The following is a 111,577-nucleotide window of genomic DNA, read 5'->3' on the forward strand; positions in this document are numbered from 1 at the left end:
CGTATGACAGGGCGGCACGTGCCGCGCACGGGTCAGGAATCAAGGTTGGGTCGATCAGCCCGGATGCTGTATCCGGAACACGGGTGCTGGCGGGCGGATCACGGTCCGGATTCCGCATGGTCAGTGAACCGATCCAGTCGGGGACGCTCATTCCGATGTCGATCTTTCAGCAGCTCGGTGGCTTCAATGAGGCACTCTTCATCGACGGCGTTGACACCGATACATACTGGCGACTGCGCAGTCTTGGTTATCAGGCCATTTCGGCGGAGGGGGCAGCGCTGCGCCATCAGCTGGGGGAGAGGGTTCAGGCAAATCTTCTAGGACACCCTGTCACGGTGCGGGGAGCACCCCTGCGGATCATGCAGAGTGCGCCGTTCAGGTACTACTATCTGGGCCGCAACCGCTTGCTGCTCCTCCGATGGCACGGCAGATCCTTCCCGCTCCACATCACGCGCGGTCTACTCCTGGACCTGCGACACATCCTTGTCGTTGTGCTCCTTGGCTCTGCTAGGCGCCAACGCGTGGGATTCTTACTACGAGGAATCGCAGACGGGCTGAGGGGCCGCACCGGCAGAATGCCAGCCACCAACCTCTGACCACCCGACGGCACAGCGACCACCCCTTGAGGAAGCAGTCAATGAATTTCGAAGAAGGCAGAAAAGCTCCCCGGCTGTTGGTGATCATGCCCGCGTGGAACGAATCTGAGTCTGTGGGGCAGACCGTCCGCGAAGTCCTCGCCACCGTGGAGGGCTGTGATGTACTCGTCGTCGATGACGGCAGCACGGATGCCACCGCCGAACTTGCGGAGCGCGCGGGTGCCTCGGTGCTCCGCCTTCCTTACAATCTCGGAGTAGGCGGAGCCATGCGGGCGGGTTTCAAATACGCGCGCCGGTGGGATTACGACCAGGTCATCCAGGTCGACGCCGACGGACAGCACGATCCTCGGGATCTTCTAGCAGTAGTGGGCGGCCTTACCCGGGCGGACATTTCCATCGGGGCCCGTTTTGCGGACAAGGGCACCTACACCGTGAAGGGCCCTCGGAAATGGGCGATGGCATTCCTTGGCCGCGCAATATCCTTGCTGGCCGGAACGAGGCTGACCGACGTCACTTCCGGTTTCCGTGCAGCGAACCGGACGGCCATTGCCCAGTACTGCGAGCACTATCCTGCTGAGTATCTTGGAGACACCATTGATTCCCTCGTTGTCGCGATCCGGTCTGGGCTTACCGTGACGCAGGTACCGGTTGAGATGCGGCCACGGCAGGGGGGCCAGCCCAGCCATAATCCGCTGAAGGCGGCTCTCTACCTTGGTCGCAGCGGATTCGCCCTCGTCATCGCCATGAGCCGGAAACGAACGACAGTACTCGAGAGCCGGGGCATGACACGATGACCACCTTGCTTCCTTTCCTCCTCGCCCTGTTTGTCGTTGCCTTCATCATCTGGCTGTTGCGTCAGCGGAAGCTGCGGGAAAAGTACGCGATTCTATGGATCACAGTAGGCGCCGGGACACTGCTGCTTGCGGGTTTCCCCGGAACCCTCGCGGTGGTAGCCACTGCAGTGGGATTCGCCGTGCCGTCCAACTTCCTCTTCGTGGTCGCAATCCTCCTTCTCCTGGGAGTTTGTTTGCATCTGTCCCTGGAAATATCGGTTGTTGAAGACGAGACGAGGGTACTCGCCGAGGAGTCTGCGATTCTCCGCAATCAGCTGGACCGGCTTGAAGCGAGTGTCAAGGCCATCACGCGTGGGGGATCGTCAGCTCTCGAGGACAAGGGTACTCACGAATGACCGAATCGCCTGTAAGGGCAAGCGTCTGCATGGCCGCCTACAACGGGGCCGACTACATCGAGGAACAGATCACCTCCATCCTTCAGGATCTTGGCCCTGAGGATGAGCTGATTGTTGTTGACGACAAGTCGACCGACAAAACCGCCGCGCTCGTCGAAGCCATCACCGACCCACGGGTTTCACTGCACCGGTCTCCGGTCAACCAGCGCTACGTCCGCACGTTCGACGACGCTGCGCGGCTCAGCCGAGGAGAGTACATTTTCTTCTCGGATCAGGACGATGTGTGGATTCCAGGCCGGACTGACCTCATGATCGAGGCGTTGGGCACGAAAGCAGTCGTCGCCGGAAACGTTGCGCTGTTTGGTGGACCCGCTGAATCAGCGCCTTGGTCGCTTCGGGCGAAGGACTCGACCCACCGTTGGCGGAATCTCGCCGGCGTGCTGGTCGGATACCGGCCATATTATGGCTGCGCGATGGGATTCCGCCGCGATTTCGCTTCAGTGGTCCTGCCGATGCCCCGGTTCCTTTTCGAATCCCATGACCTATGGCTCGCTATTGCCGGCAATATTGCCGGCGAGATGGTGCATGTCGACGCGCAGCCGGTGCTGTATCGGCGGCTGCACGACAATAACGAGACTCCGCGTGGCTGGCGGAGCCCGAAGAAGATTATCAGAGCCCGCGTCATGCTCCTGAGGTGCGTCGGTGCGGCTGTTTCCCGGGTGCGTGGATACAAGCGGGAAACAGCCGCAGCGAAGTAGGTCCTAGCGGGCTATGCCGACTGCGGTTGCCGTTCCTGTCCAGCGGCCGGTGAGCGGCCTGTCCGTGGAATTGCCGTACGCGAACGAGGAATCGGCGCCCACCCGGAGGTTACTGTTGGCCTGGAACCACAGGTTCCCGCGCTTGAGCCCCACAGTGGCGTATCGATCTCCGTTCCAGTCGCCGGCAATTGGCGTGTCGTTCGAATCGCCAAAGAGGAAGGCCGCGGCGACACTCGAGCGGAGATTGCTGTTGGTCAGATAGAACTGTTTGGCTGCGCCGTTCGGCCTAGCGACGCCCAACGTATCGAAGCCGTCCCCGTCCCAGTCTCCAACGATGGCCATGTCTCCTGCCGCTCCGAAGACGATGCTTCCATCTCCGACACCGGACGAGTTGGAGTTCCGGAAGTACGCACTGCCGTTTCGGTACACCCCGAGGGTCTCGGTGCCGTTGCCGTCCCAGTCGCCGCAGATGGGCTGGTCGCCGGACTGGCCGAAGCCGACGCGCGCCGCGGTCTGGCTTGCATCGAGGCTGTTGCGGATCGACCAGATGCCCGCACTGAAAGTGGCAGGAGTCGACACCCCGTCGCCATTCCAATCACAGGTGATCAAAGTGTCAGAGGACACGCCCATGGATGAGCTGGCTGGAGTGCCTCCGCGGTAGTGCAGTTCGACGCCGCCCGGAGGTGTCTGCGGTCCACTGGCAGCCGTGGCCCTTCGGACAAACGCGTCGAGTTGGGCGGCACTGCCATTCCAGACGTTTGAGTCCCCGACGAACGGGCCGCTGTCGCTGTACTGCCACACAGAGTAGACGGGCCACCCTGCGGGCAGAGTGCCTGGCCCTGCCTGGCTGTAGGAGGCGATGTGAAGGGGGTGGTCGCTGAAGGCGCGCGAACTCCCGGTGCAGCGGTTCCACCAGTCCGTCGTGCTGTAGATCATCGGAAGACGGCCGGTCCTGTCCCGGACCGTATTGGAGAAGTCGCGGATCCATGCCACCATCTGCGCGGGGGACAGGTTATAGCAGTCATTTCCCAGGGACTCGTACGGGTTGTACTCGACGTCCAACAGAGGCGGGAGTGTCTTCCCGTCACTTGACCACCCGCCGCCGTTGTTGACGAAGAAGTGGGCCTGCGCCGCACCGGACGACACACTCGGCAGCGCAAAGTGGTAGCCACCGCGGACCATTCCAACAGCCTGGGATCCGCCGTACTGCTGGCTGAAATAGGGGTTCTTGTACGAGGTGCCTTCAGTAGCCTTCGTGTATGCGAAGCGAGCGCCCAGGTTCCAGGCATTAGGCCAGTTCACATTCCCCTGGTGGCTTGAAACATCAATTCCCTGAATGCCGGGCGGGCGCCATGTCGCTGCGGCCGCTTCGGATAAGGGGGTTGAGTCGGTCTTCCGAGAAACGGCACCGTCGAGACCACGACGCGCCACTTCTTGGGTCAGGCGCTGTTCTTCCGCAGTGGGCTGCTGCGCATTCCCGGTCTCTTCGATCCGTTCAAGGCCTTGACCCATATATGAACCGAGTGCGCCGATCTCCTCCTCCAAGGTGCGGGGACGCTGCTCGGTGGGTGTGGGCTTGGGCGACGCTTCGGCTGGAGAAACCGAAGTGGTTGGGCTCGGCAGGGGAGTCGTGGACGGAGAGGTCTGCGGGATGGCTGACGGGCTGGGTGTCGGTGTGGGTGTTGTTTCAGGCGACTGACCGGCGGGCGGGGTTGGCCCGGTTATCGGTTCCTGCCCCGTGGAAAGATCATGCTGGGCCCCGGCCGGGTCGCTCTTGAGACTTGCCGCCTGTGCGGGTGCGCCGGATGCGAGGAGGGCGAGCACCAGGATGGAGCTTGTAAAGTACCGCCGGCGACACTTGGTCGCCGCGGTTGAGGTCGAGGCCGATGGGTCATTCAAGGTACTGCCAATCATTAATAAACTCTTTCCAGCAGGTATGCGCTCTTAGTAGCGGACGTTGGTGCAGCCAAGGAGTGAATTCCCCGGGGAGTAGGGCGAGATTCCGATCCCGTAGGTGCACACCTCATACGTGCCTCTCTGGGTGATCGGGGTACGCGTTGTGTAGCCGTGCCTGCCGGTCACACCTAGTGCCTCATTCACATCGGAGCGCAGGATGCCCGTCGAGAAAGCGAACCCTTGCCGGGTGCCGTCCGGGTAGGTGATGTACGTATGCACAGGGATCGACGCGGGAACGGCGTCGCGGTCGAGAGTCCAACCCGTAGCCGAAATGGAGGCGCCGCTCGCTGTCAGTTCGACCTTCGCCGAATCCAGGAAACCCTTCGGCGCCTCGCGGATCCCGGTATTGACAACAGTGCACCCGAGACGGGGGTTGACACTCGCGAAGGGGCTGACGCCGATCCCGAAGGCGCAGACCGTGTAGTTGCCTGCGAGGGGCGCCGGCACGCGCGCGCTGTAGCCGTGGTCTCCGGGCACTCCCAGCGCACTGTTGACATCGTCGCGGGGCATATCCGCTTGCCATGCTGTTCCGGTCTTCTTGCCGTCGGGTCCGGTTACATAAATATGTACGGGGATAGACGCCATGGGGTTCTCACGTTCCATCGCCCAGCCGTGTACCGTCAGGGACGGTGTTCCGCTGGTCTTGTCCACCGTGACGGAGTCAAGCGACCCGATTGGAGGGGCGACGCCGCCTGCCTTGACAGACTTGCACCCGAGGGCCGTGTTGAAATGCTGCCCGATCGCGAAGGCGCACGCCTGGTAGGTTCCCGGTTGCGTGATCCTCAGATCCTGGGCGAACCCGTGAGTTCCGAGAATCTTCAGTGCCGCATTGACGTCCGTGCGGGATTTATCGGCTTGAAGGGGGTAACCGGTTCGGGTTCCGTCCGGCGCGGTGACGTAGACATGTGCTTCCGTGCTCACTGAAGTTCTTGTCGAATCGACCGCCCAACCGGCCACTCGTAAGGACACCGTGTCGCCCGCCTGGACCACCTCGACACTGTCGAACGAGCCCACGGGTGGCTCTGCTTCCGTGACCTGGATCGACTTACAGCCGAGCGAAGTGTTTTCGCTGCCTCCGATTGCGTAAACGCACACCGAGTATGTGCCGGATCGGGTGACGGGAATGATCCCGTCGTATCCGTGGTTCCCGGACACCGACATCGCTGCGTTGACGTCCGGGCGCGAGTTGCCGGCCGGGATGACGTGACCGGTTCGAACCCCGTTCGGCGCAGTGACGTATGCGTGAGCCTCAGTTGATGCTGAGGGCCTGTTTGGGTCGATCGCCCAACCCTGGACCTGAAGGTAGGCCGTGTCGGAATTCCTGCTGGATCCCAGGCTGTCAAAGTACCCCATGGAGGGCCGACTCGGGGCCATGACCGTGATCGTTGCGCTGTCGCCCAGGGAATCGACCCTGACCCTGGTGCCTGTCGAGGTTGTGAACGTTTGCCCTTGTTGCCACGTCAGGCTGTCGTTCCCGTATCCGGCCTTGAGGCTGTTGGGAGTGAGAACCGCCGAGGCATTTCCGGACCAGCCGCGGATGTCCTGCTTGGTGATCTTTATCCCGCGGTTGCCGCCGAGTGCTGTCGCCGCGTCGAAACCGATGGGAGCGCGGTACTCAACGTAGTAGGTTTCGCCATTGCCGGGGTCTGTGAACCTGAGGGCACGGTTCGCGGCCGTCCCTGCCCAGGGGGTAAGGCGGTACTGCTGCGTACCGGAGACGGTGCCGATGTTCCGGATTTCGTCTCCCCGTCCAAAACCCCCATATGCCCAAAGGAAGGAATTGATAACGGGCGAGCTGGGTTGCGCAAAACCCATGAGATCGCTCGTGTCGCCGTACTCGTAGGAGCTGCATGAAGGATCGGCCCAGCTGCTCCCCGTGCGGGAAACGTCTTGCCGAGCGTTGTTGCAGAAGAGGGAATTGGCATGGTGGAGGCCGAGGACGTGCCCAAACTCGTGCGTCACAACGTTATTTGTCCAGCCCGAAGGGTAGGGCATAATCACCCTGCCGCTGGTCGCACTATCGGTGAATCCCCCTCCGAGGATGCCCCAACTACCGTTGTAGTTCAGGTCCTTGTGCGGAACGAAAATGACGAGTGCCTCATATGACCGGTATTGCCAATTCAGTTCGCGGGTAACGGTGGCCATGATGGTCTGGTAGGAATCGGTGATGCGGGCGCTGGAGATGTGCCGGTACTCCCGGACCGTGGACATGCGCAGCCTGCCGTTGGATGCGGACTTCCAGTACGAATCGGCGGAAGTAATCGAGTTTCGTGCGGCCACCATGTTTATCGCGTCCGTGTCGGCCTTGGTTTTGCCAGCAAGCTGGACCGTCACAAGGCTCACCTGAAAGGTGCCGGTGCGTGGCCCGAGGGCCGCGGAATGCAGACCGTCGCTCTCAGGGCCGACCCTCGCAGTCGACCCGTGTTCCTCAAGGAATTCCTCCCCCAACCTCGGCGGCGCGCTCGTGTTCTTCCTCGGGTCCCAGTCGAGGGGCGGAACGAAGGATGTCACTTTGTCCTCGGGCGTCCCTGAAGGGGCGGGCGCTGGGGAGGCGGGCGGCGGTGAAACCGGTGCCGGCGCTGGAGAGGCGGGAGCTGCTGGGGTCGCGGGCTCCTCGGTCGGCGGAGCAGTTTGATCCTCATCCACCGCGGTGGAGGCTGGCGCCGGGGAAACGGAAGGCATCGGCTGCTCGGCCGCAAAGGACGGCAAAGTACTCCCTATGAGGGAGGTGGAAAGTACGGCGGCGCAAAGCAACCTCAGCGGTGTGGCAAATGTCACGGGTTTCTCCAGCAGAATCCGGGCGTCAGCCAGGTGATCGAATTTCTCGAAGACTACACGGAAGTGACGGATGTGACGAGTGTTTCTGGAGTGAAGGGCAGAGAATACGCCTTTCGTTCGCGTGTCACCTTCATTCCGGAGGCGTGTCGCCCAGTGACAAGGGGCACTGGCAAAAAAATGTGTGGTACGCGACACATGTCGTCGAAATGCCGTAATTCCGGGCCGGCGGGTGCGTGCCGCACGGGGGTGGAGCGCGGCGATATCCACACCCTTCCGACTTTCCTGTGCAGCGCCGAAACGGTCGCCTACGCTTAGCGGTGAAGCAGCGTATCCCGGGCGGAAACGCAGTCCGCCTGCACCGAAAACCGCCAATTTCCCGGGGGCTCAGATGGATGCCGTGCGCAGGGTCGAGGAGGAAGTGCGCGAGCTGATCCGTCGTCGTGGCCTGGATCCCGCGGAGCAGGCCCCGGAGATCCAGCGCCTGGTCGAGGCCGCGGTGAACGATTACGACGAGCGGGCCGTGTCGGGCGCCCTCCCGCCTCTGGGCCACCTCGGGAGTGCGCGCAAGCAGGTGTACGACGCCGTCGCCGGATTCGGGGTGCTCCAGCCCTTCCTTGACGATCCGACGGTCGAGGAGCTATGGATCAATACCCCCTCGGAGATCTACGTGGCCCGCGGGGGAGAGTCCGAGCTGACGCCGCTGACCCTGAGCGCGCAGCAGGTGCGGGACCTGGTGGAGAGGATGCTCAAGTCCTCGGGGCGGCGCCTGGACCTCTCCTCGCCCTTCGTCGATGCCTCACTGCCCGACGGATCCCGGCTCCATGTGGTGATCCCCGACGTCACGCGGCGGCACTGGGCGGTCAATATCCGCCGGTTCATCGCCCGGGCGACCCGCCTTGAGCATCTCATCGACCTAGGGACCCTGACGCCGCAGGCCGCCCGGTTCCTTGGTGCCGCCGTCGGGGCCGGGCTGAACATCCTCGTCTCCGGTGCTACGCAGGCCGGAAAGACCACGCTGCTCAACTGCCTGGGTGCCTCCATTCCACCGCGTGAGCGGGTGATCACCGTCGAGGAGATTTTCGAGCTGAAGCTGCCGCTGCGCGACGTCGTCGGGCTCCAGTGCCGGCAGCCGAACCTCGAAGGGGCCGGGGAGATCCCGCTGCGGCGCCTGGTGAAGGAGGCCCTGCGGATGCGCCCGGACCGCCTTATCGTCGGGGAAGTCAGGGAGGCTGAGAGCCTCGACATGCTCATCGCGCTCAACAGCGGGCTTCCGGGGATGTGCAGCGTCCATGCGAACAGCGCCCGTGACGCGCTGACCAAGATCTGCACACTGCCGTTGCTGGCGGGAAAAAACATTTCGAGTGAGTTCGTGGTGCCCACCGTCGCATCCTGTCTGGACCTCGTGGTGCACTGCGCCCGGGCCGGAAGCGGCCAGCGGCAGGTCACCGAGATCATGGCCGTCGGCTCCCGGGTGGAGAACGGGATCATCGAATCCTCCTCAGTTTTCCGGCGGCGGGAGGGTGCCCTGCAGGTCTGCGCCACCGCCATGCCGGCGGAGGAGAAGTTCGCCGCGGCCGGTGTGGACATTGCCGCGCTCCTTGGGGAGCAGAGGTGAGCGCGGTCCTGGGAGTGGTGCTCGGGACCGGGTTCTTCCTGGTGTGGTGGGCATGCTGGGGGCCCTCCTCCACGGCGCCCGCCCGCCCGCGGCACACGCCGCGGCTGCGTGAAATGCTCCTGCGGGCCGGGATCGCCTCGGTCTCGGTGCCCGGCCTGGTGGGGGCCTGCGCGGTGGCGGGCGCTCTGGTCTTCCTGACCGCGCTCGTTCTCATCCGTTCGGTGCCCATCGCTGCCTGCTTCGCCCTGTTCGGGGCCTGGACTCCGTACGGCCTGGTGAGGTGGAGGGCCGCGAAGCGGACGGCGTCGCTGCGGGAGCTCTGGCCGGACGTCGTCGACCACCTCCGTTCCGCGATCCGCGCGGGCCTGTCGCTTCCCGAGGCGCTGATGCAGCTTGCCGACAAGGGGCCGGCGGAACTGCGCGGGGCCTTCCGGGAGTTCGCGGCGACTACCGGGCCGGTGGGCAGTTCGACGATTCGCTGAGCAGACTCAAGGACCGGCTTGCCGACCCTGTGGCCGACCGCATTGTGGAGGCGCTGCGGATGACGCGCGAGGTGGGAGGTTCGGATCTCGGCCGGCTGCTGGGCACCCTGTCCGAATTCCTCCGGGACAGTGCCCGCACCCGCAACGAACTCGAGGCGCGCCAATCCTGGACGGTCAATGCGGCCCGGCTCGCCGTCGCTGCACCCTGGTTCGTGCTGCTTCTGTTGGCCACCCGGCCCGAAGCGGTCCGCGCCTACAACACCGGAACGGGCGCCCTGGTTCTGGCCGGGGGGCTGGCGGTGTCGGTGCTCTGTTACCGGTTGATGCTGCGCATCGGTGCCCTTCCGCAGGACGAGAGGGTCCTGCGGTGACCGGGCTGGTGGCGTTGTCCCTCCTTGCCGGCGGCACCCTCGGGTTGGGGCTCTGGATGGTGCTCGTGGGCCTACCCGCGGCGCGGACGGTCCGCTTCGTGGACCGGATCGGCCCGCAGTTGAAAGTCGTGGATGTGCGGTCGCGGCTGCTGGACCCGGACGTGCGCCGGCCGGCACCGTTCGGGCCGCTGGGCCGGATCCTGCAGCCGGTCCTCCGCGATGCGGTTCAGAGGCTGAACCGGATCAACCCCGCCTCCTCCCTCCTCACCCGTCGCCTGGTGCAGGCCGGCGGCGGACTGAGCGTCACCGACTTCCGCGCCCAGCAGATCCTCTGCTCAGCGCTCGGGCTCGGTGCGGCTGCCACGGTGGTGGTGCTGGCGGCCGGCTCCGGGCGGTCGAACGCTCTTTTCGCCGCGGTTTTGGTTCCCGCCTGCGCCGCCGGAGGGTTCCTCTTCCGGGACTACCTCCTCAGCCGGCAGGTCGCCCGCCGGGAGGCACGGATGCTCGCCGAGTTTCCCAGCCTGGCCGAACTCATGGCCTTGGCCGTCAGCGCGGGAGAGAGCGCGACCGGCGCCCTGGAACGGGTCTGCAGGACGGCCCGCGGAGAACTGGCCGGGGAATTCGGGCGCGTGCTCGCCGAAACCCGGGCCGGGACCCCCGTCGTCGAGGCCTTCCAGGAGTTCTCCCGCCGCACCCAGCTCGCACCCCTTGCCCGGTTCGTCGACGGGTTGACCGTCGCGGTCCAGCGCGGCACCCCGCTGGCCGATGTGCTGCGGGCCCAGGCCCAGGACGTGCGTGACATGGCCAAGCGCGAGCTCATGGAGTCTGCCGGCAAGAAAGAGATCGCCATGATGGTGCCCCTGGTCTTCGGTGTGCTTCCCCTGACTGTCCTGTTCGCCGTGTACCCCGGCATCGCGCTGATCAACCTCGGATTTTGAACCGCGCGGCCGGCACGCCGACCGCCCACAGAATGGAGATCACGATGGCAAGAGGCAGATACGGCGCAGGCCTTTGGCTGGCCCTCACCGCCCTGTACCGGCGGGTGGTGTCCGACGACGACGCCGAGCGCGGCGATGTACCCGGCTGGGTAATGATCACGCTGATGTCGGCCGTGCTTGTCGCCGGGCTGCTGGCCCTGGCCGGTCCTGCGCTGCAGGGCCTGTTCCAGGCAGCGATTGGCCAGGTGTCCCCGTAGGTGGGCGCGGCACGGGGGCACCGCAGCCTGCGCGGGGAGGCGGGATCGGCTGTTGTTGATTTCGCCCTCATCGGCGGGCTGCTCACCGTGATTTTCCTGGCGGTGGTCCAGCTGATGCTGGTGCTGCATGTGCGCAACACCCTGATCGACGCGGCGGCCTCCGGCGCCCGGTACGGCACGCTGGCCGACCGGAGTCCGGAGGATGCCGGGCGGCGCACCACGGAGCTGATTACGGCGGCGGTCGGGGAGGATTTCGCCTCGGATGTGACGGTCCTGCGCTCGGGTGCGGCCGGGGCCCGGTTCGTGGAGGTGGTGGTAAGGGCCCCGCTTCCGGTGGTGGGTCTGCTGGGGCCGGCCGGAGTGTTGGAGGTTTCGGGCCATGCCGTCCTGCCCTCCTAATCACCTCCGAGCTCTGGCGGTAGGCCGGGCCCGGATGGCTCGCCGGGCCCTGTTTCGGGTAGCCGGTGAGGCTGGCAGTGCCGTACTGGAATTCACCTTTTTGGGCCTGATCCTGCTGATCCCGGTGGTGTACCTGATCCTCTCTGCCGGGCGCCTCCAGGGCGGTTCCTTCGCCGTGGTGGGGGCGGCCGACCACGCGGCCAAGGTGTTCGTGGAGTCGGAGACTCCGGAGCAGGGCGAGGCCCGGGCCCGGCAGGCGGCCCTGGTGGCGGTGGAGAACTTCGGGTTCTCCCCGGAGCAGGCGCAGGTCGAGATGTCCTGCGACGGGGTGTGTCTTTCCCCAGGGTCCACCGTCACCGTCGAGGTGCGCCTCGCGGTGCCGCTGCCGCTGATTCCCACCCTGCCCGGAGTGAACAACTCGGCCGTCACCGTGGATTCGAGCACCACGCAGTCGGTGGAGCGGTTCGGATGAGCCCGGCATGAACGCCGGTCGACGGTCCAGCCCGGGCCGGGGGATCGGATGGGCGGGGGAGGACGGTCAGGTGGGGGTGCTGATCATCGGCTACCTGCTGCTGCTGTTGCTGGTCCTGGCCGTGGTGCTCGCGGCATCGGCCGTATACCTCGGCCACTCCCGCCTGCTCTCGGTGGCCGACGGCGCCGCCCTGGCCGCGGCGGACACCTTCACCATCGACGCCTCCGCGGACACCGGCCCGCAGCCGGTGCTGGACCCCGCAACGGTGCGGTTTTCGGCCGAGGGATACGTGCAGCGCACCGGCGCCGGGCAGCGCTTTCCATCCCTGGCCGTAGGTCCCGCCACCGGCACACCTGATGGCCGGACCGCGCAGGTGGTCCTCACCGCCGTCGTCCACCCGCCGTTGGTCACCGTCCTGGTGCCCGACGGGATTCCCATCACGGCCACCGCTGATGCCCGCTCCGAACTCACCCGCTGATCAGTTTGAAAAATACTTGTTCCGTTCCTTAGGGGGTACCCCAGTGTGCTGGCTGCAAAGATGCTGGTGCCGGGTTCAATAAGCCCACTTCATATGCCCGTTGGACTGCCATCATGCGGTCGCGCACGTCCAGTTTGCGGTAGATATGTTCCAGATGCTTTTCGGCCGTGCGCGGCGAGATATTGAGCCGCCTCGCCAGGCTTTCCGCGGTCAGCCCCTTGCTGAGTAAGGTCAGGATTGCCGTCTCGCGGAGGGTCAGGCTGGGCGTGGAGCTCTGCATCGAAGTATCGGCACTCATCGCAAGCCGGTGGTGGAGAGCAATGCCGCTCAATATTGGTTGCAGCAGTGCGGCCAACCTGAATTCCTGCTCGGTGAAGTCACGGTCAGGTCGTAGGACAATATAGCTGTGGAAGTCTTTGCCGCCTATCTGCAGCGGGATGGACAACTGCTGGTTTATGTTCCAGGGCCGGGCCATCTCCTCCCAGGCCCGTTTCAGGTTTTTGCTGGCAAGAGCGTCGGGCACCCGCCCCACGGACTGTGGTCCCGTCTGCCCGGTCAACACGTACCAACGCAACAGCGGTTGTTTCCGAAGGTCGTAATCCCCCGGTGGTGCGTCGGGAATGTAATCCCGGGGCCAGCAAGCGAGGATGCGATTGTCCCACCGCCGAGCCACCGAGTTTCGCGTCGAGCAAGCGGCGTTGAACGACTGATTGAGGAGATCCAACAGACGCTCCTCATGGCTGAGGGACAAGTCAATCGGTCCCCGAAGGATCTCTCCGACCAGCTCGAGCCACATGCGGTACTGGGCGTCATTACGAGCCACGCCCAAAATTCTAGGTGCAACTGCGCCGGGGTGACACCAGCAAATGGTGTCCGGCCTGGGCATTGACGATCCGCCGAGGGCACGCGCAAGTGCGTAGGGGCCCAACTGATCTTCCTCAGCAGTCAGGGTTGTGGCAGCTCGGTCAGGAATTTCGGCGCGGGTCCTTAGTAGGTGTGCCGACTACCTGCCCAGTACGGCCGCCAATTTCTGGGTGTACAGGGCGGCGACCGCGTTGTGCCCGGCCTGCGACAGGTGGACATTGTCCAGGTACTGGGCGTTGGCTTCGCTGGCGAGGCCGGCAACAGAGATGAACGTGACACCCTGCCTCGCGGCATTGGCTGCCAGCACAGCGTCGATGCGGCGGCGTTGATCGTGGGTGGCATCGTTGCGGGACATGACACCGTTGATGACGATCTTGCTTTGCGGATACATGAGTTTAAGCTTCGCCCACAGGGCCGAGCTGTCAGCAATTACCTGAGCGTCGGACTTCAACGTCGTTGCGTCGTTGCCGCCCATGGAGACGAGGACGAGGCCCGGGGTCCCGCCCGGGAAGGGGATCAGCCCCTGCTGAACTGCGGTCCACCCGGTTCCCCCCGCGTAGGCGTTGACGGTTGAGTACCCCATGCCGCCGTAGGCCAGGTGCGAACCCTGATCGGTGAAGCCCATGGCACGCGCGCCCTGCTCGCTCCAGGAGTCTCCATCGAGCTGTGAGTCACCGTAAAGCACCACCGACGCCGCTGTGGCCTTGACAGCGGTGAACGGGTACACGGGGGCCACCGGCGGGGTAGTACCTGGCGGGGTGGTGACCGGCGGCGTGGTAACGGGAGGCGTAGTGACCGGCGGCGTAGTAATGGGAGGCGTGGTGACCGGAGGGGCACCCGTTGTGATGATGCCCTTCTGGAACTGGGTGTGGGTACCGGTGGCGTCCTTCCAGGTATCCTTCGTCGGCCATCCGTATGCGCCGAAGTTGCCGGCCAGCGTGTTGAAGTGCCCGGCCTCGATGCTCCTGGCGCCCGTATTCCAACCCCAGACAATGACGCCGCCCTGGAACCGCTGGTAGTAACCGCCCTGCCAGGCGGTCTTGTTGCTGGTCGGCAGACCGAGGTAGGACTGCGCACCACCCTTGCCCTCGTAGTAGGCCTGGATGTGGCCGCCCGTGGTGGCAAACGCCCGGCCGCTGGAGCGGGACCAGTAGACCTTCCCGCCCTCGAAGTCCTGCCGGACACCGTTCGGCACGACAACCTCTTCGGACCTCGGGTAGCCCAGAAAGCCGCGCTCGTACTGGTTGGCGGCATAGTAGCTCCGGATGGCACCTGTGACCACGCGGGCTCCGGTCGCCGGCGACCAGTACACGAAGCCGTTCTGGAAGGTCTGGACGGCCCCACCACGGATGCTGAGGCCGTATTCGTCACCGGTGGGAAAGCCGAGGAAACCCCTGGTCCAGCCGGCGGCTGAATACCGTGAACCGATGGCAGAATTGAGCACGATCAGGGCACCGGTCTTCTGGCTCCATAGGATGTGCCCCCTTTGGAAGCGCTGCGCGCAGCCGGCGGCGTCACAGCTCTTGCGGCTGGTGGGATTGCCGAGCTTGGCGCGGTTCGCGTTCCATTTGTTGTAGGTCAGGCCGTCGACGGTGTAGCCGGCGACAACGACCATGGGCACTGCAACGGCGCGTGCAACAACCGCCTGCGCAGGAGGTGTGAAAGTGCCTCCTCCAAGCAGGAGTCCGCCGGCCACGGCCATCGTGGCCGCTACGGACGAGGTGCGGCGGAGCGGGCGCAGCAGATTACGGACAGCCTCGACGGCCATGATTTCCCCCATTTTAGTGTTCGTTGAAAGAAGAGTACTGGATGCCGGAGCAGGCGCTGACCATCTGGTCCCGGAAGCGGCTCGCGCCGCTGCATCAGGGCGATGAGCTGGTTTTCCACCTGCCGGTGCCGGTGTTGAACTGACGGCTGCTTCCGCGGAACTCGTCGTGGACGTGCCCTTGGGTTTGCCGGCGGCCCTCAGCGCACAGTCGATACCGAGTGTCGCAGTTGGAGCCGCGGCCCCGGGAGTCCCTGCCTCCGTCGATTGCCGCACTGGGATATTAGCACGAGGCCCGCAGTGCATGAGACGCGCGGATTATGAGCGTGGCGGGCGGATAGGAAAAGCACTCACATACTGCCTGGCCGGCAGGGTTCCTCCGGAGCGGACCCGGACCTGGCCGGCCCTGACCCCGAAGGGAAGAAGCGGGCAGGCCCGGTGCGCGTGAGTTAGGAGGAGGGGCCGGCGTCGCGTTCTTCCGGATGATGACCGGCGACCGCGGCGCGGACGTCGCCCTCGTCGTGCCCGCCCTTTTTCTTGCCGAACGGCAGCACCTTCATCAGCGGGAGCACGATCGCCATGACGATCAGCCCCCAGGCGAGCCCAAGGATCGCCGAGCACAGGGTGTTCACGAGCCAGGCCAGGAAGCCGCCGACCACCGCGATCCCGGCGAAGGGGTGCTCGAGGACATGGACCAGGTCGTACGGCGCGTGCCAGCCGAGGTCGTAGGCACCCTGCAGCATGATGTGGCCACCGACCCACAGCATGGCGATCGTCCCGATGAAGGTGATCGCGGCCAGCACCGCGGGCATGCCCCGGACGAGCAGTTCGCCGAGGCGCTTGGAGCTCGCGGAGTCCTTGGTGGTCAGGTGCAGGCCAATGTCGTCCATCTTGACGATCAGCCCGACCGCGCCGTACACGAGGATCGTGATCGCGAGCGCGACGACGACCAGGATGAGTGCCCGGGCCCATACGGTTTCAGCGGCCACCTCGTTCAGCGAGATGACCATGATTTCGCAGGAGAGGATGAAGTCGGTGGTGATGGCGCCCTTGACGACCTTGGCCTCGGCTCCCGGACCGCGTTCGACCGCCGGCGCATCGTCGGCCTCATGGTGGCCGCGGAGCTTGTGCCAGACTTTCTCGGCACCCTCGTAGCAGAGGTAGGTGCCGCCGAGCATGAGGATGAACGGGATGACCGCCGGGACGAAGGAGCTGACGAGCAGCAGCGCCGGCAGGATGATCAACAGCTTGTTCCGCAGCGAGCCCCAGAAGATCCGCTTGATCATCGGCAGTTCGCGGGACGGATCCGCGCCGGAGACGTACTGCGGGGTGACGGCGGCGTCGTCGATCACCACGCCGGCGGCCTTGGCGCCGGCCTTGGCGGCACCGGCGGCGACGTCGTCCACCGAGGCGGCCGCGATGCGGGCCAGGGCTGCGACGTCGTCCAGCAGGGCGACGAGACCGCCGCTCACAGACCGCCCCTTGACTGCATGAGGACGGACTGCTGGGCAAAGAGGCCACGGTTGAGGCACGCAATCGGCATGCACCGAGTATACGGTGGCGGGCGGTCCGCCGAGAGGGAATGACGTGCGGCGAAGGGGTAGGGCATACCGCTGGACGCCGGGCCGGGTGCCTGCCGCACGGAGCGTCCGCCCCGACGGCCGCCGGCGGCAGGGGCGCGGGCATGCCCAGGTGCGATGCCCGCGGCGGTGCAGCAGGCCGCGCAAAGGTTGGGTACGGGCCTTAGGATCAAAGCTGACGGCTTACTTGGAGGGATCTTGAAACACTCTGTTCTCGTGGCGCTCGGCGTCGCGGCCCTTCTGATCGCCGGATGCGGTTCGGACGTCCGCTATGACGTGGAAACCGACTACCTCGTCCCAGGCGCAACGATGGCTGCTCCGGCGCTGACCGATGAGCAACTGAACGATAAGGCGTTCCTCGAGTATGTCCGGCGCCGACACCCCGATCTGCAGGTCACGGACGGCGACAAGATCATCACCATCGCGGAGGCGTTCTGCAGGATGTACGACCAGGGCGGCACCAGGGAGGACGCGACCCGGCTGATCCGTGAAGCGGCCGGGGCCCGCTCCATGTACACCTCCAAGGAGTTGAGGACCATTTCCGGATCCGGCGTCGCGGCGTTCTGCCCGGAGCACGTCAACAAGCTCCGGCAGCCCCCCGCGCAACCGGCCGCCCATCAGCCAACCCCGGCGGGCGCGGTCTTTTCCGGATAGGCCACCGAACCGGACGCACGCCGAAGAACAGGAGGCCGCATGCCCGGGGGGCGGCAGGATCTTCCGGCCTGCGCTAACGCTCCTCGAGCCCCCAAGGCGACCCGTAGCCGGCCGGGGCGTCGGCGGCGAGCAGTTCGAGGAACGGCCGGGCGTCGAAGGCCTCGGGGCCGAGCACGCCCGACCCCCGCCAGGTCCCGCCCGCGAGCAGTTCCAGCGCGATCACCGGGTTCACGGCGGTCTGCCACACCACCGCCTGGGAACCGTATTCGGCCATCGACCACTGGTTATCGACCACGTGGTAGAGGTAGACGGCCCGCGGTGCGCCGTCCCGGCCGGTGCCCGTCACGTACACGCCGGCGCAGGTCTTCCCCGTCATCCGGTCACCGAGGGTCGCGGGGTCGGGCAGCGCCGCGGCGACGACGTCGCGCGGCGCCACCGCGACGCCCTTGACCATCAGCGGCTCGGTTGAGTCAAGGCCCAGCTTGTGCAGGGTCTTGAGCACCCCGATGAACTCATCGCCGAGGCCGTACTTGAAGGTCACCCTGCGGGCCTTGGTCCAGCGCGGCATCAGGAGGACCTCCTCGTGTTCCACGTTGACGCACTCCACCTCCCCGATCCCCTCGGGAAAGCGGAAGACCTCCGGTTCGCTGAACGGCTCGGTGGTGTACCAGCCCACCTCCCGTTCGAAGATCACCGGCGGGTTCAGGCACTCCTCGATGGTGGTCCAGATCGAGAAGGACGGAGCGAACGCCGGTTCGCCGTCGGCCCCCGCCACCACCAGGTTGGCGCCGTCGCGCACCGCAAGTTCATCGATCGCGGTGAACAGTTCGTCCTCCGCGTAGCGCGCGAAGACGTCCGACAGTCCCGGTTCCACCCCCATGCCCACCAGGGCCAGCCGGCCGGCGTCCTCCCACTGCTGGGCCAGCGCAAACTGCTCGTCGCCGAGCTTCACCCCGGTCTTCGCATAGGGCTCCTCCGGGTGCTTCACCGACAGGCTCATGGCCATGTCCAGGTAGGTGGCGCCCGCCGCGAAGCAGCCGGTGAAGATCGGCATCACGAAGCGGGGATCCACGGCATTGAGCACATGCGTGATGCCGTGTCCGCGCACGACGGCGGCGACCGCCTCCGCCGACGACGCGTCCACCTGCGCGGCCACCAGGCGCCCGTCGCCGAGGGATTCCACCAGGGCCTCCGGCCGGGCGGGGTCGTAGTCCGCCACCACCAGCAAATCGAAGAACCGGCGCCGGACGGCGATCCGCACCGCGGCGGAGCCCACCCCGCCGGCACCGAGGATGAGGATGCGCATCAGGCCAGGCCACCGTCCACCGAGCGCCGGTAGGCATCGGGGGAGTCGGGCACCAGCACGGGTGTCTCGGCGTTCAGGCTCTCCCCGCGGAAGAACGGAAGCGATCCCCTGCGGGTCCGCCAGATCAGCATCAGCACCAATCCGAACGCGAGGGAGCCGATGCCCACGACGAAGGTGCCGCCCACGCCGAGGAGCACGCTGTACCCGTAGTCGACGTCGGCCATGTCGATCGCGGACTTGATGAACGCGGCGGTCAGCATGAGTGCCCCCAGGAGGGGGAGCAGGAACCGGAAGACGAAGTTGTGCCGGGAGGCGAAGAGATCCCGGCGGAAGTACCAGACGCAGGCATACCCGGTGATGGCGTAGTAGAAGGCGATGGCCAGGCCAAGGGACAGGATCGAGTCGGCCAGGACGTTCTCGCTGACGAGGGTCATCACCACATAGAACCCGATGGCGGCGATGCCCATGACGAGGGTGGAGAACGAGGGGGTCCGGAAGCGCTCATGCACGGTGCTGAACCGGCGGGGGAGCGCCCGGTAGACCGCCATGGACAGGGTGCCGCGCGCCGTGGGCAGGATGGTGGTCTGGGTGGAGGAGACCGCCGAGACCAGCACCGCCACCACCAGCAGCCAGGCGGCAGGGCCCAGCACGGCGTCCTTGAGGGCGAAGAACACGTCCTCGGCGTTCACCTCGTTCCCCAGCCCGGTGCCTTCCTCGCCCACCCCGGCGTACGCCATCGCCGCCACGGTGACGCCGACGTAGGTGACCAGCAGCAGCACCGTGGTGATCAGTGCGGCGAGGCCGGGGATGCGGCGGGCATCACGGGTCTCCTCGTTCAGGGCGAGGCAGGTGTCCCAGCCCCAGTAGATGAACAGGGCCAGCAGCACCGCCTCGGTGAACCCCTCGACGCTTTCGAAGGCGAAGGGGTTGAACCAGTCAAGGGACGGCGCCGTGGCGTTTTCGGCGGTGCCGTTGGCGATGCCGACGAGGGCGAACACCACGAACAACGCCAACGCCAGGTACTGGATCGCCAGGAGGACGTTCTGCAGCCGGGCGCCGATTTCCAGCCCGCGGTAGCTGACCAGGGTCATCAGCGCGATGAAGAAGACGCCGGTGGCGGTCACCAGGAGGGAATTCTCGGCGAGGGACCCGTCGCCCACCAGCAGCCACAGGTAGAGCCCGGCGATCTGGGCCAGGTTGGCCAGCACGATGATCCCGGCGACCGCCACACCCCAGCCGGCCATCCAGCCCACCCACGGGCCGAACGCCTTGGTGGCCCAGGTGAAGGAGGTGCCGCAGTCAGGTACGTCCCGGTTGAGCTCCCGGTAGGCGAAGGCAATGAAGAGCATTGGGACAAACGCCACGATGAAGGCGATGGGTGCCTGCGCTCCCACGGCGAGCACCACGAAGCCGAGCGACGCCGCCAGCGAGTACGCCGGTGCCGTCGACGCCAGCCCGATGACCACCGACCCCCACACCCCCAGGGTGCCGGCTGCGAGCCCCTTGCCCTGGCCCGACGGTGTGCCTTGGGCGTCTTTCCCCGTGGCGGTGGAACTCATCATGCGCCTCCGATAGCCGGCTGGCCGGCGTCATTGTCGGCCGCAAACGGTGTAACGCACCTCACTATAGTGACTAGACGGTTTCTCCAACGTCCCTTTTTTGCCAGCGGCCGGGCCGGAGGCGCGGGGAAACAGACGCGCCGGGAAAGAGACGCGCCGGAACCCACGGCAGCGCGGTCCGTTGGAGGGAAGGCGTGCAGGCCGGCGTCAGTCCACGAATTCCGACTGGGTCTCGATGAAGTCCCAGTCGCCGGGCGACAGGGTGGTCCCGCTCAGGTCGGGCCCGCCGACCTCGCTCACTGCGCGGGCGGCGTCCGGATCGATGGCCGACGCCCGAAGATTCTCGCGGAACCATTCCTTGGGCATGACGTCCAGAAGGGCCCACCACTGTTCAATGCGTAGCTCTGCCATGAAAGCGCCTTTGACGGATCGGACTGTGCTTCAACGGTAGGCGCGTTGGTTTCGCCCTACAAGGGCGCATGCAGTCCCACCGCCTGTATGACCTGCCGATGTCTCAATCGGCACGCGCCGGACCCAGAACGCGGTCCAGGCGTGGGCTACGGCCCGCCTGCGGCGCCGCTCTTTTGGCGCGGATATCTCCGTCAATTACTTGGGTCGGGAGGCGAAATCCAAGTACTGCCGCGATGGATTCAGGTATCGGCAACACCGGATTTGAGCCGGGTGTCGCAAATTACGTGAAGTACCGTCGCCGGAACGGCGCGGTTTATCGGGGAATTTTCGAAGAAAGGAACAGCGCCGCCTCCGCCGGATCAGTCGACCCGAAATGGCAGGATGCTATGACAGCAGTTCGACCAGCGCCAGTGCCCACCACCCCTCCCAAGTCAGCCCGCGTGCCGCGCCGCAGCCGCCTCGCGCCGTTCTTCTCCCGGCTGATCCGGATCTTCAACCCGCAGGGCCGAGGGTCCCGCGAGGGCGCGGGGAGCCTGCTGCTGGGCACGACCCTTTCCCTGATGGCGATCGGACTGATCATGGTTCTGTCGGCCTCCTCCTTCGCCCTGGCCTCCCAGGGGCAGTCGCCCTATGGCACGTTCCTGCGGCAGGGCCTCTGGTGCGCCCTCGGCCTCATTGCCCTCGTGGCCTGCGCGCGGACCCCCCTGCACCTGTACCGCAGGCTTTCCCGGGTGGCCCTGGTGGGGTCTTTCGTGTTGGCCCTGCTCGTCTTCACCCCGTTGGGCGTGGAGGTCAACGGCAACCGGAACTGGCTGGCCGTTGGGTCGATGACAATCCAGCCCTCGGAGTTCCTCAAGCTCAGCCTGATCCTGTGGGGCGCGGGGATGCTGACCGACCGCGGGAACCTCCCGCGTGAACCCCGGCACCGGGTGATCCCGGTTCTCCTCGCGTCGGTGGCCGCACTGGGCCTGGTCCTGGCGGGCCGGGACCTCGGTACTGCGCTGATCCTCGCCCCGGTCGTCGGCGCCCTCTTCTACTTCACCGGCGCCCGGCTGCGCTCGTTGGCGCTCGGTGCCGGCGTCGTGCTCTTTGCCGTGCTGATCGCCGTCCTCTCCAGCCCCAACCGGCTGAAGCGGATCCTGGTCTGGCTGGATCCATCCGGTGCCGGGGCCGCCGAGGGGCTGGGCTACCAAGGCACCCACGCCGTCTACGCGCTCGCCGGCGGCGGGGTCTTCGGGGTGGGTCTTGGGCAGAGCCGCCAGAAAGTCCACTGGATCCCCGAGGCGCACAATGACTTCATCTTCGCCGTCCTCGGCGAGGAACTCGGCCTGGCCGGCGCCACGCTGGTCCTCATCCTGTTCGCCACGCTGGCCGTCGCGATCGTCCGGATCGCACGCCTGGCGGACAATCCGTACGCCACCTGCGTCTGCGGTTCGGCACTGACCTGGGTGCTGGGCCAGGCGGTGGCGAACATCGCCGTGGTGACGGGCCTGATCCCCGTCGTGGGTGTTCCGCTTCCCTTCATCTCCTACGGCGGCTCGTCAGTCATCGCCCTGCTGGCCCTGATGGGCGTCCTGCTGGGCTGCCTGCGGACCTCCAGGCCGACGCTGGGCGGCGTCCCATCCGCCTAGCCGGGCGGGGGAGCGCGGCAGCGCCTACCGCCACTCCGGCGGGTCGGCACCCCACGGCCGTGCGGGAAAGGGCCAGTCCTCCGGTCCGTCGTCGTAGGCCACGGCCGGCAGGGCAGCGGTGATCCCCTCCGGGCTCACCGCGACCGTCAGGGGCCCGGGCTCCACCGGGGGCAGCAGGGGCCGGTGATCCTGCAGCAGCCCGGCCGCGACTGCGGCCAGGGAGGAATCAAGGAGCCAGGTGCCCCCGTCGTCCTGCTGGCGCCGCAGGGCCGACAGGACGGCCCCCGCGAGGAGGTATCCGGCGGCATGGTCGAGGGCCTGCGCGGGCAGGACGCCGGGACGGACGCCGTCGGCGGACTCACGCATCGCGATGCCGCTGACCGCCTGGACGATGCTGTCGAAGCCGCGCCGCCGCGCCCACGGACCGGTGCCGCCCCAGGCGCTGAGCCGGGCCACGATGATGCCGGGGTGCGCGCCGGCCAGGGCCTCGGGTGCGAGCCCGAACCGGTCGAGGGCACCGGGCCGGTAGCCGGTGACGACGGCGTGCGCATCCTCGAGCAGCCGTCGGAAGGTCCGGCGGTCCGCAGGGAGGGAGAGATCGAGCAGGGCGCTGCGCTTCCCCGCCCCGGTGTCGAGGTGCTGCACCGGCATTTCGGGGATGTTCGGGTTGTCGATCCGGAGTACGTCGGCGCCCAGCAGGGCAAGGGTGCGGGTGGCGACGGGTCCGGCGATCACCCGGGTGAGGTCCAGGACCCGCAGGCCGGTCAGGGGGGCCGCGGCGGTGGCGCCGGCGGAGCCGCGGAACCGGGCGGGGGCTGCTCCCAGCAGGGTCCGGCTCACCGGCGGCGCATCCGCTGGGCCGCCCCATTCGGCGAGGCCCTGCCCAGCAGGCCGGACGGCGGCGGCGATCCCACCCGCGGCGTACACCCGGTCCTCGATGTCCCGTGCGCCGGCGGTTGCGATCCGGGCGGCGAATTCCTCCGGCCCGGTGCCGGGGCCAGCTCAAGTGCCGCGAGGAGGCGCCCTAGGTGGTGCGGGTAGTTCGCGTGGGTCCGCACCCAGCCGTCGGCGGCCTGAAAGAACCCCGACAACGGCGCCCAGAGGTCCGGGGCTTCGCCGCGGATCCGCAGGTGCCGCTCGCTGGTGAATGCCGTCGCGATCCGCCCGGCGTCCAGGCGGACCGACCGGGGGCTGTGGCGGGGCAGGAGGTGATCCGTCCACTGCGCGGCGGCGAGGGAGGCGGCGGCCACGGAATCCCTGGCCAGCCGCGGCACGTTCAGGGCCGAGGCCAGGGCCGGCTCGCCGCCGGGCGGCACCCGCCCAAGGGCCGCGGGATCCTCCCCGAGGGCGGACCAGGCGCGGGTCAGGAGGGAAGTGTCCGCGCCGCCGCTGCTCATGCCGGCTGCTCGGCCGCGTCGGAGGCCGCCAGGGCGCAGCAGGCTTCGGGCGGGCCGTGGAAGGTACGGCGGTAGACGGCCGGGCTGACTCCGAGCACCCGGTGGAAGTGCTGGCGCAGCAGCACCGCCTGGCCAAAGCCGCTCCTGCGGGCGATCGAATCGATGCCCAGGTGCGTTTCCTCGAGCAGCAGCTGGGCCCGCTGGACACGCTGGGCGGTGATCCACGCCGCCGGGGTGGCGCCGGTGACCGCGCGGAACCGCCGTGCGAAGGTCCGCTCCGACATGTGCACCCGCCGCGCCAGGACCGGCACGGAGAGTTCCTCTTCGAGGTTGGCGCTGAGCCACACCAGGAGCTCCTCGATCGGATCCCCGCCCGAGGCGGGGATGGGGCGTTCGATGTACTGGGCCTGGCCGCCGTCCCGGTGCGGCGGCACCACCATGCCTCGGGCGACGGCTGCGGCGGCCCTGACCCCGAATTCCTGGCGGATCAGGTGAAGGCTCGCATCGATCCCGGCGGCGGTCCCGGCGCTGGTGAGGATGTTCCCGTCCCCGACGTACAGCACGTTCTCGTCGACCGCGACCCTCGGGTACTGCTCTGCGAACCGCCGCGCGTGCGCCCAATGCGTCGTCGCCCGTTTCCCGTCGAGCAGTCCGGCCTCGGCGAGGGCGAAGGCCCCCGAGCACACCGAGAAGAGGCGGGCACCGCGGCGGTCGGCCGCCCGCAGGGCCTCGGCCACGGCGACGGGCAGCGGGTCCTCCGCGTGGGAGGGGATCACGACGACGAGGTCGGCGTCCTCCGTGGCGGACAGGTCCCGGTCAACGACGATCGAGAAGCCGGTCTCGGTCTCCACGGTTCCCGGCACCGGGGTGCAGATGCGGAAATCGAAGGCCGGCAGGCCCACGCCAAGCGTCGAGCGGTCGACGCCGAAGACCTCGCAGATCACCCCGAACTCGAAGGGTGTGAGGCCGGGAAGGACGATCAGGGCCACCGATGTGAGCATGCCCACAGTATGGCAGAAATCCTCCCGTTTGTGGCGTTTCTGCCACTATTTTTGGCGGCCTCCAAATCGCAGACTCGAGGCATGGACTTTTTCCTCATTTTCCCAGCTATCGCCGCCGCCGTCGTCGGCCTTTCAGGGCTTGGCCTGGCGCGCCTGATCCATTCCGACGGACGTAATTCCGTGCCGCCGCCTCCGGCGCACCCCGCGTGGCGGGCGGGCGCCCTTCCGAGCGCTCCCTATGCCGGCGCCCGCGACGTCGGCGCCTGATGCCCCTACCCATCGGAACGACCCGAAGGATCGACAATGCTGAATCAACCAGCCGAATACTTCCTCCGGCTCCACGCGGAGGACCAGTCCCGGTTCCTCGCCGGGGCTGAACACCGCCGGAACGCCGCCCGCAGGAGGGCGGGGACCGCAGACCCGCTGCGCGCGCGCCCGGCGCCTGCCCGGATCCTCCGGCGGGTGCGCCTGATGTCCGGGCTGCGGCTGCCCGCCCGGACTCAGGTGGCACAGCAGGCAACCTGCCCCTGAGTCTCGTGGGGCGCTGGGTCCCTGAAGGCGGCGGGGCCGGCGGACCGACCGGCCCTGCCGGGGAACACCGCTACTTTCCGGCCGCCTCGTCGAGCATCTTGCACACGTCCTGCACCTGCCTGGTGGTGTTCGTCGTGACCCTCACCGAGAGGGGTTCGACGGCGGCCGGGTCCTCGGACAACTGGGCTTCGATGGTCAGCGTTCCGCCCTCATAGTAGAAAAATTCGGGAAAGCCCGCCGCTGCCAGCGCCTGGGAGTCCCGGTCACCCATGGCGAAGATGATCGAGGCGCCCTTCAGGGAGTCCTCAATGGACAGCCCATCGGCGGAAAAGCGCTGGGTGCCCGGTCCGGAGATGTCGAGTTCGTCAATGACCGCACCGTCCGAGGCCCGGGTCAGATCCACTGTGGCATCTCCGCGGTATTTCACTTTGGTTCTTCCGTCACTCTTCACCCGGGACTTGTACTGGACCTCCCGGACGTCGCCGGATGCCATGGTGACGGTGCTGCCGCACGCCTTGAGGCTGAAAGGCTCGTAGTAGTCCTCGGGAACTGGGAGATATTCACCGTCGGTGTCCGCGGGCGGCCAGGGGGCGGGTTCTTCCTCCTGGGCGGCGGCGGACGCCGATCCGGCGAGGAGGCAGAGCGTGGTGAGAAGCGGAAGGCACACCTTTGTCTGGGTTTTCATTTTCGGGCTCCTGAGCGTTGCAGGAGTGCAGCGAGAGCGCGTCCTGCCTGGATATGCAGTGGATGCCGAAGCGGCGACAGGTCCGCTGAGGGAGGGGGTCCAAATCCGTCAGTCCGGGCGCACAATGCGCTCAACCTATGCCCGCGGATTTCGGGCTGTCAATGGTCACTGACGCGCCGGCCCTACCCAATTAAACGAAGGGGATTCCGCACTCCCGGTTCCCCGGCCGGGCACCGCCGGCCGCGGCTGGGGCCTGCCGGGTCCGGACCCGGGCCCAGCCACCGGCCCCGGATCCGCGGGTGGGAATGACGTAGGCTGGTGTCACCATGGCAGCCACTGATTTTTCCGCAGAGATCCGCGCACTGCGCGCCAAGTACACCTCGATCGAACAGGTTTCCGACGTCGAAGGAATCCGCAAGGACATTGCGGAGCTCAGCGAGGAGGCCGGCGCACCTGATCTGTGGGACGACCCGGCCGCGGCGCAGAAGATCACCTCCAAGCTCTCCCACCGGCAGTCCGCCCTCGAGCGCCTCGAAACGCTCGAGACCCGCATCGACGACCTCGAGATCATGGTCGAGCTGGGCCAGGCCGAGGACGACGAGGCCACCCTGGCGGAGGCCGAGAAGGAACTGGTGTCGCTGGGGAAGGCCCTCGACCAGCTGGAGATCGTTACGCTGCTCGCCGGTGAGTACGACGAGCGTGAAGCCGTCGTCACCATCCGCTCCGGCGCCGGGGGAGTGGACGCCGCCGATTTCGCCGAGATGCTGCTGCGCATGTACCTGCGCTGGGCCGAACGCCACGGCTACCCCACCCAGGTCCTCGACACCTCCTACGCCGAGGAGGCGGGGCTGAAGTCCGCGACCTTCGAGGTGAAGGCCCCCTACGCCTTCGGCACGCTCTCGGTGGAGGCCGGCACCCACCGTCTCGTGAGGATCAGCCCCTTCGATAACCAGGGCCGCCGCCAGACCTCCTTCGCCGCGGTCGAGGTCATTCCGCTCATCGAGCAGACCGACGTCATTGAGGTGCCCGACAACGAGATCCGCGTCGACGTCTTCCGTTCCTCCGGACCCGGCGGGCAGTCGGTCAACACCACGGACTCCGCGGTGCGCCTCACCCACCTGCCCACCGGGCTGGTTGTCTCCATGCAGAACGAGAAGTCCCAGATCCAGAACCGCGCCGCCGCCATGCGCGTGCTCCAGTCGCGCCTGCTGCTGCTCAAGAAGGAGCAGGAGGACGCCGAGAAGAAGGCGTTCGCGGGCGACGTCAAGGCCTCCTGGGGCGACCAGATGCGCTCCTACGTCCTGAACCCGTACCAGATGGTCAAGGACCTCCGGACCGAGCACGAGGTGGGCAACACCTCGGCCGTGTTCGACGGGGAAATCGATGATTTCATCGATGCCGGGATCCGCTGGCGGACGAACAACCGCAACGCCGACACCCAGTAGGCGGCCCGTGCCCGGCGGGTCCGGCTCGGTACTGCCGCGGGAACCGGGGCCGCCGCGGCGGGGACGGGTGCCCCGGGGTGCGAATTTCCCGAGCGTGCGGGCAGTCGGTGCCCTATATTAGGCAGCATGAACGCTGCGGTGCGGGGTGCGGCGGCCCCGCTCCGGTCGGCGCGCAAAGAATCATCTTTCACTTCCGACACACGGTGCGGCACTCCCGGAAGGCAAAGCGGCGTGGCTATAGTCGAGGAGCCGGTGCTTCCTTCCTCCAGCAAATGCCCGTGAACCGGCTGGACACTATGGGCGCAGAGTAGTCATGATCCGATTCGAAAACGTCACAAAGGTGTACGACTCCAAGTCGCGCCCCGCGCTCGACTCGGTCTCCCTCGAGGTGGACCGATCCGAGTTTGTCTTCCTCGTCGGAGCCTCGGGCTCGGGCAAGTCAACCTTCATCCGCCTCGTGCTCAAGGAGGACAACGCCTCCCGCGGTGCCGTCTACGTCGCCGGCCAGAACGTCGCGAACATCCCGAGCTGGCGCGTGCCCCGGCTCCGGCGCGGCATCGGCGTCGTGTTCCAGGACTTCCGCCTGCTCCCCAACAAGACGGTCTTCGCCAACGTCGCCTTCGCCATGCAGGTCATCGGCAAGAGCCGCGCCGTCATCCGCGAGACAGTTCCCGAGGTGCTCAAGACCGTCGGGCTTGAAGGGAAGAACAACCGCATGCCCCATGAGCTCTCCGGCGGCGAGCAGCAGCGCGTGGCGATCGCCCGCGCGATCGTGAACCGCCCCGGCATCCTGCTCGCGGACGAGCCCACCGGAAACCTCGACCCGACCACCTCGATGGGCATCATGAAGGTCCTCGACCGCATCAACGCCAACGGCACCACGGTGGTGATGGCCACCCACGACGACGACATCGTCAACACAATGCGCAAGCGGGTCGTCGAGCTGCGCAACGGGGCCGTCGTACGCGACGACGCCCAGGGCATCTACGTCGGCGAAACGGAGGCGGTCGTCGAATGAGGCTCGCTTTCATCCTCTCCGAGATCGGCTCTGGCCTCCGCCGGAACCTCTCGATGGTCATCTCCGTCATTCTGGTGACCTTCATTTCCCTGACCTTCGTCGGGGCCGCAGGACTCCTGCAGCTGCAGATCAACCAGATGAAGGGCTACTGGTACGACCGGGTGCAGGTCGCCGTCTTCCTGTGCGTCGAGAACTCGACCTCGCCCAGCTGCGCGGCCGGCCCCGTGACCGAACAACAGCGGGACACGATCCGCGGCATGCTCGAGTCGGAGGCCTTCACCCCCTACGTCGCCTCGGTCGAATACGAGTCCCAGGACGAGGCGCTCGGACATTTCAAGGACCAGTTCGCCAATTCCCCAATCGTCGATTCGGTCACCGCCGACCAGCTGCCGGAGTCGTTCCGGGTGAACCTCGTGGACCCGGAAAAGTATGAGGTCATCAACGAGGCCTTTTCCTCGCTGCCCGGCGTCGACGTCGTCAGCGACCAGCGGGAGCTGCTCGAAAAGGTCTTCTCCGTCATGAACCGGGCCTCACTAGGAGCTTTGCTGGTTGCGGGGGTCATGACAGTGTGTGCAATACTCCTCATAGCGACTACCATCCGGCTGTCGGCATTCAGCCGACGGCGGGAAACCGGGATTATGAGGCTGGTCGGAGCCTCAAAGGCAGTAATTCAGCTGCCTTTTATCCTGGAAGGGGTAATCGCCGCTGTTATCGGAGCACTTCTGGCCTCCGGTGCGTTGTGGGCAATGTCCCGCTTCGTTATCGGTGGCTGGCTGGCACGTGAGTATCCGGAAACGGCGTTCATTTCGGACCAGCAGGTTCTCCTGCTGGTTCCGGCGCTCATCGTTTTGGGTGCGCTGCTGGCGGGGGTTTCATCGCTCCTGACCCTGCGGCGCTACGTGAAGGTCTAGTGTTCGTTCGGCAGTACTAGGGGACAGGTACAGTTCATGGATTTACGCTCGGTGCACCGGGGCTCGCGCCCCTACTTCATCCGCAGGACGGCTGGGGTCTCGATTGCGCTCGCCGCTGCCCTCGCCCTGGGCTTCGGCACCCCCGTCTTCGCCGACGATCTCGAGGACCGCAAGTCCGCCCTCGAATCCGAGATCAGTGAAGTACAGCAGTCCATCGAGTACCTCGATGAGGACATCACCGAGACCATCGCCCAGCTGAAGGTGTATCAGGGGCAGCTCCCCGCAGCGCAGCAGGCCCTCGCCGACGCGCAGGGGCGCGTTGAATCCGCGGCGAACGAGGTGAACGCCCTCGGCATGCGCGTCCAGCTGGCCGAGGAGACCAAGACCAAGATCACCGAGCAGCTCGCCAAGGACAAGGCGGCCATCGAGGACACCCGGAAGGTCATCGGCCAGATCGCCACCCAGTCCTACAAGAACGGCGGAGTCCCCTCGGACGTCGCGCTCATGCTGGGGGCCGACGGCGCCGAAAGCCTGACCAACTCCATGGACATGGTCGACCAGGCGCTGCGCGGACAGAACGCGGCGATGGACCGGCTGTCCCAGCAGAGCGCGACCAACGCCAACAGCCAGGCGCGGCTCACCGCCGTCGAGGGCGAAATCAAGGACCTCAAGACCAAGGCCGAGGCCGCCCTGCAGGCCGAGCAGGCGGCGCGCGACGCCGCCGCCACCGAAAAGTCAAAGGTCGACAAGCTGATTGCCGACACCTCGGCCCTGTCCGCGAAGCTCCAGAAGCAGAAGCCCATCATTGAAGCGCAGCTCGCCAGCGTCGAAAAGGCCCACCAGCAGGTGACCGCCGACATCGCCGAACGCCAGCGCCGGCTCATAGAGGAAGCCCGCAAGGCGGAGGAGGCCCGGCTCAAGGCCGAGGCCGAGGAGCGGGCGCGGGTCGAGAACGAGCGCCGCGCCGCGGCCGCCGCCGAGGCCGCCCGCATCGAGAACGAGCGCCGCGCCGCCGAGGCTGCCGCCCAGAACCGCCCGGCCCCCGCACCGGTGGCCCCGGTGGCACCGGCCCCGGTCGCGCCGGTCATCCAGCCTCCGGCCCTGGGAAACCCCTCGGCCTTCAACCTCCGCCCGCCGGTCAACGGCGTGGTCAGTTCCGGCTTCGGCTGGCGCCCCACCCCGATCGGCAGCATCGACTTCAACGGCACCGGCGGCTACACGCACACCGGGCTCGACTACGGCGTCGGCTGCGGCACGCCGCTGTACGCCCCGGCTTCGGGTGAGGTTTGGTACGCCGATTCGGACGCCCTCCAGGGCGCCGGGAACCGGATCGTGCTCAACCACGGCGTGCAGCGCGGAAACGCCCTGGCGACGAACTACTACCACCTGGCGAGCTTCAACGTGTACCCGGGCCAGCGGGTGAGTGCCGGCCAGCTCATCGGCTACACCGGGAACACGGGCAACTCCACCGGCTGCCACCTTCACTTCGAGACGGTGCTCAACGGCAGCCTGGTGGATCCGGCCGGTCTCCTGTAGCCGTAGAATAGGACGCACTGTTCTCACGCGGGCCCCGGCCCGCCCCTGCTGTTGAAGGAGTCCGCCGTGCCGAAGGAAAGTGGCCGGAAGGTAGTGGCCACCAATCGGAAGGCCCGGCATGACTACGAAATCCTCGACACCTACGAGGCGGGCATTGCCCTGATGGGAACCGAGGTGAAGTCGCTGCGTGCAGGGCGGGCCTCCCTCGTGGACGGCTACGCCGTGTTCTACAACGACGAACTGTGGCTCGAGGCGATCCACATCCCCGAGTACACGCAGGGGAGCTGGACCAACCACGCCGCCCGCCGCCGCCGGAAGCTCCTGCTCCACCGCGAGGAACTGACGAAAATCTCCCAGAGGATCCGCGAGTCCGGCTTCACCCTCGTGCCGCTGCAGCTCTACTTCCTCAACGGCCGGGCGAAGGTCGAACTCGCCGTCGCCCGCGGCAAGCGGGACTACGACAAGCGCCAGACGCTGCGTGAAAAGCAGGACAACCGCGAGGCGCTGCGCGCCATGCGCGAGAAGAACCTGGGCGCCTGATGAGCGACGTCTTCTGGGCGGCACAGGATGAATCGGACCACCCCGACGAATCGGAGCTCCGCTACAAGCGGCCGTGGTGGGTCACCTTCGGCGCCCTCATCGACCTGATCCTGCTGTTCGCGATCGTTCCGGTGGGCATCCTCTCGTTGATCCCCTTCTTCTTCCTGATCTACGTCTACCTGGCGCAGGGGCTCGTGTGGATCTCCCCGCTGCTCCTGCTGCTCAATGCCGCGGTGTTCTGGTGGAGCTTCCGCCGCAAGCAGGCCGCCACGACCGCCCTGGCGGCCCTTGGCATCGCGTTCGTGACGGTGTCCTTCGTCGTCGTCGCCCTGTGGCAGGCGCAGGTGGTCATCCTGGGCGTCCGCTTCTGACCCGACCCGCCAGGAGGTTCCAAGAGCCGGGAATCATGTCGCCGGCGCATGCGTTACACTAAACGTCTGGGACACGCCTGCGGGCGGGTTCCGGGCATTGGTAACTCAATACGGGGATGACAGGTTTCGACGATGTTAGTCGCGACAGGGGAAGCGGGCCGAGGATACAGGGTTATCTCGTTAACGCTCTCTGTAAAACAATAAGTGCCGAATCTAAGCGCACTGACTTCGCTCTCGCTGCCTAAGCAGCCTAGCTAGTCCGTCAGACCGGGTTTGCTCTCGCCCCGGATCCTGGCGTCATTTAGAGGGCCACTGCTCCTGGTTTTTGTTGTAGGAACCAGGGGGACTCTTATACAACTGAGCTCGGCAGCCACTTGTTTGCACGATGGCTGGAGCTGAGAAAAACCGACGCAAACTGCGCCCGGAGAAGCCCTGACAACACTGCATCGGACGCGGGTTCAATTCCCGCCATCTCCACCATCGCTCCGCCCCGCAGGGTGGCGGAGCACGACGGCCCCCGGCTTCCCATCTGCGGAAGCCGGGGGCCGTTTTCTGTGCGGGGCACAAGCCGGCAGACCACGCCGGGCGGCCCGGCCGTTGCCCTTGTCCGCCGTCAAGGGCACACCTATTCTTGTGGAAGGCCTGCACAGAAGGGACGGATCGCGATGGTGCGATGGCTGTTTGCGCTTCTGTGTGCCCTCGGGCTGGTGGCGGGCGCCTTCGCCCCCGCGGCCGCCGCGCTGACCCCGATCCAGGAGAAATACCAGTCCCTCGGCGGATCCGCCGGTTCCCTGGGCGCACCGGTGAGCGCGGAGACCTGCGGGCTCCCGGACCGCGGGTGCCACCGGACCTACCAGTACGGTTCGATCCACTGGTCCTCGGCGACCGGCGCCCACCCAACCTGGGGCACCATCCGCGATGCGTGGGCCCGGACCGGTTGGGAGGGCGGCAAGCTGGGCTACCCGACGGGGTCGGAGGTGTGCGGCCTGCGCGGCGGGGGCTGCTACCAGAACTTCCAGGGCGGTTCGATCGACTGGTCTCCGGCGACCGGCGCCCGGCCGACCTGGGGCGGTATCCGGACCGCGTGGGCCCGGACCGGTTGGGAGGGCGGCAAGCTGGGCTACCCGACGGGTTCGGAGGTGTGCGGCCTGCGCGGTGGAGGCTGCTACCAGAATTTCCAGGGCGGTTCGATCCATTGGACCGCGGCGACCGGTGGCCAGCCAACATGGGGGGCCATTCGGGCCGCCTGGGCGCGCCTGGGTTATGAGAACGGCGCGCTGGGCTACCCCACGACGGCCGAAAGCTGTGCGAACAGTACCTGCACCCAGAGCTACCAGCGGGGCTGGATCAGCCGGACCCCCGGAGGGGGCATCCGGATGCGGCTGGACATCGACCTCGCCTCCAGCGCCTCAGTCCTCGTCAATAAGCGCCGCCCGCTGAACCCTGCCGGTTATGTTCCCGGGCCGCTGATCTCGGTCGAAGGACAGTTGCTGCGCAACGACGCCGCGGCGCAGGCGCAGCGGCTCATCCAGGGCGCGCGTGCCGCCGGGGTACCAATGACGGCGGTCAGCGCCTACCGCTCGCACCAAATCCAGGCCACCCTGTACAACAACTACGTGGCCCAGTACGGGCAGGCAACGGCGGACGCCATCTCCGCCCGGCCCGGCCACAGCGAACACCAGACCGGACTGGCCATCGACCTCGGCAACCCCAATGGCGCCTGCGCACTCCAGGAATGCTTCGCAGGCACCCCGGCCGGCGCATGGGCAGCGAACAACGCCTGGCGTTACGGGTTCATCGTCCGCTACCCGCAGGGAATGACGCACATCACCGGATACGCCTACGAACCGTGGCACCTGCGCTATGTCGGCACGCTCATCGCATCCGAGATGCGCACCCACGGCATCCGGACGCTGGAGCAGTATATGGGATCGCCGGCCGCGCCGAACTACTGATCTGAGGCGCCTCCGGACCGGAACGGCGCCCCCGCCGACACTAGACTTGCGCCATGAGTTCGACCGACAGGCCGTCCTGGCTTCCGCCGCTGCCCCCGCCGAACCGCGGGCGCGCGCTGATCATCCTGGGCTGGCTGCTGGTCGGGGGAACCTTCATCTACATCTTCGTGATGAGCTATGTGGGCGGAACCCACACCCTCTACACCCTCCTACCGCTGGCCCTGGGCCTGTTCTGCCTCATCGTCGGGCTGCTGCGGCGCAATGAAGGCCGGTGACGGACTCGTGCCGGCCGGTTCTACCAGCGGCTGATCGCCCTGCGGCACGGCAGCGAGCTGGTGCAGCGGGGGCGCTTCGACCTCGAGCAGGCCGACTCCCCGGTGCTCTATGCGTTCACCCGGATGTTGGACGGCGCCGCGCTCAGGGTGCTCGGGAACGTCTCGGGGGATCCCCTCGGCCTTCCGCCGGGGCTCGGCGGCGGCACGCTGCTGCTCGGCAACTACGACGGCGGCACCGGCCCGGACGGCGGGAGGAGCAGGACCTGCTCCGCCCGTGGGAGGTGCGTGTCCTCGGGGTCTCCCGAGGCAGTGCCGGGTTACCGCTCGTGGGTGAGGGTGGAGGAGTAGAGCTCAAGCAGGGCCGGCAGCCCGCCTTCCTTCATGGCCCGGCGCTGGCGCTCGGCGCCGGTGCCCTGTTCCCAGACCGTCGCCAGGCCCGCCTGCACCCAGGCGGTGTCCCCCGCGGCGTCGAGGGCGGGCCCCACGTAGTCGAGCAGCCGTTCCATCTGGGCCCGTGCCGGCGTGAGCGTTCCGGTGCGCAGGTCCACCGAATCGCCGGTGAGCCCGTCCCGGGCGGCCTGCCACAGGGCGGCGTCGAGCAGTTCGGGATGGGGGTCGAGGAACCGGGTGTCGGCGTCGACGTCGGCGACCGCGGTGGTGACGAGGGCGCGGATGAGCGCGCCGATCAGCACCGAGTCCTGCGCCTCAAGCTGGACGTCCCCGGCACGGACCTCCAGGGTCGGGTAGCGGTCCGAAAGGCGCGCCACCCAGGTGAGCACCCCGCGGTCGATGATCGCCCCCGTGCCGACAAGGCGCTTGATGCGCCGCTCGTAGTCGGCGGCGTCCTCGAAGACTGGAGGGACGCCCTGGACCGGCCAGCGGCGGTAGTGCACGAGCCGCCAGCTGCCGAAGCCGCTGTCGCGGTCCAGCCAGAACGGGGAGTTGGTGCTCAGCGCGGTGACGATGGGGATCCACGGGCGGATCCGGTTCAGGGCCTGCACCCCCGTCTCCTTGTCGGGGATGCCCACATGGACGTGAAGCCCATTGACGAACTGGTCCCCGACGATCCCCGGCGCGCTGGCCTTGAGCTCGTGGTAGCGCTGCTTATCGGTCAGCTCCGGGTACTCCTGTTGAATGCGCGGAGCGGTGGCCGTCGCGGCGGCGAGCATCCCGAATCCACGGACCGCGGCGTCGAGCTGCCGCCGGAAGTTCAGCAGCGATTCCTCCGCCTCGGTGAGGGTGCTGCACACCGGCGTAGCGGTCTCGATCTGGCAGCTGAGCAGTTCGCGCTGGATATCGTCGGGGTCGATCTCCGGGGTCAGTTCGAGCCGCTCCTGGACCTCCGTGGCGCGGTGGACCGGCAGGCCCGAGGTCGGGTCGACCAGCAGGTATTCCTCTTCGAGGCCAAGGGTGGTCATGGGGCGGCTCCGGGGTCGTGGGAACTGGGATGGCGCAGCATTCTTTCCCAGTCTAAGGACACCGGGCCCACCGGCCGGAAACCCGGGCCGGAACGCGCACCGGACCCGGCAGCGGCCCGGGCGTGCTAGGTCAGGTCCGCGCGGCCGGCATGGTGCAGCCGGTGTGCGTTTCGAGGGTCTCCACCCACAGGGCCTGCGCCAGGGCGTCGCTGACCTCCACCGCAGCCGGGCCCGCCTCGGTGTCGAACACCACGGCAAGGGCCCCGCCGAACGGCCGGTGGCCGGTGACGGTGAGTGGCACGTCCAGCCCCACCGCCCGTCCGCTGAGGTAGCGCAGCACCTCCGGGTCGTCATCGCTCACCCGCGCCAGGCGGGCCCGGTGCCCGTCGTCGAGCGAGGCGATCGGCAGGGCCTCCGGCAGGCGGATGTGTCCGTCCGCGGTGGGGATCGGATCCCCGTGCGGGTCGCGCCGCGGGTGCCCGAGCTTCGCGTCGAGCCGTTCGATGAAGGCGTCGGAGACGGTGTGTTCGAGCACCTCGGCCTCGTCGTGGACCTCGTCCCAGCGGTAACCGAGCTCCTGGACGAGGAAGGTCTCGAGGAGCCGGTGGCGGCGCACCATGGCGAGGGCGAGCCGTCGTCCTTCGGGGGTGAGGCGGATGGGGCCGTACTTTTCCCGCTCCGCCAGGCCGAGGTCGACGAGCTTGCCCACCATCTCGGTCACCGACGAGGCGGCGATGGACAGCCGACCGGCCAGCTGCGACGCGGTGATGGGCTTGTCCTGCCATTCGGTGAAGGCGTAGATGGCCTTGACGTAGTCCTGGACGCTCGCCGAGCCGATATTCAGGGACTGGGCCTTCCTCGCCCCCATTCAGGACACCGCCCCGGCCCGTGCGTCCCCGGGATGAGCCGCCGCGGGCGGACGCTGCCGGCGGCTCTGGCGCAGTCGCAGCCGCTGCCACAGCACGCCGTTGGGCCGGCCCACCAGGTAGACCACGGTGAAGACGACGGACTGGGCGAGGACGACGGCGGCGCCGGTGGAAATGTCGAGGTAGTAGCTGGCGTAGATTCCGGCGAGGGAGGCGGCCACCGTGATGCCGACCGCCAGGACCAGCATGCGGTCGAAGCTGCGGGTGAGGAGGAACGCCGTGGCGCCGGGGGTGATGAGCATGGCGACGACGAGGATGATGCCCACCGCCTGCAGGCCGACCACCACGCTGAGCGCGAGCAGCCCCAGCAGCAGCGCCGACAGGAACTTCGTGTTCAGCCCGATCACATGGGCATGGGTGCGGTCGAAGGCGAGCAGGGTCAGGTCGCGGCGCTTGAACAGCACCACGGCAAGGGTCACCGCGCCGAGGATAAGCACCTGCCACAGTTCCCCGTCGGTCACCCCGAGCACGTTGCCGAACAGGATGTGGAGCAGGTCGATCTGGGAGGGGGTGCTGGAGACGATCGCGAGCCCGGCGGCGAACAGCGCGGTGAACACCACGCCAATGACCGTGTCGGGCTTGAGCTTCGTCGTGGAGCGGACCACCCCGATCAACGCGACGGCACCGGCGCCGAAGACGAAGGCGCCGATGGAGAACGGAAGGCCCACGATGTAGGCCAGGGCCACCCCGGGCAGGACGGCGTGCGAGACGGCGTCGCCCATCAGCGACCAGCCCATAAGGATCAGCCAGCAGGACAGCACGGCGGACACGACGGCCGCCGCGACGGTCACGACCAGGGCGCGGGTCAGGAACCCGTACTGCAGGGGCTCGGTGAGCCAGGTCAGAAGGTCCATCTCAGGGCTCCCGGTTCTCGAGGACGCCGCCGAAGGCAAGCGCGAGGTTGCTGGGGGTGAGGACGTCCGCGGGCCTGCCCCGGGCGAGGACCCGGTTGTGGAGCAGGACGGCGGAGTCGCACAACTGGGAAACCCCGGCGAGGTCGTGGGTGGAGAGCAGCACCGACCGGCCCTCGCCGCGCAGTTCCTGCAGGAGCGCGGTCAGGGTCGCCTCACTGGTGCGGTCGACCCCGGCGAAGGGTTCGTCGAGCAGCAGCAGCTTCGCGTCCTGGGCGATGCTCCGTGCGACGAAGGCCCGCTTCCGCTGGCCACCGGACAGTTCGCCGATCTGGCGGCGGCGCAGCCCCGAGAGGCCCACCCGCTCCAGCGCCTCCTCGACGGCGGCCCGGTCGGCGGCCGAGGACCGCCGGGACGGGCCCATAAGCCCGTAGCGGCCCATGGCGACGACGTCGGCGACGGACACCGGGAAGTCCCAGTCGACGTCCTCGGCCTGGGGCACGTAGGCGACCAGGCCGCGCTGGCGGGCCTCCTTGCTCGTGCGGCCGAACAGCTCAACCGTGCCCGCGGCCGGAACGAGAAGACCCATGAGGGCCTTGAAGAGGGTCGACTTGCCCGACCCGTTGACGCCGACCAGCCCGCAGATGCTGCCGGTTCCCACGTCCACGCTCACCCCGTCCAAGGCCCGCACGTCGTTGTAGCTCACGGTGAGGTTGCTGGCCCGCAGGGCCGGGGCGGGGCTGGAGGTGCTCATCCGGAGAGTCCTTCGGTGATCTGGGTGATGTCATAGCGGAGCAGGTCGAGGAAGGTCGGCACGGGCCCGTCCGGACCGGAGAGCGAGTCGACATACAGGGGCCCTTCGAGCCGGGCCCCGGTGGCGGCCGCCACCTGTTCCTGGGCGGAGGGGTTCACCGTTGATTCACAGAAGACCGCCGGAACGTCGGAGCGGGAGACGAAGTCGATGACTTCGCGGATCTGCCGGGGCGTGCCCTCGGCGTCGGCGTTCACGGGCCAGATGAAGGCCTCCTCGAGCCCGGCGTCCCGGGCGAGGTAGGAAAACGCGCCTTCGCAGGTGACCAGGGCCGCGCCGCCGGTGCCGCCGGTGCTCTCCCGCAGGGTCCCGAGGAGGTCCTGCAGTTCGGCCTTGAGGGCCGCCCCGTTGGCCTCGAAGGAGGCGGCATGCTCCGGGCTGAGGTCCGAGAGCGCCCGGACGGTGTTGTCGACGTAGGTTTGGGCGGCCAGGGGCGACATCCAGGCGTGCGGATTTGCGAGCCCGCGGTAGTCACCGGAGCGGATGTCCACCGGTTCGATGCCCTCGGAGAGCACGACATGCGGAGCGTCGACCGAGAGCAGGAAGCGTTCGAACCAGCGCTCGAGGCCGAGCCCGTTGTCGAGGATGAGGTCGGCGTCCTGGGCGCGGATGAGGTCCGACGGGGTCGGCTCATAGCCGTGGATTTCGGCGCCGACCTTGGTGACGGACTCAACCCGGACGTGACCGCCGCCGACCGTGTCGACCAGGTCTGCGAGCACCGTGAAGGTCGTGAGGACCACGGGCCGGTCGTCGGACGCGGCGGCGGGTTCCGGCACCGGCGCCACGGCGCAGCCACTGAGGGCAACGCTTGCGCACAGCAGCAGGCCCGCAATCAATTTCGGCATACCTAAATATAGGGCTTAGGACGCCCAAACCGCTATGGTCGCGCGCGCTGGACCGTGCGGGCGGTGGCCCGCCACGCGAAGGTCGAGTAGGGCAGTGCTACTACGGCATCGGAAGGAAAGGCCAGGTAGTCGCACAGGTACCAGCGGAGGTTCGACTCGACCCGGGCGCGGGTGGCATCGGAGGCGCGCTGGTAGTAGCTGCGGGACTTCGCCAGCTCGACCACCTCGGCAACGCCCAGCTCCTGGGTCCACCGCAGGCGCTGCGCCTCGGGCCGGGTGAAGAGCGGACCGAAGTCGGGTTGGTACCCGGGGGAGTAGACATCCCCTGCGTGCATGATCCGTGAGAGCCGGTGGACCCAGGGCACGCCGACGTCGAGCTGGTTCCACAGGACGCCGAGGGTGCCGCCGGGCACGAGGATGCGGGCCGCCTCGGCCGCGGCGGCCGCCGGGTCGACCCAGTGCCAGGCCTGGGCGATGGTGACAAGGTCCACCGAGGCTTCGGGCAGGCCCGTCGCCTCGGCTGTGCCGTTGAGCGCGTGCGCGCCGGGCAGGCGCGAGGCGAGCACCGAGAGCATGTCGGCGGAGGGGTCGACGGCGGTGACGGTGAGGCCGCGGGCGAGCAGCAGGCGGGTGAAGATTCCGGTGCCCGCACCGAGGTCGGCCGCGGCGGACGCCGCCGGCGGCACGAGCCACTCCAGGACCTCCTCCGGGTAGGACGGCCGGACCCGGTCGTAGCGTCCCGCCCCGGTGAGGTAGCCGGCGGCGAGCGAGCGCCGGCGCTCGGGGTCCATCCGGGGCCCGCTGCGCGCCGGCGCGGGCCGGCGGCGGCCGCCGGGTGGCCCCTGGTGCTGGCCCGTCAGAGCAGATCGTCCATCTGCGGGTTGAGCATGCGGAGCACCTCGCTGTGGAGCGTGCCGTTGGTGGCCAGCGCGTTGCCGCCGTAGGGCCCGTCGGTGCCGTCGAGCGAGGTGAACCGTCCCCCGGCCTCGGTGACGATCGGCACCAGGGCCGCCATGTCGTGGAGGTTGAGTTCGGGTTCGCAGGCGATGTCCACGGCGCCTTCCGCAACCAGGCAGTACGACCAGAAGTCCCCGTACGCGCGCGTGCGCCAGACCCTCTCGGTGAGGTTGACGAACTCCGGCAGCGCCGACCGCGCCTTCCACCCCGACAGGCTCGAATAGGAGAGGGAGGCGTCCTCGAGGCGCGACACGTTCGACACCCGCAGCCGCGTGGCGGCGGCGAGGGACTTGCCCATGAACGCACCGGTGCCCTCGGCCGCCCACCACCGCTTGCCGAGCGCCGGGGCGCTCACCAGGCCCACAACGGGCCTGCCCTCGTCCACAAGGGCGATCAGGGTGCCCCAGACGGGCACTCCCCGCACGAAATTCTTGGTGCCATCGATCGGGTCGATGATCCAGCGCCGGGACCCCGAACCGGTGCTGCCGAACTCCTCGCCCAGGACCGCGTCGCGCGGACGCACGCGGGAGAGCTGGCTGCGGATCGATTCCTCCGCCGCCCGGTCGGCGTCGGTGACCGGGGTGAGGTCGGGCTTGGTCTCTACGCGGAGGTCCTGCGCCCTGAACCGGGACATGGTCTGGTCATCGACCGAGTCCGCCATCACGTGGGCAAGGCGCAGGTCATCGTTGTAGCTTTGGACGAGGTTCATGCCTTCAACTTATCGCTTCCGGGGCCGTTCACTGGAAAGGCGCCGGTTCCGACCGTGCGGTCCGTCGCCGGCAGGGGATGCATTCTCCCGAACCGCCGATCCCGCAGGTCGGTGCGAACACCGGCACTTGCTGGAACCGTGCGGGTCGGCAGGAGATTATAGTCCTCACCGGCACGACCCTCAACGCCGGTCCGGGGCGTCCGGCGGGCATCGACAACATCCCCAGGCAGGACTAGGCTCGCGCCCACAACGTAATTCTTCTGATGTCGTCCGCTGTTTCCGGATCCCCGCCGAGGCGGCCGGGAATAGTCTCCTTGTATCTCTCTCCAATCCTGGTATTGCGACGGAGCGCCATGAGCAGCGTTGGTTTGCTATACGTGGGCGCGGTTCTCTTCATCAACGGGCTAATGCTTATCGGGGTAGTCCCCGGTAAATCCGCGGCCATTCTCAATTTCTTTGTCGGGACGATGCAGGTTGTCTTCCCAACCATCATCCTCATTCAGGCCAATAACGACCTGCCCACCATCTTCGGGGCTGCCGGCCTGTATCTCTTCGGCTTCACCTACCTCTACGTTGGGATACTCCAGGTCACGGGAGTCAGTGGTGAGGGCCTTGGCTGGTTCTCGCTTTTCGTCGCCGCCTGTGCCGTCGTGATCGGCGCCCTCCAGTTCACCCTCGTGGGGGACCCTGTCTTCGGTGTCATCTGGCTGACCTGGGCCGTTCTCTGGTTCCTGTTCTTCCTCCTGTTGGGACTGGGGCGGGAATCCCTGACCTATGCCACCGGCTGGTTCACGATCTTCGTCGCCCACATCACCGGGACGGTTCCGGCGTTCTTCCTGCTGGTGGGCAGGTATGAGACGAACGCCGGGCTCGCCCTGCTGGTGACGGTTGCGGCGGTTGCCGCCCTGGCGGCAGGACTCTTCCTCGGGCGGAAAGGCATCCCGCACGGAAAGACGTCGGAGGAGGGGGCGGCTGTGTCGCCGGCCTGAGTATCGATCGCCCAAAGAAAGGTCTGCCCTATGCCCATCTATGAGTATTCCTGTCCTCAGTGCGCAGCATTCGAAGTGATCCGTCCCATGGACGCAGCAGCGGACATCCAGGCCTGCCCCACCTGCGGCTCGGAGGCGCGGCGAAAGATCAGCGCGCCCCACCTTTCCAGGACGGGCACGGCGGCCTTCTCGCTGATCGATTCGACACACCGCAGTGCATCGGAACCGCAGGTGGTGACCGGGACGCTGCCATCGACGAATCCACGCAGGACCTCGCCTTATTCGTCCAATCCGCTTCACCAGAAACTGCCGCGGCCCTAGTGTCCGGGGTGCGGCCTGATCCAGATATTGGAGGAGTTCAAATGCCTGACGTCATATTTCCGCTCGATTCGTCCAGAAAATTCGAAGACCAGGAGAAAGTAGGACATAACCGGTGGCATCCGGAAATTCCACCGGTCGCCACGGTGAGGCGCGGTGATTCCTTCAGGGTCCACTGCCGTGAATGGTTCGACGGCGCCATCGTCAACGACGATTCCGCTGACGACATCCTCAACGCGCCGCTGCTCACCGTCCACAAGCTCAGCGGGCCCTTCGCGGTCGAGGGAGCGGCACCGGGGGACCTCCTCGTCGTCGATATCCTCGACGTCGGACCGATTCCACAGGAGGACTCGGGGCCGCTGGCCGGGCAGGGGTGGGGCTACACGGGTATTTTCGCCCGGAACAACGGGGGCGGGTTCCTGACCGACCAGTTCCCCGACGCCTACAAGGCGATCTGGGACTTCACCGGCCAGGTGGCGACCTCGCGGCATGTCCCGGAGGTGTCATATGTGGGGCTCATCCACCCCGGCCTGATGGGCACGGCGCCCTCGGCGCAGCTGCTGGCGAAGTGGAACCAGCGCGAAGGCGACCTGATCGCCACGGACCCCAACCGCGTCCCGCCGCTGGCGCTTCCGCCCGAACCGCGGGAGGCGGTGCTTGGCAGCCTGCCGGCGTCGGAGTTCGACAGGGTGGCGGGGGAGGCCGCGCGCACGGCACCGCCCCGGGAGAACGGCGGCAACCAGGACATCAAGAACCTCTCGAAGGGCACCCGGATCTTCTATCCGGTGTTCGTCGACGGCGCGAACCTCTCACTGGGCGATCTCCACTTCTCCCAGGGCGACGGCGAAATCACCTTCTGCGGCGCGATCGAGATGGGCGGCTTCATCGACCTTCGAGTCGATGTCATCAAGGGAGGCATGGAAACCTACGGCGTGAGCGAGAACGCCATCTTCATGCCCGGCATCGTGGACCCCCGCTACAGCGAGTGGATCGCCTTCTCGGGCACGTCGGTGACCCTGGACGGCAAGCAGCACTATCTCGACTCGCACCTGTCCTACCAGCGCGCGTGCCTTCACGCCATCGACTACCTGACGAAGTTCGGCTACAGCCCCGAGCAGGCCTACCTGCTGCTGGGGTCGGCGCCGATCGAGGGCAGGCTGTCCGGCGTGGTGGACATCCCCAACTCGTGCTCGACGGTCTACATCCCGACGGCGATCTTCGACTTCGACGTGCGTCCCTCGGCCGCCGGCCCGCACCGGGTGAATGCCGGCATGGGCGCGCCGCGGTCGAACAACACGTAGGAAGAGCCATCCGCTGCCGGCGCCGCCGGAGGTCCAGCGCCGCCCAATGACCCCCATCGGGGGCCGTTAACGGCCAAGGGCCACCGGCGGCGGATGCCGCAGCGGTGACCCTTGGTTCGGCCGCTCAGAGCGGCCGGAGGTTGCAATCCCGGAGGAAGGAAACCTTAGAGAACGGTGATGTTCTCAGCCTGGGGGCCCTTGGGTCCCTGGGTGGTCTCGAAGTTGACCTTCTGGTTCTCTTCGAGTGAACGGAAACCGTTCGAATTGATTGCGGAGAAGTGTGCGAACACGTCGGCGCCGCCGTCTTCGGGAGCGATGAAACCAAAGCCCTTTTCAGCGTTGAACCATTTCACTGTACCTGTAGCCATTTTTATATCCTTACCTTGTGAGAGACGCGCCGAACTCCGGTGCGCTCGTCGTGGTGTTCGTTTTCGCTTATCAAAACAGCTTTCGAACTCCGAAAGGAGGATTCAAGGCCAGAAATTCAATGCGCAACACAACAACTGACTTCAGTCTAACAGGGTTTACTGGCTCCCCAGTTCCTTCGCCTCCTGCGCCGCCTGGCGGGAGTCCGGGGAACCGGCGCCCAGCAGGCGCCGCAGGGAGGCCAGGCGCACCGGTCCGGATTCGCCGGCGGAACCGCTGGCGACCCACGCGTCGAGGCCGCAGTTCACGGCGTTGCCGTCGTGCAGGCAGCCTCGTTCGCAGTCGGCGGTGCCCGGCTCGAGGTCGGGGAAGGCCTGCAGGATCCGGTCCGGGTCCACGTGGGCCAGGCCGAAGGAGCGGATGCCGGGGGTGTCGATGATCCAGGTGCCGGGGGCGGATCCCGCCGCCTTGAGGGCGACAGCCGACGACGAGGTGTGCCGGCCCCGGCCGGTGACGGCGTTGACGCCTCCGGTGGCGCGGGTGGAGCCGGTGAGGGCGTTGACGAGGGTGGACTTGCCGACCCCGGAGTGCCCCAGCAGCACGCTCACCTGGCCGTCGAGTTCCTCCCGCAGCGTGCTGATGGCGCCCCCGGAGAGCCGGGCGGAGGCGCCGTCGTCGGAGGTGGCGTCGATGCCGCCGGTGTCGGCGGTCCTGCTGATGACGACCCTCAGATCGAGGTGCTCGTAGTTCGCGAGCAGCGGCGCCGGGTCCACGAGGTCCGCCTTCGTGACGCACAGCAGGGGCCGGATGCCGGCGTCGTAGGCGGCCACCAGCGCACGGTCGATGAAACCTGTGCGCGGCTCCGGATTGGCGGCGGCGACCACGATGACCAGCTGGTCGGCGTTGGCGACGACGACGCGCTCCACCGGGTCGGTGTCGTCGGCGCTGCGGCGCAGCACGGTGCGCCGTTCCTCCACCCGCACCAGGCGCGCCAGGGAGTCCGGCCCGCCCGAAAGGTCCCCCACGAGGGCCACCAGGTCGCCGGCGACGACGGCGCTGCGGCGCAGTTCACGGGCCCGCGCCGCGACGATGAGCCGCTCGTCGGAGGTGTCCTCGTCGACGACGGCGGTGTAGCGGCCGCGGTCCACCGTGACGATCCGGCCGGTGACGGCGTCCTCGTAGGCGGGGCGGTTCTTCGTGCGCGGGCGGGAGCCCTTCTTATTGGGACGGATCCGCACGTCGGACTCGTCCCACGCCCGCGCACCCCTGCGGTTGCCGGCCTCAGTCACCCGGGGAGCCCCCGGTGCGAGCCGTCGCCGCAAGCTGCGCCCACAGTTCGGGGAACTGCGGCAGGGTCTTGGCCGTGGTCTCGATGTTCTCGACGAGCACCCCGTCCACGGCGAGGCCGATGACCGCCCCGGCGGTGGCCATGCGGTGGTCATCGTAGGTGGCGAACACCCCGCCGTGCAGGGGCGCCGGGCGGATGACCAGTCCATCGGTGGTCTCCTCCGCGTCCCCGCCCAGGGCGTTGATCTCGCGTACCAGCGCGGCCAGGCGGTCCGTTTCGTGGCCCCGCAGGTGGGCGATGCCGGTCAGGGTCGAGGGGGTCTCGGCCAGCGCGCACAGCGCGGCCACCGTCGGCGCCAGTTCGCTGGTGTCGGCAAAATCCCCGCCCGTGATGCGCGGTCCGCCGGTGACCTTCAGGGCGCCCTGGCTCAACTCGACCGACGCACCGAACCGGGGGAGGATCCGACGCCACTCATCGCCCACCTGGGTGGTCTCCGCCGGCCAGTTCGGGATGGTCACGGTGCCGCCGGTGACGGCGGCGGCGGCAAGGAAGGGCCCGGCATTGGAGAGATCGGGCTCGATCAGGATGTCGAACGCACGGATCGGCCCGGGGTGGACCCGCCACGACGCGGGCACGCTGTCATCGACGTGGACCCCGACGGACCGAAGCACCTTCACCGTCATGGCGATGTGCTCGAGGCTGGGCAGGCGGCCGCCGGCATGCTCGAGGTGGAGTCCCCGGGTGAACGCCGCGCCCGCCAGGAGCAGGGCCGAGACGAACTGCGAGGACGCACCCGCGTCGATGGCCAGGTGGCCGCCCTCGACGGCGCCGCGGCCGTCCACGGTGAAGGGTAGGGCGCCGTCGCCGCCGTCGTCGACGGCGACGCCCAGGCCGCGCAGGGCCTCGATGGTCGTGTCCATGGGGCGCCGGCGGGCATGCGGGTCGCCGTCGAACGCCGTGGGGCCCTCCTGCAGCGCCGCCAGCGGCGGCACGAAACGCATGACGGTTCCCGCGAGCCCGCAGTCGATGCGCCGCATCCGCCGCTCCCGGTCGAACGGAACAACGTGCAGGTCCGGCCCGAACCGCCCCGTCCCCTCGATCTCGGTGACCTGCGCGCCAAGGGCCCGGAGGGCGGCGATCATCAGGGCGGAATCGCGGGAATGCAGGGGGTGGCGCAGGGTGCAGGGTCCGTCGGCCAGGGCCGCCAGCACCAGGTACCGGTTGGTCAGGGACTTGGAGCCCGGAACCTCAACGACAGCGTCCACGGGCGTACGGAGCCGGGGGGCCGGCCAGGTGCCAGGGGAATGCGCGGGCGCGGCGGTTCCGGCAGAAGGATGGGTCATGAAGGCTAGGAACCCACAACGTCCGAGGCGGTCCGCCGCACGGCGAGGTCGGCCTTCTTCAACTGCTTGCGGGCGTCCTTGCTCAGCCCGACCGCGTTCTTCTTCGCGCCGGAGGCGAAGTGCTCGGCACGCCAGGCCAGCCCGGGGCGGCCGTTGGTGTCGACGGAGGCCAGCAGTGCCGCGCCGACCAGGGAGAGGTTCCGCAGCAGCTGGCCGCGGCGTTCCTTGCGGGCGGCGGGGGTGGAGGAGTCGGCGGACTTAAAGTCAACCAGGGTGTTGGCCGCGGCCGAGACGGCCAGCAGCGTGCCGGCGAGCCGGGAGAACCGCCCGAGGCCGAGCAGGATGCCCGCGCCGAGCTGTACGCCGCCCAGGACCTGCGCCACCCGCTTGGCGTCTGAGGTCACGGGGGCCAGCGAGGGGACCGCCTTGCCCAGCCGGGTCAGGACGGGTTCCAGCTGTGCGGCGCTGGTTCCTGCGCTCCGCAGCCGGTCCACCCCGGAGAAGGCAAAGCTGCTGGCGGTCAGTGGTCGGGCGATAACGCGGACAAGGGTCACAAGAGCCTCCTGGTTGCCGGCGCACCAGCGCCGGTGTGATCGTTTGGAACTTACGAAGCACGCTGGGTCTAGTTTTGCACTTTTGGACGTGCGGTGCGATCCGCCCGCCGCGGTGCCGGCAGGGGATGATCCTGCGGGAAAAATGTGTAAGAGGGCGATCTGCGGGGGAAGCTGCGGAATAAGGCGGCCTCCGTCGAAGTTCCCCCTGAGTAAGCACAATCGACGGACGGGACAAATTGGGTACACGAGTGAGTGTTTCGGAACCGCTCGCGCCGGACTTCCAGCTGAACGTTGAGCTGGAGGAGCGGCGCCGCTCGGCAGCGCCGGGCGGTGGGCGCGTAGACTTTTACCCAATGAATACAACAGCTCCGGCTGGCAGCAGCCAGGCCGAAAATGATCAGTTGGACGTCGCCACCGAATCTGAAGCCGACCGCAAGGCGCGATTCGAACGGGACGCCCTGCAGTATGTCGACCAGTTGTACTCGGCGGCGATGCGCATGGCACGCAATCCCAGCGATGCCGAGGACCTGGTGCAGGAGGCCTACACCAAGGCGTTCTCGGCCTTCCACCAGTACAAACCCGGCACGAACCTCAAGGCCTGGCTGTACCGGATCCTGACGAACACCTACATCAACCTCTACCGGAAGCGCCAGCGGGAGCCGCTGCAGTCGCATTCGGACACGATCGAAGACTGGCAGCTCGCCAAGGCGGCTGAACACACGTCGTCGGGCCTGCGCTCGGCCGAAGCCGAGGCGCTCGACCACCTGCCGGACTCGGACATCAAGAACGCCCTGCAGTCCATCCCCGAGGAATTCCGCCTCGCCGTGTACTTCTCGGACGTCGAAGGCTTTGCGTACAAGGAAATCTCAGAAATTATGAATACGCCCATCGGGACCGTGATGTCCCGGTTGCACCGCGGGCGGAAGCTGCTGCGCGACCTCCTGTCGGAGTACGCGCTGGAGCGCGGGCTGGGCACCCCCGCCGCGGTGGAGGGTGTCCCGGGCAAGAAACAGGAGAGTGCGAAATGAGCGATTGCGAAACCTTGGGGGACTGCCCCGATTCAAGGATCGAGAAGCTGTATGACTATCTTGACGGCGAGCTCTCCCACAAGGACCTCGTCGAGATCAAGACGCATCTTGAGAGCTGCGCGGAGTGCGCCAAGGAACACGATCTTGAGTGTGTCATCCGTGAGGTCGTGAAGCGCTCCTGCACGGAGAAGGCACCGACCTCGCTCAAGGACAACATCCTTGAGCGGATCGGGCAGCTGAAGACCGCCGGGCACTAACAGCCGGCACCCAACGAAAAGACCCCCGTGCCGTGAGGCCCGGGGGTCTTTTGTGTTCCAACGATCAGGTGTTGGGACGCTTACCGTGGTTTGCGCCTCCGCGCTTACGGTCGCGGCGCTTGCGTGCTCGCTTGCTCATGGTTGGCCTCCTTCGATATGCCTGCAGAACTGCATCCAAGTCTCCCACATCCCACGGGTGCCTCCTAAACGCGCCGCGCCCGCCCCGGCGTGCGCGGCGCGGCCCGCCCTAGGATGGGGAACACCACCTACCGAGGGAGTTTTCTCATGCGCGCCGCCTACGTCGAAGCGACATCGAAGGACAATCCGCTGGGAGCCCTGCAGGTGGGGGAGTTCGAGCCCCCGGCACCGCCGGCCGGGTTCCGGCGGGTGAAGGTGGTGGCGTCCGCACTGAACCGCCACGACCTGTTCTCCCTCCAGGGCGTCGGGCTGCCGGACGAACGCCTCCCGATGGTCCTCGGCTGCGATGCGGCGGGGACCGACGACGAGGGCCGCAGCGTGATTGTGCACGGGGTCCTGGCCTCGCCCGGGTGGGAGGGGGACGAAACGCTCGACCCGCGGCGCTCCCTGCTTTCCGAACGCCACCCGGGCACGATGGCCGACTACGTTTGGGTGCCCGAACGCAACCTGGTGCCCAAGCCCGCCGAACTCTCCTTCGAGGAGGCCGCCTGCCTGCCCACGGCCTGGCTGACCGCCTACCGGATGCTGTTCACCGTCTCGCCCGCGGCCCCCGGGTCGACGATCCTCGTCCAGGGCGCGGGGGGAGGCGTCTCCACGGCCCTGATCAGCCTCGCCGCGGCCGCCGGGTTCCGTGTCTGGGTCACGGGCCGGAGCGCGGAGAAGCTTGAGCGCGCCCGCGCCCTGGGCGCCGCCGACACCTTTGAGGCCGGTGCCCGCCTGCCCGAGCGGGTCGACGTCGTTTTCGACTCGGTCGGCGAGGCCACCTGGTCGCATTCGCTCAAGGCCCTGCGGCCCGGGGGAGCGGTGGTGACCTGCGGCGCCACCAGCGGGCCGGCCCCGTCCGCGGACCTGAACCGGGTGTTCTTCCTCCAGCTGCGGGTCCTCGGCTCCACCATGGGCACCCGGGACGAGCTGCTCCGGCTGACCCGGTTCCTCACCGCAACGGGGGTCCGCCCGCCGATCGATTCCGTGCTCGACCTTGCCGAGGCGGCGGCGGGCTTCGCCCGGATGGCCGACGGTGACGTGTTCGGCAAGATCGTCTTCCGCCACTAGCGCCGCCGCCGGGTCCACCGGCCGGCGCCGGAACGGCAAGGGGCCCCCGGCGGACGCCGGGGGCCCCTTGCCGTCCTCCTAGGGCGCTGTGGCCCCGGCGGCGAGGATCGCGTTGCGCTGTTCGCGCCGCACGGCCTGTTCGGCGGGGTCGGGCACCGGTGCCGCCGCGAGGAGCCGGCGGGTGTACGGGTCCCGCGGATACTTCAGCACCTGCTCGGTGGTGCCCTGCTCCACCAGGCGGCCCTTGCTGAGCACCGCGATGTGGCTGGCGAGCAGCTCCACGACGGCGAGGTCGTGGCTGACGAACAGGCAGGCAAAGCCCCGCTCGCGCTGCAGGTCCTGCAGCAGCTTCAGCACCGCGGCCTGCACCGACACGTCAAGGGCCGACGTCGGCTCATCGGCGACGAGCAGGGACGGCCGGAGCGACAGGGCCCGGGCGATGCCCACCCGCTGGCGCTGGCCGCCGGAGAGCTCGTGCGGGTACCGGTTGCGGAAGGAGACCGGCAGCTGCACGTCCTCCAGCAGGCCCTGCACCCGCTTGTCCAGGTCGGCCCGGGAGAGCTTCTCGTGGAGGAACAGCGGCTCGCCGATGCTGTCCCCGATTGAGAGACGCGGGTTGAGCGAGGCGGCCGGGTCCTGGAAGACGATGGCGAACTTCTTGCGAAGTGGCAGGATCTGCCGGGCCGACAGCGAGGTGATGTCCGTCCCGGCGATCTTCACGCTGCCGGCGCTGGTCCGGATCAGCCCGGTGACCGCCCGGGCGATGGTGGACTTGCCCGAACCGGATTCGCCGACCAGCCCCATGACCTCGCCCGGGAGGATGGTGAAGGAGACGTCGTGCACCGCCTTGAAGGGCGGCTGCCGGAACCGGCCCGGATACTCGATGTCCACGCCCGCCAGCTCCAGCGCGGGCACGGTGCCGGCGGCGGTGTGCTCCTGCCGGTGCGCCAGGGCGCGATCGGCGTAGTCCTCGTGGATCCGGATGCCGCCGTCGACGACCTCGACGTCGGCGAGGACCCCTCCGACCTTCGAGCCGAGGTACGGCACGGCATCGAGCAGTTGGCGGGTGTAGGGCTCCCTCGGGGCGAGGAAGAGCTGCTGGGCGGGGGCGGACTCCACGATCCGGCCGCGCTCCATCACCACGATATGGTCGGCCAGGTCCGCCACCACCCCCATGTCGTGGGTGATCAGGAGGATGGCGCTGCGCAGGCGCTTGTTGAGCCGGCGCAGGAGTTCGAGCACCTCGGCCTGCACCGTGACGTCGAGCGCCGTCGTCGGCTCGTCGGCGATGAGCAGCATCGGGTCGTTGGCCAGGGCGATGGCGATCATGGCCCGCTGGCGCTGTCCGCCGGAGAACTGGTGCGGATAGTTGTCGTAGCGCCGTTCGGGTTCGGGAATCTCCACCATGCGCAGCAGTTCGATCGCCCGTTCCTTCGCCGCGGCCGGGGAGGCTTCGGTATGCTGCTCGACCGCCTCGCGGATCTGTTCCCCGACGGTGAGCACGGGGTTGAGCGCGGTCATGGGTTCCTGGAAGATCATCGCGACGTCGTTGCCGCGGATCCGCCGGAGGGCCTTCTGCGGGGCGCCGATCAGCTCCTTGCCCATTAGCTTGGCGCTGCCCTTCGACCTGCCGTTGCGCGGCAGCAGGCCCAGCAGCGCCATCGAGGACATGCTCTTGCCGGAGCCGGACTCGCCGACGATGGCAAGGATCTCGCCGGGGTGGATGTCGTAGGAGACGTCCTCGGCGGCCATCACCCATTCGTCATCGACGCTGAAGTCGACACCGAGCCCGCGCACGGAGAGGATAGGACCCCCGGCCGGTGCGGCGGCGTCGTCGGATAGGACCCCGGTGTGCTGAGCTGTCATTGCTTGATCCTTGTCTGCTTGGGATCGAAGGCGTCGCGCAGGCCGTCTCCGATGAAGTTCACGGCGAGGGCGATGCCGACGATGAAGGCGCCCGGCCAGAGGAACAGCCAGGGCCGCACCGTCAGGGCCGACCGGTTGTCGTTGATGGCCTTGCCGAGGGAGGTATCGGGTGCGACGACCCCGAGGCCGAGGTAGCTCAGGGCCGTCTCGAGCAGGATCGCCCCCGAGATCGCGAGGGTGGCGAACACGATGATCACCCCGACCGTGTTCGGGAGAATGTGCCGGAAGATGATCCGCGCCGAACCTGCCCCGACGGACTTCGCCGACTCGACAAACTCCTTTTCCCGCAGGGAGAGGAACTCACCGCGCACGATCCGGGCCAGGCCGGTCCAGGTGACCAGGCCGAGGAAAACGCCGAAGGGAAGGATCCCGAAGCGCGCGACGACGCCGGCCATGACCGCGGCGATGACCACCGTGGGGATGGTGATGACGACGTCGGTGATGCGCATCAGGAACGCCTCGGTCCAGCCCCGGAAGTAGCCGGCGATGGCTCCGACGGTGGTGCCGACAAGCGTGGCGACCAGCCCGACGGTCAGCGCGATGATCAGGGACGTCTGGATGCCGCGCATAGTCAGCGCGAAGTAGTCGCGGCCCAGCACGTCCTGCCCGAAGGGGTGCTCACCGAGGCGGAACGGCCAAAGCGTCAGCGTCGGCCTGCCTTCGTTGAAGCGGGCCGCCAGGACGTCGTAGTCCTTGTTCCACCAGCCGGGGATGCCGGCCACCCCGATGGAGCTGAAGGACAGCAGGACGATCAGGGCCAGCAGGGTCATGCCGGCCAGGGCGCCCTTGTGGCGGAAGAATCGCTCGCGCACGAGGCGGCCCTGGCTCTTCGCCTCGGTGGTGCGGATGCGGTCGGTCTGCTGCCGGGTTGGTGCGCCGCGGGCGATGTCGGTGTCCTGGCTCGCGAGCGTCATTTCGGAAAGTTCAACCTGTGGGCGGGAATCTGCCGGCTCGATGTCGGATCTGCTCATGATTCGGTTCCTAGCTGAGGGTGATGCGCGGGTCGAGGAAGGCGTAGGCGATGTCGGCGAGCATGTTGAAGAGCACCGCCGCGGTCCCCACGACGAGGAAGAAGGCCATCACGGGTCCGGGGTCCACCGTGTGGACGCCGTCGACGAACATCTTGCCCATGCCGTTCCAGCCGAAGACCGTCTCTGTGATCACGGCCCCGCCGAGCACGCCGGCGAAGTCGAACGCCATCAGCGTGGTGATCGGAATCATCGCGTTGCGGAAGGCGTGCTTCACGAGCACCGTCCGTTCGCTGAGCCCCTTGGCCCGCGCCGTCCGGATGTAGTCCTGGTTCATCACGTCGAGCTGGCTCGCCCGCGTGTAGCGCGTGTAGGTGGCGAACGAGATCAGGGTGATGGCGATGGTGGGCAGGATCAGGTGCAGCGCGTAATCGAGGTTGGTCTCCCAGAAGGTTCCGGAAAGGTTGGGGGACTCCGACCCGGTGGTGGGGATCGGGCGCCCGCCTGCCCGTGCGGAAAGCTCGGGGTAGGCCTGCAGGAGCCGGTCGAGGAAGATCAACAGTCCGATGCTGAAGGCGATAACCGCGGAGATCCGCGCCGCGCGTGCCCGGTACGGGCCGCCGACGAACCCGCCGGCGGAATAGGCTGCGGCGACCGTGAGGCCGAGCAGCGCGAGCACGGTGAGCCAGTTCGGGTCCGCCAACAGGGGGATGGAGAGGAGGTACGCGGCGTAACCCACCGCGGCGGCCGTCAGCGCCGCGTAGAGGATGCGCCGGCGTCGGAACCCGGCAAGCAGGGCGGTCCAGAGCAGGGCCACGGCCCCGGCGGAGATCAGCATGCCGACCGGGCCCAGGCCCGGAGTGACGAACCAGCCGGTCACCAGCAGCAGCCACAGGGCGACGGCGGTTGCCGCGGCGGCGATGCCGAACACGGCGAGCCTGCGCTTCCGGTCGCCGCCGACGACGACCGCCCAGATGGCACCGGCGACCACCCCGACGAGCAGGATGGTCAGGTAGGGGACCTGTGGATTGGCAAGCCACGTATTGAGGTCGATCGCCAGGTACTGCTTGAGCAGGGTCGAAAGCCAGAACAGGGGCAGCGAGAACAGGACGAAGGAGATGAAGGTGATCGAGTAGTCGAAGGTCGTGTACTGGCGGATCGCCGTCACGATGCCCACGATCACCCCAAGGACCAGGGCGATCACCGTGGCCACGAGGACCAGGCGGAAGGTCGAGCCGATGGCGCTCTCGAGCTGGGGGAGGACGGGGCTTCCCGAGCGGTCGCTGCCGAGGGTGCAGTCGACTCCTCCCGGGATGAGGCAGTGGCCCAGGTCCTGAAGCCACAGGAAGTAGCGCATCAGCGGTGGCTGGTCGAGGTTCATCGCCTCGGTGCGTGCGGCGATCGTGGCCGCCTTGGCCGAGCCCGAGGCTTCACCAAGGTCGCTGAGGGGATCGCCCGAGGAGATGACGAGGAAGAACATGAGCGTGGTGGCCGCCGCCATGATGAAGAAGGAGATGACTAAACGTTTGGCAATGAAAAACAACACTGGGAGGCTCCTAGGAACGGTCTGCAGATGAGCCGGGTGCCGTCAGAAGGGCGGGCAGACCCAAGGATCTGCCCGCCCTTTCCGCACGGCCCCGCGTCAGCGGGTTACTTCTTCTTCGTCCACTCGTAGGCGTTCCAGGTCAGGCCCGTCTGCGTCGGGTTGGGCTGGACGCCCTCGACCTTGGAGTTCCAGGCGTTGATGCCCGGGTTGGCGTAGAGCACCACGTTGTACTGGGTCTCCGCGAGCTGCTGCTCGAGTTCGGTCTTCATCTCGACGACCTTTTCGGGGTCGGTGTTCGTGACGATTTCCTTCCAGATGCTGTCGACCTTCTCGTCCTTGTAGCCGCCGAAGTTCTGCTCGCCCTCGGAGACATAGATCGACTCGGCGGAGGCCACGAGGCCCGATCCGGCCCAGCCGAAGAGCACCGCGTCCCAGGAGCCGGGCTGGGCGAGCATTGAGGCCCACTCCTCCTCGGGCTGGGGGATGATCTCGAAGCCGGCTTCATCACAGGAGTCCTTCATGAGCGCAACCATGTCGGCGCGCAGCTGGCTGGTGGCCGCGTACATCAGGCTCACCTTGACCGGTTCGGTCTTGCCGGCCTCGGCGAGGAGGGCCTTGGCGCCCTCGATGTCGAGCTCGGCGTTCTCGGTGGCCGCGGGCGCGCCGTCAAGCACGGTCTTGTAGTCGGGCTGGGCCGGCTGGTATTCGCGCAGGTCCATCACCTGGCCCTTGGGCTCGATGGGCTTGACGAACTTCTCGACCATGTCCTCGCGCGGCATGCACTTTGCGAAGGCCTGGCGTACCTTGAGGTCCTCGAACACGTCTCCGGGGCGCTGGGCGAGGTCGACGTGGGAGAACGTGAGGGTTTCACCGGTTTCGACGGTGACGGTTTCGCCGATCTGCTCGAGCGCCGACTTGGTGTCGACGGTCGGGCTCGAGGGGTCGATGACGTCGACGTCGCCGTTCTGCAGGGCCTGGACGGCCTCTTCGTCAACGACCGTCTTGTAGACGAGGGTCTCGGTCTTGGCGGCGCGCTCCTTGCCCCAGTACTTGTCGTTCTTCACGAGGGTCAGCGTGCCGTTGACGGCGTTGTCCAGCTTGTAGGGGCCCGAGGAGGGGATCAGGGCGGCGTCGGGCAGCTTGGGCAGGTCCGCCTCGTAGTTCCAGCCGGTGTTCCAGAACTCGGCGACGGGCTTGAGCGCCTCGATGTCCGTGGCCTTGATCGCCTCGATCAGTTCGGCGCCGTCACCCTCGGGGGACATTCCGCCCTGCTCGGCCGCGATGTGGGCCGGCATCATTGGTTCGGAGAGGAGTGATTCCCAGTCGGCATAGGGCTCGGAGTAGACGAACTCGAACTCCTTGTCGCCGGCCTCGCCCTCGGGAAGCTCGACCTGGGCGAAGCCGTTGGTCGAGGCAGCCTGGAACAGATCGGTCTCGGCGCCGGTGTCCGGATCCTTCTCGCCGCTCGGGTGCTTGCCCGAGGCGGCGGCCCACTGCAGGAGGACGTCGTCGAAGTCGATCGGTGTTCCGTCGGACCACACGGCATCTTCATTGATGGTGTACTTGACGGTCAGCGGGTCGTCGCTCGTCTTCTCAAAGGTGCCGAACTCCTCGTTGCGCTGCAGTTCGCCTTCGGCGTTGAAGGCGACGAACGTGCTGTGAACGACGTTGTTCACGTAGGTGTTGTAGACGCTGTTGGCGTTGGCGGTGTAGCTGTTGTACGCGTCGGGGGTCTGGCTGATGGCCACATTGATCGTGGTGGCGAGGTCTTCCGTTGCGGCCTCGGAGGGCTGCTGCGCCGTCCCGCCGGCCGATCCACAGGCGCTGAGCAGAAGCACCCCAATGGAAAGAGCCGCGAGCGTGGTTGTGCGCTTATTACGCATTCGTCATCCTTACTGTGCTAGAGGCGCACGGGACCGGTTGGTCAGTCCCGTTTCAGCGGATCGTTCAGTGACAGCGATCACACTCCGGCCAGCATAGCCGTGGATTGTTGCCTCGGACACCCAGTAAATAAGTAATAACTCATTCGTTATCTTGGGGATTTTGGTGAAGGGCGGTTTTCACAAATTTAACAAGACGCACTCACAGCCCTAACACCCGCCGATACGGCAGAAAACCACCCTTCCGGAGGCCGGAAGGGTGGTTTTCTGCGGAATCGGCACTGCCGCGGACCCCTGGGCGGGGAGCGCGGTGCGTCGCGGGTTACTCGGAGGCGGGAATTTCCAGCCACTGGAACCAGCCGCGGTGCAGCACGAGCCAGGCCATCAGCCCGTAACCGGCCTGGCCGGGGGTTCCGCCGTTGGCCGCGAGGTCGTTGCGCCACTGCTCATGGGCCACCAGCGGGGTGAAGGTGTCGACATAGACGTGCTTGCGGCGGGTGGTGACGTCCGCGAAGGCGGCCGAAAGCTCCCCGAGCCGGCGGTTGCGCTCCGGGTCGAGCCCCGGGGGAGGCCCGACGACGAGGACCTTGACGCTCATCTGGGCGGCACCGTCAAGGATGTTCGCGAGGTTCAGGCGGCTCCGCGCGGTGGACAGCTCGAGGTCGAGGTCCCGGTCCGAGAGTCCGATGACGAGGCGGTTCTCGAATCCGTCGTCGAAGCGCCGTCCGGTTTCCTGCAGCCAGCGGTTGGCCAGGGATTCGGTGCCTTCGCGGGGTGCCGCGAGGCTGTACGCCTCCACCTGCACGCCGTCGGGGGCGGTACGGGCCATGACGCGTCCGAGCCAGCCGAGGGCGCGCGGATCTCCAAGTCCTGCGAGTAGTTCGTCGCCCACTGCGGCTAGCCGGATTCTGCGTTGTTCCACTTGATCCCTCGGTTACTGATCGGTGTCGGTGCACGCACGGAAATTGCGCCGTGCGGAACTTGGGTGAAGCCTTAAATGCGTTGGGTGGGGCACGGGGCCCCACCCAACATCATACTGATTGGCCGGTTACTTTCTTCCGAAAGCCTTTCGGACGAGGATTTCCTGCTCCACCGCGTGCTTCTTGGCGGAGCCGGTGGCGGTCGAGGCCGAGGCCGGCCGCGACGCGAGTTCGACGCCGCCCTCGATGTGCTGGGGCAGGTTCAGCCCGATAAACGGCCACGGGCCCTGGTTGGCCGGTTCGTCCTGCGCCCAGACGACGTCGGCGTTGGGGTATGACGCCAGCGCCTGCTTGATCTCGTCCAGCGGCAGCGGGTAGAGCTGCTCGACGCGCACGATCGCGGTCTTCCTGTCGTCGGCCTTCTGGCGGGCCGAGAGCAGATCGTAGTACAGCCGCCCGGAGACCAGGATGACCCGCTCCACCTCGGCGCCGGGGGTTTCCAGCGTGTCGGGGATGACGGGCTGGAAGCTGCCCTGCGTGAAGTCCTCGACCGAGCTGGCCGCCGCCTTCAGGCGCAGCAGCTGCTTGGGCGTGAAGATGATCAGCGGCTTGCGCGGGCGCCGGTAGGCGTGCTGGCGCAGCAGGTGGAAGTGCGAGGCCGCGCTGCTCGGGGCGGCGACGAACATGTTCTCTTCGGCGCACATCTGCAGGAACCGCTCGATGCGTGCCGAGGAGTGGTCGGGGCCCTGGCCCTCGTAGCCGTGCGGCAGCATGAGCACGAGCGAGGACCGCTGGCCCCACTTCTGCTCGGCGGAACTGATGAACTCGTCGATGATCGTCTGCGCACCGTTGACGAAGTCGCCGAACTGGGCCTCCCAGATCACCAGCGCGTCGGGACGCTCCACGGAGTAGCCGTACTCGAAGCCCATGGCGGCGTATTCCGACAGCAGGGAGTCGTAGATCCAGAACTTCGCCTGGTCCTCGCTGAGCTTCTCCAGCGGCAGCCACTCGGTGCCGTTGGCCCGGTCGTGGAACACCGCGTGGCGCTGCACGAAGGTGCCGCGGCGGGTGTCCTGGCCCGCCAGGCGGACAGGGACACCCTCCATCAGCAACGAGCCGAGGGCCGCCATCTCGCCGAAGCCCCAGTCGATGCCGCCTTCGCGGGACATCTGCTCGCGGCGCTCCAGGAGGGCCTTGAGCTTGGGGTGGACGGTGAAGCCCTCGGGGATGCTGATGTGGGCCTTGCCGATGTGGGCGAGGACTTCGGCGGAGATGGCCGTCGCCTTGGGGGCGGGGTCCTCGCCGTCGGACTGCTGCGCGGAGGGCCGCTCGAGGTTCGACACGGCCGCCGGGTCCTGCGTGACGACGGGCATCGGGGAGGTCTGTGCCGCGTGGGTCTCGGCGAAGACGCGCTCCAGTCGTTCCTGGTAGTCGCGCAGCGCCTGCTCGGCCTCTTCCTCGGTGATGTCCCCGCGGCCGATGAGGGCCTCGGTGTACAGCTTGCGGACCGAGCGCTTGGCCTCGATGAGGTTGTACATCATCGGCTGGGTCATCGAGGGGTCGTCGCCCTCGTTGTGCCCGCGCCGGCGGTAGCACACCATGTCGATGACGACGTCCTTGTTGAACCGCTGGCGGAACTGGTAGGCGAGCTGCGCCACCCTGACGACGGCCTCGGGGTCGTCGCCGTTGACGTGGAAGATCGGCGCCTGGACCATCTTGGCGACGTCGGTCGAGTACACCGAGGACCGCGACGACGTCGGGGAGGTGGTGAAGCCGACCTGGTTGTTGACGATGACGTGGATGGTGCCGCCGGTGCGGTAGCCGCGCAGCTGCGAGAGGTTCAGCGTCTCCGCCACCACGCCCTGGCCGGCGAAGGCCGCATCGCCGTGGATGAGGATCGGCAGCACGGGGAACGCCTCGCCCTGGTCCAGGCGGTCCTGCTTGGCCCGCACGATGCCCTCGAGCACCGGGTCGACGGCCTCCAGGTGCGAGGGGTTCGCCGCCAGGTAGACCCGGGTGGTGTTGCCGGCGTCGGAGGTGAAGGTTCCCTCGGTGCCGAGGTGGTACTTCACGTCCCCGGAGCCCTGCACCGAGCGCGGGTCCTGGGTGCCCTCGAACTCGCGGAACACCTGCGCGTAGGTCTTCCCGGCGATGTTCGTCAGCACGTTCAGCCGGCCGCGGTGGGCCATGCCGACGGCCACCTCGTCGAGTCCGTCGTCGGCGGCACCGGAGATGATGGCGTCGAGCAGCGGGATCAGGGATTCGCCGCCCTCCAGCGAGAAGCGCTTCTGGCCGACGAACTTGGTCTGCAGGAAGGTCTCGAACGCCTCGGCGGAGTTCAGCTTGTGCAGGATGCGCAGCTGTTCCTCGCGGCTGGGCTTGGAGTAGGGGTGCTCAAGCTCGTCCTGGAACCACTGGCGCTCCTCCGGGTCCTGGATGTGCATGTACTCGATGCCCGTGGTGCGGCAGTAGGCGTCGCGGAGCACGCCGAGCATGTCGCGGAACTTCAGCGTCGGCTTGCCGCCGAAGCCGCCGGTCGGCCACTCCCGGTCGAGGTCCCACAGGGTCAGGCCGTGGGTGCGCACGTCGAGGTCCGCGTGCTTGCGCTGGACGTATTCGAGCGGGTTGGTGTCGGCCATCAGGTGCCCGCGTACGCGGTAGGCGTGGATGAGCTGCTGGATCCGGGCGACCTTGTTGATCTCGTCCATCGGGTCGACCTGGATGTCGGCGCTCCAGCGGACCGGCTCGTACGGGATGCGCAGCGACTCGAAAATCTCGTCGTAGAAGCCCTGCTCGCCCAGCAGGAGCTGGTGGATGATCCGCAGGAACTCGCCGCTGCCGGCACCCTGGATGACGCGGTGGTCGTAGGTCGAGGTCAGGGTGATGGTCTTCGAAATGGCGTGCTGGGCGAGGGTCTTCTCGCTGGCACCCTGGAACTCCGCCGGGTACTCGAGGGCGCCGGCGCCGATGATGCACGCCTGGCCCTTGGAGAGGCGGGGCACCGAATGGACGGTGCCGATGCCGCCCGGGTTGGTGAGGGAGACGGTCGTCCCGGCGTAGTCGTCGGCACCGAGCTTGCCGCCGCGGGCCTTCTTCACGAGGTCCTCGTAGGCGCGCCAGAACTCCGAGAAGTTCATGTTCTCGGCCTTCTTGATGTTCGGCACCACCAGCAGGCGGGTGCCGTCGGGCTTGGGCATGTCGATGGCCAGGCCGAAGTTCACGTGGGCCGGCTGCACCGCCGAGGGCTTGCCGTCGATGACGTCGTAGTAGACGTTCTGGGAGGGGAACTGCGCAAGGGCCCGCACGATGGCGTAGCCGATGATGTGCGTGAAGGACACCTTGCCGCCGCGGGCACGGGCGAGGTGGTTGTTGATCACGACGCGGTTGTCGATGAGCAGCTTGGCGGGGATGGCGCGCACGCTGGTCGCGGTGGGGACGGTGAGGCTTGCGTCCATGTTCGTGGCGATGGCCTTCGCCGGCCCGCGCAGCACGTTGACCGTGTCCTCGTCCATCTCGGTGTTGCGGGCCGTCTCGGGCAGCTGGGCCGGGATGGGCGGACCGGCGGGCTTGGCGGGTTCGGGCGCCTTCTCCGCGGCGGGCCTGGCGGCCGGCTCCTTCGCCGGCTCCTTGGCCACGGGGGGCTTTCCGGACTGCTGGGTGGAGGCGGGCGATTCGCCCGAGGCCTTGGGGGCGGCGGCCTCGGTCTTCACGACCGGCGCCTTGCCGGGTGCGGGTGCCGCCTCGGCGGCGGGTGCCTTGGGTCCTGCGGCAGCGGCTCCGTTGCCCCCGCCGTTCTCTTTGGGCTGATTTTCCGCATCGAAGGAATCGAAGAGATCCCACCACTTCCGGTCCACTGAGTTCCGGTCGTTCTGGAACTGTTCGTAAAGTTCGTCAACAAGCCACTCATTTCCGCCGAACTCTTCAGGTAGACGGTGGCTGGTTTGTTCTGGCACTTGGTATACGCCTCTTCCGTAAGTAGCCCTGAGCGCGGGGAAGTCCATCATCGCGGACGTCCTGGACGGTGGTTAGACCTTTCTCCAGTCTAGTAACACGAACAACCAACAGGCCAATCAACGGCAGGAGGTGGTACGGCGTGCGTCCGCGCGGGCGACTAAACTCGGTAGGTACTCGATTTCGGGAGAAATAATGCGATTCATCAACCAGCCGACCACCGACCTGACCTACTCCGACGTGTTCCTCGTACCCTCCGCCTCGGAGGTCATCTCGCGGTTCGACGTCGACCTCTCCAGCACCGACGGGACGGGCTCGACGATTCCGCTCGTGGTGGCCAACATGACGGCGGTGACGGGCCGCCGCATGGTCGAGACCGTGGCGCGCCGCGGCGGGCTCGGGGTGCTCCCGCAGGACGTCCCGGTGGAGGTCATCGCCGAGGTCGCGGCCTGGGTCAAGAGCCGGCACACGGTCTTCGAGACCCCGCTGAAGCTGCGTCCGGGCAATACGGTGATCGACGCCCTGCACCTGGTCAACAAGCGTGCGCACGGGGCCGTCGTGGTCGTCGACGACGAGGACCGCTACGTGGGCATCGTGCGGGCCTCGGACTGGGAGGGCGTGGACCGATTCGCCTCCCTGGAGTCGGTGATGCGGCTGCGGCCGGCGCCCATCGACGCCGCGCGCTTCGATGCCGACCCCGCGGCCGGACTGCAGGCGGTGTTCGAGGAGCTCGAGCGCGGGGGCACCCCGCTGGCCCCGGTGACCCGGGACGGCATCGTGCAGGGCGTGATCACCCGGGCCGGGGCCCTGCGCTCGACCATCTACGCTCCGGCGGTTGACGCCAACGGCGCGCTGAAGGTGGCCGCGGCGGTTGGAATCAACGGCGACGTGGAGGCCAAGGCCTCGGCCCTGCTCGAGGCCGGCGTCGATGTCCTGGTCGTGGATACCGCCCACGGACACCAGCGCAAGATGCTCGACGCGCTGAAGGTGGTGCGCGGGCTCGACCCGCAGGTACCGATCGTCGCCGGGAACGTCGTCAGCGCCGACGGGGTCCGGGACCTGGTGGAGGCCGGGGCGAACATCGTCAAGGTCGGCGTGGGCCCCGGCGCCATGTGCACCACGCGCATGATGACCGCTGTGGGACGTCCGCAGTTCTCCGCCGTCCACGAGTGCGCCCAGGCCGCGCGGGAGCTCGGGGCCCACGTATGGGCCGACGGCGGGGTGCGCTACCCCCGCGATGTGGCCCTGGCCCTGGCCGCCGGCGCCAGCTCGGTCATGATCGGGTCCTGGTTCGCCGGCACCTACGAGAGCCCCGGGGACCTGCACACCGACGGCGAGGGCCGCCGGTACAAGGAGAGCTTCGGCATGGCCTCGGCCCGGGCGGTGCAGAACCGCACCCAGCGCGAGGACATCTTCGCCCGGGCGCGCAAGGGCCTGTTCGAGGAGGGGATCTCCACCTCCAAGATGTACCTGGACCCCGAGCGCCCCGGCGTCGAGGACCTCCTTGACATGATCACCGCCGGCGTGCGCAGCTCCATGACCTACGCCGGGGCCCGCTCCCTCGAGGAGTTCCGCGACCGCGCCGTCGTCGGGATCCAGTCCGCCGCAGGCTACGAGGAGGGCCGCCCGCTCCAGCAGAGCTGGTAGCAGGCCCGCCCCGGGCGGGGAGTTCGTTTCCCGCCCGGGGAGCCTGGGGTAAACTGAAGCCCTTATGGACAGCTCCTCTAGGGGCCGGCCGACGAAGCAGCAGGCGCCACGGAACCGTGGACGCGCCCGCTCGGCTTCGTCCGACGCCGGCAGACCCCGACTTAATGCCCATCACCCTCCTTCTGCTGCCGTCCCCGGCCGGGCGGTGAACCCCCGATGGAGTGGCTCTATCTAGCGGCGGGCTTCCTGCTGATCCTCGGCACCGGCTTCTTCGTCGCCGTCGAGTTCGCCCTCGTCGCCCTTGACCAGACCTCGGTCCAGCGGGCGGTCGACGCCGGCGATAAGAAGGCCGAACCGCTGCTGCGGTGCCTGAAGTCGCTCTCCACGCAGCTCTCGAGCTGCCAGATCGGCATTACGCTGACCACCCTGCTCACCGGCTACGTCATGGAACCCTCGGTCGGGCGCCTGCTTGAGACCCCGCTGGCCGCGCTGGGACTGTCGGAGGCGGTGGCGTCCTCGGCGTCGCTGATCATCGCGATCGCCCTGGCGACGCTGCTCTCGATGCTGCTGGGCGAACTCGTGCCCAAGAACATGTCGATTGCGCTGCCCTTCCGGGTGGGCCGGGCCCTCGCCCGACCGCAGCTGATGGTCACGGCGGTCCTTCGGCCCGCCATCATCGTGCTCAACGGCTTCTCCAACCGCGTGCTCAACCTGTTCGGGCTCGAGGCCAAGGAGGAGATCTCGGGGGCGCGCTCGCCGGCCGAGCTTTCCTCGCTGGTGCGCCGGTCCGCCCAGATGGGAACCCTCGACCAGGGCACCGCGAACTTCCTCGCCCGCACCTTCAGCTTCTCCGACCGGACGGCCGCCGACGTCATGACGCCGCGGATCCGGATGGAGACCATCGACTCCGAACAGAGCGTGGCCGACGTCGTCGAGGCGGCCCGGCGCACCGGTTACTCGCGCTTTCCCCTGATTGGGGAGTCGGCCGACGACATCCGGGGCGTGGTGCACGTCAAGAAGGCGGTGGCGGTGCCGCGCGACCGCCGCGCCGGCCTGCCCGCGGGCACCATCATGACCGAGGTGCTCCGGGTCCCGGAGACCGTCCACCTTGACTCCCTCCTGCGGGAACTCCGCGACGCGAACCTCCAGCTGGCCGTGGTGCTCGATGAGTACGGCGGAACCGCGGGCGTGGCGACGCTTGAGGACCTCGTCGAGGAGATCGTCGGCGAGGTCGCCGACGAGCACGACAAACTCAAGCCGGGGGTGCTGCAGAGCGCCTCCGGGAACTGGTACTTCCCGGGCATGCTCCGCCCCGACGAGGTCACCGAGCAGATTCCCCTGCTGACCGTGCCCGACGATCCGGGCTACGAGACCGTTGGAGGCTTCATGATGGCCGAACTGGGCCGGATCGCCGCCGTGGGGGACCGGGTCCCGGTTCCCGGGGGCACCCTCGAGGTGGAGCGGATGGACGGACGCCGGATCGACCGCGTGCGCTTCGAGCCAGGCCCCTCGATGGAACCCGCCGCGCGCACCGGGTCCCATGCCCTGCCCGAGGGAGGGTCCCGATGAGCGACTGGGCCGGCATCGCCTGGCTTGTGGTGCTGCTGATCGGCAACGCCTTCTTCGTGGGCGCCGAATTCGCGATCATCTCCGCACGCCGGAGCCAGATCGAACCGCGTGCCGACGCAGGGTCCAAGCCCGCGCACACCACGCTGTGGGCCATGGAGCATGTCTCGCTCATGCTCGCCTGCGCACAGCTCGGCATCACAGTGTGCTCCCTGCTCATCCTCCAGGTCGCCGAGCCCGCCATCCACCACCTCCTCGTGGTGCCGCTGGAGTCGGTGGGGATTCCCGAAGGGGTCGCCGACGGTGTCGCTTTCGGCATCGCCCTGATGTTCGTGACCTTCCTCCACGTCACCTTCGGTGAGATGGTGCCCAAGAACATCTCGGTGTCCGCCGCCGACCGGGCGGCGCTGATCCTGGCGCCGCCGCTGGTGATGATCGCCCGCATCGTGCACCCGGTGATCTCAACGCTGAACTGGGCGGCGAACCAGATCCTCCGGGCGCTGCGCATCGAGCCGAAGGACGAGGTGACCTCCTCATACACGCTCGAGGAGGTCCAGTCCATGGTCGAGGAGTCGACCAAGCACGGCCTCGTCGACGACGATTCCGGACTGATCACCAGTGCCCTGGAGTTCTCCGGACAGACCGCCGAGACGACGATGGTGCCCCTTGACGAACTCGTCACCATCCGCACCGACGCCACCCCCGAGGAGTTCGAGCGGGCCGTCGGGCGCACCGGGTTCTCCCGGTTCGCCCTCGTCGACGAAAACGACAACCTCACCGGGTACATGCACCTCAAGGACATCATGTCCATACCGCAGGCGCTGTACCAGAAGCCCATCACCGAGAACAAGGTGCGGACCCTGGCCAACCTCAGTCTTTCCGATGAGATCGAGGACGCCCTCACCGTGATGCAGAAGACCGGCTCCCACCTGGCGCGGGTGCTCGGTCCGCACGGGGAAACCCGGGGGGTCCTCTTCCTCGAGGACGTGATCGAACAACTCGTCGGGGAGATCCGGGACGCGACGCAGAACCAGGGCGCCCGACGGCTCGGCGAGGCGATGACCGAGCACAGCGGCAGCCCGGTGCAGCAGCGGCGGCCGTAGGCAGGTGCCCGGCGATCTAGGCTAGACTTGATCCGCTAACGTAAACAATTCTCATTAGAGTGGATCGAGGCAGGTATGTCCCGCGCACCTCTGCGCCGCACGGCTTCACTGGCAGGACTCGCCGCACTGGCACTGACGGCTTCGGCCTGCGGAGGGAACGCCGGCGCGGGGAACACCGCGGATGCCGGGACCGCGCCGCTGCAGGTGGTCACCGGCACCAACGTGTACGGAAGCATCGTCGAAGCGATCGGCGGCGACAGGGTCGAGGTCACGGCGATCGTCGACAGCCTGAGCCAGGACCCGCATTCCTACGAGGCGACGGTGCAGGACAAGCTGGCCGTCTCGAAGGCCGACCTGGTGGTGGAGAACGGCGGCGGGTACGACCCGTTCCTGCACCGCCTGGCCGACGAGACGGGGCTCGACCATGACCGCGTGGTGACCGCCGTGGACGTCTCGGGCCTCGAGGGTGTTCCCGCGGAGGACGCCCACGCCGAAGAGCACGCCGAGGACGATGGGCATGGGCACGGAGCGTTCAACGAGCACGTCTGGTACAGCCCGGAGGCGATGAAGTCCCTCGCCGATGAGCTCAGCGACCGGCTGGGCGCCGTCGATGAGGCCTCCGCAGCCGACTACGAGGAACGAGCCGGGCGGTTCAAGGAATCGCTGGGTGCCATCGAGGAGCGCCTCGCCGGCCAGGGGGAGGGGACGTTCGCCGCGACCGAACTGGTGCCGGTGTACCTCCTCAAGGAGGCCGGGCTCACCGACGCCACCCTGCCCGAATACGCCGAGGCGATCGAGGAGGGCTCCGACGTGCCCGTCGGCGCGCTCAACGGCATGCGGGAGCTGCTGGCCTCCGGGTCGGTCGAGTTCCTCGCCTACAACGAACAGACCGAGGGCCCCCAGACCCAGTCGGTCCTCACCGCGGCGACGGAGGCCGGCGTGCCCGTCGTGAACTTCACCGAAACCCTACCCGAGGGCGAGGACTACCTCTCCTGGATGGAGGCCAACGCCGCTGCCATCCTTGAGGCGCTGAACGCCGGGTGAGTACGGGAACCGGCACCGGAGGGCCGCGGCGGGAGGCGCCGGTCGTCAGCCTGCGCAACGCAGGCCTCTCCTTCGGCGAGCGGGTGCTGTGGGAGGGGCTGGACCTCGACATCCATCCCGGGGAGTTCTTCGCCGTGCTCGGGCCGAACGGTTCGGGGAAGACGAGTTTCCTGAAGGTGCTCCTGGGCCTGCAGGCCCTCGGATCCGGCACGGCGACGGTCGGCGGGAGGCCGCTGCAGCGCGGCAACCGGGACATCGGCTACATCCCCCAGCAGCGCCCCTTCGCCCCGGACACGCCGCTGCGCGCACGGGACCTCGTGGGGCTCGGGGTCGACGGACACCGCTGGGGGTTCCGGTTCGGGGGCCGCAGCCACCGGGACAAGGTCGACGCCCTGCTCGCCGAGGTCGGCTCGTCATCGTACGCCGACGCCCCCGTCGGCAGGCTCTCCGGCGGGGAGCAGCAGCGCCTCCGCGTCGCCCAGGCGCTGGCCACCGAGCCGGGCGTGCTGCTGTGCGATGAACCGCTGCTTTCCCTCGACCTGCACCACCAGCAGGCGGTGAGCGGGCTGATCAACCGGCAGTCCCATGAGAAGAACAGCGCCGTCGTCTTCGTCACCCACGAGATCAACCCCATCATCGACTACGTCGACCGGGTGCTTTATCTCGCCGGCGGCCGCTTCCGGGTCGGAGCACCGGACGAGGTCATGACCAGCGAGGTGCTCTCGGACCTCTACGGCAGCCCCGTGGAGGTCCTCCATCACGAGGGGCGGATCATCGTGGTCGGGCTGCCCGGTACGGCGGCGCACCACCACCATCCCGCGGGAGAGGTCTGAACATGGATTTCCAGTCCTTCATGGAGGCTGTCTTCAACTTTGAGAACTACGCCGAACTGCTGCCGCTGGTGCGCAACTCCATCTGGGCCGGTGCGGTGTTGGGCCTGCTGGGCGGGCTGATCGGAACCTTCGTGATGATGCGGGACCTCGCCTTCGCGGTGCACGGCATCGCCGAACTGTCCTTCGCCGGGGCCGCCTTCGCCCTGCTGGTGGGGGCCAACGTGGTCGTCGGTTCGCTCCTTGGATCGGTGCTCGCTGCGCTGGTGCTCGGTGTGATGGGGATCCGCGCACGGGACCGCAACTCGATCATCGGCGTCGTGATGCCCTTCGGGCTGGGACTGGGCATCCTCTTCCTCGCCCTGTACGAGGGGCGGGCGGCCAACAAGTTCGGGCTGCTGACCGGGCAGATCGTCTCAGTCGACAACGTGCAGCTGAACCTGCTCGTGGGCTGCGCCGTCGTGGTGATGGCCGCCCTCGCCCTGATCTGGCGTCCGCTGACCTTCGCCAGCGCCGACCCGGACCTCGCCGAGGCCCGCGGAGTGCCGGTACGGGGCCTATCGATCCTGTTCATGGTGCTGCTGGGGGTCTCGGTGGCGCTCTCGATTCAGGTGGTCGGGGCGCTGCTGGTGCTCGCCCTGCTGATCACCCCGGCCGCGGCGGCGCTGAAGGTCACCTCCACCCCGCTGCTCGTGGTGCTCCTCAGCGTGGCCTTCGCCTGCGTCTCGGTGGTCGGCGGCATCCTGCTGGCCCTGGGCGGTCGCATCCCGATCAGCCCCTACGTCACAACGATTTCCTTCGCGATCTACCTCGCGTGCAGGATCGCCGGGAACCGGAGGAACAAGGCCCGCCCGGCCCGCGTCCGCGCGGCGGCACCCTAGGCCCGCCCCGGCGGTCCGGGCGTCAGCGCGTGGCTTTTGCCGCCGTGCACTCCGGGCACAGCCCGAAGATCTCGACGGTGTGGGCGGCCTCGGTGAACCCGTGCGCCGCCGCCGTCCGCACCGCCCACTGCTCAACCGCCGGCGCCTCGACCTCCACGGTCCGGCCGCAGTTCCGGCACAGCAGGTGGTGGTGGTGGTGCTCAACGGCGCACCGCCGGTAGACGACCTCCCCGTCGCCGCGCCGCAGGACATCCACCAGGCCGTCGTCGGCCATTGACTGCAGCACCCGGTAGACGGTGGGAAGGGACACCGAGTCGCCCCGGGCGAGAAGGACGCGGTGGAGTTCCTGGGTGCTCACGAAGTCCTCAAGCTCGTCCAGCGCGGCACTGACGGCGAGGCGCTGGCGGGTCACCCGCTGCTCCGAGCCCTTGCGCGTGGGCTCCACTTCGGATCGCATAACGGGCCTTTCAGCGGAGGGAAGGGGGGCCTGGGTCAAGATTATCAGGAGGGGCCGGGGGTATCCTGTGCGCTATGAGGCTCACCAAGTACACCCACTCCTGTGTCCGGCTCGAGCAGGACGGGTCGGCCCTCGTGATCGACCCCGGCACGTTCTCGGAGGTCGAGGAGGCCCTCCAAGGCGCCTTGGCCGTGCTGATCACCCATGAACACCCGGACCACCTGGACGTCGACCGCGTCGCCGCGGTCATGGCGGCCGATCCGGGCCTCCCGCTGTGGGCTCCGGCCGCCGCGGCCGCCCGGGTCCGCGAGCGGCTGGGGCCCGGCGCCGAGGGCAGGGTCCACGTCAGCGAACCGGGCACCGACTTCACCGCGGCGGGGTTCAGGGTGAGGACCTTCGGCGGACAGCACGCGCTGATCCACCCGCACGTACCGATGATCGCCAATGTCGGTTACCTCATTGAGGACACCGTCTACCATCCCGGGGATTCCTTCATCGTGCCCGACGCCGTTCCGGTGAAGACACTCCTGGTCCCGGTGCATGCGCCGTGGTCCAAGACGGCCGAAGTGATCGACTTCATCGCCTCCGTTCGGGCCGAGAAGGCCTACCCCATCCACGACTCGCTGCTCACCGGGGCCGGAATCGGTCTCGTGGAGTCGCTGCTCGCCCGGTTCGGGGGCTCGGCCGGATCCCGCTACGAGCACCTTTCGCCGGGGCAGGCCGTGGAGCTGTAGGCGCCGGTGTTCCCGTCCCGCCCCGCAGGTCAAGGAGGAATCCCGGGCCGGTGCGGGCCTTCCCCCGGACGTGGGCCCGTGGTTAACCTCGGAGGGTAAGGACAGGGGCGACGCAAAGGGGCGGCGATGGCCGGCAGATTCGAAATCTTCCGCGACGACCAGGAACAGTTCCGCTTCCGGCTCACCGGCGAGGACGGCTCGACCCTCATCACCAGTGAGCCCTACGAGGATAAGGAAACGACGGTCGACGGGATCAACGGGATCCGGGACTGCGCGTCGATGGCCCTTGTTGCCGACCTGACCTGATCCGCGCTCCGTTCCCCGTGCCCACGGGGCGGAGCAGGCCCGTCAGGGCGAATTAGGGCCTTTCGCCCCTGTAGTTCCGGGCGGTGCGCGAACGAACCTTGGAGAGGATCGTTGCGCACGCACGAACCGGAATAGGAACGGCAATGGCATACACGACCCCACCCGGCGGACGTATCGGCAGGGAAGCCGGGTCTCCCCGGCCCGCACCGGAGGGGAACCCGGCGTCACAGGCCCGACGGCAGGCGATGGAAAACCACCCATCCAATAATGGAGCGCGGAAACTGCGGATCCTCGTGCGCCTGGACCCGGAACTTGCGTCGGCGCGGATCTGCGTCCGGGGCGTCCTCACCCCGGCCAACCTGTACGCGCTGTACTGCATCGCCCGGCGCACCAACGGCCTGCTGCCGGGGATGCCCATCACCGTCGACCTCACGGGCGCCTTCGCGCGGGCCGATGCCCTGGCCGAGCTCCACGCGAGCGCCGCCGCACGGCGCCTGCCCGCCACGGTCGATCCCACGGCAACCCCCTGCCAGCTCACGGTGCTCGAACCACGCACCGTGCCGGGCGGACGCCGCTAGTTCCGCAGGGCCGGGCGCCGCCCTGCGGTGTTCCGCACGGATACGGCGGCGGGCTCCCGGGTCAGTCCTCGGGCCAGCCCCGGGCCGTGGCGATGAAGACCGCCGCCTGGGTCCGGCGCTGAAAGCCGAGCTTGGCCAGCAGCGAGGAGACGTAGTTCTTCACCGTTTTTTCGGCGAGGAACATCGTCGAGCCGATCTCCTTGTTCGTCAGCCCTTCGCCGATGTAGTGGAGCACCTTGCGCTCCTGGGCCGTCAGGGCGTCAAACCGCGGATCCTCCTCGGCGGTTTCGGCGAGCCCCGTGGAAATCCTCGCCTTGACCTCGGCGTCGAACAGCGATTCCCCGCTGGCTGCCCGCCGCACCTTGCGCACCAGGTCGGTGCCCAGGACCTCCTTGAGGATGTATCCGGCGGCTCCGGCGAGCACGGCGCCGCGCAGTGCCTGCTCGTCGTCATAGCTCGTCAGGATGACGCAGCTGAGGCTCTCGTCAACGGAGCGGACGTTGCGGCACACTTCGATGCCGGTGCCGTCGGGCAGCCGGGCGTCGAGGATCGAGACGTCGGGGCTCAGGGCAGGGATCCTGCGGGCGGCCTCCTCGGCCGATCCGGACTCCCCGAGGACGGCGAACCCCTCGCCCTCAAGCAGGTCGCGCAGACCGCGCCGCACCAGTTCGTGGTCGTCGAGGATGAACACCGTGGTGGCACCGTTGGCACCCGGCTGCGGGTCGGTGGGTTCGTGGCGGTTCATCGCGCCTCCTCATGCATCAGCATCGGCTCGCCGGCGCATCGGAGGTCGGTGGCGCCGTCGTCCCCCCATGATCCTCCCAACCGGGCGGATACGGCAGGGCCAAAAGTCCGCAGGGCCCCGATCCTGCAGTCTTCCTGCCCGTCCGGCAGGCAGGGGCGCCGCTTAACGCAGAGTGGCCGGGTACCGGGAGCAGACAGGGCCTGGTACCCGACCACGGCCGGGGTGGGTCAGACGCGCGCTGCGCGCTTCCTGCCCAGCACCAGGGCGAGGGCGATCATGCCGACACCGAGGAGCAGGTGGAGCCAGTTGTCGGCCGCGTTCAGGGGGACGAAGTTGCCTGCCGATTCCTGGTCAACGACGAGGCCGTAGATCCAGAGCACCAGGTAGATGACGCCGCCGAAGAGCAGGTACGAGCGTGCGCCCGAGGCACTGCGGGCGAGTACGACGCCCGCGACGCCGAAGAGCAGGTGGACTACGTTGTGAAGCACCGAGACCTGGAACAGGCCCAGCAGCAGGGCCCCCGAGTGGTGCCCGGCGAGCGCGAGCTGGTCGTACTGCGAGGTGATGCCCGGAACGAAGCCGAGGAGCCCAACGAGAAGGAAGACGGCGCCGACGGCCAGGGTGGCCTTTTGGACGGCGGTCTTCGAGGTGGTGCGCGAGTGCTGTGCTGTTGTCATGGATCTTCTCCTGAAGTGAATACGCGAGGGAAATTGTGGTTTCCACCGCTTATTCGCCCGCCGCCGCGCTCCGGATGGGACGATACCCCGAAAAGTGGCCGACCGTTGCCGTTCCGTTACCGACGGCTGCGGGGAGACGGCCGGTCGGAGGGTCTGTAGGGTCGAGGGCATGAGCGACCTCATCGAGTTCCTCCTGGCGCGGATCGAGGAGGACGAAGAGAACGTCCACTCCTGGTGGCACCAGCAGTCGGTACCGGTGCTGGACCGGGCGCTCGCCGAATGCGAGTCAAAGCGCCGGATGGTGGCCCACTACCTGAGCATCGACTGGCCCCGGGAGTCACCGGACGGCCGCGACGACGCCGTCGTCTTCCTCCGGCTCCTGGCCCTGCCGTATGCCGGCCACCCCGCCTACCGCAGCGAATGGCGCCCCTAGGACGCCATCCCGTGGCGGCCGCCGGCTGCGGCGGCGCGTCTCATTCCGGCCAGCGGCCGGTGGCGAAGAACTCCTCGAGGATCGCCTCGAAGGGTGCCGGATCCAACCCCCGGTCCTGCAGCCAGCCCTCGTCGTCGTAGGACCGGGTGTACCGGTCCCCGGAATCGCACATCAGCGACACGATGCTCCCGGGCCGCCCCTCGGCCCGCAGCGCCGCCGCGAGCTGCCATACCCCCCAGAGGTTCGTTCCCGTCGAGGGCCCCGCGTGCAGCCCGGTGAGGCGCCGGAGATGGCGTGCGGCGGCCACGGAGGCGGAGTCGGGCACCTGGATCATCGCGTCGATGACGCCGGGGACGAAGCTCGGCTCCTGCCGCGGCCGTCCGATTCCCTCGATCCGCGACGCACGGCCGGTGCCCGGCGCCGACGGGTCGACCCAGGCCGGGTAGAAGGACGAGTTCTCCGGGTCCACGACGGCCAGCCGGGTCGCATGGCAGTTGTAGCGCAGGTACCTGCCGATCGTGGCCGAGGTCCCTCCGGTGCCGGCGCCGACGACGATCCACGCCGGCACCGGGTGCTCCTCGAGGGCCAGCTGGCCGAAGATCGACTCGGCGATGTTGTTGTTGCCCCGCCAGTCGGTGGCGCGCTCGGCGTAGGTGAACTGGTCGAGGTAGTGCCCGCCGGTTTCCGCGGCGATCTGCTCGGCCGCCGCGTAGACCTCCGCGGCATCCTCGACGAAGGTGCACGTCCCGCCGTACTGCTCGATCAGCGCGATCTTCCCGCAGCTCGTGGTGCGGGGCATCACCGCGATGAACGGCAGGCCGAGCAGCTGGGCGAAGTAGGCCTCGGACACGGCGGTCGACCCGCTGGAGGCCTCGACGAGGGTTGTTCCCTCCGTGATCCACCCGTTGACGAGCCCGAAGAGGAACAGCGAGCGGGCCAGCCGGTGCTTGAGGCTCCCGGTGCGGTGCGTCGATTCGTCCTTGAGGTAGACCGAGACCTGCCATTCGGGCGGGAGCGGCACCGCGAAGAGGTGGGTGTCGGCGGACCGCCGGTTCTCGGCCTCGATTTTCCGGACGGCGTCGGCGGTCCAGTCGCGGCCGGAGGAGGGCCTGTAGGTGATCATTAACTCAGCCTACAAGCGCACCTGGTGTCCACCCGGTGCCTGTGGTGGACTGGCGTGCATCAGGACCGGCCCGGTGCCGGCTCAATTTTCTAAGGAGATCTTGATGAAGACTCTGATGGACGTGCAGACACTGCGGGACCGGATGACCTCCGGGCTGCAGACAGTGCTGCTCGATGTCCGCTGGGCCCTGGGCGATCCCCACGGCCATGGGCATTACCGCTCATCGCACATCCCCGGGGCAATGTACGTGGACCTCGAGGAGCAGCTGTGCTCCCGTCCGGTCCCGGCCCTTGGACGGCACCCGCTGCCGGACCCCGAGGCGTTCCAGGAGACGGCACGGCAGTGGGGCATCAACCGGCCCGACGACGTCATCGTCGCCTACGACGACTCGGGCAACCTCGCCGCGGCGCGCCTGTGGTGGCTCCTGAGGGACGCCGGGCTGCGCTCGGTGCACCTGCTCGACGGCGGGCTCGGCGCGTGGCGCTCCGCGGGATTCGAGCTCGAGAGCGGCGAGGAACAGCACTGCCTGGGCTCGGTGGAGCTCACCGCCGGCATGATGCCGGTGGTCGACCTCGACGGGGTCAGGGATGCGGGGGAGGACCTGCTGCTGCTCGACGCCCGGGCGTCCGAACGTTTCCGGGGTGAACACGAACCCGTCGATCCGAGGGCGGGACACATTCCCGGGGCGCTCAGCGCACCCACGACGGAAAACCTTCGGGACGATAAGACCTTCCGCTCCCCGGCCGAACTGCGGGAGCGCTTCACCTCACTGGGAGTGGCGGAGGCAGGCAGCGTCGCCGTCTACTGCGGCTCCGGCATCACGGCGGCGCACGAGATCGCCGCCCTGGAGATCGCAGGCTTTTCCGCGTCCCTCTATCCGGGTTCCTGGTCCCAGTGGTCCTCCCGGCGGGACCTTCCGGTGGCCACCGGGGCCTGAACGGCCGAAGCGGCCGGGGGCGGGCGCCGTCCCGTCCCCGGCTGGCCGGGACGGCGCCCAGGCGGTAGCGTCGAGGCATGACCCCCGGACGTCCCTCGCCCCCACCGCTGCGCGGGGCGATTCCCGCCGCGGGAGCGCGGCGCGCCCCTGCCGAAGGAGAGCCTGTGAGCACAGTTTTTACCCGGATCATCCGCGGCGAGATCCCCGGCAGGTTCGTCTGGGCCGATGACGACGTCGTCGCCTTCCTCACCGCCGCCCCGATCACTCCCGGCCACACCCTGGTGGTGCCGCGGCGGGAGGTTCCGCACTGGCTCGAGGCGGACGCGGAGACGCTCACCCGGGTGATGGCCGTGGCCCAGGCCATCGGCAAGGCCCAGGAGCAGGCGTTCGGCGCCAAGCGGGTGGGGGTGCTGCTCGAGGGCTTCGAGGTGCCCCACCTGCACGTGCATGTCTGGCCGGCGCAGGGCCCGGAGCACTTCGACGTGCACAATGTGGACCGCAACCCGGATCCCGCCGCCCTCGACGCCGCCGCGGATTCCCTGCGGAAGGCGCTGCGCTCGGCCGGCCACACCGCCGTCCCGTCGACCTGAACCGCCCCTGTCCATTCCGCCCGGTCCGCGAGCGCCCGGGCCGGCGCGAGGAGCCGAAATGTGGATCGGCACGATCGAATTCGACCTGCTGCTCGGCGACGTCCATTCACTGAAGGGCAAGCGCTCGGTGGTGCGCCCGCTCGTGGCGGACCTGCGGCGCAGGTTCGACGTCGCCGCCGCGGAGGTAGAGAGCCTCGACCTGCACCGGCGCGCCGGGATCGGCGCCTCCGTGGTGGCGGCCGACCGGCGGCACGCGGTCGACGTGCTGGACGCCATCGAGCGTTTCGTGGCGGCCCGCCCCGAACTCGACCTGCTCAGCGCCCGGCGCCGGCTGCTCAGCACCGAGGACCTCGGGTAGGCCGGGAGCGCCCGCCCGGCTCAGGCGGCCAGCGCCTCGCCCAGGGCCGCCCGGATGCGTTTCTCGGAAACCGAGTACGCCGTGCCCAGTTCCTGGGCGAACAGGCTGATCCGCAGCTCCTCAAGCATCCACCGCACCCGCCGCAGGTCCGGCGGCACCTTCCGCGACCCCGCGGCCAGCGCCGCCACCGCGTCGTCGTACTCGTCCTCGAGTCGCTGCACGACGGCGGTGCCCGCATTGTCGCGGGCGACATTCGCGGAGAGTTTCTCCAGGCGCATCTCGATGCCCCGCAGGTAGCGGGGGAGGTGGCTGAGCTGGGTGTACCCGGTCTTCGCGACGAACCCGGGGTACACCAGGTGTTCGAGCTGGCTGCGGATGTCGTTGAGCGCGGTGATCATCGCAAGGCTCGTGGTGCCCTTGAGCTGCTTCGAGATCCTGCGGTGGCTCGCGAGGATCTTCTCGACGGTGGCCGTCACCGTGAACACCGTGTCGATCAGCTCCGCCCGCACGAGCTCGTAGAGCGCGTCGAACTCCTTCTGGGTCCAGGGCAGCTGCTCGGGGACGAGCTTGTCCACGGCGGCCAGCGTGCAGTCGCCGATCAGGGCCGCGACGGACCCGTGCGGATTCTGGCTGAAGGTGAGCTTCTCGGTGTTGCTCAGGTGCTCGAGGACGTACTTGGCGGGGCTCGGGACACGCAGCGACAGCAGCCGGATGACGCCGGCACGCATTGCCGCGGCCTGCTCGGACGCGTTGGGGAAGACCCGCAGGCCCACGGAGGTGGTTTCGTCGACGATCGCGGGGTAGCCGGTGACGAGGTGCCCGGCCACGGTGCGGGAGACCTCGCGCGGGACGGTCCCGAAGGTCCACGCCGTCGCCCCCGTGACCTCGGCCAGCCCCGGCGTTGCGCCGGCGGGCCCGCGCCCCGGTGCGCCGGAGGCCGCCGGCTGCGCCGACGTTGAGGTCCCGGCCCGCGGGCCGCGGCCGCTGCCGGTGTTCCCACCGGCGGGGCGGGTGGTTGACGGCGTCGCACCCAGGGAGGCCGCGATCGCCCGGCTGACGGCGGGGGCCAGGGAGGCCTTCAGTGCGTCGAGGTCCTGGCCCTCGCCGAGGACCTTCCCGTTTGCGTCCACCACCTGGAAGGTCATGGAGAGATGCGGCGGCAGGACCGACCAGTTCCACGAACCGGGCGGAATGATGTGGCCCTTCAGGCGCCGCAGGACGAGCTCGAGGGAGGCCTCGAGTTCATCGGACACCGGGTCGAAGTCGGCCTCCAGCGCGGCGACGGCGGAGCGTGCAACGTCCGGGGCGGGAATGAAGTTCTTGCGGATTCCCTTGGGCAGGGACTTGATGAGCGCCGTGACGAGCTCGACCCGCAGGCCCGGGATCTGCCAGCGGAACGGCCCGGATTCCAGCTGGTTGAGGAACAGCACGGGGATGCGCACCGTGACGCCGTCGGCCGCCCCGGGGGCGCCCGGTGAGAATTCGTAGGTCAGGGGCAGTTCGAAGCCGCCCTGGCGCCACGTGGTGGGGAAGGCCGAGTCGTCGAGTGCCTCGGCGTCCTCGGCGAGCAGGTCCTCGGGGTCGAAGTCGAGCAGATCGGGGTCCGCCTGGCGGGCCTGTTTCCACCAGGAGTCGAAGTGGCGTTCGGAGACGACCTCCCGGCCCACCCGGGCGTTGTAGAAGTCGAACAGGGTCTCGTCGTCGACCCTCAGGTCGCGGCGGCGCAGCCGGTTCTCGAGCTCCTCGATCTCCGCCAGGCGGGCCTGGTTGCGGTGGAAGAACTTGTGATGGGTCTTCCAGTCGCCCTCCACGAGGGCATGGCGGATGAACAGCTCGCGGGCGACTTCCCGGTCGACGCGGCCGTAGTTGATGCGCCGCTGCGGAACGATGGGCACTCCGTAGAGGGTGACCTTCTCGTACGCCATGACCGAGCCCTGGCGGCTCGACCAGTGGGGTTCGCTGTAGCTGCGCTTCACCAGGTGCGGCGCCACCTGCTCGGCCCACAGCGGGTCGAAGCGGGCGGCGACCCGCGCCCAGAGCCGGGAGGTCTCGACGAGTTCGGCGGCCATCACCCAGTCGGGGGACTTCTTGAACAGGGCCGAGCCGGGGAAGACGGCGAAGCGGGTGCCCCGGGCGCCCGCGTATTCGCGCTTGCGCTGGTCGTAGAGCCCGATGTGGCTCAGCAGCCCGGCGAGCAGGCTGATGTGGATGGCGTCGCTGTTGCCCACCGGGTCGATGGGGCCCGGGGCGAGGGTGATGCCAAGGGGCTTGGCGAGCTGGCGCAGCTGCGCGAAGAGATCCTGCCATTCGCGGACCCGCAGGTAGTTGATGAACTCGTTGCGGCACAGCCGGCGGAACTGGGTGGAGGACAGTTCCTTCTGCTGCTCCTCGAGGTAACGCCACAGGTTCAGGTAGCCGGTGAAGTCCGAGTGTTCGTCGAGGAAGCGCTTGTGCTTCTCGGCGGCGCTCTGCTGCTTGGCGGGCTGGTCGGCGGACGGCCGCTCGCGGGGGTCCTGGATGGTCAGGGCCGCCGCGAGGATCATGACCTCCTTGGCGCAGCCGCGCCCCGCGGCCTCGACGATCATGCGGCCCAGCCGTGGATCGACCGGGAGCTGGGCGAGCTTGCGCCCGACGCCCGAGAGTCCGCCGTCGTCGTTCAGTGCACCGAGTTCGCGCAGCAGCGCCACACCGTCGGTGATGGCCTTGGCGTCGGGCGGTTCGACGAACGGGAACTCCGCGATGTCGCGCGGACTCTTTGTGACGCCCAGCGCGGTCATCTGCAGGATCACCGCGGCGAGGCTGGTGCGCAGGATCTCGGGCTCGGTGAACGGGCGCCGGGACTCGAAGTCCTCCTCGGAGTAGAGGCGGATCGCGATGCCGTCGGAGACACGGCCCGAACGCCCGGAGCGCTGGTTGGCGGAGGCCTGGGAGACGCGTTCGATCGGCAGCCGCTGCACCTTGGTGCGGTGGGAGTACCGGGAGATGCGGGCCGTGCCGGTGTCGATGACGTACTTGATGCCCGGCACGGTCAGGGAGGTTTCGGCGACGTTCGTGGCGAGCACGATGCGCCGGTTGGAGCCGCCGGCGCTGAACACCCGGTGCTGTTCCTGCAGGGAGAGGCGGGCGAACAGCGGCAGTACCTCGGTGCCGCGCAGGCGCTGGCTGTTCTGGATCCGGGCCCGCAGGGCATCGGCCGCGTCGCGGATCTCGCGCTCGCCCGAGAAGAACACGAGGATGTCCCCGGGGGCCTCGCGGCAGAGTTCGTCGACTGCGTCGCACACGGCGTCGACCGGATCGCGGGCCTCCTCGAGCTCGTCGTCGGAGTCGCTCTCGCCGACGGGCGCATCCAGCGGCCGGTAGCGGATCTCCACCGGGAAGGTCCGCCCGGAGACCTCGATGATCGGAGCCGGCGCCGTGTCCGCCACGGCGGCGTCAGCGGCGAAGTGCCGGGCGAAGCGCTCGGGGTCGATGGTGGCCGAGGTGATGATGACCTTGAGGTCCGGGCGCTGGGGCAGGATGCGCTTGAGGTAGCCGAGGATGAAATCGATGTTGAGGCTGCGCTCGTGGGCCTCGTCGATGATGATCGTGCTGTATTTGCGCAGCAGGCGGTCGTGCTGGATCTCCGCCAGCAGGATGCCGTCGGTCATGATCTTGATCTTGGTGCTGCGGCCCACCTGGCCGGTGAACCGGACCTGGAAGCCGACCTCCTCGCCGAGCTGGACGTCGAGTTCCTCGGCGATGCGTTCGGCCACCGTGCGGGCCGCGAGGCGGCGGGGCTGGGTGTGGCCGATCAGCCCGTGCTCTGCCAGCCCGAGCTCCAGGCACATCTTGGGGATCTGGGTTGTCTTACCCGAGCCGGTCTCGCCCGCGATGATGGTGACCTGGTTCGCGGCAATGGCCGCCATGATGTCGGAGCGGCGGCCCGAGACGGGAAGATCCGCGGGGTAGGAAATTGTCAGTGCCATAGTTGCACCCCAGTCTAGTGCTCCGGCGCCGGAGGGGCCGTGGGTTGCGGGCGCAGTTCGGGGCAGGGCATCGCAGCGCGCCTGCTGGGCTGTGTCCCTCAGGGGCAGGACTGTCCCCGGGGCCGCCGGCAACCGATCTGCCCACTGGTCGAGGTCCATCAGTGGGCAGAACTTCCGCCCAGTGCTGCTTGGAGCACGTCTGCCCACTGACGGGCCCTCATCAGTGGGCATATCCAGACATGCCCATTGATCGAGCCTGATCAGTGGGCAGAACCGTCTGCTGACGCCGCCCTGAGCACGTCTGCCCATTGATTGAACCTGATCAGTGGGCAGAACCGTCTGCTGACGCCGCCCTGGGCACGTCTGCCCGTTGATCGCGGTCCATCAGTGGGCAGAACTTCCGCCCAGTGCTGCTTGGAGCACTTCTGCCCGCTGACGGGCCCTCATCAGTGGGCATATCCAGACATGCCCACTGACCGAGGCCAATCAGTGGGCAGAACCGTCGGTTGGCGCCGTCCTGAGCACGTGTGCCCGCTGATCGAGCCTGATCAGTGGGCAGAACCGTCTGCTGACGCCGCCCTGAGCACGTCTGCCCATTGATCGAGCCTGATCAGTGGGCAGAACCGTCTGCTGACGCCGCCCTGGGCACGTCTGCCCGTTGATCGCGGTCCATCAGTGGGCAGAAACTGGGCAGGCGCGACGACCATGGATCTCCGCGCAGCTCGCCCCCAATCAACCTCACCCGGCCGGGCCGGTCCCCACCCGCCCCGACGCCCGCTGCAGGCGCCCTGCGAGTTCGGCGGCGCGCACCCTCATGGCCTCGGGCTCCAGAATCTCGAACTCGACGTCGAGGGCGGCCAGCTGCATCAGGGGGTAGTCGATCGAGTCGAAGCCCGCCCGCAGGATCGTGGCGTCCGGACCGTCGCTGCTCAGCTCCGCGATGTCGGCCGGGATCCGCTGTTCGATCTCCCGGATTCCCGCGGCGAGCCGGATGACGGCGTCGTAACTGTAGGGGGAGCGCGTAATCGATTTCTGCACATACCGCGCCAGGTCCGTCGCCGGGAGCGCCCGGGGGGTGAACCGCGCCCGGGGAGAGGGAATGCTCCGGCACCGGTCCACCCGGAACGTCCGCCAGTCCTCCCGGACGCTGTCCCATGCCACCAGGTACCAGCGGCGCCCGGTGTCGACAAGCCGGTACGGCTCGACGAGGCGGCGGGCGGATTCGCCGTCGTGCCGCTCGTAGCGGAACGCGACGATCCGCCGCTCGGTGATTGCCGCAGAGAGCGCCGTCAGCACAGCAGGGTCCACCGGGGTGCTGGGGGCGGCCATGCGGGTCACCGCCGACCGCAGCCCCGAGAACCGGGGCCGCAGCCGCGCGGGCAGCACCTGTTCCAGCTTGGTCAGGGCCCGCACCGACGCTTCCCCCACGCCGGCCACGGGGCTCGCCGTGACGGCAGTCAGGCCGATCGCCACGGCGAGCGCCTCGTCATCGTCGAGCAGCAGCGGGGGGAGCTGCGCACCCGCACCGAGCTGGTAGCCGCCGGCGATGCCCGGGGACGCCGAGATGGGGTAGCCCAGGGTGCGCAGCTTGCCGATGTCCCGGCGGACCGTCCGCTCGGTCACCTCCATGCGCTGGGCGAGGGCGGGGCCCGTCCACTCCCTGCGCATCTGCAGGAGGGAGAGGAGGTGGAGGAGGCGGGCCGAGGTTTCCAACATGGACCCAAACTACCTCCGTCCAAGGACAAAAGCTGTCCGCAACGATTCCTAGGGTGGAGGGACAATGCAAGGATCAGCCGGGCCCGCAGCCCGGCGCCAGCGAGAGGAGACGCCATGGGCACACCACTGAACGTCCTGCTGTACCTTCCGGAGGGAATGGCCGACTGGGAGGTCGGCTATGCGTCAGCCGAACTCTCCGGCGGACAGTTCCTGCGCCCGGAGCGGCAGGTAAGTCTCTCCACCGCTTCGGCGGACGGCGGTCCGATCCGCACAATGGGCGGCATGACGGTGATTCCGGACACGGCGCTCGCCGACCTGACCGGGGACGGCATCGACGCACTGATCCTTCCCGGTGGCACCGGCTGGGAGGACGCCGCCGCCAACGCCGACGTGCTCGATCTCGCCGCACGGCTGAAGGACCGCGGCGCCCCGGTGGCGGCGATCTGCGGCGCCGTCGACGCCCTGGCCGGCGCGGGGCTGCTGAACGACGTCGCGCACACCGGCAACACCGCCGACTCCCTCGCGGCCCACGAGGGGTACTCGGGCTCCGCCCTGTACCGGGAGCAGCTCGCCGTGGCCGAGCGCGGCATGGTCACCGCCGGATCCTGGGCGCCCGTGGAGTTCGCCGCCGAAATCTTCCGCACGCTCGAGGTCATGGACGAGGAGACCCTCGCGAGCTGGCTGCTCTTCTGGGGCAGGCGGGATGTCCGCGGGATCTACCAGCTGATGGAGGCGCAGGCCCAATGAGCACCGCCGGGGAACTGTCCGAGCAGCTTTCGTGGCACTGGGAGAACCAGGCGCGGCCGCGGCTCGAAGGACTGACCGACGCCGAATATTTCTGGGAACCCGTTCCCGGCTGCTGGAGCCTTCGTCCACGGGAGGAGTCGAGCGCGCCGATCGCCGCCGGCACGGGGCGGTTCGTGCTCGAGTATGCGGTTCCGGCGCCGGATCCCGCGCCGGTCACCACCATCGCCTGGCGGCTGAGCCACCTGATCGTCGGCGTGCTGGGGGAGCGGGTCGGCTCCCATTTCGGCGGGGAGCCGATCACCTACCGCAGCTTCGACTACCCGGAAACGGCAGACGCCGCCCTGGCGCGCCTGGACGGGCTGTACACGCAGTGGACCGGCGCCGTGTCGGTCCTCAGCGGAGAGGAACTCGCCCGCCCGGTCGGCCCCGCCGAGGGGCCCTTCGCCGACTACCCGATGTCGGCCCTGGTGCTCCACATCAACCGGGAGATGATCCACCACCTGGCGGAGGTGGCCCTGCTGCGCGACCTGTACCGGGACGGCGCCGCGCGGCGCTGAGGGCGCGGGCCCCGGGAAAGACAAAGCGCCGCCGTCCCGAAGGACGGCGGCGCTGAGATGCCGGTTTTTCCACCCGGCCGGTGGTGCCCTCGATAGGATTCGAACCTACGACCTTCTGCTCCGGAGGCAGACGCTCTATCCCCTGAGCTACGAAGGCATGGGACGGTTTTTCTCCGTCTCCGTAAGGGACTTAATGAGCTTAGCAGGTGGACTCGGCGGAGTGGAAACGGACGCTTCTCCGGCCCGCTGCCGCGGCTAATAGCCGAAGAACGCGTCGGTGGTGACCCTGCCGCCGCCGGCCTTCTTCACCTCGGCGCGCAGGTGCGAGATGATCAGCGGCGAGCCCGAGACGTAGACCCGCCGCGAGGGCAGGTCGGGCACTTCGGCGGTGAGCTGGTCCGCCGTCGGGTTCCCGGGCCCCCCGTAGCGCCAGCGCGGGGGCAGCGGAATGCCGTCCTCGGCCGGATCGCGCGGGGCGAACAGGACGACGGGCGTGCCGAGCTCCGCGAGCTCGTCCCGGTAGGCGATGTCCCCCGTCGAGCGCACCACATACACCAGCACGACGTCGCGGTCCTGGCCGCGCCGGGCGACGTCGCGCAGCTGGCTGATGAACGGGGTGATCCCGATTCCGCCGGCCGCCAGCAGCAGGGGAACCGAGGGGTCCTTCGGCAGCCGGAAATCCCCGCCCACCAGGGTGCCGGTCACCGTGGCGCCGGACTTCAGGCCCAGCAGCGCCTTCTTGAAGCTGCTGCCGGGTTCGCTGACCCGCAGCCCGAAGCTGACGGTGTCCCGGTCCTGCGGGGCGGAGGTGATGCTGAAGAACCGCCGGGAGCCGCGCCCGTCGGTGCGCTCGTGCGGCAGGTTCAGTTCCATGTACTGGCCGGCCTCGAACCGGACGGGGTGGGCGGGGGTGAACACGAGTTCCGAGCTGGTGGGCGTGAGGTCCCTGCGCCCGGCGAACTGTAAGCGGACCCGGCGCCGCTGGCCCGCCAGGAAGGCGACGGCGTTGCCGATGACGAGCGCGAACTCCGGCCCGAGGAACACCGGGCCGAGGGAGGGCTGGGCGGCGAAGACGACGGCGACGACGGCGGCCGTCGCGAGCTGCTGCCAGCGCAGCGGCGGCAGCGTGAGCGGTTCGGTGAGCATGAACCCGACGAGGAACAGCACCGGATACGAGGTAAGGACCAGCTGGGCCGCGGCCAGCGGCGGGAGCCCGCCGGAGGCGAGGCCGGCCACGAGGATGGCCGTGCTGAGCACGACGAAGACGGCGCCCATGGTGAACTTCCTCGTCCGGTGAAGGAGCACCAGTGCGCCGGCCAGGACGAAGGGAAGGAGGTAGGGGTTCGCCACCCACCAGCCGGCCGCGGAGACGCCGAACAGGGTGGCGGCGACGGCGCCGGCGGCCGCGGGGTTGAAGATGTGCCGGCCGCGCACCGCGAGGAGGAACTTCGAGGCGGCCGCGGCGAGCCCGGCCACCGCGATGCCGCCGAGCCCGGGGCCGTCCAGGGTGGGGAACATGATGAAGAACAGGATCAGCCCGGTGATCAGCGCCGACTCGTTGTGCGGCCGCATCCGCAGGATCAGTGCCATGATCCGGGTGCCGCCCCACGTCGAGAGCAGCGCGGTACCCAGGGTCGCCGTGAGCTCCGCCGGGGTGAAGGCGAGCAGTCCCGCCGCGGAGAACGCGAGGGCGGCCGCGGTGAGCAGGAGCAGGAGGTAAAGGGTCAGCCGGTACATCGGGATCCGGCCCAGCAGCTGGTCCAGGCTCGTCATCGGGTGAACAGAGCTCCATTCAGGGTCGGGGAGAACCGGGCGTGCCCGTCGGAAAACACCTGGACGAAGTCGAAGACGAATTCCTCGGCCAGCACCTCGGGCTCGGCGAAGAACAGTGCCGTGGCCAGGGCGTCGGCGGTCATGGTGTCCGCCGCGAGGACCCAGGCCGCCACGACGGTCTCCACGCTCCTGCCGGTGCGGGCATCCACCACGTGGTGCAGGCCCTCTCCCCAGGCCCGGCGGTTCGAGGCGGAGGCGCACAGCGCTCCTCCACGCAGCTGGACCGTTCCAATGGCCCGGGCGGGATCGTAGGGATGTTCAAGCCCCACGGTGATGGCCGTGGTGCCCGAGTGGAGCATATCGCCGCTCGCATCGACGAGGAATTCGGTATGGCCCGCTTCGGCGAGCAACCCGCCGACGAGGTCGACGAGCTGGCCCTTGCCGGCGGCGCCGACGTCGAGGGTGACGGGCCCCCGGGCGGTGAGGACGGACCCCTCCCAGTCGAGGGCCGCGTCCCAGGGCCGGGCCGGGGCGGGCGGCCCCTTGGGAGTGAAGCTGTAGTGCGCGTCGTAGCCCTGGTGTTCGAGGACGGAGCCGACAAGTGGGGACATCGACCCGCCGGTGAGCCGGTACAGCCTGCGGTACAGCCGGCCCAGGGCGGCGCCGTGCTCGGGGAGGTGGAGCCGGCCGCCGCCGGCGGCAAGGCGGGCGACGGCGGAGTCGGCGCGGAAGCGGGAGTACAGCGCGTCGTAGTCCTCGGTGAGCCTCATCACCGCGGCCCGGATCCCGGGCTCAAGCGGCGCAGCGGTATCGATCTGCCAGCGGGTCCCGATGGCCTCGAAGGAGAAGCTGGCCCCGGCCGCCATGGACTACAGCCTGGCTTCGCTCTTGATGAGGTCCGTCGCTTCGGCGAAGCCCCCGCTGGTGAGTGAGGACCCGGCCACCTTGTCGACCTTCAGCTCGTCGAGCTTCTTGCCGACGATCTCCTCCTGGATGCCCCCGCTGAACCGCGCCTGGTACAGCTTCGCCGTGGGATTGGACGGCATCGGCTCGGTGGCCACCGCGGTGACGACGTCCTTCTCCAGGGTCAGGGTCACCCCGATCTCCTCCGTGCCGCCGGGGGAGACGTAGGAGCCGACCTGGGTGAACTCGCCGTCCTCGTACACCTGCCCCGCCGCGGCACCCCCGGCCGCCTCCCCGGAGGTGGACGGCGCCGCTTCGGTGGGCTCCGCGCCTGCCGACGTTTCGGCCGGGGCGCTGCTTGCGGCCTCCCCGGCGGGTTCCGAGCCCGGGGACGGGGCGGTTCCGGCGCAGCCCGCCACGCCCAGGAGTGACGCCGCCGCCAGGGCATGAAGCACGCGCTTGCCGGTGATGGTGCGGGTGCGGGTGTCGGCGGAGCCGGCTTTGAGGTCTTTCACGGCGATTATCTCCTTGACGGTGGGGCCCGGGGATCGCCCGGCCGGGTCGTGCCGGGCGGACACTTGTGACTCAACAATTGTGCAGCAGCCCGGCGCGGACAACCCGGCTGCCCTGTATTCGTTTCCGGGAGGGGCCTGGATGGTGCCGGAAGCGTCCAGCCCGCCCCGGCTGTCCCACCCGTCACACAAAACGGCAGCCACGGCGTGCGCCGTTATGCTGGACGGGTGACTCCTGAAGAACTCTCCGCCGCTATTTCCGCCTGCCTGAAGACCGCCGTCGCCGACGGGGAATTCGACATCGAGCTTCCCGCGGAAGTGCGGGTCGAGCGGCCGAAGAACCGCGAGCACGGGGACTGGGCCACGAACATCGCCCTGCAGCTCTCCAAGAAGGCCGGCATGAACCCCCGCGAGTTCGCCGGGATCCTCAAGAACCGCCTCGAGGCGATCGACGGCGTGGCCTCGGTGGACATCGCCGGCCCGGGATTCCTCAACATCACCCTGGCCGCCGGCGCCGCGGGCGAACTGGCCCGCACCATCGTCGAGGCCGGCACCGACTACGGAACCAACTCCACCCTGGCCGGGCGCAAAATCAACCTCGAGTTCGTCTCGGCCAACCCGACCGGCCCGATCCACATCGGCGGCACCCGGTGGGCCGCAGTGGGAGACGCCCTGGCGCGCATCCTGCAGTCGCAGGGCGCCGACGTCACCCGCGAGTACTACTTCAACGACCACGGCGCGCAGATCGACCGCTTCGCCCGCTCCCTCTACGCCAGCGCCCTGGGCCAGCCCGCGCCCGAGGACGGATACGGCGGCCAGTACATCGTCGACATCGCCCAGCGGGTCCTCGCCAAGGACCCCTCGATCCCCTCGCTGCCGGAGGACGAGGCGCTCGAGCAGTTCCGTGCCATCGGCGTCGACCTGATGTTCACCGACATCAAGAAGTCGCTCCACGACTTCGGCGTCGACTTCGACGTGTACTTCCATGAGCACTCCCTCTTCGAAAACAACTTCGTCGAGGGCTTGCTCGAGCAGCTGAAGACCTCGGGGAACCTGTTCTTCGAGGACGGCGCCTGGTGGCTGAAGTCGACCGACTTCGGCGACGACCGCGACCGCGTGGTCATCCGCTCCGACGGCACGCCCGCCTACATCGCCGGTGACATCGGCTACATGGTGAACAAGCGCCAGCGCGGGTTCGACCTGAACATCATCATGCTCGGCGCCGACCACCACGGCTACGTGGCCCGGCTCAAGGCCGCCGCCGCGGCGCTGGGGGACGACCCCGACACCATCGAGGTGATGATCGGCCAGCTCGTGAACCTGGTGAAGGACGGGACGCCGGTGCGCATGTCCAAGCGGTACGGCACCGTCGTCACCCTCGAGGACCTCGTGGAGGCCGTCGGCGTCGACGCCGCCCGCTACACCCTCGCCCGGTTCTCGGCGGATTCGAACATCGACATCGACCTCGACCTGCTGACCCGGCGGAGCAACGAGAACCCCGTCTTCTACGTGCAGTACGCCCACGCCCGCACCCACGCCGTGGAGCGCAACGCCGTCTCGGCCGGCGTCGACATCAGCAGCTTCGACGCCTCGACGCTGGGCCACCCCACCGAGGGCGAACTGCTGGCCGCCCTCGGACAGTTCCCCGGCGTCGTGGCGCAGGCCGCGGCCTTCCGCGAACCGCACCGGGTCGCCCGCCACCTCGAAGTGATCGCCGGAACCTACCACCGCTGGTACGACGCCTGCCGCATCGCCCCGATCGGCGGGGAACCCGTTGAGGAGGTCCACCGCAGCCGGCTCTGGCTCAACAACGCCACCCAGCAGGTGCTCGCGAACGGACTGGCGCTGCTCGGGGTGTCCGCCCCGGAAAGGATGTGAGCATGACGGCCGGATCACCCCTCGCCCCGGACTGGCTCACCGTCCCCGCGGACCCCGCCGCCCTGGAGCGCAAGCTCTGGGCCCGGAACGTCGAGCGGTCCGCCGGCGGCGTCCTCGAGGTCGACGGCGTGCCGGTCGAAGACCTGGCCGCCGAGTTCGGCACGCCGCTGTTCGTCGTCTCCGAGGCCGACTTCCGCGCCCGGGCCGCGGCATTCCGCGACGAGTTCCGCGCCGCCTTCGCCGGAATCGGCGGGGGAGTGGACGTCTACTACGCCGGCAAGTCCTTCCTCTGCTCCGAGGTCGCCCACTGGGTCGCCGAGGAGGGGCTGAACCTCGACACCTGCTCAGGGGGCGAGCTCGCCGTCGCCATGCGCGCCGGACTGCCCGGGGAACGGCTGGGCCTGCACGGGAACAACAAGTCCGCCGCGGAGATCCACCGGGCGCTGGACCTGGACCTCGGCCGGATCGTCGTGGACAGCCTCGAGGAGATCGGGTTGGTCGGTTCCCTGGCCGAGGCCCGCGGGGTGCAGGCCAACGTGCTGCTGCGCCTGACCCCGGGCGTGCACGCCTCCACGCATGAGTTCATCGCCACCGCGCACGAGGACCAGAAGTTCGGCCTCTCGCTCGGCCCCGACCCGACCGACCCCGACGGCGCCTCCCCCGCCACCCGCGCCGTCGACGCGGCGCTCGCGCACCCCGGCCTGCGCCTGCTCGGCGTCCACTGCCACATCGGCTCCCAGATCTTCGAGGCCGAAGGCTTCGAACTCGCCGCCCGCCGGCTGCTCGGCTTCCTGGCCGCCGTCCGCGACCGGCACGGGGTCGAACTGCCCGAACTCGACCTCGGCGGCGGGTACGGCATCGCCTACACCGAGGCCGACGTCCCGCGCGAACCCGGCGAGATCGCCCGGGCGATGGCCGCCGTCGTCGGCTCCACCTGCACCGAACTCGGACTGGCCGTCCCGCGGATCTCGATCGAGCCCGGACGCGCAATCGTCGGACCCTCGACCTTCACCCTGTACACCACGGGCACCACGAAGACGGTCCACGTCGACACCGCCGGGCCCGGCGGGCCGGCCACCCAGCCGCGGCGCTATGTCTCCGTCGACGGCGGCATGAGCGACAACGCCCGCCCGGTGCTGTACGACGCGGACTACTCGGCGGTGCTCGCCTCGCGCGTCTCCGCGGCCGACCCGGTGCTTTCCCGCGTCGTGGGCAAGCACTGCGAGAGCGGCGACATCGTCGTGCGCGACGTCTACCTTCCCGGCGACACAACGGCCGGGGACCTGCTCGCCGTCCCCGGCACCGGGGCCTACTGCTGGGCGCTTTCAAGCAACTACAACTACCTCGGCCGCCCCCCGGTGGTGGCCGTCGCCGGCGGTGAGGCCCGGCTGATCGTCCGCGGTGAGACCGAGCAGGACCTGCTGGCCCGCGACGTCCAGCGCGCCACCGCCACCCCGACCCCAGGAGCCCGATCCAGCGCATGAATCTTCCCGATGCCCCCGCCAAGCCCCTGCGCGTCGCCCTGCTCGGCGCCGGAAACGTCGGCTCCCAGGTCGCCCGGATCCTCCTCGACGACGCCGCGGCGCTCGGCTCCCGCGCCGGGGCGCCGCTTGAGCTCACCGGCATCGCGGTGCGCTCCCTCGACGCCGACCGCGGCCCCGGCATCCCGCGGCACCTGTTCACCACCGACGCGGAGGCCCTCGTCGAGGACGCCGACATCGTCATCGAGCTGATGGGCGGCATCGAGCCGGCGCGCACGCTGATCCTGCGGGCCATCGAGCACGGCGCCACGGTGGTCAGCGGCAACAAGGCGCTGCTCGCCCAGGACGGCCCGGCGCTCTACGAAAAGGCCGACGCCGCCGGCGTGCAGCTGTCCTACGAGGCGGCCGTCGCCGGGGCGATCCCCATCCTGCGCCCCATCCGCGACAGCCTCTCGGGCGACCGGATCACGCGGGTGCTCGGCATCGTCAACGGCACGACGAACTACATCCTGGACCAGATGGACACCACCGGGGCGCAGTTCGCCGACGCCCTGCGCTCCGCGCAGGAGCTCGGCTACGCCGAGGCCGACCCCACCGCCGACGTCGAAGGCCACGACGCCGCGGCGAAGGCCGCCATCCTCGCCTCGCTCTCCTTCCACACCCGCTTCGCGCTGGAAAACGTCCACTGCGAGGGCATCACGCAGGTCACCGCGGATGACATCGCCGCGGCGCGGGCCGACGGCTACGTCATCAAGCTCCTGGCCATCGCCGAACTGCTGCAGGACGGGGCCGGCGACGACGGCGTCAGCGTCCGCGTCCACCCCACCCTCCTGCCCCGGGAGCACCCGCTGGCCGCGGTGCACGGGGCGTTCAACGCAGTGTTCATCGAGGCCGAAAACGCCGGCGAACTGATGTTCTACGGCCAGGGCGCCGGGGGAACCCCCACCGCCTCGGCCGTGCTCGGCGACGTCGTCAGCGCCGCCCGCCGCATGGTGCTCGGCGGCCCCGGCCGCACCGAGACCACCACCGGCCACGTGCCGGCGCTGAGCATCGACACAGTCAGCACCAGCTACTGCATCGGGCTCGACGTCGCCGACCAGCCGGGGGTGCTGGCGCGCATCGCCGCCATCTTCGCCGACAACGGCGTCTCCATCGAGACGATGCGGCAGAGCATCCACCAGCCAAGCCCCGGCGCCGAGGGGACGGCGGAGCTGCGCATCGTCACCCACCGCGCCACCGAGGCCTCGCTGGCGGCGACCGTCAAGCAGATCGCGGCGCTGCCCGTGCTCAATTCAGTGACATCCGTTCTTCGAGTAGAGGGAATCTAAGTGGCCCACCAGTGGCGCGGGGTAATCCGCGAATACGCCGACCGACTGCCAGTGACCGACGCCACGGAGGTCGTCACCCTCGGCGAGGGAGGCACCCCGCTCGTGCGGGCCAAGGCCCTCTCGGAGCTCACCGGCTCCGAGGTCTACCTCAAGGTCGAGGGGATGAACCCCACCGGCTCCTTCAAGGACCGCGGCATGACCATGGCCATGACGGCGGCGGTCGCCGCCGGCGCCAAGGCCGTCGTGTGTGCCTCCACCGGCAACACCTCGGCCTCGGCCGCCGCCTACGCCACCCAGGCCGGCATCACCTGCGCCGTCCTGGTGCCCGACGGCAAGATCTCAATGGGCAAGCTCAGCCAGGCCATCGCCCACGGGGCCCAGCTCCTCCAGGTCAACGGGAACTTCGACAACTGCCTCGACGTCGCCCGCAAGCTCGCCGAGGCGTACCCGGTGTTCCTCGTGAACTCCGTCAACCCGGCCCGGCTCGAGGGCCAGAAGACCGCCGCGTTCGAGGTGGTGGACAGCCTCGGGGACGCCCCCGACTACCACCTGCTGCCGGTGGGCAATGCCGGGAACATCAGCGCCTACTGGAAGGGGTACCGCGAATACGCGGCGCCCTACGCCACGGCCGACGGCGAGCTCCCAGCGGTCGCCACAAAGACCCCGGTGATGTGGGGCTTCCAGGCCGAGGGCGCCTCGCCGCTGGTCAAGGGCCACCCCGTGACCGAGCCCGACACGATCGCCACGGCGATCCGGATCGGCAACCCGGCCTCCTGGGACCTCGCCGTCGCCGCACGCGATGACTCCGGGGGACTGATCGAAGCCGTGACCGACGACGAGATCCTGGCGGCGCACCGCTGGCTGTCCTCCCGTGAGGGCGTCTTCGTCGAGCCCGCCTCGGCGGCCGGCGTCGCGGGGCTGCTGAAGAAGCACGCCGAGGGCGCCGTCCCCCGCGGCAAGAGAATCGTCATCACCGTCACCGGCCACGGGCTGAAGGATCCGCAGTGGGCCCTGCGCACCGCCGACGGCTCCGACGTCGAGCCGACCAAGGTCGAGTTCGACGTCGTGAGCGTCGCGGCGGCGCTGGGCCTCGAAGAGACTGCGGATGCGGGCCGGGCCGGTGCCTGAGGACGCGGTGCTCTCGGCCCCGGCACGCATCGTGGACGCCGGGCAGGTCATCGAGGTGACAGTGCCGGCGACGAGTGCGAACCTCGGTCCCGGGTTCGACAGCCTGGGGCTCGCGCTCGGGCTGTTCGACACGGTGCGCGTGCGCACGGTCGACACCGGCACGACGGCGGTGGTCCCGTCCGGCGAGGGTGCCGGGCTCCTGCCCACCGACGGCTCGCATCTCGTGGCCCGGGCCCTGCTCGAGACCCTCGCCAACGCCGGCTGGTCGGCGCCCGGGCTGGAGATCGAGACGGTCAATGTGATCCCCCACGGGCGCGGACTGGGTTCCTCCGCCGCGGCCATCGTCTCCGGCGTCCTCGCCGCCAATGCGCTGCTGCCCGGGGCGCACCGGCTCGACGACGCGGCCGTGCTGCAGTGGTGCTCGACGCTCGAAGGCCACCCGGACAACGTCGCGCCGGCGCTGCTCGGATCGCTCGCGATCTCCTGGGAGACCGGCAGGGCCTTCCAGAGCACCCGGGTGGAGGTCCACCCCGACATCATCCCCATCGCCGCCATCCCCGACGCCGCGCTGTCCACCGAGAGCGCACGCGGCCTGCTGCCGACCTCGGTGCCGCACGGAAGCGCGTCGGCCAACGCCGGCCGCGCCGCGCTGCTCGTGCATGCGCTCACCGTGCGCCCGGACCTGCTCCACCCGGGCACGCGCGATGCGCTGCACCAGGAGTACCGCGCCTCCGCCATGCTCCCGAGCGCGGCCCTGATGCAGTCCCTGCGCGCCCAGGGGTTCGCCTCGTTGATTTCCGGCGCCGGCCCCACGGTCATGACCCTCGCCGTCGGCGGGGAGGAGGCCGCGCGGGCCCTCGACGCCGCCCGCGCGCTCACCGCCGCGTCCGACACGCCGGGGAGCTGGCGGATTCTGCGGCTCGATGTTGCGCGGGAAGGTGCTAAAGTGGAAGTGCACCAAAGGTAGGAACCGCACTTACGGTTTTGAAGCGTGCCTCTGCTGAGCCGGCCGTCCTTGTCTTAGACCGCCGAGAAACTGCAGGTTTATCAGCAGTGGCGCAATCTCCGGTGTAGCCTCCGAACTCATCGTTGTGCGAACAGGTCCGACCTGGCGCACAGAATTCCCCAGGCTTCCAGCACATGCGGCGAACCCGCCATAACGGGTCAGCCAATCACCTCCTGCCCATCTAGAGCGGCAGCGGGGCTAACCTACGCGGCACACTTCGAAAGTGGCCGCCCGACGAGGGGGAAGGATCCTTCGTGACTGATACCACTGACCTGTTGCCAGGTGTGGATACATCCAGCGCTGAGCCCGTCAGCGCACCGGCTTCAAAGAGCAGCGGACTCGCTGGCCTGAAGCTGGCCCAGCTCCAGGCGCTTGCCGGACAGCTGGGCATCACCGGCGGCTCGAGGATGCGCAAGAGCGACCTCGTTTCCGCAATTTCAGACCACCAGCGGGGTTCGGCCGTCGCCGACCGCCAGCAGGCACCGGCCGCGGACCGCCAGCAGGCACCCGCCGCCCGCCAGGACGCCGCACCGGAGGCCGCCGAGGGCGCGGCCCCGGTTCAGGCCGAGCGTGCCCCGCGCACCCGCAACCGCAACCGCCGCGCCGGAAGCGACGGCGTCGTCACCGCGGCGCAGGGCGCGCCGGAGGCAGCCGCCGACACCGCCGTCGAGCCCGCAGCCGCCGAGGCGCCGGCCGAGACCCCCGAGCGCGCCAACGGCGACCGTGAAGGCTCCGGCCGCGGCCAGCGCAACCGGCGCGGACGCCGCGGCGATGACCGTTTCGAGGCGCAGGCCGCCGAGGGCGCCGACGCCGAGGAGACCCGCACCGCCGGCGACAACGGCCAGCAGGGCGAGGGCCGTGACCGTGGCGAGCGCCGCGGGCGCAACCGCGGCGAGCGTGACGACGACACCCGCGGCGAGCGCACCGACAACCGGGGCGGCGACAACCGCAACGACACCCGGGCCGACCGGGGCGGCGACACCCGGAACGACGAGGAGGGCCGCGGACGCAACCGCCGCAACCGCTCCGGACGCAACTCCCGCGAGGAGGAGCGCACGAGCAGGTTCCGCGACCGCAACGACCGCAACGACCGCCGCCGCGGGCGCAACGCCAACCCCGACGTCGACGACGTCGAGGTCACCGAGGACGACGTGCTGCTGCCCGTCGCCGGCGTCCTCGACATCCTCGAGAACTACGCCTTCGTGCGCACCTCCGGCTACCTGCCGGGCCCGAACGACGTCTACGTCTCCCTCGCCCAGGTCAAGAAGTACAACCTGCGCAAGGGCGACGCCGTGGTCGGCGCCATCCGCGCACCCCGCGACGGCGAAACCCAGGCGAGCACCCGGCAGAAGTTCAACGCGCTGGTGCGGGTGACCTCGGTCAACGCCATCCCGGCCGAGGACCTGAAGGACCGGGTGGAGTTCGCCAAGCTGGTGCCCCTCTACCCGTCCGAGCGCCTGCGCCTCGAGACCGAGCCCAAGAAGATCGGTCCCCGCGTGATCGACCTCGTGGCTCCCATCGGCAAGGGCCAGCGCGGGCTCATCGTCTCCCCGCCCAAGGCGGGCAAGACGCTGATCCTGCAGGCCATCGCCAACGCGATCACCATCAACAACCCCGAGGTCCACCTCATGATGGTCCTCGTCGACGAACGCCCCGAAGAAGTCACGGACATGCAGCGCACCGTGAAGGGCGAGGTCATCGCCTCGACCTTCGACCGGCCCGCCGACGACCACACCACCGTGGCCGAACTCTCCATCGAGCGCGCCAAGCGCCTCGTGGAGATGGGCAAGGACGTCGTCGTGCTCCTTGACTCGATGACCCGCCTGGGCCGTGCCTACAACCTGGCCGCTCCGGCCTCGGGCCGGATCCTCTCCGGTGGCGTCGACTCGGCCGCGCTGTACCCGCCGAAGCGCTTCTTCGGTGCGGCTCGCAACATCGAGAACGGCGGCTCGCTGACCATCCTCGCCACCGCGCTGGTGGAGACCGGGTCCAAGATGGACGAGGTCATCTTCGAGGAGTTCAAGGGCACCGGCAACATGGAGCTCCGCCTGTCGCGCCACCTGGCCGACAAGCGCATCTTCCCCGCCGTCGACGTCAACGCCTCGGGTACCCGCCGCGAGGAGAACCTCCTCTCGCCGGACGAGGTCAAGATCATGTGGAAGCTGCGCCGGGTGCTCTCCGGGCTCGAGCAGCAGCAGGCGCTCGAACTGCTCACCAACAAGATCCGGGAGACGCAGTCCAACGTGGAATTCCTCATGCAGGTCCAGAAGACCACGCTGGGTTCCAAAGACTCGGATTAGCGTCCCTCCAGCCGCCTGCGGGCGTGCGGACCACCCCGGTGGTCCGTGCGCCCGGGGCGGCTGTTTCGTTAACCGCCCGGCCCGGCCCTTTGGTTGGCCGCCCGGACCGGCGTCGGGGACGCAGCAGGAACCGGATTCCGGGCGGTTTCCCTGCGATTTCTGCGTCCTCGCTGAATCACTAGACTGGCTTGAACGAGCCGAAAGAGGTAACACCAATGTTTGAGTCCATCCAGGGCCTGCTCGACGAGCACGCGGAACTGCAGCTTCAGCTGTCCGACCCCGCCGTCCATGCCGACCAGTCGCTGGCGCGGAAGCTCGGGCGCCGGTACGCCGAACTCGGCCGCATCGTTGACGCGCACAACCGCTGGAGCACCCTGGAGGACGACCTCGAGGCGGCACGTGAGCTGGCCGGCGAGGACCCCGAGCTCGCCGCCGAGGTGCCGGTGCTCGAGGAGCAGCTTGCGGCGGCGCAGGAACGCCTCCGCCGCCTGCTGATCCCGCGCGACCCCAACGACAGCCGCAACGTCATTATCGAGGTCAAGGGCGGCGAGGGCGGCGACGAGGCGGCCCTGTTCGCCGGGGACCTGCTGCGCATGTACTCCCGCTACGCCGAATCGCGCGGGTGGAAGACCGAACTCATCTCCGCCACCGAATCCGACCTCGGCGGCTACAAGGATGTGCAGATGGCCATCAAGGGCAGCTCCAACGACCCGGCCGAGGGCGTATACGCGCGCCTGAAGTTCGAAGGCGGCGTCCACCGCGTCCAGCGCGTTCCGGTCACCGAATCCCAGGGCCGCATCCACACCTCCGCGGCCGGGGTGCTCGTGCTGCCCGAGGTCGACGAGCCCGAAGAGGTTGAAATCAGCCAGAACGACCTGAAGATCGATGTGTACCGCTCCTCCGGCCCCGGCGGGCAGTCGGTCAACACCACCGACTCGGCGGTCCGGATCACCCACCTTCCCACCGGCATCGTCGTCGCCATGCAGAACGAGAAGTCGCAGCTGCAGAACCGCGAGGCGGCAATGCGGGTGCTGCGCTCCCGCATCCTGGCCCACGAGCAGGAGAAGATCGACGCGGCGAACTCCGACATCCGCAAGTCGCAGATCCGCACGATGGACCGCTCCGAGCGCATCCGCACCTACAACTACCCGGAGAACCGGATCGCCGACCACCGCACCGGGTACAAGGCCTACAACCTCGACGCCGTCATGAACGGCGACCTCGAACCGGTGGTGCAGGCCGCCATCGAGTTGGACGAGCAGGCGCGCCTCGACGCCATCGGCGCGGACGACTGAGTGGAACCGGACACGCCGCTGGACGAGGGGCTGCGCGCCGCGGCGCGCACCCTGGCCGAGGCCGGGGTGCCCAGTCCCCGCGTCGACGCCGAACTGCTTGCGGCGCACCTCCTGGGCGTGAGCCGCGGACGGGTGCGGGCGCTGGCCCTGACCGGTTCGACGGTCCCCGCCGGCTTCGCCCAGCTCGTCGCCGAACGGGCACAGCGGATTCCCCTGCAGCACCTGACGGGGAAGGCCTATTTCCGGCACGTCGAACTCGCGGTGGGACCCGGGGTGTTCCTTCCCCGTCCCGAGACCGAATCGGTGGTGCAGCTTGTCATTGACCACGCCGCAGGCCTTGCCGGCGCCCCGGACCGGCCGGCGCTGAAGATCGTGGACCTGGGCACGGGCTCCGGCGCGATCGCCGCCGCACTGGCCGACGAGGTCCCCGGCGCGGAAATCTACGCCGTCGAGCTCAGCGACCTCGCCGCCGCGTGGGCCGCGGTCAACCTTGGTCCCCGCGGAGTGCGGCTCGTCCACGGCGACCTCGCTACGGCACTCCCGGAGCACGACGGCAGCTTCGACATCGTCGTGTCCAACCCTCCCTACATTCCCGCCGCCGCGACCCCCAACGAACCCGAGGTGGCCCTCCACGATCCGCCCGAGGCCCTGTACGGCGGGGGAGAGGACGGCATGGCGCTGCCCACGGCGGCGGCCGCCTCCGCCGCGCGGCTGCTCAAGGACGGCGGCTTCTTCGTGATGGAGCACGCCGAGGTCCAGTCCGGATGGATCGCGGCGATGCTGCGGCGGACCGGAAAGTTCTCCGAGGTTCGAACCCACCTCGACCTCAACGGCAGGCACCGCGCCACCAGCGCCGTGCTGGCGCCGCCCCGCCCGACACCTCCCCGCTCCGAGTCCGCCGGCACCGCCGCGGCGGCCGGGCCGAACCAAGGATAAGAGAATGACAAACGTAGCCGTAGCGGCCGTCACCTTCGACCGCCACGAGGAACTCGAGCTGCTGCTCAAGGGCCTCGCCCAGCAGAGCGCCCCGATCTCCTCGGTCGCGCTCGTCGACTCGGGCACCCGCCCGGCGGCCCATATCGCCGCCGCGGCCGACGGCACCATCAACTACCTCCGCTCCGAGGCCAACCTGGGCGGGGCCGGCGGTTTCGCCTACGCCATCCTGGCCGCGCTGGCCAGCGGTGCCGAGTGGATCTGGCTGATGGACGACGACGGGCACCCGGAGGATGCAAGCTGCCTCGGGACGCTCCTGGAGGCGGCCGAGGAGCACGGGCTCGACATCGTCAGCCCCCTGGTGGTGGCCACCTCGGACCCGAACCGGCTCTCGTTCAACTTCCGCATCAACGGCCTGCTCACGAACGACCGCACCCGGCTCGAACCGATGGGGTTCCTGCCGGACATGCTGCACTTCTTCAACGGCGCACTCATCCGCCGGGAGGTGTTCCACACGATCGGGCTGCCCGACCTGAAGTTCTTCATCCGCGGCGACGAGGTGGACTTCCTCGCGAAGGTTCGAAAGGCCGGCCTGAAGTACGGCACCGTGGCGACCGTCGCCGTGCGCCATCCCGCCTCGTGGGCCGAGATGAAGCCGATCTTCGGCGGCTTCATCACCCCGGTCATCCCCGAGGGCGACTTCAAGCGCTACTGTTACTTCCGCAACCGGGCCTACCTCACCCGCCGCTACCGCAACCTCCGCTGGTTCGCCGCGGACATCGTCGGATTCCCGTACTACTTCCTGACGGCCCGGGACGCCAAGGGCCTGGTGCGCTGGGCGAAGGCCTACGGCGCAGGGTTCCGCGGCAGGGGCTTCGGGTCACCGGAGGAACTGATGAAGAGCACGGCCCGCTGACCCTGCCCACCGCACCCCGCAGCCCTTCCGGCGGCACCGCCCGCGCGCCCGCCGGTCCACGCAGGAAAGGAAGAAAAACCAGTGACAACCAGCTACGACTGCACCGATCCCGCCCAGCGGGGCGAGGGACTCGCCGCGGCCCAGCGGGCCCTGGCCTCGCAGCAGTGCGTGGTGCTGCCGACCGACACGGTGTACGGCATCGCCGCGGACGCCTTTTCCCCCCGGGCCGTCGCCGCCCTGCTCGCCGCCAAGGGCCGGGGGCGGAACATGCCGCCGCCGGTGCTCATTCCCCGCCCCCAGACGATGGACGGGCTGGCCACCGGGGTGCACCCCGACGCCCGCGCCCTCGCGGAGGCGTTCTGGCCCGGCGGGCTGACCCTGATCTGCCATGCCCAGCCCTCTCTCACCTGGGATCTCGGGGAGACCTTCGGGACGGTGGCCCTGCGCGTGCCCGATGACCGGGTGGCCCTGGACCTGCTCACGCTCACCGGCCCGCTGGCCGTCTCCTCGGCCAACCGGACCGGGCAGCCCGCCGCGCGGACCGCGGCCGAGGCCCTTGAGCAGCTTGACGGCGCGGTGGCCGTCTACCTCGAGGACGGGCCGAGGGCACCGGACGCGGTGGGCTCGACGATTGTCGATGCCACGGGCGCGGTGCTGCGGGTCGTCCGGCAGGGGACGCTCTCCCTCGATCGGCTGCGCGCCGTCGTCCCGTCGATCCTGGACGTCGACGGACAGGGGCCGGCCGGCGGAACGCCCGGTCAGGCGGCGGGCCCGGACACTCCCGGTGGCGCTCCCGCGCCGGACCCGCAGGCCTGATCCGCTCAGCGGGCCGCTTCGGTGAGCGGGGGCATCGGCTGCCAGGAGGGGTCGCGGCGGATCCGCCGCGCCTCCCGCCAGCCGCGCGCCAGCGGGGCGAGCCCCCGCACCGACCGCTCCACGGCCACGAGGCGCAGCACTTCCTTGCCCGCCGTCAGCAGGGTGCCGAGGGCGAACCCCGCCGGTGAGTACCGTCCGCGGCTGCGCAGGTACTGGGCGACAAGGCCGCGGTTGCGCATTGCGTAGAACCTGCTGAGGTCGCTCGAGTCGTTGAGGTGGCGGATTCCAAGGTTGATCTGCCGCTGCGGGCGCGCCTTCGCCAGCACGTAGGCGTCGACGTAGGCGACCTCATGGGTCTGGGAGATGAGCCACCCGTAGGTCGAGTCGTCACCGTTGAGGAAGAACCGCGCATCGGGCAGCCCCACCTCGCGCACGACGTCCGCATGCACCAGCATCCCCTCGAAGCAGCCGACGTTCGTGGCGAACACGGGGGAGTGGCGGAAGACGTCGCCGGGCACCGGCAGGTGGACCCCCAGGCGGTCGACGAACCGGTGCTGCCAGAAGAACGGCCGTCCGGCGTAGTCCCAGCGCCTGCCGTGCAGGCACTTGTACCGGCCGGTGAACGGGGCGAGGGCTGCCAGGGCGTCGGGCACGGTGGTGACGTCGTCGTCCATGATCCACAGCCAGTCCGCGCCCTCGGCCAGCGCGCGCTCCATCCCGGCCGCGAATCCGCCGGCGCCGCCGGTGTTGGTGGGGAGCCGGTGGGAGAGCACCGGGAACGGGGTCTGCGCCGCGGCCGCGGCGATCACCCCGGGCGTGTCGTCGGTGCTGGCGTTGTCCACCACGACGACCCCGGCCGGGGCCGGATCGAGCGCCTTCACCGACTCAAGCAGGCCCCGAAGGTAGTCCGAGCGGTTGTACGTGGTGATGACGAGCATCAGGTTCTGCCCCTGCAGCGTACCGGGTGCAGAGGCGGCCACGATGTCGTTCAAGCTGTTCCTTCCGGACCCGCGGCGCGCGCCCGGCGGGGAGCGTGCGGAGGTTGTGCGGCTAGTATTCTCGGGTAGAACGAGTCTATTACACCGCCGCAGGCCGCCGGCCGGGCCTGCGGGAACGGGAAGCGCGGCAGCGCGGAACCTTCTGCACAACGTTGTTAGGAACCATGAGACGAACCGACGGTACAAGTGAATCCCAGGCCGCGGCCTCCGAACCCGGGCGGCCGAAGACGGACAAGCCCGCGCTCTGGCTCTGGTCCCAGTACCTGCTCGACGCCGCCGCCTGGGTCGTCGCAATCCTCCTTGCCCTGGTGCTGCGCTACGAGCTGCTCGTCCACGAGATCAACGCCGAGGGCGTGATCGTCTTCTGCGCGGCCGCCGTCGCGGCGCAGCTCCTTGTGGGCCTCAGCTTCGCCCTGTACCGCGGACGCTACAGCTTCGGCAGCTTCCACGAGGCAAAACTGCTGGTGCTCGTCACCGTCATCGTGTCGGTGCTGCTCGTGCTGATCAGCGTCGCCTTCTTCACGGTGATCGAGATCCCGCGCAGCATCGGCATCATCGCGTTCCCGTTCGCGTGCATCTTCCTCGCCTCGACGCGCTACCTCAAGCGCATGTACGTCGAGAGCAAGGCCCGTCCCGGCGAAAACGCCCAGCGCACCCTGATCTACGGCGCCGGATTCCTCGGCAACTCGCTCGTCTCGCGCATGATGCAGGACCCGGAGTCGCCGTATTTCCCCGTCGGACTGATCGACGACGACCCGGCGAAGAAACACCTGCGGCTCGCGACGGTCCCGGTGCTCGGCCGGCTCGAGGACCTGCCCGACGTCGTGGCCCGCACCCGGCCCTCGGTGCTGGTCATCGCGTTCTCCGACGTGGAGGCCGCCACGGTGCGCAGGGTCTCGGACCTGGTCGCCGGGCTGAACATGAAGGTGCTCGTGCTTCCGCCGCTGCGCGAGATGCTCGACGCCGGCTCGGGGCTCTCCGACTTCCGCGAGGTGGCCGTCGAGGACCTCATCGGGCGCCGTCCCGTGGACATCCACGCCGACGAGGTCGCCGGTTACATCACCGGCCGGCGGGTGCTCGTCACCGGCGCCGGGGGCTCGATCGGCTCCGAACTGTGCCGCCAGCTGGCCGGGTTCCATCCCGCCGAACTGATCATGCTCGACCGCGACGAGACCGGCCTCCAGACGACCCAGATCTCCCTGACCGGGCGCGGACTGCTCACCGGCAGGGACACCGTGCTCGCCGACATCCGCGACGCCGACACCCTGTTGAACATCTTCGAGGACCGCCGCCCCGAGGTCGTCTTCCACGCCGCGGCGCTCAAGCACGTCTCGCTGCTCGAGCAGTACCCCGAGGAGGCGTGGAAGACGAACGTCCAGGGCACGGTGAACGTGCTGCGCGCCGCGGCCGCGGCGGGCGTGACGAACTTCGTCAACATCTCCACCGACAAGGCGGCCGATCCCACCTCGGTCCTCGGCCACTCCAAGCGGGTGGCCGAGAAGGTCACCGCCTGGCACGCCGCGAGCACCGGGCAGAAGTACGTCTCGGTACGCTTCGGCAATGTCATCGGCAGCCGCGGATCGATGCTTCCGCTGTTCACCGAGCAGATCCGCAGCGGCGGCCCCGTCACCGTCACCGACCCGGAGGTCACGCGGTTCTTCATGACCATTCCCGAGGCCTGCCAGCTCGTCGTGCAGGCCGGGGCCATCGGACGCGGCGGCGAGGTGCTCATCCTCGACATGGGCGAACCGGTGAGGATTCTCGACGTCGCCCAGCGCATGATCGCCATGTCCGGCAAGGAGGTCCCGATCGTCTTCACCGGCCTGCGCCCCGGCGAGAAGCTCCACGAGGACCTGGTGGGCGTCGAGGAGAACGACTCCCGCCCGCTGCACCCGAAGATCTCCCACACCCCGGTGGCGCCGCTGGATCCGGCGCGCCTTGACCTGCAGGAATGGAAGAACCGCGGGCACTTCACCGCGGTGGCGCAGGCCGGCTTCCCGAAGGCCGCCGAAGGCAGGGCGCTTTCATGAGCGGGCTGTTCATCCTCACCGCCGGCGCGGCCTTCGCCGTGAGCGCCGCGCTTCCCTTCGCCGTGAAACCCCTCCTTGCCCGGCTGGGAGTCCTCGACGTACCCAACGACCGCTCCTCGCACACGACCGTGGTGATCCGGGGCATGGGCATCGCCGTCGCCGGCGGCATCGCCACGGGCCTGGTGCTCGCCCTCCTCACCGGGCTCGTCTCGATCGACCGTTCGCTGCTCGTGATCATCCTGGCGATGGTCGGTGCGGCCGCCGTGCTGGGCTGGGTCGAGGACCTGCGCGGGGTCTCGATCGTGGCCCGCGCCGGACTGCAGCTGCTCATCGGGGCCCTCGGAACCGCGGCGCTGGCCGCCGCGATCGGCCAGAGCTACTGGTGGATCCCCGTCGGGGCGGTGGCCGTGGCCGCCTACATCAACGCCGCGAACTTCATGGACGGCATCAACGGCATCTCCGGCATGCACGGCGCCGTCGTCGGGGCCTTCTACGCCGTCGGAGGCCTCCTGAGCGGGCAGCAGTGGCTCACCGTGACGGGGACCGTCATCGCGATGGCGTTCCTCGCGTTCCTGCCGTGGAACCTCGGCCGCGGATTCGTCTTCCTCGGCGACGTCGGAAGCTACCTGCTGGGCGCCTCGATCGCGGCAACGGCCGTGACCGGGCTGCTCGCCGGGGTCTACCTGGAGTACCTGCTCTCCCCGGTGCTGATCTACCTCGCCGACACCTTCACCACGTTCCTGCGCCGGGCCCGCCGCGGGGAGCGCCTCTACGCCTCCCACCGCTCGCATGTGTACCAGCGGCTCACCGACACCGGACTGAGCCACGTGCAGGTCGCACTGCTCGTGACGGTCTGCTCGGCGCTGACCGGCGCCGCCGGATTCGCCGTCGCCACCGCCCAGGCGCCGGTGGCCGTGGCAGGCTCCCTGGCCGCCGCGGCCGTCGTCACCCTCTACCTGAATTCGCCGAAGATCTTCGCCGCCCGCACGGCACGCCGCAGCATGCGCCGGGCAACCTAGGTCCGTACCCGCAGCAGGCGAATTCTATCTGCTGTAGAATAGAATCGCCCGCGGGAGCGCCGGCCGCTGCAGGACCTGCAGCCGGCAGCGCCCCGCAGCCCACCCACCCCCTGCCACGGACGGAATGCCTTGAGTACATCGGACGCCCCGGGCGTCAGCGGAAGCCCGGTGCCGCCCGGCGTTTCCGGCCCCACGGCCGCGCCGTGGCTGTACATCCTGAAGCGGTGCCTCCTCGTCACCGGCGGGGCGGCACTGCTGCTCTCGGCCGCGGCGGGACTCCTCGAGGGCGGCGGGGGAGCGCTCAGTGCGGCGTTCGGCTACGCCGTCGTCGCCGTGTTCTTCGGCATCAGCCTCCTGATCGGCCACTTCGCCGGCAGGACCAACCCCTCGGGCGCCCTCGGGCTCTTCGCCGTCACCTATGCGATCAAGGTCGTCGGTTTCGCCGCCGTCCTCTTCCTGCTCGGCACCCCGCCGTGGCTGGAGCGCACCTGGTTCTTCAGCGCCGCCGTGGGGACGGTCATCCTCTGGCAGGTCGTCGAGGTGTTCGTCTTCTCCAAGGCCCGCCACCAGCTCTACAACGACGACGAAACGGAGGCCGGCCGTGAGCCGTGATCAGGGGCCCGCAGAGGGCCGCGGGCAGGACGATCGGGGCCGGTACGGTGAGGGCGGTTACAACGCTGGAATCGCCGTCTTCAGCTACATCACTGGCGGGATCCTGGTCTGGAGTTTGATAGGGTGGGGGCTGGATAATCTTCTGGGAACACGTTGGATAGTGCTCGCAGGGGCTCTCTTGGGTGCCGGGGGCGGTTTCTATCTCTCCCACATGCACAACCTCACCCGAACGCACCTCTCTGAATCCGGCAGCACGCCGCAGGGCCGCCCCGAGCCTCCGGAGAACAGCCCGAAGTGAAGCCGAACAACTTAATGAGCCGGAGCAGTGTCGCTGTCGCCGGTGGAATCATGCCCAACGATGGACACTGCAGAGAGGAATCGCGTTGATCGCGCTTGCGCTCCCGGCCGAAACAACCGATGAGGGTTTCGTCGCCCCCACGATTGAAGACACCCACTATCCGGACATCCTCCCCTGGGGCGGTGAATACGGCGTCTGGTTCGAAGGTGGCTTCGGCAAGCAGATGCTCCTTGTCATCTTCTCCGTCATCCTCATCGCCTCCTTCTTCCTCGTCGCCTCGCGGCGCGGCCAGATGGTGCCGGGCAAGCTGCAGTTCCTCGGGGAGTCCGCGTACGGGTTCGTCCGCAACTCCATCGGCAAGGACATCATCGGCGGCCGGGACTACCTGAAGTACGTTCCCTGGCTGTTCGCCGCGTTCTTCTTCGTCCTGGTGAACAACATCTTCGGCGCCATCCCGCTGCTGCAGATCCCCACCTTCTCCCACCCGGGCAGCGCGTACGCCATCGCGGCCATCTTCTACGTGCTGTGGATCGCCATCGGCATCAAGAAGCACGGCCTGCGCTACTTCAAGCTGGCCGTCGTCCCCTCGGGCGTGCCCTGGTACATCATGCCGCTGCTGATCCCGATCGAGATCATCTCCAACTTCCTCGTCCGGCCGGTCACCCACTCGCTCCGACTCTTCGCGACGATGCTCGCCGGCCACCTCATCATCAGCCTCGCGGGTTCCGCGATCGAGTACATGGCGCTCTCCGGCAGCGTCCTGCTGCAGGGCACCGGCGTGCTGGTCCTGGGCGGAGCCGTGGCGATGTATATGCTCGAAGCGCTGATCATGGTCCTGCAGGCGTACGTCTTCACGCTGCTGGCCGCGATCTACATCGAGGGCGCGCTTCACGCCGACGCCCACTGATCACAAATTCTTCCCCGTCGGGGATGATCCCAAACAACCTGCCGCACCAAGGCGGCATCTTGAAAGGAACACAATGGAAGTACAGGGTAGCCTCAACCTCGTTGGATACGGTCTCTCCGCAATCGGCGGTGGTATCGGCGTGGGTCTCGTATTCGCCGCCTACATCAACGGCGTAGCACGTCAGCCCGAGGCACAGCGCGTTCTTCAGCCGATCGCCTTCCTCGGCCTGGCTCTGACCGAAGCCCTCGCGATCCTCGGTCTGGTCTTCGCCTTCGTCATCGGCGCCTAAGAACTCCTGGCTGGAAATCCGAAGACCAGTTGAAGAAAGACGGGTGAAACATGTTTAATGCAGCCATTATGGCAGCGGAAGAGGGCGCAAACCCGCTCATCCCGAACGGGTGGGAGATCCTCGTTACGCTGGCCGGCTTCGCGGTCCTGATGTTCATCGTCATCAAGTACGTCATGCCGGCGTTCGAGAAGACGTTCGCGGAGCGCACGGAGGCCATCGAGGGCGGCATCGCGAAGGCGGAAGCCGCCCAGGCGGAAGCCAATGCCGCACGCGAGGAGTACAAGCAGCAGCTTGTCGATGCCCGCACCGAGGCCAACCGCATCCGCGAGGAGGCCCGCGCCGAAGGTGCGCAGATCCTCGCCTCGCTCAAGGAGAAGGCGGCCGCCGAGTCGGCACGCATCACCGAGCAGGCCCACGTCCAGATCGAGGCCGAGCGCCAGGCCGCCGTCGTGTCCCTGCGGGCCGAGGTCGGCACGCTCGCCACGGAGCTGGCAAGCCGCATCGTTGGGGAGTCCCTGGCCGACGACGCTCGTTCAGCGCGCGTCATCGACCGCTTCCTCGCCGATCTGGACAACCAGAGCGCAGGTGCAGCGAAATAATGGCCGGTGTATCAAGCCAGTCCCTCGCCACGGTCCGCCGGGAGCTCGAAACGCGGCTCCCCGGCGCCCCGCTGTCACTGGCCGAGGAGCTTTTCGGAGTCCTCTCCATCCTCGACAGCAATGCGGGCCTGCGCCGTGCGCTGACCGACCCTTCCCGCACGGGCGGGGACAAAGCCACGCTGGTTGACCAGCTCGTGGCGGGCAGGGTCTCGGCTGACGCCGTCGCAGTGGTCAAGGAACTCGTCGCCGAACGGTGGGCCAACGCCCGCGACATCGGCGATGCCCTCGAGACGCTCGCCGCGACGGTGGCCATCTCGGTGGCGGAGTCCCAGGGGAGCGGCCCCCAGGGGCTGGAGAAGCTGGAAAGCGACCTGTTCTCCTTCATCGCCGTCGTCGATTCGAACCACGATCTTCAGCGTGCGCTGTCCGACCGCCAGGCGGGCTCGGAGGCGAAGGCGGCCCTCGCGCTGCGTCTCGTCCCCGAGGCCGGTGATGCGGCGAAACTCCTCATCCGCCAGGCTGTCACCGCCCCGCGCGGCCTCAAGCCGGCAGCGCTCGTCAAGCGCTTCGTTGAACTGGTTGCCGCCCGGCAGCAGCGCTGGATTGCCACTGTCAGCGTTACCCGTCCGCTGACCGCGGAGCAGCAGTCCAGGCTTGCTGCGGGCCTCAACCGCCTCTACGGGCGCGAACTGCAGATCAACCTCAACGTTGATCCTTCCCTGATCGGCGGTGTTCGGGTCAGCGTGGGCGACGAAATGGTCGACTCCACGGTGGTCACGAGGCTGTCCGAGCTCCGCCGCAGGCTGGCGGGATAGGCGCCCCCGGCGCCGAGCAACATCCAATATTGAATTACACACAGGTCACCGCCGTCGGTGGTGATCGCAACACAGGAGAGCAGGGACTGCAGATGGCCGAATTGACCATCAACGCCGAAGATGTCCGTAATGCGTTGAACGAATTTGCGGCGTCCTACGAACCCGGAAATGCGGAGCGCGTCGAAGTTGGCCGCGTCACCACCGCAAGCGACGGCATTGCCAAGGTTGAGGGTCTGCCTTCGGTCATGGCGAACGAGCTGCTGCGTTTCGAGGACGGCACGCTGGGCCTGGCCCAGAACCTTGACACCCGCGAGATCGGCGTGGTCGTCCTCGGCGACTACGGCGGCATCGAGGAAGGCCAGGAAGTACACCGCACCGGGGAGATCCTTTCGGTTCCCGTCGGTGACGCCTTCCTCGGCCGCGTCGTCGATCCCCTCGGCCAGCCGCTCGATGAGCTGGGCGAGATCGCTGCCGAGGGCCGCCGCGCCCTCGAGCTCCAGGCCCCGGGCGTCACCATGCGCAAGTCGGTCCACGAGCCGATGCAGACCGGACTGAAGGCCATCGACGCGATGATCCCGATCGGCCGCGGCCAGCGCCAGCTGATCATCGGCGACCGCCAGACCGGCAAGTCCGCCATCGCGATCGACACGATCATCAACCAGCGCGACAACTGGGCCTCGGGCGACGTGAACAAGCAGGTCCGCTGCATCTACGTCGCCATCGGCCAGAAGGCCTCGACCATCGCGGCGGTGCGCCAGACCCTCGAGGACAAGGGCGCCCTGGAGTACACCACGATCGTGGCCTCGCCGGCCTCCGACCCCGCCGGCTTCAAGTACCTCGCCCCCTACGCGGGCTCGGCCATCGGCCAGCACTGGATGTACGGCGGCAAGCACGTCCTGATCGTGTTCGACGACCTGTCCAAGCAGGCCGAGGCCTACCGTGCGGTGTCGCTGCTGCTGCGCCGCCCGCCGGGACGCGAAGCCTACCCGGGTGACGTGTTCTACCTGCACTCCCGCCTGCTGGAGCGTTGTGCCAAGCTCTCCGACGAGCTCGGTGCCGGTTCGATGACGGGTCTGCCGCTCATCGAGACCAAGGCCAACGACGTCTCGGCGTACATCCCGACCAACGTCATCTCCATCACCGACGGACAGATCTTCCTCCAGTCGGACCTGTTCAACGCCAACCAGCGCCCGGCGGTCGACGTCGGTGTCTCGGTGTCCCGCGTCGGTGGTGCAGCGCAGGTCAAGTCGATGAAGAAGGTCTCGGGCACGTTGAAGCTCGACCTGGCCCAGTACCGCGACATGCAGGCCTTCGCGATGTTCGCCTCGGACCTCGATGCGGCCTCGCGCCAGCAGCTGACCCGCGGCTCGCGCCTGACCGAACTGCTGAAGCAGGGCCAGTACTCCCCGATGCCCGTTGAGGAGCAGGTCGTCTCGATCTGGGCCGGCACCAACGGCCACCTCGACGAGGTTCCCGTCAGCGACGTCCGGAAGTTCGAGAGCGAATTCCTTGACCACCTGCGGAACCGCTCGTCGGTCCTGACGACGCTCGCCCAGACGAACAAGCTCGAGGACTCGACGGTCCAGGAGCTTGAGAGCCAGGTCGAGGTCTTCAAGCAGGGCTTCTTCGGGCAGGGTCCCGAAAGCCTCACGGCCAACGAGAAGCACGACGCCCTTTCCGAGGACGCAGTGGACCAGGAAAAGATCGTCAAGCAGAAGCGCTAAGGGCCTACGGCCGCCGCCCTGCAGGAGTGTGGGGCGGCGGCCGGTGCCTGGAGCCTTAGTCGTTCCCCGGGCGGGGAGCGAAGGAAAGGACAAGTATGGGAGCCCAGATTCGGGTCTACCGCCAGAAGATCTCCTCAACGACCTCGATGCGGAAGATCTTCAAGGCGATGGAACTGATCGCGACTTCTCGCATCGGCAAGGCGCGCACCCGCGTCGCGGCGTCGCTGCCGTACGCCAACGCGATCACCCGTGCCGTTTCTGCAGTGGCATCGCAGTCGGAGATCGACCACCCGCTGACCACCGAGCACACCGAGGTGCGCCGTGCCGCGGTGCTCATCATGACCTCGGACCGCGGCCTTGCCGGTTCGTACTCCGCGAGCGTGCTCAAGCAGGCCGAGTCGCTGCAGGAGATGCTCCGCAGTGAGGGCAAGGAAGTGAAGGCCTACCTCGTTGGGCGCAAGGCGCAGGCGTACTTCGACTTCCGCCACCGTTCCTACGAGAAGGCCTGGACCGGCGGCACGGATGCTCCCGAGTTCGCCACGGCGCGTGAGATCGGCAGCGCGCTGGTCAACGAGTTCATCACCGGCTACGAGGACGGCGGCGTCGACGAGATCCACGTCGTGTACATGCGCTTCCGTTCGATGGTGATGCAGGAGCCAACCGTCATCCGGCTGCTTCCGCTCGAGGTCGTCGAAGAGGAGACCGCCAGCGAGTCGGACCTGCTGCCGCTCTACGAGTACGAGCCGGAGCCGGAGCGTGTCCTGGACGCCCTCCTGCCGCGGTACATCGAGTCCCGGATCTTCGCGGCGCTGCTGCAGGCGGCCGCCAGCGAGCTCGCCGCCCGGCAGCGTGCGATGAAGTCGGCGGGGGACAACGCCACCGAACTGATCAAGAAGTACACGCGCCTGAGGAACACCGCCCGCCAGGCGGAAATCACGCAGGAGCTTTCGGAGATCGTTGCCGGCGCTGACGCGCTCAGCGCCTCCTGATCCACAAGATAAACTTAGTTCCACGCCATCTACGTAAATGAAGTGAGAGAGATGACTGCCCAGACTGTTGAACACGGTACGGACTCAGTTGCCCCCGGAGCTACCGGCCGTATTGCACGTGTCATTGGCCCGGTTGTCGACGTCGAGTTTCCGGCTGACGCGATCCCCGCAATCTACAACGCGCTGACCTGCGAGATCACCCTCAATGGTGAGACGCACATGATCACCTTCGAGACCTCGCAGCACCTCGGCGACAACCTTGTCCGGGCGATCTCGCTCCAGGCGACCGACGGCCTCGTCCGCGGCACCGTGGTGCAGGACACCGGCCAGGCCATTTCCGTGCCCGTCGGCGACGGCGTCAAGGGCCACATCTTCAACGTGCTGGGCAAGCCCCTCGACGTCGAGGAGTCCTCCCTGCAGATCACCGAGCGCTGGCCCATCCACCGCAAGGCTCCTTCGTTTGCCTCCCTCGAGGGTTCGACCGAGATGCTCGAGACCGGCATCAAGAGCATCGACCTGCTGACCCCCTACATCAAGGGTGGAAAGATCGGCCTGTTCGGCGGTGCCGGGGTCGGCAAGACCGTTCTGATCCAGGAAATGATCACCCGTGTGGCCCGGAACTTCGGTGGAACCTCGGTGTTCGCCGGCGTCGGGGAGCGCACCCGTGAGGGCAACGACCTCTGGGTCGAAATGGAAGAGGCGGGCGTGCTCAAGGACACCGCGCTCGTGTTCGGCCAGATGGACGAGCCGCCGGGAACGCGCCTGCGCGTCGCGCTGTCGGCCCTGACCATGGCCGAGTACTTCCGCGACGTCCAGAAGCAGGACGTGCTGCTCTTCATCGACAACATCTTCCGCTTCACCCAGGCCGGTTCCGAGGTGTCGACCCTGCTGGGCCGCATGCCGTCCGCCGTGGGTTACCAGCCGAACCTCGCCGACGAGATGGGCCTCCTGCAGGAGCGCATCACCTCGACGAAGGGCCACTCGATCACCTCGATGCAGGCGATCTACGTCCCCGCCGACGACTACACCGACCCGGCGCCGGCGACCACCTTCGCCCACCTCGATGCGACGACCGAGCTGTCCCGCGAGATCGCCTCGCGCGGCCTGTACCCGGCCATCGACCCGCTGGCCTCGACCTCGCGCATCCTGGATCCGCAGTACATCGGCCACGACCACTACAACACGGCGGTCCGGGTCAAGCAGATCCTGCAGAAGAACAAGGAACTCCAGGACATCATCGCGATCCTGGGCGTCGACGAACTGTCCGAAGAGGACAAGATCGTCGTCTCGCGCGCACGCCGCATCCAGCAGTTCCTCTCGCAGAACACCTACACCGCCAAGCAGTTCACCGGCGTGGAGGGTTCGACCGTGAGCATCAAGGACACCATCGAGGGCTTCAAGGCCATCTGCGACGGCGACCTTGACCACATCGCCGAGCAGGCCTTCTTCAACATCGGCGGACTCGACGACGTCGAGCGCCAGTGGGCGAAGATCCAAGAGCGGACCGGTAAGTAAAGCTCATGGCCTCTGCAGAGCTCGAAGTCGAAATTGTCGCAGCCGACCACTTCGTGTGGTCCGGCCCGGCAACCATGGTCAAGGCGCGCACCAGCGAAGGCGAGATCGGGATCCTTCCCGGGCACTCGCCGGTGCTCGCCCTGCTCGGGGAAGGCGAACTCGCAATCCAGCCGGTGAGTGGTGAGCGCATCCTGGTCGCAGTCGACAGCGGGTTCTTCTCCGTCGACAGCAACCGTGTGGTAATCGTGGCCGACAACGCCACCGTCGGCGGCTCGGCTCCCGCGGGAAACCGCTGACACCACCGCCATGGACGGTCTGAGTCTGCTGTTGATTCTCATTGCGGCCGTCTTCGGCGTGCTGGTTCTGCTGGTTGGCGCCTTCCTGCTGCGCCGGTACCAGTTGGGCCGCACACTTGGCACCTTCGACGCCTCCATCCGCCTCCCCGACAAGGGGTGGCGGATGGGGGTTTGTCGTTATACGGACACCCACCTCGAATGGCTCCGCCTGATGTCGCTGAGCCCCGTTCCGGTGCGCCGCTATCTGCGCAGTTCCCTTGAGCTCAAGGGATGGCGCCAGCCCACCGAGGCGGAGGCCGGCCGGGTGCTGCCCGGCTGCATCGTGGTCACGCTGGGCTACGAGGGCTCGGAGGTCCAGCTCGCCATGAAATACCCCGTGTACGCAGGGCTGTCGTCCTGGCTCGAGGCCGGTCCGGTCATCGGTATCGGCACCTGGCGCTGACCACGCCCGCCCTCAGGGCAGCCTGAGCCAGGCCCCGGCCCGCAGCACGCCCAGCAGTTCGAGGTCGGCCGAGGCGACCACCGCGTCGGCACGCAGCCCGGCCCGCAGGCTGCCCAGCTCATCGGCCAGCCCGAGCACGCCCGCCGGCACGGCCGAGGCCGCCTGGACGGCGTCGGCGAGGCCCACCCCGGCCTCCACCGCGCACCTCACCACTTCGAGCAGGGTCCGGGTCCCTCCGGACGGTGCGTCCGCCCCGCCGCGGCGGGCCACGCCCGCGCGGACCGTGATCTCGGTGCGCCCCAGCCGGAAGACCCCATCATCCCGTCCCGCGGCGGCCGTCGAGTCGCTGACCAGGCAGATGTTGTCCGGCCCGGCCAGGGTGAAGGCCATCCGGGCGGTGTCCGCATGGAGGTGGACGTTGTCGACGATCAGCTCCACCGCAATCTCCCCGGCCCGCGCGCGCTCGAGCAGGAGGGGCACCGGCCCCGGTGAGCGGTGGTGGATGGCGGGCATGGCGTTGAAGAGGTGGGTGGCCATCGGCCTGCCGCTGAAACCGTCGAAGCCCGTCGAGGCAAGCTCCTCATTGATCAGCTCGAGGGCGGCGGAGGCCTGTTCGGCCGTGCAGTCGGTGTGGCCGATGGCGGGGATGACCCCGTGCGTGACCAGGTCGTAGACGAGCGTGTCGGTGCCCTCGAGCTCCGGCGCGTACGTCATGGAGATGAGGTGGTTGCCGGCCGCTGCGACGAGGTCGGCGAGCAGGGCCTCATCGGGCTTGTGCAGGTGGGCCGGGTCGTGCATTCCGGCGCGGGCGGGGGAGAGGAAGGGGCCCTCGGCGTGGATCCCGGCGATGAGCCCGTCGTCGGCCGCGGCGGCCAGGAGCGGGAACGCCCGCAGGAGGTCCGGGCCGGGGGCGGCGCCGGTGCTGGCGAGCAGGGTTGTTGTGCCGCTGCCATGCTGGAACGAGATGGCGCTGCGGATCTCCGCGGCGCTGCCGGAGGTGAAGTCCCCGCCGCCGCCGCCATGGCAGTGCAGGTCCACGAGCCCGGGGAGGATCAACGCACCGTCGGGCAGCCGGGGGGAACCCGTTGGGTCCGCCGGCCGGGCGGGCCCGGCATAGGTGATGCGGGAGCCTTCCCAGCCGAGCACGGCGTCCTCGATGATGCCCGACTCGGTCACCATCCGCCCGGAAAGGTGGTTGGACGTGCCCTGCAGGTTGGCCATGGTCCGATTCTATGCGCCGGAACCGGCCCGTGCCGGTGCTAGAAGAGGCGGGACTCCTTGTCGTCCACCCCGCGCATCGCGTCGTAGTCCAGCGTGAGGCAGTCGATTCCCCGGTCGGTGGCGAGGGTGCGGGCCTGCGGCTTGATCTGCTGGGCCGCGAAGACCCCGCGCACCGGGGACATCAGCGGATCCCGGTTGAGCAGTTCGAGGTACCGGGTGAGCTGCTCGACGCCGTCGATGTCGCCGCGGCGCTTCAGCTCGACGGCCACGGTGGCGCCCTGGCCGTCGCGGGCCAGGATGTCCACCGGGCCGATCGCGGTCATGTATTCGCGCCGGATCAGGGTGAAGCCCTCGCCGAGGAGGGTGATCTGCTCGGCGAGCAGCCGCTGCAGGTCGGCCTCGACCCCGTCCTTCACCAGTCCCGGGTCGACCC

The 111,577-nt window shown here is 68.5% G+C and carries 108 protein-coding genes, 1 tRNA gene, 1 other RNA gene and 1 pseudogene (2 of these 111 cut by a window edge); 68 read left to right on the forward strand and 43 right to left on the reverse strand.

Going from position 1 to position 111,577, the window contains the following annotated elements; all coding sequences use genetic code 11:
* The 4 genes in view from ACX80W_RS05090 to ACX80W_RS05105 are tightly spaced (at most 41 nt apart) and all read left to right on the forward strand, a layout consistent with a single transcriptional unit that may run on beyond the window.
* Nucleotides 1–596: the 3' portion of a glycosyltransferase gene (locus tag ACX80W_RS05090; RefSeq protein ID WP_459281025.1), read on the forward strand. It extends 232 nt beyond the left edge of the window; only the last 596 of its 828 coding nucleotides appear in the window; its start codon lies off the left edge, out of view; its stop codon occupies nucleotides 594–596.
* Nucleotides 597–637: 41 nt separating this feature from the next.
* On the forward strand, nucleotides 638–1,390 hold the full coding sequence (locus ACX80W_RS05095) for a glycosyltransferase family 2 protein (RefSeq protein WP_459281026.1): 753 nt from the start codon (nucleotides 638–640) through the stop codon (nucleotides 1,388–1,390).
* A complete protein-coding gene (locus ACX80W_RS05100; RefSeq protein WP_459281027.1) occupies nucleotides 1,387–1,785 on the forward strand; it encodes a DUF2304 domain-containing protein in 399 nt (132 codons plus the stop codon). The genes ACX80W_RS05095 and ACX80W_RS05100 overlap by 4 nt, the downstream gene beginning before the upstream one ends.
* Nucleotides 1,786–1,814: 29 nt before the next feature.
* On the forward strand, nucleotides 1,815–2,543 hold the full coding sequence (locus ACX80W_RS05105; RefSeq protein ID WP_459281028.1) for a glycosyltransferase: 729 nt from the start codon (nucleotides 1,815–1,817) through the stop codon (nucleotides 2,541–2,543).
* A 3-nt stretch (nucleotides 2,544–2,546) separates the two neighbouring features.
* Here the strand turns inward: ACX80W_RS05105 and ACX80W_RS05110 are convergent, their stop codons facing one another.
* Nucleotides 2,547–4,088 carry a lysozyme gene (locus ACX80W_RS05110; RefSeq protein ID WP_459281030.1) on the reverse strand — a complete coding sequence of 514 codons (1,542 nt, stop codon included), beginning with the start codon at nucleotides 4,086–4,088 and terminating at the stop codon, nucleotides 2,547–2,549.
* Between the two features lie 399 nt (nucleotides 4,089–4,487).
* Nucleotides 4,488–7,010 (reverse strand): zinc metalloprotease, encoded by a 2,523-nt coding sequence (locus ACX80W_RS05115; protein ID WP_459281032.1) that lies wholly within the window; start codon nucleotides 7,008–7,010, stop codon nucleotides 4,488–4,490.
* Nucleotides 7,011–7,665: 655 nt separating this feature from the next.
* Here ACX80W_RS05115 and ACX80W_RS05120 point away from each other — a divergent pair.
* From ACX80W_RS05120 to ACX80W_RS05150, 7 genes and pseudogenes are all read left to right on the forward strand, one after another.
* Nucleotides 7,666–8,892 carry a TadA family conjugal transfer-associated ATPase gene (locus ACX80W_RS05120; RefSeq protein WP_459281034.1) on the forward strand — a complete coding sequence of 409 codons (1,227 nt, stop codon included), beginning with the start codon at nucleotides 7,666–7,668 and terminating at the stop codon, nucleotides 8,890–8,892.
* A pseudogene (locus tag ACX80W_RS05125) lies at nucleotides 8,889–9,745 on the forward strand (type II secretion system F family protein). The gene ACX80W_RS05120 and the pseudogene ACX80W_RS05125 overlap by 4 nt, the downstream one beginning before the upstream one ends.
* On the forward strand, nucleotides 9,742–10,683 hold the full coding sequence (locus ACX80W_RS05130) for a type II secretion system F family protein (protein WP_459281036.1): 942 nt from the start codon (nucleotides 9,742–9,744) through the stop codon (nucleotides 10,681–10,683). Before ACX80W_RS05125 ends, ACX80W_RS05130 begins: the two are co-directional and overlap by 4 nt.
* Before the next feature lie 44 nt (nucleotides 10,684–10,727).
* Entirely contained in the window at nucleotides 10,728–10,940 is a 213-nt protein-coding gene (locus ACX80W_RS05135) for a hypothetical protein (RefSeq protein ID WP_459281038.1), read from the forward strand.
* Nucleotides 10,941–11,339 (forward strand): TadE family protein, encoded by a 399-nt coding sequence (locus ACX80W_RS05140; protein ID WP_459281040.1) that lies wholly within the window; start codon nucleotides 10,941–10,943, stop codon nucleotides 11,337–11,339.
* A 100-nt stretch (nucleotides 11,340–11,439) separates the two neighbouring features.
* Nucleotides 11,440–11,811 carry a hypothetical protein gene (locus ACX80W_RS05145; protein WP_459281042.1) on the forward strand — a complete coding sequence of 124 codons (372 nt, stop codon included), beginning with the start codon at nucleotides 11,440–11,442 and terminating at the stop codon, nucleotides 11,809–11,811.
* A gap of 7 nt (nucleotides 11,812–11,818) precedes the next feature.
* Nucleotides 11,819–12,289: a pilus assembly protein TadG-related protein gene (locus ACX80W_RS05150; protein ID WP_459281044.1), complete on the forward strand. Its 471-nt coding sequence runs from the start codon at nucleotides 11,819–11,821 to the stop codon at nucleotides 12,287–12,289.
* Nucleotides 12,290–12,317: 28 nt separating this feature from the next.
* Here ACX80W_RS05150 and ACX80W_RS05155 read toward each other — a convergent pair whose 3' ends face one another.
* The 3 genes from ACX80W_RS05155 to ACX80W_RS05165 form a co-directional block, all read right to left on the reverse strand.
* Nucleotides 12,318–13,112 carry a helix-turn-helix transcriptional regulator gene (locus tag ACX80W_RS05155; RefSeq protein WP_459281045.1) on the reverse strand — a complete coding sequence of 265 codons (795 nt, stop codon included), beginning with the start codon at nucleotides 13,110–13,112 and terminating at the stop codon, nucleotides 12,318–12,320.
* Nucleotides 13,113–13,292: 180 nt separating this feature from the next.
* The gene (locus ACX80W_RS05160; protein ID WP_459281047.1) at nucleotides 13,293–14,933 is read right to left on the reverse strand and encodes an SGNH/GDSL hydrolase family protein; all 1,641 of its coding nucleotides are present in this window, start codon (nucleotides 14,931–14,933) and stop codon (nucleotides 13,293–13,295) included.
* A gap of 434 nt (nucleotides 14,934–15,367) precedes the next feature.
* On the reverse strand, nucleotides 15,368–16,390 hold the full coding sequence (locus ACX80W_RS05165) for a DUF808 domain-containing protein (RefSeq protein ID WP_459281049.1): 1,023 nt from the start codon (nucleotides 16,388–16,390) through the stop codon (nucleotides 15,368–15,370).
* Nucleotides 16,391–16,696: 306 nt separating this feature from the next.
* Between ACX80W_RS05165 and ACX80W_RS05170 the strand changes: the two genes are divergently transcribed.
* Nucleotides 16,697–17,152: a DUF732 domain-containing protein gene (locus ACX80W_RS05170; RefSeq protein WP_459281050.1), complete on the forward strand. Its 456-nt coding sequence runs from the start codon at nucleotides 16,697–16,699 to the stop codon at nucleotides 17,150–17,152.
* Between the two features lie 73 nt (nucleotides 17,153–17,225).
* On the opposite strand, the gene ACX80W_RS05175 is transcribed toward ACX80W_RS05170, so the two are convergent.
* The 3 genes from ACX80W_RS05175 to ACX80W_RS05185 form a co-directional block, all read right to left on the reverse strand.
* Nucleotides 17,226–18,458, reverse strand: a complete 1,233-nt coding sequence (locus ACX80W_RS05175; protein ID WP_459281052.1) for a saccharopine dehydrogenase family protein — start codon at nucleotides 18,456–18,458, stop codon at nucleotides 17,226–17,228.
* On the reverse strand, nucleotides 18,458–20,017 hold the full coding sequence (locus ACX80W_RS05180; RefSeq protein WP_459281054.1) for an APC family permease: 1,560 nt from the start codon (nucleotides 20,015–20,017) through the stop codon (nucleotides 18,458–18,460). Before ACX80W_RS05180 ends, ACX80W_RS05175 begins: the two co-directional genes overlap by 1 nt.
* Before the next feature lie 207 nt (nucleotides 20,018–20,224).
* A complete protein-coding gene (locus ACX80W_RS05185; RefSeq protein ID WP_459281056.1) occupies nucleotides 20,225–20,428 on the reverse strand; it encodes a hypothetical protein in 204 nt (67 codons plus the stop codon).
* 440 nt (nucleotides 20,429–20,868) lie between these two features.
* On the opposite strand from ACX80W_RS05185, the gene ftsW reads away from it, so the two are divergent.
* A complete protein-coding gene (ftsW, locus tag ACX80W_RS05190; protein WP_459281058.1) occupies nucleotides 20,869–22,059 on the forward strand; it encodes a putative lipid II flippase FtsW in 1,191 nt (396 codons plus the stop codon).
* 24 nt (nucleotides 22,060–22,083) lie between these two features.
* On the opposite strand, the gene ACX80W_RS05195 is transcribed toward ftsW, so the two are convergent.
* Genes ACX80W_RS05195 through ACX80W_RS05205 form a run of 3 tightly spaced genes read right to left on the reverse strand, consistent with a single transcriptional unit; the run spans nucleotide 22,084 to nucleotide 24,457 of the window.
* Nucleotides 22,084–22,899: a CoA transferase gene (locus ACX80W_RS05195; RefSeq protein ID WP_459281060.1), complete on the reverse strand. Its 816-nt coding sequence runs from the start codon at nucleotides 22,897–22,899 to the stop codon at nucleotides 22,084–22,086.
* On the reverse strand, nucleotides 22,896–23,456 hold the full coding sequence (locus ACX80W_RS05200) for a hypothetical protein (RefSeq protein ID WP_459281062.1): 561 nt from the start codon (nucleotides 23,454–23,456) through the stop codon (nucleotides 22,896–22,898). Before ACX80W_RS05200 ends, ACX80W_RS05195 begins: the two co-directional genes overlap by 4 nt.
* A complete protein-coding gene (locus ACX80W_RS05205) occupies nucleotides 23,453–24,457 on the reverse strand; it encodes a GlxA family transcriptional regulator (protein WP_459281064.1) in 1,005 nt (334 codons plus the stop codon). Before ACX80W_RS05205 ends, ACX80W_RS05200 begins: the two co-directional genes overlap by 4 nt.
* 81 nt (nucleotides 24,458–24,538) lie before the next feature.
* Here ACX80W_RS05205 and ACX80W_RS05210 point away from each other — a divergent pair, with 81 nt between their 5' ends.
* Together ACX80W_RS05210 and ACX80W_RS05215 are read left to right on the forward strand one after the other, a co-directional pair.
* Nucleotides 24,539–24,724: a hypothetical protein gene (locus ACX80W_RS05210; RefSeq protein WP_459281066.1), complete on the forward strand. Its 186-nt coding sequence runs from the start codon at nucleotides 24,539–24,541 to the stop codon at nucleotides 24,722–24,724.
* A gap of 36 nt (nucleotides 24,725–24,760) precedes the next feature.
* Nucleotides 24,761–24,988, forward strand: a complete 228-nt coding sequence (locus ACX80W_RS05215) for a hypothetical protein (protein ID WP_459281067.1) — start codon at nucleotides 24,761–24,763, stop codon at nucleotides 24,986–24,988.
* A 70-nt stretch (nucleotides 24,989–25,058) separates the two neighbouring features.
* Here ACX80W_RS05215 and ACX80W_RS05220 read toward each other — a convergent pair whose 3' ends face one another.
* Nucleotides 25,059–25,673 carry a hypothetical protein gene (locus tag ACX80W_RS05220; RefSeq protein WP_459281069.1) on the reverse strand — a complete coding sequence of 205 codons (615 nt, stop codon included), beginning with the start codon at nucleotides 25,671–25,673 and terminating at the stop codon, nucleotides 25,059–25,061.
* A gap of 326 nt (nucleotides 25,674–25,999) precedes the next feature.
* On the opposite strand from ACX80W_RS05220, the gene prfB reads away from it, so the two are divergent.
* The 10 genes from prfB (at nucleotide 26,000) to ACX80W_RS05270 (ending at nucleotide 34,072) form a co-directional block, all read left to right on the forward strand.
* The gene (gene prfB / locus ACX80W_RS05225; RefSeq protein WP_459281070.1) at nucleotides 26,000–27,118 is read left to right on the forward strand and encodes a peptide chain release factor 2; all 1,119 of its coding nucleotides are present in this window, start codon (nucleotides 26,000–26,002) and stop codon (nucleotides 27,116–27,118) included.
* Nucleotides 27,119–27,431: 313 nt separating this feature from the next.
* Nucleotides 27,432–28,136 carry a cell division ATP-binding protein FtsE gene (gene ftsE / locus ACX80W_RS05230; RefSeq protein WP_459281072.1) on the forward strand — a complete coding sequence of 235 codons (705 nt, stop codon included), beginning with the start codon at nucleotides 27,432–27,434 and terminating at the stop codon, nucleotides 28,134–28,136.
* Nucleotides 28,133–29,047 carry a permease-like cell division protein FtsX gene (gene ftsX, locus ACX80W_RS05235; RefSeq protein WP_459281073.1) on the forward strand — a complete coding sequence of 305 codons (915 nt, stop codon included), beginning with the start codon at nucleotides 28,133–28,135 and terminating at the stop codon, nucleotides 29,045–29,047. The genes ftsE and ftsX overlap by 4 nt, the downstream gene beginning before the upstream one ends.
* Nucleotides 29,048–29,083: 36 nt before the next feature.
* Nucleotides 29,084–30,583, forward strand: a complete 1,500-nt coding sequence (locus ACX80W_RS05240) for a M23 family metallopeptidase (protein ID WP_459281075.1) — start codon at nucleotides 29,084–29,086, stop codon at nucleotides 30,581–30,583.
* 66 nt (nucleotides 30,584–30,649) lie between these two features.
* The gene (gene smpB / locus ACX80W_RS05245; RefSeq protein WP_459281077.1) at nucleotides 30,650–31,123 is read left to right on the forward strand and encodes an SsrA-binding protein SmpB; all 474 of its coding nucleotides are present in this window, start codon (nucleotides 30,650–30,652) and stop codon (nucleotides 31,121–31,123) included.
* Nucleotides 31,123–31,494: a hypothetical protein gene (locus ACX80W_RS05250; RefSeq protein WP_459281079.1), complete on the forward strand. Its 372-nt coding sequence runs from the start codon at nucleotides 31,123–31,125 to the stop codon at nucleotides 31,492–31,494. Before smpB ends, ACX80W_RS05250 begins: the two co-directional genes overlap by 1 nt.
* A gap of 112 nt (nucleotides 31,495–31,606) precedes the next feature.
* Nucleotides 31,607–31,974: a transfer-messenger RNA gene (gene ssrA / locus ACX80W_RS05255) on the forward strand.
* 185 nt (nucleotides 31,975–32,159) lie between these two features.
* Nucleotides 32,160–33,449 carry a D-alanyl-D-alanine carboxypeptidase family protein gene (locus ACX80W_RS05260; protein ID WP_459281081.1) on the forward strand — a complete coding sequence of 430 codons (1,290 nt, stop codon included), beginning with the start codon at nucleotides 32,160–32,162 and terminating at the stop codon, nucleotides 33,447–33,449.
* 53 nt (nucleotides 33,450–33,502) lie between these two features.
* On the forward strand, nucleotides 33,503–33,724 hold the full coding sequence (locus ACX80W_RS05265; protein ID WP_459281083.1) for a hypothetical protein: 222 nt from the start codon (nucleotides 33,503–33,505) through the stop codon (nucleotides 33,722–33,724).
* A 60-nt stretch (nucleotides 33,725–33,784) separates the two neighbouring features.
* Nucleotides 33,785–34,072: a hypothetical protein gene (locus ACX80W_RS05270; protein WP_525929884.1), complete on the forward strand. Its 288-nt coding sequence runs from the start codon at nucleotides 33,785–33,787 to the stop codon at nucleotides 34,070–34,072.
* On the opposite strand, the gene ACX80W_RS05275 is transcribed toward ACX80W_RS05270, so the two are convergent.
* From ACX80W_RS05275 to hisN, 7 genes are all read right to left on the reverse strand, one after another.
* Nucleotides 34,042–35,142 carry a carboxylate-amine ligase gene (locus tag ACX80W_RS05275; protein ID WP_459281085.1) on the reverse strand — a complete coding sequence of 367 codons (1,101 nt, stop codon included), beginning with the start codon at nucleotides 35,140–35,142 and terminating at the stop codon, nucleotides 34,042–34,044. The two genes, ACX80W_RS05270 and ACX80W_RS05275, sit on opposite strands and share 31 nt — an antisense overlap.
* Before the next feature lie 130 nt (nucleotides 35,143–35,272).
* On the reverse strand, nucleotides 35,273–36,010 hold the full coding sequence (locus ACX80W_RS05280; RefSeq protein WP_459281087.1) for a metal-dependent transcriptional regulator: 738 nt from the start codon (nucleotides 36,008–36,010) through the stop codon (nucleotides 35,273–35,275).
* On the reverse strand, nucleotides 36,011–36,922 hold the full coding sequence (locus ACX80W_RS05285) for a metal ABC transporter permease (RefSeq protein ID WP_459281089.1): 912 nt from the start codon (nucleotides 36,920–36,922) through the stop codon (nucleotides 36,011–36,013).
* Nucleotide 36,923: 1 nt separating this feature from the next.
* On the reverse strand, nucleotides 36,924–37,673 hold the full coding sequence (locus ACX80W_RS05290) for a metal ABC transporter ATP-binding protein (RefSeq protein ID WP_459281091.1): 750 nt from the start codon (nucleotides 37,671–37,673) through the stop codon (nucleotides 36,924–36,926).
* Nucleotides 37,670–38,575 (reverse strand): metal ABC transporter substrate-binding protein, encoded by a 906-nt coding sequence (locus ACX80W_RS05295; protein ID WP_459281093.1) that lies wholly within the window; start codon nucleotides 38,573–38,575, stop codon nucleotides 37,670–37,672. The genes ACX80W_RS05290 and ACX80W_RS05295 overlap by 4 nt, the downstream gene beginning before the upstream one ends.
* Nucleotides 38,576–38,607: 32 nt before the next feature.
* On the reverse strand, nucleotides 38,608–39,366 hold the full coding sequence (locus ACX80W_RS05300) for a class I SAM-dependent methyltransferase (protein ID WP_459281094.1): 759 nt from the start codon (nucleotides 39,364–39,366) through the stop codon (nucleotides 38,608–38,610).
* Nucleotides 39,367–39,431: 65 nt separating this feature from the next.
* On the reverse strand, nucleotides 39,432–40,241 hold the full coding sequence (gene hisN, locus ACX80W_RS05305) for a histidinol-phosphatase (protein ID WP_120165147.1): 810 nt from the start codon (nucleotides 40,239–40,241) through the stop codon (nucleotides 39,432–39,434).
* A 353-nt stretch (nucleotides 40,242–40,594) separates the two neighbouring features.
* On the opposite strand from hisN, the gene ACX80W_RS05310 reads away from it, so the two are divergent.
* The 3 genes from ACX80W_RS05310 to fmdA are packed head-to-tail and all read left to right on the forward strand — an operon-like array spanning nucleotide 40,595 to nucleotide 42,849.
* Nucleotides 40,595–41,230, forward strand: a complete 636-nt coding sequence (locus ACX80W_RS05310) for an AmiS/UreI family transporter (protein ID WP_459281097.1) — start codon at nucleotides 40,595–40,597, stop codon at nucleotides 41,228–41,230.
* Between the two features lie 30 nt (nucleotides 41,231–41,260).
* Nucleotides 41,261–41,551 (forward strand): FmdB family zinc ribbon protein, encoded by a 291-nt coding sequence (locus ACX80W_RS05315; RefSeq protein ID WP_459281099.1) that lies wholly within the window; start codon nucleotides 41,261–41,263, stop codon nucleotides 41,549–41,551.
* Nucleotides 41,552–41,592: 41 nt separating this feature from the next.
* On the forward strand, nucleotides 41,593–42,849 hold the full coding sequence (fmdA, locus tag ACX80W_RS05320) for a formamidase (protein ID WP_459281100.1): 1,257 nt from the start codon (nucleotides 41,593–41,595) through the stop codon (nucleotides 42,847–42,849).
* Between the two features lie 164 nt (nucleotides 42,850–43,013).
* On the opposite strand, the gene ACX80W_RS05325 is transcribed toward fmdA, so the two are convergent.
* The 4 genes from ACX80W_RS05325 to ACX80W_RS05340 form a co-directional block, all read right to left on the reverse strand.
* On the reverse strand, nucleotides 43,014–43,217 hold the full coding sequence (locus ACX80W_RS05325; RefSeq protein ID WP_026532371.1) for a cold-shock protein: 204 nt from the start codon (nucleotides 43,215–43,217) through the stop codon (nucleotides 43,014–43,016).
* 156 nt (nucleotides 43,218–43,373) lie between these two features.
* Entirely contained in the window at nucleotides 43,374–44,504 is a 1,131-nt protein-coding gene (gene rsgA / locus ACX80W_RS05330) for a ribosome small subunit-dependent GTPase A (RefSeq protein WP_459281102.1), read from the reverse strand.
* A complete protein-coding gene (gene aroA, locus ACX80W_RS05335) occupies nucleotides 44,497–45,846 on the reverse strand; it encodes a 3-phosphoshikimate 1-carboxyvinyltransferase (protein WP_459281104.1) in 1,350 nt (449 codons plus the stop codon). Before aroA ends, rsgA begins: the two co-directional genes overlap by 8 nt.
* A gap of 5 nt (nucleotides 45,847–45,851) precedes the next feature.
* Complete coding sequence (locus ACX80W_RS05340; RefSeq protein ID WP_459281106.1) at nucleotides 45,852–46,400, reverse strand: DoxX family protein; 549 nt, start codon at nucleotides 46,398–46,400, stop codon at nucleotides 45,852–45,854.
* 353 nt (nucleotides 46,401–46,753) lie between these two features.
* On the opposite strand from ACX80W_RS05340, the gene ACX80W_RS05345 reads away from it, so the two are divergent.
* Complete coding sequence (locus ACX80W_RS05345; protein ID WP_459281108.1) at nucleotides 46,754–47,428, forward strand: sigma-70 family RNA polymerase sigma factor; 675 nt, start codon at nucleotides 46,754–46,756, stop codon at nucleotides 47,426–47,428.
* Nucleotides 47,425–47,685, forward strand: a complete 261-nt coding sequence (gene rsrA, locus ACX80W_RS05350; protein WP_459281110.1) for a mycothiol system anti-sigma-R factor — start codon at nucleotides 47,425–47,427, stop codon at nucleotides 47,683–47,685. The genes ACX80W_RS05345 and rsrA overlap by 4 nt, the downstream gene beginning before the upstream one ends.
* 64 nt (nucleotides 47,686–47,749) lie before the next feature.
* Here the strand turns inward: rsrA and ACX80W_RS05355 are convergent, their stop codons facing one another.
* Nucleotides 47,750–47,824, reverse strand: coding sequence for a 50S ribosomal protein bL37 (locus tag ACX80W_RS05355; RefSeq protein WP_369299106.1), 75 nt, complete (start codon nucleotides 47,822–47,824; stop codon nucleotides 47,750–47,752).
* Between the two features lie 146 nt (nucleotides 47,825–47,970).
* On the opposite strand from ACX80W_RS05355, the gene ACX80W_RS05360 reads away from it, so the two are divergent.
* Complete coding sequence (locus ACX80W_RS05360; protein ID WP_459281112.1) at nucleotides 47,971–48,936, forward strand: zinc-binding dehydrogenase; 966 nt, start codon at nucleotides 47,971–47,973, stop codon at nucleotides 48,934–48,936.
* Between the two features lie 78 nt (nucleotides 48,937–49,014).
* Here the strand turns inward: ACX80W_RS05360 and ACX80W_RS05365 are convergent, their stop codons facing one another.
* From ACX80W_RS05365 to ACX80W_RS05390, 6 genes are all read right to left on the reverse strand, one after another.
* Nucleotides 49,015–50,802, reverse strand: a complete 1,788-nt coding sequence (locus ACX80W_RS05365; RefSeq protein ID WP_459281114.1) for a dipeptide ABC transporter ATP-binding protein — start codon at nucleotides 50,800–50,802, stop codon at nucleotides 49,015–49,017.
* Nucleotides 50,799–51,833, reverse strand: a complete 1,035-nt coding sequence (locus ACX80W_RS05370) for an ABC transporter permease (RefSeq protein WP_459281116.1) — start codon at nucleotides 51,831–51,833, stop codon at nucleotides 50,799–50,801. Before ACX80W_RS05370 ends, ACX80W_RS05365 begins: the two co-directional genes overlap by 4 nt.
* Before the next feature lie 10 nt (nucleotides 51,834–51,843).
* On the reverse strand, nucleotides 51,844–53,376 hold the full coding sequence (locus ACX80W_RS05375) for an ABC transporter permease (RefSeq protein ID WP_459281118.1): 1,533 nt from the start codon (nucleotides 53,374–53,376) through the stop codon (nucleotides 51,844–51,846).
* Nucleotides 53,377–53,480: 104 nt separating this feature from the next.
* Entirely contained in the window at nucleotides 53,481–55,259 is a 1,779-nt protein-coding gene (locus tag ACX80W_RS05380) for an ABC transporter family substrate-binding protein (RefSeq protein WP_459281119.1), read from the reverse strand.
* A gap of 319 nt (nucleotides 55,260–55,578) precedes the next feature.
* Nucleotides 55,579–56,178: a GDSL-type esterase/lipase family protein gene (locus tag ACX80W_RS05385; RefSeq protein WP_459281121.1), complete on the reverse strand. Its 600-nt coding sequence runs from the start codon at nucleotides 56,176–56,178 to the stop codon at nucleotides 55,579–55,581.
* 126 nt (nucleotides 56,179–56,304) lie between these two features.
* Nucleotides 56,305–60,129, reverse strand: coding sequence for a multifunctional oxoglutarate decarboxylase/oxoglutarate dehydrogenase thiamine pyrophosphate-binding subunit/dihydrolipoyllysine-residue succinyltransferase subunit (locus ACX80W_RS05390; RefSeq protein WP_459281123.1), 3,825 nt, complete (start codon nucleotides 60,127–60,129; stop codon nucleotides 56,305–56,307).
* Nucleotides 60,130–60,322: 193 nt separating this feature from the next.
* On the opposite strand from ACX80W_RS05390, the gene guaB1 reads away from it, so the two are divergent.
* From guaB1 to ACX80W_RS05420, 6 genes are all read left to right on the forward strand, one after another.
* A complete protein-coding gene (guaB1, locus tag ACX80W_RS05395) occupies nucleotides 60,323–61,774 on the forward strand; it encodes a GMP reductase (protein WP_459281125.1) in 1,452 nt (483 codons plus the stop codon).
* A 216-nt stretch (nucleotides 61,775–61,990) separates the two neighbouring features.
* Nucleotides 61,991–63,343 carry a hemolysin family protein gene (locus ACX80W_RS05400; RefSeq protein WP_459281127.1) on the forward strand — a complete coding sequence of 451 codons (1,353 nt, stop codon included), beginning with the start codon at nucleotides 61,991–61,993 and terminating at the stop codon, nucleotides 63,341–63,343.
* A complete protein-coding gene (locus ACX80W_RS05405; RefSeq protein ID WP_459281129.1) occupies nucleotides 63,340–64,443 on the forward strand; it encodes a hemolysin family protein in 1,104 nt (367 codons plus the stop codon). The genes ACX80W_RS05400 and ACX80W_RS05405 overlap by 4 nt, the downstream gene beginning before the upstream one ends.
* A gap of 75 nt (nucleotides 64,444–64,518) precedes the next feature.
* A complete protein-coding gene (locus ACX80W_RS05410; protein WP_459281130.1) occupies nucleotides 64,519–65,487 on the forward strand; it encodes a metal ABC transporter solute-binding protein, Zn/Mn family in 969 nt (322 codons plus the stop codon).
* A complete protein-coding gene (locus ACX80W_RS05415; protein WP_459281132.1) occupies nucleotides 65,484–66,320 on the forward strand; it encodes a metal ABC transporter ATP-binding protein in 837 nt (278 codons plus the stop codon). The genes ACX80W_RS05410 and ACX80W_RS05415 overlap by 4 nt, the downstream gene beginning before the upstream one ends.
* 2 nt (nucleotides 66,321–66,322) lie before the next feature.
* On the forward strand, nucleotides 66,323–67,198 hold the full coding sequence (locus tag ACX80W_RS05420; protein ID WP_459281134.1) for a metal ABC transporter permease: 876 nt from the start codon (nucleotides 66,323–66,325) through the stop codon (nucleotides 67,196–67,198).
* A gap of 22 nt (nucleotides 67,199–67,220) precedes the next feature.
* On the opposite strand, the gene ACX80W_RS05425 is transcribed toward ACX80W_RS05420, so the two are convergent.
* Entirely contained in the window at nucleotides 67,221–67,655 is a 435-nt protein-coding gene (locus ACX80W_RS05425; RefSeq protein WP_459281135.1) for a Fur family transcriptional regulator, read from the reverse strand.
* A 74-nt stretch (nucleotides 67,656–67,729) separates the two neighbouring features.
* Here ACX80W_RS05425 and ACX80W_RS05430 point away from each other — a divergent pair, with 74 nt between their 5' ends.
* The 3 genes from ACX80W_RS05430 (at nucleotide 67,730) to ACX80W_RS05440 (ending at nucleotide 69,273) form a co-directional block, all read left to right on the forward strand.
* Nucleotides 67,730–68,389 carry an MBL fold metallo-hydrolase gene (locus ACX80W_RS05430; RefSeq protein WP_459281137.1) on the forward strand — a complete coding sequence of 220 codons (660 nt, stop codon included), beginning with the start codon at nucleotides 67,730–67,732 and terminating at the stop codon, nucleotides 68,387–68,389.
* A 126-nt stretch (nucleotides 68,390–68,515) separates the two neighbouring features.
* Complete coding sequence (locus ACX80W_RS05435; protein ID WP_459281139.1) at nucleotides 68,516–68,695, forward strand: YegP family protein; 180 nt, start codon at nucleotides 68,516–68,518, stop codon at nucleotides 68,693–68,695.
* A 143-nt stretch (nucleotides 68,696–68,838) separates the two neighbouring features.
* Nucleotides 68,839–69,273: a hypothetical protein gene (locus tag ACX80W_RS05440; protein WP_459281141.1), complete on the forward strand. Its 435-nt coding sequence runs from the start codon at nucleotides 68,839–68,841 to the stop codon at nucleotides 69,271–69,273.
* A 61-nt stretch (nucleotides 69,274–69,334) separates the two neighbouring features.
* Here the strand turns inward: ACX80W_RS05440 and ACX80W_RS05445 are convergent, their stop codons facing one another.
* Both ACX80W_RS05445 and ACX80W_RS05450 read right to left on the reverse strand, forming a co-directional pair.
* Nucleotides 69,335–70,018 carry a response regulator gene (locus ACX80W_RS05445; protein WP_459281143.1) on the reverse strand — a complete coding sequence of 228 codons (684 nt, stop codon included), beginning with the start codon at nucleotides 70,016–70,018 and terminating at the stop codon, nucleotides 69,335–69,337.
* A 227-nt stretch (nucleotides 70,019–70,245) separates the two neighbouring features.
* Nucleotides 70,246–70,695: a DUF4383 domain-containing protein gene (locus ACX80W_RS05450; RefSeq protein WP_459281145.1), complete on the reverse strand. Its 450-nt coding sequence runs from the start codon at nucleotides 70,693–70,695 to the stop codon at nucleotides 70,246–70,248.
* 169 nt (nucleotides 70,696–70,864) lie between these two features.
* On the opposite strand from ACX80W_RS05450, the gene ACX80W_RS05455 reads away from it, so the two are divergent.
* The gene (locus ACX80W_RS05455; RefSeq protein WP_459281147.1) at nucleotides 70,865–71,128 is read left to right on the forward strand and encodes a DUF6221 family protein; all 264 of its coding nucleotides are present in this window, start codon (nucleotides 70,865–70,867) and stop codon (nucleotides 71,126–71,128) included.
* 40 nt (nucleotides 71,129–71,168) lie between these two features.
* Here the strand turns inward: ACX80W_RS05455 and ACX80W_RS05460 are convergent, their stop codons facing one another.
* Nucleotides 71,169–72,251 carry a PLP-dependent cysteine synthase family protein gene (locus tag ACX80W_RS05460; RefSeq protein ID WP_459281149.1) on the reverse strand — a complete coding sequence of 361 codons (1,083 nt, stop codon included), beginning with the start codon at nucleotides 72,249–72,251 and terminating at the stop codon, nucleotides 71,169–71,171.
* 103 nt (nucleotides 72,252–72,354) lie between these two features.
* Between ACX80W_RS05460 and ACX80W_RS05465 the strand changes: the two genes are divergently transcribed.
* The 3 genes from ACX80W_RS05465 (at nucleotide 72,355) to ACX80W_RS05475 (ending at nucleotide 74,136) form a co-directional block, all read left to right on the forward strand.
* On the forward strand, nucleotides 72,355–73,188 hold the full coding sequence (locus ACX80W_RS05465; protein WP_459281151.1) for a sulfurtransferase: 834 nt from the start codon (nucleotides 72,355–72,357) through the stop codon (nucleotides 73,186–73,188).
* A gap of 164 nt (nucleotides 73,189–73,352) precedes the next feature.
* On the forward strand, nucleotides 73,353–73,778 hold the full coding sequence (locus ACX80W_RS05470; RefSeq protein ID WP_459281153.1) for an HIT family protein: 426 nt from the start codon (nucleotides 73,353–73,355) through the stop codon (nucleotides 73,776–73,778).
* Between the two features lie 58 nt (nucleotides 73,779–73,836).
* Nucleotides 73,837–74,136 carry a DUF503 domain-containing protein gene (locus ACX80W_RS05475; protein ID WP_459281155.1) on the forward strand — a complete coding sequence of 100 codons (300 nt, stop codon included), beginning with the start codon at nucleotides 73,837–73,839 and terminating at the stop codon, nucleotides 74,134–74,136.
* A 20-nt stretch (nucleotides 74,137–74,156) separates the two neighbouring features.
* Here ACX80W_RS05475 and hrpA read toward each other — a convergent pair whose 3' ends face one another.
* Entirely contained in the window at nucleotides 74,157–78,101 is a 3,945-nt protein-coding gene (gene hrpA, locus ACX80W_RS05480) for an ATP-dependent RNA helicase HrpA (protein WP_459281157.1), read from the reverse strand.
* A gap of 738 nt (nucleotides 78,102–78,839) precedes the next feature.
* On the reverse strand, nucleotides 78,840–79,817 hold the full coding sequence (locus tag ACX80W_RS05485; protein WP_459281159.1) for a helix-turn-helix transcriptional regulator: 978 nt from the start codon (nucleotides 79,815–79,817) through the stop codon (nucleotides 78,840–78,842).
* Nucleotides 79,818–79,931: 114 nt separating this feature from the next.
* Between ACX80W_RS05485 and ACX80W_RS05490 the strand changes: the two genes are divergently transcribed.
* Together ACX80W_RS05490 and ACX80W_RS05495 are read left to right on the forward strand one after the other, a co-directional pair.
* Nucleotides 79,932–80,564, forward strand: a complete 633-nt coding sequence (locus ACX80W_RS05490) for a DJ-1/PfpI family protein (protein ID WP_459281161.1) — start codon at nucleotides 79,932–79,934, stop codon at nucleotides 80,562–80,564.
* Entirely contained in the window at nucleotides 80,561–81,121 is a 561-nt protein-coding gene (locus ACX80W_RS05495) for a DinB family protein (protein ID WP_459281163.1), read from the forward strand. Before ACX80W_RS05490 ends, ACX80W_RS05495 begins: the two co-directional genes overlap by 4 nt.
* An 81-nt stretch (nucleotides 81,122–81,202) precedes the next feature.
* Here ACX80W_RS05495 and ACX80W_RS05500 read toward each other — a convergent pair.
* The 4 genes from ACX80W_RS05500 to ACX80W_RS05515 all read right to left on the reverse strand — a co-directional run bounded on the left by ACX80W_RS05500 (nucleotide 81,203) and on the right by ACX80W_RS05515 (nucleotide 84,312).
* Nucleotides 81,203–81,278, reverse strand: a tRNA-Arg gene (locus ACX80W_RS05500).
* 98 nt (nucleotides 81,279–81,376) lie between these two features.
* Nucleotides 81,377–82,894 (reverse strand): FAD-dependent oxidoreductase, encoded by a 1,518-nt coding sequence (locus ACX80W_RS05505; protein WP_459281165.1) that lies wholly within the window; start codon nucleotides 82,892–82,894, stop codon nucleotides 81,377–81,379.
* Nucleotides 82,891–83,760 carry an FAD:protein FMN transferase gene (locus ACX80W_RS05510; protein ID WP_459281167.1) on the reverse strand — a complete coding sequence of 290 codons (870 nt, stop codon included), beginning with the start codon at nucleotides 83,758–83,760 and terminating at the stop codon, nucleotides 82,891–82,893. The genes ACX80W_RS05505 and ACX80W_RS05510 overlap by 4 nt, the downstream gene beginning before the upstream one ends.
* A gap of 3 nt (nucleotides 83,761–83,763) precedes the next feature.
* Nucleotides 83,764–84,312, reverse strand: a complete 549-nt coding sequence (locus tag ACX80W_RS05515; RefSeq protein WP_459281169.1) for a hypothetical protein — start codon at nucleotides 84,310–84,312, stop codon at nucleotides 83,764–83,766.
* A gap of 225 nt (nucleotides 84,313–84,537) precedes the next feature.
* Here ACX80W_RS05515 and argS point away from each other — a divergent pair, with 225 nt between their 5' ends.
* The 10 genes from argS to ACX80W_RS05565 all read left to right on the forward strand — a co-directional run bounded on the left by argS (nucleotide 84,538) and on the right by ACX80W_RS05565 (nucleotide 97,390).
* Nucleotides 84,538–86,187: an arginine--tRNA ligase gene (argS, locus tag ACX80W_RS05520; RefSeq protein ID WP_459281171.1), complete on the forward strand. Its 1,650-nt coding sequence runs from the start codon at nucleotides 84,538–84,540 to the stop codon at nucleotides 86,185–86,187.
* Between the two features lie 2 nt (nucleotides 86,188–86,189).
* On the forward strand, nucleotides 86,190–87,671 hold the full coding sequence (gene lysA, locus ACX80W_RS05525; protein ID WP_459281173.1) for a diaminopimelate decarboxylase: 1,482 nt from the start codon (nucleotides 86,190–86,192) through the stop codon (nucleotides 87,669–87,671).
* The gene (locus ACX80W_RS05530; protein ID WP_459281175.1) at nucleotides 87,668–88,996 is read left to right on the forward strand and encodes a homoserine dehydrogenase; all 1,329 of its coding nucleotides are present in this window, start codon (nucleotides 87,668–87,670) and stop codon (nucleotides 88,994–88,996) included. The genes lysA and ACX80W_RS05530 overlap by 4 nt, the downstream gene beginning before the upstream one ends.
* A complete protein-coding gene (gene thrC / locus ACX80W_RS05535) occupies nucleotides 88,997–90,124 on the forward strand; it encodes a threonine synthase (RefSeq protein WP_459281177.1) in 1,128 nt (375 codons plus the stop codon).
* The gene (thrB, locus tag ACX80W_RS05540) at nucleotides 90,102–91,091 is read left to right on the forward strand and encodes a homoserine kinase (protein WP_459281179.1); all 990 of its coding nucleotides are present in this window, start codon (nucleotides 90,102–90,104) and stop codon (nucleotides 91,089–91,091) included. The genes thrC and thrB overlap by 23 nt, the downstream gene beginning before the upstream one ends.
* A gap of 293 nt (nucleotides 91,092–91,384) precedes the next feature.
* Complete coding sequence (rho, locus tag ACX80W_RS05545) at nucleotides 91,385–93,430, forward strand: transcription termination factor Rho (RefSeq protein WP_459281180.1); 2,046 nt, start codon at nucleotides 91,385–91,387, stop codon at nucleotides 93,428–93,430.
* Nucleotides 93,431–93,645: 215 nt separating this feature from the next.
* A complete protein-coding gene (gene prfA, locus ACX80W_RS05550; protein ID WP_459281182.1) occupies nucleotides 93,646–94,725 on the forward strand; it encodes a peptide chain release factor 1 in 1,080 nt (359 codons plus the stop codon).
* Nucleotides 94,726–95,661, forward strand: a complete 936-nt coding sequence (gene prmC, locus ACX80W_RS05555) for a peptide chain release factor N(5)-glutamine methyltransferase (RefSeq protein WP_459281184.1) — start codon at nucleotides 94,726–94,728, stop codon at nucleotides 95,659–95,661.
* Nucleotides 95,662–95,665: 4 nt separating this feature from the next.
* The gene (locus ACX80W_RS05560) at nucleotides 95,666–96,574 is read left to right on the forward strand and encodes a glycosyltransferase (RefSeq protein ID WP_459281186.1); all 909 of its coding nucleotides are present in this window, start codon (nucleotides 95,666–95,668) and stop codon (nucleotides 96,572–96,574) included.
* A gap of 81 nt (nucleotides 96,575–96,655) precedes the next feature.
* Nucleotides 96,656–97,390: an L-threonylcarbamoyladenylate synthase gene (locus ACX80W_RS05565; protein ID WP_459281188.1), complete on the forward strand. Its 735-nt coding sequence runs from the start codon at nucleotides 96,656–96,658 to the stop codon at nucleotides 97,388–97,390.
* Nucleotides 97,391–97,395: 5 nt separating this feature from the next.
* Here the strand turns inward: ACX80W_RS05565 and ACX80W_RS05570 are convergent, their stop codons facing one another.
* Entirely contained in the window at nucleotides 97,396–98,382 is a 987-nt protein-coding gene (locus ACX80W_RS05570) for a glycosyltransferase (protein WP_459281190.1), read from the reverse strand.
* A gap of 170 nt (nucleotides 98,383–98,552) precedes the next feature.
* On the opposite strand from ACX80W_RS05570, the gene ACX80W_RS05575 reads away from it, so the two are divergent.
* The 12 genes from ACX80W_RS05575 to ACX80W_RS05630 all read left to right on the forward strand — a co-directional run bounded on the left by ACX80W_RS05575 (nucleotide 98,553) and on the right by ACX80W_RS05630 (nucleotide 109,923).
* The gene (locus ACX80W_RS05575; RefSeq protein ID WP_459281192.1) at nucleotides 98,553–100,418 is read left to right on the forward strand and encodes a polysaccharide biosynthesis protein; all 1,866 of its coding nucleotides are present in this window, start codon (nucleotides 98,553–98,555) and stop codon (nucleotides 100,416–100,418) included.
* Entirely contained in the window at nucleotides 100,415–101,437 is a 1,023-nt protein-coding gene (locus ACX80W_RS05580; RefSeq protein ID WP_459281194.1) for an MraY family glycosyltransferase, read from the forward strand. Before ACX80W_RS05575 ends, ACX80W_RS05580 begins: the two co-directional genes overlap by 4 nt.
* A gap of 129 nt (nucleotides 101,438–101,566) precedes the next feature.
* Nucleotides 101,567–102,049 carry a Cg1360 family ATP-synthase-associated protein gene (locus ACX80W_RS05585; RefSeq protein WP_459281196.1) on the forward strand — a complete coding sequence of 161 codons (483 nt, stop codon included), beginning with the start codon at nucleotides 101,567–101,569 and terminating at the stop codon, nucleotides 102,047–102,049.
* A 383-nt stretch (nucleotides 102,050–102,432) separates the two neighbouring features.
* Nucleotides 102,433–103,254, forward strand: a complete 822-nt coding sequence (gene atpB / locus ACX80W_RS05590; protein WP_459281198.1) for a F0F1 ATP synthase subunit A — start codon at nucleotides 102,433–102,435, stop codon at nucleotides 103,252–103,254.
* A gap of 73 nt (nucleotides 103,255–103,327) precedes the next feature.
* Nucleotides 103,328–103,543 carry an ATP synthase F0 subunit c gene (locus ACX80W_RS05595; protein WP_019481292.1) on the forward strand — a complete coding sequence of 72 codons (216 nt, stop codon included), beginning with the start codon at nucleotides 103,328–103,330 and terminating at the stop codon, nucleotides 103,541–103,543.
* A gap of 50 nt (nucleotides 103,544–103,593) precedes the next feature.
* Nucleotides 103,594–104,142, forward strand: a complete 549-nt coding sequence (locus ACX80W_RS05600; RefSeq protein ID WP_459281200.1) for a F0F1 ATP synthase subunit B — start codon at nucleotides 103,594–103,596, stop codon at nucleotides 104,140–104,142.
* The gene (locus ACX80W_RS05605; RefSeq protein ID WP_459281202.1) at nucleotides 104,142–104,957 is read left to right on the forward strand and encodes a F0F1 ATP synthase subunit delta; all 816 of its coding nucleotides are present in this window, start codon (nucleotides 104,142–104,144) and stop codon (nucleotides 104,955–104,957) included. The genes ACX80W_RS05600 and ACX80W_RS05605 overlap by 1 nt, the downstream gene beginning before the upstream one ends.
* Nucleotides 104,958–105,049: 92 nt before the next feature.
* Nucleotides 105,050–106,681 carry a F0F1 ATP synthase subunit alpha gene (gene atpA / locus ACX80W_RS05610; RefSeq protein ID WP_459281364.1) on the forward strand — a complete coding sequence of 544 codons (1,632 nt, stop codon included), beginning with the start codon at nucleotides 105,050–105,052 and terminating at the stop codon, nucleotides 106,679–106,681.
* Nucleotides 106,682–106,776: 95 nt separating this feature from the next.
* Nucleotides 106,777–107,670, forward strand: a complete 894-nt coding sequence (locus ACX80W_RS05615; RefSeq protein ID WP_459281203.1) for a F0F1 ATP synthase subunit gamma — start codon at nucleotides 106,777–106,779, stop codon at nucleotides 107,668–107,670.
* 51 nt (nucleotides 107,671–107,721) lie between these two features.
* Complete coding sequence (gene atpD / locus ACX80W_RS05620; RefSeq protein WP_459281205.1) at nucleotides 107,722–109,185, forward strand: F0F1 ATP synthase subunit beta; 1,464 nt, start codon at nucleotides 107,722–107,724, stop codon at nucleotides 109,183–109,185.
* A gap of 5 nt (nucleotides 109,186–109,190) precedes the next feature.
* On the forward strand, nucleotides 109,191–109,481 hold the full coding sequence (locus tag ACX80W_RS05625) for a F0F1 ATP synthase subunit epsilon (protein WP_459281206.1): 291 nt from the start codon (nucleotides 109,191–109,193) through the stop codon (nucleotides 109,479–109,481).
* Between the two features lie 10 nt (nucleotides 109,482–109,491).
* A complete protein-coding gene (locus tag ACX80W_RS05630; RefSeq protein ID WP_459281207.1) occupies nucleotides 109,492–109,923 on the forward strand; it encodes a DUF2550 domain-containing protein in 432 nt (143 codons plus the stop codon).
* A gap of 12 nt (nucleotides 109,924–109,935) precedes the next feature.
* On the opposite strand, the gene ACX80W_RS05635 is transcribed toward ACX80W_RS05630, so the two are convergent.
* Both ACX80W_RS05635 and nucS read right to left on the reverse strand, forming a co-directional pair.
* The gene (locus ACX80W_RS05635) at nucleotides 109,936–111,144 is read right to left on the reverse strand and encodes an N-acetylglucosamine-6-phosphate deacetylase (protein ID WP_459281209.1); all 1,209 of its coding nucleotides are present in this window, start codon (nucleotides 111,142–111,144) and stop codon (nucleotides 109,936–109,938) included.
* Between the two features lie 38 nt (nucleotides 111,145–111,182).
* Nucleotides 111,183–111,577, reverse strand: partial view of an endonuclease NucS gene (gene nucS, locus ACX80W_RS05640; RefSeq protein WP_459281211.1) — the 3' portion only. The gene runs 301 nt beyond the window's last position; the window shows 395 of its 696 coding nt (coding positions 302–696); the start codon falls outside the window, past its right edge — the gene reads right to left on this strand; the stop codon is at nucleotides 111,183–111,185.

The organism is Arthrobacter melezitosi, assembly GCF_054511055.1.

Coding starts and splice junctions, on each gene's coding strand:
- ACX80W_RS05290 (WP_459281091.1), bottom strand. CDS start 37,673: ATGAGCACCTCCAGCCCCGCCCCGGCCCTGCGGGCCAGCAACCTCACC.
- ACX80W_RS05100 (WP_459281027.1), top strand. CDS start 1,387: ATGACCACCTTGCTTCCTTTCCTCCTCGCCCTGTTTGTCGTTGCCTTC.
- ACX80W_RS05380 (WP_459281119.1), bottom strand. CDS start 55,259: ATGCGTAATAAGCGCACAACCACGCTCGCGGCTCTTTCCATTGGGGTG.
- ACX80W_RS05450 (WP_459281145.1), bottom strand. CDS start 70,695: ATGACAACAGCACAGCACTCGCGCACCACCTCGAAGACCGCCGTCCAA.
- ACX80W_RS05560 (WP_459281186.1), top strand. CDS start 95,666: ATGACAAACGTAGCCGTAGCGGCCGTCACCTTCGACCGCCACGAGGAA.
- ACX80W_RS05365 (WP_459281114.1), bottom strand. CDS start 50,802: ATGACAGCTCAGCACACCGGGGTCCTATCCGACGACGCCGCCGCACCG.
- ACX80W_RS05295 (WP_459281093.1), bottom strand. CDS start 38,575: ATGCCGAAATTGATTGCGGGCCTGCTGCTGTGCGCAAGCGTTGCCCTC.
- ACX80W_RS05445 (WP_459281143.1), bottom strand. CDS start 70,018: ATGAACCGCCACGAACCCACCGACCCGCAGCCGGGTGCCAACGGTGCC.
- hrpA (WP_459281157.1), bottom strand. CDS start 78,101: ATGGCACTGACAATTTCCTACCCCGCGGATCTTCCCGTCTCGGGCCGC.
- ACX80W_RS05635 (WP_459281209.1), bottom strand. CDS start 111,144: ATGGCCAACCTGCAGGGCACGTCCAACCACCTTTCCGGGCGGATGGTG.
- ACX80W_RS05400 (WP_459281127.1), top strand. CDS start 61,991: ATGGAGTGGCTCTATCTAGCGGCGGGCTTCCTGCTGATCCTCGGCACC.
- ACX80W_RS05150 (WP_459281044.1), top strand. CDS start 11,819: ATGAACGCCGGTCGACGGTCCAGCCCGGGCCGGGGGATCGGATGGGCG.
- ACX80W_RS05435 (WP_459281139.1), top strand. CDS start 68,516: ATGGCCGGCAGATTCGAAATCTTCCGCGACGACCAGGAACAGTTCCGC.
- thrB (WP_459281179.1), top strand. CDS start 90,102: ATGCGGGCCGGGCCGGTGCCTGAGGACGCGGTGCTCTCGGCCCCGGCA.
- ACX80W_RS05345 (WP_459281108.1), top strand. CDS start 46,754: ATGAATACAACAGCTCCGGCTGGCAGCAGCCAGGCCGAAAATGATCAG.
- ACX80W_RS05095 (WP_459281026.1), top strand. CDS start 638: ATGAATTTCGAAGAAGGCAGAAAAGCTCCCCGGCTGTTGGTGATCATG.
- ftsX (WP_459281073.1), top strand. CDS start 28,133: ATGAGGCTCGCTTTCATCCTCTCCGAGATCGGCTCTGGCCTCCGCCGG.
- guaB1 (WP_459281125.1), top strand. CDS start 60,323: ATGCGATTCATCAACCAGCCGACCACCGACCTGACCTACTCCGACGTG.
- ACX80W_RS05495 (WP_459281163.1), top strand. CDS start 80,561: ATGAGCACCGCCGGGGAACTGTCCGAGCAGCTTTCGTGGCACTGGGAG.
- ftsE (WP_459281072.1), top strand. CDS start 27,432: ATGATCCGATTCGAAAACGTCACAAAGGTGTACGACTCCAAGTCGCGC.
- ACX80W_RS05600 (WP_459281200.1), top strand. CDS start 103,594: ATGTTTAATGCAGCCATTATGGCAGCGGAAGAGGGCGCAAACCCGCTC.
- ACX80W_RS05315 (WP_459281099.1), top strand. CDS start 41,261: ATGCCCATCTATGAGTATTCCTGTCCTCAGTGCGCAGCATTCGAAGTG.
- ACX80W_RS05580 (WP_459281194.1), top strand. CDS start 100,415: ATGAGCGGGCTGTTCATCCTCACCGCCGGCGCGGCCTTCGCCGTGAGC.
- ACX80W_RS05625 (WP_459281206.1), top strand. CDS start 109,191: ATGGCCTCTGCAGAGCTCGAAGTCGAAATTGTCGCAGCCGACCACTTC.
- prfA (WP_459281182.1), top strand. CDS start 93,646: ATGTTTGAGTCCATCCAGGGCCTGCTCGACGAGCACGCGGAACTGCAG.
- ACX80W_RS05595 (WP_019481292.1), top strand. CDS start 103,328: ATGGAAGTACAGGGTAGCCTCAACCTCGTTGGATACGGTCTCTCCGCA.
- hisN (WP_120165147.1), bottom strand. CDS start 40,241: ATGAACCTCGTCCAAAGCTACAACGATGACCTGCGCCTTGCCCACGTG.
- ACX80W_RS05430 (WP_459281137.1), top strand. CDS start 67,730: ATGAGGCTCACCAAGTACACCCACTCCTGTGTCCGGCTCGAGCAGGAC.
- ACX80W_RS05530 (WP_459281175.1), top strand. CDS start 87,668: ATGAATCTTCCCGATGCCCCCGCCAAGCCCCTGCGCGTCGCCCTGCTC.
- ACX80W_RS05575 (WP_459281192.1), top strand. CDS start 98,553: ATGAGACGAACCGACGGTACAAGTGAATCCCAGGCCGCGGCCTCCGAA.
- aroA (WP_459281104.1), bottom strand. CDS start 45,846: ATGACCCATCCTTCTGCCGGAACCGCCGCGCCCGCGCATTCCCCTGGC.
- ACX80W_RS05405 (WP_459281129.1), top strand. CDS start 63,340: ATGAGCGACTGGGCCGGCATCGCCTGGCTTGTGGTGCTGCTGATCGGC.
- ACX80W_RS05185 (WP_459281056.1), bottom strand. CDS start 20,428: ATGGCAGAGCTACGCATTGAACAGTGGTGGGCCCTTCTGGACGTCATG.
- ACX80W_RS05275 (WP_459281085.1), bottom strand. CDS start 35,142: ATGACCACCCTTGGCCTCGAAGAGGAATACCTGCTGGTCGACCCGACC.
- ACX80W_RS05300 (WP_459281094.1), bottom strand. CDS start 39,366: ATGGACCCCGAGCGCCGGCGCTCGCTCGCCGCCGGCTACCTCACCGGG.
- ACX80W_RS05260 (WP_459281081.1), top strand. CDS start 32,160: ATGGTGCGATGGCTGTTTGCGCTTCTGTGTGCCCTCGGGCTGGTGGCG.
- prfB (WP_459281070.1), top strand. CDS start 26,000: ATGGCAGCCACTGATTTTTCCGCAGAGATCCGCGCACTGCGCGCCAAG.
- ACX80W_RS05360 (WP_459281112.1), top strand. CDS start 47,971: ATGCGCGCCGCCTACGTCGAAGCGACATCGAAGGACAATCCGCTGGGA.
- ACX80W_RS05250 (WP_459281079.1), top strand. CDS start 31,123: ATGAGCGACGTCTTCTGGGCGGCACAGGATGAATCGGACCACCCCGAC.
- ACX80W_RS05370 (WP_459281116.1), bottom strand. CDS start 51,833: ATGAGCAGATCCGACATCGAGCCGGCAGATTCCCGCCCACAGGTTGAA.
- atpA (WP_459281364.1), top strand. CDS start 105,050: ATGGCCGAATTGACCATCAACGCCGAAGATGTCCGTAATGCGTTGAAC.
- ACX80W_RS05175 (WP_459281052.1), bottom strand. CDS start 18,458: ATGCGCATCCTCATCCTCGGTGCCGGCGGGGTGGGCTCCGCCGCGGTG.
- ACX80W_RS05615 (WP_459281203.1), top strand. CDS start 106,777: ATGGGAGCCCAGATTCGGGTCTACCGCCAGAAGATCTCCTCAACGACC.
- ACX80W_RS05505 (WP_459281165.1), bottom strand. CDS start 82,894: ATGACGAGCCTGGACCAGCTGCTGGGCCGGATCCCGATGTACCGGCTG.
- ACX80W_RS05120 (WP_459281034.1), top strand. CDS start 7,666: ATGGATGCCGTGCGCAGGGTCGAGGAGGAAGTGCGCGAGCTGATCCGT.
- ACX80W_RS05605 (WP_459281202.1), top strand. CDS start 104,142: ATGGCCGGTGTATCAAGCCAGTCCCTCGCCACGGTCCGCCGGGAGCTC.
- ACX80W_RS05420 (WP_459281134.1), top strand. CDS start 66,323: ATGGATTTCCAGTCCTTCATGGAGGCTGTCTTCAACTTTGAGAACTAC.
- ACX80W_RS05425 (WP_459281135.1), bottom strand. CDS start 67,655: ATGCGATCCGAAGTGGAGCCCACGCGCAAGGGCTCGGAGCAGCGGGTG.
- ACX80W_RS05490 (WP_459281161.1), top strand. CDS start 79,932: ATGGGCACACCACTGAACGTCCTGCTGTACCTTCCGGAGGGAATGGCC.
- ACX80W_RS05475 (WP_459281155.1), top strand. CDS start 73,837: ATGTGGATCGGCACGATCGAATTCGACCTGCTGCTCGGCGACGTCCAT.
- ACX80W_RS05135 (WP_459281038.1), top strand. CDS start 10,728: ATGGCAAGAGGCAGATACGGCGCAGGCCTTTGGCTGGCCCTCACCGCC.
- fmdA (WP_459281100.1), top strand. CDS start 41,593: ATGCCTGACGTCATATTTCCGCTCGATTCGTCCAGAAAATTCGAAGAC.
- ACX80W_RS05200 (WP_459281062.1), bottom strand. CDS start 23,456: ATGAGCAGCGGCGGCGCGGACACTTCCCTCCTGACCCGCGCCTGGTCC.
- ACX80W_RS05180 (WP_459281054.1), bottom strand. CDS start 20,017: ATGAGTTCCACCGCCACGGGGAAAGACGCCCAAGGCACACCGTCGGGC.
- ACX80W_RS05265 (WP_459281083.1), top strand. CDS start 33,503: ATGAGTTCGACCGACAGGCCGTCCTGGCTTCCGCCGCTGCCCCCGCCG.
- ACX80W_RS05210 (WP_459281066.1), top strand. CDS start 24,539: ATGGACTTTTTCCTCATTTTCCCAGCTATCGCCGCCGCCGTCGTCGGC.
- ACX80W_RS05310 (WP_459281097.1), top strand. CDS start 40,595: ATGAGCAGCGTTGGTTTGCTATACGTGGGCGCGGTTCTCTTCATCAAC.
- ACX80W_RS05240 (WP_459281075.1), top strand. CDS start 29,084: ATGGATTTACGCTCGGTGCACCGGGGCTCGCGCCCCTACTTCATCCGC.
- ACX80W_RS05205 (WP_459281064.1), bottom strand. CDS start 24,457: ATGCTCACATCGGTGGCCCTGATCGTCCTTCCCGGCCTCACACCCTTC.
- ACX80W_RS05410 (WP_459281130.1), top strand. CDS start 64,519: ATGTCCCGCGCACCTCTGCGCCGCACGGCTTCACTGGCAGGACTCGCC.
- ACX80W_RS05285 (WP_459281089.1), bottom strand. CDS start 36,922: ATGGACCTTCTGACCTGGCTCACCGAGCCCCTGCAGTACGGGTTCCTG.
- ACX80W_RS05160 (WP_459281047.1), bottom strand. CDS start 14,933: ATGGGGGAAATCATGGCCGTCGAGGCTGTCCGTAATCTGCTGCGCCCG.
- lysA (WP_459281173.1), top strand. CDS start 86,190: ATGACGGCCGGATCACCCCTCGCCCCGGACTGGCTCACCGTCCCCGCG.
- ACX80W_RS05325 (WP_026532371.1), bottom strand. CDS start 43,217: ATGGCTACAGGTACAGTGAAATGGTTCAACGCTGAAAAGGGCTTTGGT.
- atpD (WP_459281205.1), top strand. CDS start 107,722: ATGACTGCCCAGACTGTTGAACACGGTACGGACTCAGTTGCCCCCGGA.
- ACX80W_RS05510 (WP_459281167.1), bottom strand. CDS start 83,760: ATGGCGGCCGGGGCCAGCTTCTCCTTCGAGGCCATCGGGACCCGCTGG.
- ACX80W_RS05485 (WP_459281159.1), bottom strand. CDS start 79,817: ATGTTGGAAACCTCGGCCCGCCTCCTCCACCTCCTCTCCCTCCTGCAG.
- ACX80W_RS05440 (WP_459281141.1), top strand. CDS start 68,839: ATGGCATACACGACCCCACCCGGCGGACGTATCGGCAGGGAAGCCGGG.
- ACX80W_RS05105 (WP_459281028.1), top strand. CDS start 1,815: ATGGCCGCCTACAACGGGGCCGACTACATCGAGGAACAGATCACCTCC.
- ACX80W_RS05215 (WP_459281067.1), top strand. CDS start 24,761: ATGCTGAATCAACCAGCCGAATACTTCCTCCGGCTCCACGCGGAGGAC.
- rsrA (WP_459281110.1), top strand. CDS start 47,425: ATGAGCGATTGCGAAACCTTGGGGGACTGCCCCGATTCAAGGATCGAG.
- ACX80W_RS05455 (WP_459281147.1), top strand. CDS start 70,865: ATGAGCGACCTCATCGAGTTCCTCCTGGCGCGGATCGAGGAGGACGAA.
- ACX80W_RS05465 (WP_459281151.1), top strand. CDS start 72,355: ATGAAGACTCTGATGGACGTGCAGACACTGCGGGACCGGATGACCTCC.
- ACX80W_RS05630 (WP_459281207.1), top strand. CDS start 109,492: ATGGACGGTCTGAGTCTGCTGTTGATTCTCATTGCGGCCGTCTTCGGC.
- ACX80W_RS05280 (WP_459281087.1), bottom strand. CDS start 36,010: ATGGGGGCGAGGAAGGCCCAGTCCCTGAATATCGGCTCGGCGAGCGTC.
- ACX80W_RS05220 (WP_459281069.1), bottom strand. CDS start 25,673: ATGAAAACCCAGACAAAGGTGTGCCTTCCGCTTCTCACCACGCTCTGC.
- ACX80W_RS05460 (WP_459281149.1), bottom strand. CDS start 72,251: ATGATCACCTACAGGCCCTCCTCCGGCCGCGACTGGACCGCCGACGCC.